The sequence below is a fragment of the Rhizobium sp. 05N49 genome (assembly GCF_056396805.1).
This window is the reverse complement of sequence record NZ_JBFTME010000008.1, coordinates 56424-171766: the sequence shown is the minus strand read 5'-3', so window position 1 is coordinate 171766 and position 115343 is coordinate 56424. Positions and strand designations below refer to the sequence as shown.

General features: G+C 60.3%; 107 protein-coding genes (2 of these 107 cut by a window edge). 53 read left to right on the top strand and 54 right to left on the bottom strand.

Translation table 11 applies throughout. From position 1 onward, the window contains the following. Positions 1–858 carry the 5' portion of a branched-chain amino acid ABC transporter permease gene (locus AC1DF8_RS17920; RefSeq protein WP_478154329.1) on the bottom strand. The gene continues 120 nt to the left of window position 1, outside the view, so the window shows 858 of its 978 coding nt (coding positions 1–858); it begins with the start codon at positions 856–858; its stop codon lies off the left edge, out of view. A 36-nt stretch (positions 859–894) separates the two neighbouring features. Beyond that, positions 895–2247, bottom strand: a complete 1353-nt coding sequence (locus AC1DF8_RS17915; RefSeq protein WP_183879257.1) for an ABC transporter substrate-binding protein — start codon at positions 2245–2247, stop codon at positions 895–897. Between the two features lie 401 nt (positions 2248–2648). Here AC1DF8_RS17915 and AC1DF8_RS17910 point away from each other — a divergent pair, with 401 nt between their 5' ends. The 11 genes from AC1DF8_RS17910 to AC1DF8_RS17860 all read left to right on the top strand — a co-directional run bounded on the left by AC1DF8_RS17910 (position 2649) and on the right by AC1DF8_RS17860 (position 14857). Beyond that, entirely contained in the window at positions 2649–5507 is a 2859-nt protein-coding gene (locus AC1DF8_RS17910) for an ATP-binding protein (RefSeq protein ID WP_478154328.1), read from the top strand. Positions 5508–5629: 122 nt separating this feature from the next. Then, entirely contained in the window at positions 5630–6466 is an 837-nt protein-coding gene (locus AC1DF8_RS17905; protein ID WP_312866510.1) for an acetoacetate decarboxylase family protein, read from the top strand. Between the two features lie 421 nt (positions 6467–6887). Then, positions 6888–7682, top strand: coding sequence for an alpha/beta hydrolase (locus AC1DF8_RS17900; protein ID WP_113013739.1), 795 nt, complete (start codon positions 6888–6890; stop codon positions 7680–7682). Between the two features lie 129 nt (positions 7683–7811). Beyond that, positions 7812–9455, top strand: coding sequence for a malonate decarboxylase subunit alpha (gene mdcA, locus AC1DF8_RS17895; protein ID WP_112542137.1), 1644 nt, complete (start codon positions 7812–7814; stop codon positions 9453–9455). Between the two features lie 12 nt (positions 9456–9467). Continuing rightward, positions 9468–9782 (top strand): malonate decarboxylase acyl carrier protein, encoded by a 315-nt coding sequence (gene mdcC / locus AC1DF8_RS17890; RefSeq protein WP_113148079.1) that lies wholly within the window; start codon positions 9468–9470, stop codon positions 9780–9782. Further along, positions 9779–10717, top strand: a complete 939-nt coding sequence (locus AC1DF8_RS17885) for a biotin-independent malonate decarboxylase subunit beta (RefSeq protein ID WP_478154327.1) — start codon at positions 9779–9781, stop codon at positions 10715–10717. The genes mdcC and AC1DF8_RS17885 overlap by 4 nt, the downstream gene beginning before the upstream one ends. Further along, entirely contained in the window at positions 10704–11423 is a 720-nt protein-coding gene (gene mdcE / locus AC1DF8_RS17880; RefSeq protein WP_478154326.1) for a biotin-independent malonate decarboxylase subunit gamma, read from the top strand. Before AC1DF8_RS17885 ends, mdcE begins: the two co-directional genes overlap by 14 nt. Further along, positions 11401–12081 carry a malonate decarboxylase holo-[acyl-carrier-protein] synthase gene (gene mdcG / locus AC1DF8_RS17875; protein WP_478154325.1) on the top strand — a complete coding sequence of 227 codons (681 nt, stop codon included), beginning with the start codon at positions 11401–11403 and terminating at the stop codon, positions 12079–12081. The genes mdcE and mdcG overlap by 23 nt, the downstream gene beginning before the upstream one ends. Before the next feature lie 11 nt (positions 12082–12092). Then, positions 12093–12965 carry a triphosphoribosyl-dephospho-CoA synthase MdcB gene (gene mdcB, locus AC1DF8_RS17870; protein ID WP_478154324.1) on the top strand — a complete coding sequence of 291 codons (873 nt, stop codon included), beginning with the start codon at positions 12093–12095 and terminating at the stop codon, positions 12963–12965. Continuing rightward, positions 12965–13912 (top strand): AEC family transporter, encoded by a 948-nt coding sequence (locus AC1DF8_RS17865; protein WP_478154323.1) that lies wholly within the window; start codon positions 12965–12967, stop codon positions 13910–13912. Before mdcB ends, AC1DF8_RS17865 begins: the two co-directional genes overlap by 1 nt. Before the next feature lie 9 nt (positions 13913–13921). After that, complete coding sequence (locus tag AC1DF8_RS17860) at positions 13922–14857, top strand: acyltransferase domain-containing protein (protein ID WP_478154322.1); 936 nt, start codon at positions 13922–13924, stop codon at positions 14855–14857. 163 nt (positions 14858–15020) lie between these two features. Here the strand turns inward: AC1DF8_RS17860 and AC1DF8_RS17855 are convergent, their stop codons facing one another. After that, positions 15021–15377, bottom strand: coding sequence for a hypothetical protein (locus AC1DF8_RS17855; protein WP_478154321.1), 357 nt, complete (start codon positions 15375–15377; stop codon positions 15021–15023). A 1158-nt stretch (positions 15378–16535) separates the two neighbouring features. Between AC1DF8_RS17855 and AC1DF8_RS17850 the strand changes: the two genes are divergently transcribed. Then, positions 16536–16796: a hypothetical protein gene (locus AC1DF8_RS17850; protein ID WP_478154320.1), complete on the top strand. Its 261-nt coding sequence runs from the start codon at positions 16536–16538 to the stop codon at positions 16794–16796. Positions 16797–16925: 129 nt separating this feature from the next. Here AC1DF8_RS17850 and AC1DF8_RS17845 read toward each other — a convergent pair whose 3' ends face one another. The 6 genes from AC1DF8_RS17845 to AC1DF8_RS17820 form a co-directional block, all read right to left on the bottom strand. Next, positions 16926–18686, bottom strand: coding sequence for an MOSC domain-containing protein (locus AC1DF8_RS17845; protein ID WP_478154319.1), 1761 nt, complete (start codon positions 18684–18686; stop codon positions 16926–16928). Between the two features lie 56 nt (positions 18687–18742). Beyond that, positions 18743–18946, bottom strand: a complete 204-nt coding sequence (locus AC1DF8_RS17840) for a hypothetical protein (RefSeq protein ID WP_478154318.1) — start codon at positions 18944–18946, stop codon at positions 18743–18745. A gap of 53 nt (positions 18947–18999) precedes the next feature. Continuing rightward, positions 19000–19812 carry a DUF1236 domain-containing protein gene (locus tag AC1DF8_RS17835; RefSeq protein ID WP_478154317.1) on the bottom strand — a complete coding sequence of 271 codons (813 nt, stop codon included), beginning with the start codon at positions 19810–19812 and terminating at the stop codon, positions 19000–19002. A 121-nt stretch (positions 19813–19933) separates the two neighbouring features. Next, positions 19934–20329: a DUF1236 domain-containing protein gene (locus AC1DF8_RS17830; protein ID WP_478154316.1), complete on the bottom strand. Its 396-nt coding sequence runs from the start codon at positions 20327–20329 to the stop codon at positions 19934–19936. A gap of 125 nt (positions 20330–20454) precedes the next feature. Further along, positions 20455–20727 (bottom strand): BON domain-containing protein, encoded by a 273-nt coding sequence (locus tag AC1DF8_RS17825; RefSeq protein ID WP_112542124.1) that lies wholly within the window; start codon positions 20725–20727, stop codon positions 20455–20457. A 271-nt stretch (positions 20728–20998) separates the two neighbouring features. After that, positions 20999–21448, bottom strand: a complete 450-nt coding sequence (locus tag AC1DF8_RS17820) for a hypothetical protein (protein ID WP_112542123.1) — start codon at positions 21446–21448, stop codon at positions 20999–21001. Positions 21449–21996: 548 nt separating this feature from the next. Here AC1DF8_RS17820 and AC1DF8_RS17815 point away from each other — a divergent pair. From AC1DF8_RS17815 to AC1DF8_RS17800, 4 genes are all read left to right on the top strand, one after another. Continuing rightward, positions 21997–23043: a catalase family peroxidase gene (locus AC1DF8_RS17815; RefSeq protein ID WP_113211087.1), complete on the top strand. Its 1047-nt coding sequence runs from the start codon at positions 21997–21999 to the stop codon at positions 23041–23043. Beyond that, on the top strand, positions 23040–23576 hold the full coding sequence (locus tag AC1DF8_RS17810) for a cytochrome b (protein ID WP_112542120.1): 537 nt from the start codon (positions 23040–23042) through the stop codon (positions 23574–23576). Before AC1DF8_RS17815 ends, AC1DF8_RS17810 begins: the two co-directional genes overlap by 4 nt. 91 nt (positions 23577–23667) lie before the next feature. Continuing rightward, positions 23668–24318 (top strand): esterase/lipase family protein, encoded by a 651-nt coding sequence (locus AC1DF8_RS17805; protein ID WP_478154315.1) that lies wholly within the window; start codon positions 23668–23670, stop codon positions 24316–24318. Positions 24319–24483: 165 nt separating this feature from the next. After that, the gene (locus AC1DF8_RS17800) at positions 24484–26526 is read left to right on the top strand and encodes an acyltransferase family protein (protein ID WP_478154314.1); all 2043 of its coding nucleotides are present in this window, start codon (positions 24484–24486) and stop codon (positions 26524–26526) included. A 236-nt stretch (positions 26527–26762) separates the two neighbouring features. On the opposite strand, the gene AC1DF8_RS17795 is transcribed toward AC1DF8_RS17800, so the two are convergent. Further along, positions 26763–27470 (bottom strand): hemerythrin domain-containing protein, encoded by a 708-nt coding sequence (locus AC1DF8_RS17795; protein ID WP_113115578.1) that lies wholly within the window; start codon positions 27468–27470, stop codon positions 26763–26765. 167 nt (positions 27471–27637) lie between these two features. Between AC1DF8_RS17795 and AC1DF8_RS17790 the strand changes: the two genes are divergently transcribed. The 3 genes from AC1DF8_RS17790 to AC1DF8_RS17780 all read left to right on the top strand — a co-directional run bounded on the left by AC1DF8_RS17790 (position 27638) and on the right by AC1DF8_RS17780 (position 30840). Beyond that, complete coding sequence (locus tag AC1DF8_RS17790; protein WP_478154313.1) at positions 27638–28114, top strand: hypothetical protein; 477 nt, start codon at positions 27638–27640, stop codon at positions 28112–28114. Further along, positions 28111–29448 carry a GAF domain-containing protein gene (locus AC1DF8_RS17785; RefSeq protein WP_478154312.1) on the top strand — a complete coding sequence of 446 codons (1338 nt, stop codon included), beginning with the start codon at positions 28111–28113 and terminating at the stop codon, positions 29446–29448. Before AC1DF8_RS17790 ends, AC1DF8_RS17785 begins: the two co-directional genes overlap by 4 nt. A gap of 348 nt (positions 29449–29796) precedes the next feature. Further along, positions 29797–30840 carry a porin gene (locus AC1DF8_RS17780; protein WP_478154311.1) on the top strand — a complete coding sequence of 348 codons (1044 nt, stop codon included), beginning with the start codon at positions 29797–29799 and terminating at the stop codon, positions 30838–30840. A 304-nt stretch (positions 30841–31144) separates the two neighbouring features. Here the strand turns inward: AC1DF8_RS17780 and AC1DF8_RS17775 are convergent, their stop codons facing one another. Continuing rightward, positions 31145–31648: a cupin gene (locus tag AC1DF8_RS17775; RefSeq protein WP_478154310.1), complete on the bottom strand. Its 504-nt coding sequence runs from the start codon at positions 31646–31648 to the stop codon at positions 31145–31147. Between the two features lie 78 nt (positions 31649–31726). Then, positions 31727–32014: a PRC-barrel domain-containing protein gene (locus tag AC1DF8_RS17770; RefSeq protein WP_478154309.1), complete on the bottom strand. Its 288-nt coding sequence runs from the start codon at positions 32012–32014 to the stop codon at positions 31727–31729. Positions 32015–32105: 91 nt separating this feature from the next. On the opposite strand from AC1DF8_RS17770, the gene AC1DF8_RS17765 reads away from it, so the two are divergent. Then, positions 32106–32369 (top strand): hypothetical protein, encoded by a 264-nt coding sequence (locus AC1DF8_RS17765; protein WP_478154308.1) that lies wholly within the window; start codon positions 32106–32108, stop codon positions 32367–32369. 44 nt (positions 32370–32413) lie between these two features. After that, complete coding sequence (locus tag AC1DF8_RS17760) at positions 32414–32599, top strand: GFA family protein (RefSeq protein WP_478154307.1); 186 nt, start codon at positions 32414–32416, stop codon at positions 32597–32599. A 24-nt stretch (positions 32600–32623) separates the two neighbouring features. Here AC1DF8_RS17760 and AC1DF8_RS17755 read toward each other — a convergent pair whose 3' ends face one another. The 6 genes from AC1DF8_RS17755 to AC1DF8_RS17730 all read right to left on the bottom strand — a co-directional run bounded on the left by AC1DF8_RS17755 (position 32624) and on the right by AC1DF8_RS17730 (position 47459). Continuing rightward, positions 32624–32788: a hypothetical protein gene (locus AC1DF8_RS17755; RefSeq protein WP_478154306.1), complete on the bottom strand. Its 165-nt coding sequence runs from the start codon at positions 32786–32788 to the stop codon at positions 32624–32626. Positions 32789–32792: 4 nt separating this feature from the next. Further along, positions 32793–33503, bottom strand: a complete 711-nt coding sequence (locus AC1DF8_RS17750) for a ChbG/HpnK family deacetylase (RefSeq protein ID WP_478154305.1) — start codon at positions 33501–33503, stop codon at positions 32793–32795. 240 nt (positions 33504–33743) lie between these two features. Continuing rightward, positions 33744–35066 (bottom strand): HlyD family type I secretion periplasmic adaptor subunit, encoded by a 1323-nt coding sequence (locus AC1DF8_RS17745; RefSeq protein WP_478154304.1) that lies wholly within the window; start codon positions 35064–35066, stop codon positions 33744–33746. Between the two features lie 13 nt (positions 35067–35079). Continuing rightward, entirely contained in the window at positions 35080–37539 is a 2460-nt protein-coding gene (locus AC1DF8_RS17740) for a calcium-binding protein (RefSeq protein ID WP_478154303.1), read from the bottom strand. Next, the gene (locus AC1DF8_RS17735) at positions 37536–39299 is read right to left on the bottom strand and encodes a type I secretion system permease/ATPase (protein ID WP_478154302.1); all 1764 of its coding nucleotides are present in this window, start codon (positions 39297–39299) and stop codon (positions 37536–37538) included. The genes AC1DF8_RS17740 and AC1DF8_RS17735 overlap by 4 nt, the downstream gene beginning before the upstream one ends. Before the next feature lie 72 nt (positions 39300–39371). Continuing rightward, positions 39372–47459: a peroxidase family protein gene (locus AC1DF8_RS17730; RefSeq protein ID WP_478154301.1), complete on the bottom strand. Its 8088-nt coding sequence runs from the start codon at positions 47457–47459 to the stop codon at positions 39372–39374. Here AC1DF8_RS17730 and AC1DF8_RS17725 point away from each other — a divergent pair. Beyond that, on the top strand, positions 47379–49181 hold the full coding sequence (locus tag AC1DF8_RS17725) for a sensor histidine kinase (protein WP_478154300.1): 1803 nt from the start codon (positions 47379–47381) through the stop codon (positions 49179–49181). The genes AC1DF8_RS17730 and AC1DF8_RS17725 overlap by 81 nt on opposite strands. Here the strand turns inward: AC1DF8_RS17725 and AC1DF8_RS17720 are convergent. Both AC1DF8_RS17720 and AC1DF8_RS17715 read right to left on the bottom strand, forming a co-directional pair. Continuing rightward, positions 49178–49837, bottom strand: a complete 660-nt coding sequence (locus AC1DF8_RS17720; RefSeq protein WP_112542104.1) for a response regulator — start codon at positions 49835–49837, stop codon at positions 49178–49180. The genes AC1DF8_RS17725 and AC1DF8_RS17720 overlap by 4 nt on opposite strands. Before the next feature lie 450 nt (positions 49838–50287). Further along, entirely contained in the window at positions 50288–50755 is a 468-nt protein-coding gene (locus tag AC1DF8_RS17715; RefSeq protein WP_112542103.1) for an Lrp/AsnC family transcriptional regulator, read from the bottom strand. Between the two features lie 120 nt (positions 50756–50875). On the opposite strand from AC1DF8_RS17715, the gene AC1DF8_RS17710 reads away from it, so the two are divergent. From AC1DF8_RS17710 to ehuA, 11 genes are all read left to right on the top strand, one after another. Further along, entirely contained in the window at positions 50876–52354 is a 1479-nt protein-coding gene (locus tag AC1DF8_RS17710; protein WP_478154299.1) for an NAD-dependent succinate-semialdehyde dehydrogenase, read from the top strand. 13 nt (positions 52355–52367) lie between these two features. Next, positions 52368–53771 carry an aspartate aminotransferase family protein gene (locus AC1DF8_RS17705; RefSeq protein ID WP_183879911.1) on the top strand — a complete coding sequence of 468 codons (1404 nt, stop codon included), beginning with the start codon at positions 52368–52370 and terminating at the stop codon, positions 53769–53771. Positions 53772–53947: 176 nt separating this feature from the next. After that, a complete protein-coding gene (gene ehuR / locus AC1DF8_RS17700; protein WP_478154298.1) occupies positions 53948–55396 on the top strand; it encodes a MocR-like ectoine utilization transcription factor EhuR in 1449 nt (482 codons plus the stop codon). A 68-nt stretch (positions 55397–55464) separates the two neighbouring features. Continuing rightward, on the top strand, positions 55465–56484 hold the full coding sequence (gene eutB, locus AC1DF8_RS17695; protein WP_478154297.1) for a hydroxyectoine utilization dehydratase EutB: 1020 nt from the start codon (positions 55465–55467) through the stop codon (positions 56482–56484). Further along, the gene (eutC, locus tag AC1DF8_RS17690) at positions 56481–57494 is read left to right on the top strand and encodes an ectoine utilization protein EutC (protein ID WP_478154296.1); all 1014 of its coding nucleotides are present in this window, start codon (positions 56481–56483) and stop codon (positions 57492–57494) included. The genes eutB and eutC overlap by 4 nt, the downstream gene beginning before the upstream one ends. After that, positions 57491–58669: an ectoine hydrolase DoeA gene (gene doeA / locus AC1DF8_RS17685; RefSeq protein ID WP_478154295.1), complete on the top strand. Its 1179-nt coding sequence runs from the start codon at positions 57491–57493 to the stop codon at positions 58667–58669. The genes eutC and doeA overlap by 4 nt, the downstream gene beginning before the upstream one ends. A 4-nt stretch (positions 58670–58673) precedes the next feature. Further along, entirely contained in the window at positions 58674–59687 is a 1014-nt protein-coding gene (gene doeB, locus AC1DF8_RS17680; protein ID WP_478154294.1) for a N(2)-acetyl-L-2,4-diaminobutanoate deacetylase DoeB, read from the top strand. A gap of 61 nt (positions 59688–59748) precedes the next feature. Beyond that, complete coding sequence (gene ehuB / locus AC1DF8_RS17675) at positions 59749–60600, top strand: ectoine/hydroxyectoine ABC transporter substrate-binding protein EhuB (RefSeq protein ID WP_113013770.1); 852 nt, start codon at positions 59749–59751, stop codon at positions 60598–60600. 60 nt (positions 60601–60660) lie between these two features. Next, positions 60661–61326, top strand: a complete 666-nt coding sequence (ehuC, locus tag AC1DF8_RS17670) for an ectoine/hydroxyectoine ABC transporter permease subunit EhuC (protein WP_478154293.1) — start codon at positions 60661–60663, stop codon at positions 61324–61326. Between the two features lie 8 nt (positions 61327–61334). Then, positions 61335–62027, top strand: a complete 693-nt coding sequence (gene ehuD / locus AC1DF8_RS17665) for an ectoine/hydroxyectoine ABC transporter permease subunit EhuD (RefSeq protein WP_112542095.1) — start codon at positions 61335–61337, stop codon at positions 62025–62027. Next, on the top strand, positions 62024–62803 hold the full coding sequence (gene ehuA / locus AC1DF8_RS17660; protein WP_112542094.1) for an ectoine/hydroxyectoine ABC transporter ATP-binding protein EhuA: 780 nt from the start codon (positions 62024–62026) through the stop codon (positions 62801–62803). The genes ehuD and ehuA overlap by 4 nt, the downstream gene beginning before the upstream one ends. 228 nt (positions 62804–63031) lie before the next feature. Here ehuA and AC1DF8_RS17655 read toward each other — a convergent pair whose 3' ends face one another. From AC1DF8_RS17655 to AC1DF8_RS17590, 14 genes are all read right to left on the bottom strand, one after another. Next, positions 63032–63502: a GNAT family N-acetyltransferase gene (locus AC1DF8_RS17655; RefSeq protein WP_478154292.1), complete on the bottom strand. Its 471-nt coding sequence runs from the start codon at positions 63500–63502 to the stop codon at positions 63032–63034. 245 nt (positions 63503–63747) lie between these two features. Beyond that, positions 63748–64047, bottom strand: coding sequence for a DUF982 domain-containing protein (locus AC1DF8_RS17650; RefSeq protein WP_112969655.1), 300 nt, complete (start codon positions 64045–64047; stop codon positions 63748–63750). A gap of 157 nt (positions 64048–64204) precedes the next feature. Continuing rightward, on the bottom strand, positions 64205–64870 hold the full coding sequence (locus tag AC1DF8_RS17645) for a nitroreductase (protein ID WP_112542092.1): 666 nt from the start codon (positions 64868–64870) through the stop codon (positions 64205–64207). A gap of 352 nt (positions 64871–65222) precedes the next feature. After that, positions 65223–66209: a phosphodiester glycosidase family protein gene (locus tag AC1DF8_RS17640; RefSeq protein WP_478154291.1), complete on the bottom strand. Its 987-nt coding sequence runs from the start codon at positions 66207–66209 to the stop codon at positions 65223–65225. Between the two features lie 204 nt (positions 66210–66413). Then, positions 66414–67775, bottom strand: coding sequence for a TadE/TadG family type IV pilus assembly protein (locus AC1DF8_RS17635; protein ID WP_478154290.1), 1362 nt, complete (start codon positions 67773–67775; stop codon positions 66414–66416). A gap of 35 nt (positions 67776–67810) precedes the next feature. After that, positions 67811–68404 carry a TadE/TadG family type IV pilus assembly protein gene (locus tag AC1DF8_RS17630; protein WP_183851176.1) on the bottom strand — a complete coding sequence of 198 codons (594 nt, stop codon included), beginning with the start codon at positions 68402–68404 and terminating at the stop codon, positions 67811–67813. Further along, entirely contained in the window at positions 68391–68957 is a 567-nt protein-coding gene (locus tag AC1DF8_RS17625) for a TadE/TadG family type IV pilus assembly protein (protein WP_246715536.1), read from the bottom strand. The genes AC1DF8_RS17630 and AC1DF8_RS17625 overlap by 14 nt, the downstream gene beginning before the upstream one ends. Positions 68958–69541: 584 nt before the next feature. Continuing rightward, the gene (locus AC1DF8_RS17620; protein WP_478154289.1) at positions 69542–70285 is read right to left on the bottom strand and encodes a glycerophosphodiester phosphodiesterase family protein; all 744 of its coding nucleotides are present in this window, start codon (positions 70283–70285) and stop codon (positions 69542–69544) included. A gap of 32 nt (positions 70286–70317) precedes the next feature. Then, positions 70318–71196, bottom strand: coding sequence for an ABC transporter permease (locus tag AC1DF8_RS17615; protein WP_112969649.1), 879 nt, complete (start codon positions 71194–71196; stop codon positions 70318–70320). Positions 71197–71206: 10 nt separating this feature from the next. Then, positions 71207–72136, bottom strand: a complete 930-nt coding sequence (locus AC1DF8_RS17610) for an ABC transporter permease (RefSeq protein ID WP_113115551.1) — start codon at positions 72134–72136, stop codon at positions 71207–71209. 11 nt (positions 72137–72147) lie between these two features. After that, positions 72148–73131 (bottom strand): ABC transporter ATP-binding protein, encoded by a 984-nt coding sequence (locus AC1DF8_RS17605; protein ID WP_478154288.1) that lies wholly within the window; start codon positions 73129–73131, stop codon positions 72148–72150. Then, on the bottom strand, positions 73128–74144 hold the full coding sequence (locus tag AC1DF8_RS17600; RefSeq protein ID WP_478154287.1) for an ABC transporter ATP-binding protein: 1017 nt from the start codon (positions 74142–74144) through the stop codon (positions 73128–73130). Before AC1DF8_RS17600 ends, AC1DF8_RS17605 begins: the two co-directional genes overlap by 4 nt. An 82-nt stretch (positions 74145–74226) precedes the next feature. Further along, positions 74227–75861, bottom strand: coding sequence for an ABC transporter substrate-binding protein (locus AC1DF8_RS17595; protein WP_478154286.1), 1635 nt, complete (start codon positions 75859–75861; stop codon positions 74227–74229). Positions 75862–76028: 167 nt separating this feature from the next. Further along, positions 76029–76763, bottom strand: coding sequence for an HAD family hydrolase (locus AC1DF8_RS17590; protein WP_478154285.1), 735 nt, complete (start codon positions 76761–76763; stop codon positions 76029–76031). Positions 76764–76847: 84 nt separating this feature from the next. Between AC1DF8_RS17590 and AC1DF8_RS17585 the strand changes: the two genes are divergently transcribed. After that, entirely contained in the window at positions 76848–77786 is a 939-nt protein-coding gene (locus AC1DF8_RS17585; RefSeq protein WP_183886869.1) for a sugar-binding transcriptional regulator, read from the top strand. Between the two features lie 106 nt (positions 77787–77892). Here the strand turns inward: AC1DF8_RS17585 and AC1DF8_RS17580 are convergent, their stop codons facing one another. Together AC1DF8_RS17580 and AC1DF8_RS17575 are read right to left on the bottom strand one after the other, a co-directional pair. Next, positions 77893–78360 (bottom strand): MEKHLA domain-containing protein, encoded by a 468-nt coding sequence (locus AC1DF8_RS17580; protein ID WP_112969642.1) that lies wholly within the window; start codon positions 78358–78360, stop codon positions 77893–77895. A gap of 97 nt (positions 78361–78457) precedes the next feature. Continuing rightward, positions 78458–79258 carry a GNAT family N-acetyltransferase gene (locus AC1DF8_RS17575; RefSeq protein ID WP_478154284.1) on the bottom strand — a complete coding sequence of 267 codons (801 nt, stop codon included), beginning with the start codon at positions 79256–79258 and terminating at the stop codon, positions 78458–78460. A 451-nt stretch (positions 79259–79709) separates the two neighbouring features. On the opposite strand from AC1DF8_RS17575, the gene AC1DF8_RS17570 reads away from it, so the two are divergent. Continuing rightward, positions 79710–79952, top strand: coding sequence for a DUF982 domain-containing protein (locus AC1DF8_RS17570; RefSeq protein WP_113211058.1), 243 nt, complete (start codon positions 79710–79712; stop codon positions 79950–79952). Between the two features lie 19 nt (positions 79953–79971). Further along, positions 79972–80247, top strand: coding sequence for a hypothetical protein (locus AC1DF8_RS17565; protein WP_478154283.1), 276 nt, complete (start codon positions 79972–79974; stop codon positions 80245–80247). Between the two features lie 27 nt (positions 80248–80274). Here the strand turns inward: AC1DF8_RS17565 and AC1DF8_RS17560 are convergent, their stop codons facing one another. Next, entirely contained in the window at positions 80275–81726 is a 1452-nt protein-coding gene (locus tag AC1DF8_RS17560; RefSeq protein WP_183886713.1) for an aldehyde dehydrogenase, read from the bottom strand. A gap of 292 nt (positions 81727–82018) precedes the next feature. Here AC1DF8_RS17560 and AC1DF8_RS17555 point away from each other — a divergent pair, with 292 nt between their 5' ends. Continuing rightward, a complete protein-coding gene (locus AC1DF8_RS17555; RefSeq protein WP_478154282.1) occupies positions 82019–82912 on the top strand; it encodes a helix-turn-helix domain-containing protein in 894 nt (297 codons plus the stop codon). A 27-nt stretch (positions 82913–82939) separates the two neighbouring features. Here the strand turns inward: AC1DF8_RS17555 and AC1DF8_RS17550 are convergent, their stop codons facing one another. The 5 genes from AC1DF8_RS17550 to AC1DF8_RS17530 all read right to left on the bottom strand — a co-directional run bounded on the left by AC1DF8_RS17550 (position 82940) and on the right by AC1DF8_RS17530 (position 88583). Next, a complete protein-coding gene (locus tag AC1DF8_RS17550; RefSeq protein ID WP_478154281.1) occupies positions 82940–84574 on the bottom strand; it encodes an FGGY-family carbohydrate kinase in 1635 nt (544 codons plus the stop codon). Between the two features lie 63 nt (positions 84575–84637). Beyond that, positions 84638–85366 carry an SDR family oxidoreductase gene (locus tag AC1DF8_RS17545; RefSeq protein WP_478154280.1) on the bottom strand — a complete coding sequence of 243 codons (729 nt, stop codon included), beginning with the start codon at positions 85364–85366 and terminating at the stop codon, positions 84638–84640. A 24-nt stretch (positions 85367–85390) separates the two neighbouring features. After that, positions 85391–86650: a sugar ABC transporter permease gene (locus AC1DF8_RS17540; RefSeq protein WP_018115385.1), complete on the bottom strand. Its 1260-nt coding sequence runs from the start codon at positions 86648–86650 to the stop codon at positions 85391–85393. Further along, on the bottom strand, positions 86647–87468 hold the full coding sequence (locus AC1DF8_RS17535; protein ID WP_018115386.1) for an ATP-binding cassette domain-containing protein: 822 nt from the start codon (positions 87466–87468) through the stop codon (positions 86647–86649). Before AC1DF8_RS17535 ends, AC1DF8_RS17540 begins: the two co-directional genes overlap by 4 nt. Before the next feature lie 68 nt (positions 87469–87536). Further along, positions 87537–88583, bottom strand: a complete 1047-nt coding sequence (locus tag AC1DF8_RS17530; RefSeq protein WP_029616506.1) for an ABC transporter substrate-binding protein — start codon at positions 88581–88583, stop codon at positions 87537–87539. A 268-nt stretch (positions 88584–88851) separates the two neighbouring features. Between AC1DF8_RS17530 and AC1DF8_RS17525 the strand changes: the two genes are divergently transcribed. Then, positions 88852–89877, top strand: a complete 1026-nt coding sequence (locus tag AC1DF8_RS17525) for a LacI family DNA-binding transcriptional regulator (protein ID WP_018115388.1) — start codon at positions 88852–88854, stop codon at positions 89875–89877. Positions 89878–90108: 231 nt separating this feature from the next. Here the strand turns inward: AC1DF8_RS17525 and hutC (AC1DF8_RS17520) are convergent, their stop codons facing one another. Beyond that, positions 90109–90834, bottom strand: coding sequence for a histidine utilization repressor (hutC, locus tag AC1DF8_RS17520; protein ID WP_029616507.1), 726 nt, complete (start codon positions 90832–90834; stop codon positions 90109–90111). A gap of 57 nt (positions 90835–90891) precedes the next feature. Beyond that, on the bottom strand, positions 90892–92238 hold the full coding sequence (locus AC1DF8_RS17515) for a formimidoylglutamate deiminase (protein ID WP_478154279.1): 1347 nt from the start codon (positions 92236–92238) through the stop codon (positions 90892–90894). A 124-nt stretch (positions 92239–92362) separates the two neighbouring features. Here AC1DF8_RS17515 and hutI point away from each other — a divergent pair, with 124 nt between their 5' ends. The 5 genes from hutI to AC1DF8_RS17490 are packed head-to-tail and all read left to right on the top strand — an operon-like array spanning position 92363 to position 98250. Then, a complete protein-coding gene (gene hutI / locus AC1DF8_RS17510; RefSeq protein WP_478154278.1) occupies positions 92363–93622 on the top strand; it encodes an imidazolonepropionase in 1260 nt (419 codons plus the stop codon). Continuing rightward, positions 93619–95154 (top strand): histidine ammonia-lyase, encoded by a 1536-nt coding sequence (gene hutH / locus AC1DF8_RS17505; protein WP_113211049.1) that lies wholly within the window; start codon positions 93619–93621, stop codon positions 95152–95154. The genes hutI and hutH overlap by 4 nt, the downstream gene beginning before the upstream one ends. Position 95155: 1 nt before the next feature. After that, entirely contained in the window at positions 95156–95956 is an 801-nt protein-coding gene (gene hutG / locus AC1DF8_RS17500) for an N-formylglutamate deformylase (RefSeq protein WP_478154277.1), read from the top strand. Positions 95957–95973: 17 nt separating this feature from the next. Then, on the top strand, positions 95974–97662 hold the full coding sequence (gene hutU / locus AC1DF8_RS17495) for a urocanate hydratase (protein ID WP_183879311.1): 1689 nt from the start codon (positions 95974–95976) through the stop codon (positions 97660–97662). Positions 97663–97665: 3 nt separating this feature from the next. Next, positions 97666–98250, top strand: a complete 585-nt coding sequence (locus tag AC1DF8_RS17490) for a HutD/Ves family protein (RefSeq protein ID WP_478154276.1) — start codon at positions 97666–97668, stop codon at positions 98248–98250. 50 nt (positions 98251–98300) lie between these two features. On the opposite strand, the gene hutC (AC1DF8_RS17485) is transcribed toward AC1DF8_RS17490, so the two are convergent. Next, positions 98301–99056, bottom strand: coding sequence for a histidine utilization repressor (gene hutC, locus AC1DF8_RS17485; RefSeq protein ID WP_112542070.1), 756 nt, complete (start codon positions 99054–99056; stop codon positions 98301–98303). Positions 99057–99232: 176 nt separating this feature from the next. On the opposite strand from hutC (AC1DF8_RS17485), the gene AC1DF8_RS17480 reads away from it, so the two are divergent. From AC1DF8_RS17480 to solA, 6 genes are all read left to right on the top strand, one after another. Further along, positions 99233–100075 carry a transporter substrate-binding domain-containing protein gene (locus tag AC1DF8_RS17480; RefSeq protein ID WP_113013788.1) on the top strand — a complete coding sequence of 281 codons (843 nt, stop codon included), beginning with the start codon at positions 99233–99235 and terminating at the stop codon, positions 100073–100075. A gap of 105 nt (positions 100076–100180) precedes the next feature. Beyond that, positions 100181–100906: an ABC transporter permease gene (locus AC1DF8_RS17475; RefSeq protein ID WP_018115398.1), complete on the top strand. Its 726-nt coding sequence runs from the start codon at positions 100181–100183 to the stop codon at positions 100904–100906. Positions 100907–100916: 10 nt separating this feature from the next. Further along, complete coding sequence (locus AC1DF8_RS17470; protein ID WP_018115399.1) at positions 100917–101621, top strand: ABC transporter permease; 705 nt, start codon at positions 100917–100919, stop codon at positions 101619–101621. 27 nt (positions 101622–101648) lie between these two features. Continuing rightward, positions 101649–102425, top strand: a complete 777-nt coding sequence (locus AC1DF8_RS17465) for an ABC transporter ATP-binding protein (protein ID WP_018115400.1) — start codon at positions 101649–101651, stop codon at positions 102423–102425. Continuing rightward, positions 102422–103915, top strand: coding sequence for an HAL/PAL/TAL family ammonia-lyase (locus AC1DF8_RS17460; protein WP_478154275.1), 1494 nt, complete (start codon positions 102422–102424; stop codon positions 103913–103915). The genes AC1DF8_RS17465 and AC1DF8_RS17460 overlap by 4 nt, the downstream gene beginning before the upstream one ends. 9 nt (positions 103916–103924) lie before the next feature. Then, positions 103925–105055 (top strand): N-methyl-L-tryptophan oxidase, encoded by a 1131-nt coding sequence (solA, locus tag AC1DF8_RS17455; protein WP_478154274.1) that lies wholly within the window; start codon positions 103925–103927, stop codon positions 105053–105055. Positions 105056–105096: 41 nt separating this feature from the next. Here the strand turns inward: solA and AC1DF8_RS17450 are convergent, their stop codons facing one another. Then, positions 105097–105342 (bottom strand): hypothetical protein, encoded by a 246-nt coding sequence (locus AC1DF8_RS17450; protein WP_018115403.1) that lies wholly within the window; start codon positions 105340–105342, stop codon positions 105097–105099. 377 nt (positions 105343–105719) lie between these two features. Here AC1DF8_RS17450 and AC1DF8_RS17445 point away from each other — a divergent pair, with 377 nt between their 5' ends. Then, on the top strand, positions 105720–106778 hold the full coding sequence (locus AC1DF8_RS17445; protein ID WP_478154273.1) for a LysR family transcriptional regulator: 1059 nt from the start codon (positions 105720–105722) through the stop codon (positions 106776–106778). On the opposite strand, the gene AC1DF8_RS17440 is transcribed toward AC1DF8_RS17445, so the two are convergent. Together AC1DF8_RS17440 and AC1DF8_RS17435 are read right to left on the bottom strand one after the other, a co-directional pair. Further along, entirely contained in the window at positions 106744–106971 is a 228-nt protein-coding gene (locus AC1DF8_RS17440; RefSeq protein ID WP_113202282.1) for a hypothetical protein, read from the bottom strand. The genes AC1DF8_RS17445 and AC1DF8_RS17440 overlap by 35 nt on opposite strands. Next, entirely contained in the window at positions 106968–107519 is a 552-nt protein-coding gene (locus AC1DF8_RS17435; RefSeq protein ID WP_049800922.1) for a GNAT family N-acetyltransferase, read from the bottom strand. Before AC1DF8_RS17435 ends, AC1DF8_RS17440 begins: the two co-directional genes overlap by 4 nt. Before the next feature lie 86 nt (positions 107520–107605). On the opposite strand from AC1DF8_RS17435, the gene AC1DF8_RS17430 reads away from it, so the two are divergent. Together AC1DF8_RS17430 and AC1DF8_RS17425 are read left to right on the top strand one after the other, a co-directional pair. Beyond that, positions 107606–107806: a hypothetical protein gene (locus tag AC1DF8_RS17430; RefSeq protein WP_018115407.1), complete on the top strand. Its 201-nt coding sequence runs from the start codon at positions 107606–107608 to the stop codon at positions 107804–107806. 49 nt (positions 107807–107855) lie between these two features. Continuing rightward, entirely contained in the window at positions 107856–108209 is a 354-nt protein-coding gene (locus AC1DF8_RS17425) for a helix-turn-helix domain-containing protein (protein WP_018115408.1), read from the top strand. 121 nt (positions 108210–108330) lie between these two features. Here the strand turns inward: AC1DF8_RS17425 and AC1DF8_RS17420 are convergent, their stop codons facing one another. The 6 genes from AC1DF8_RS17420 to AC1DF8_RS17395 all read right to left on the bottom strand — a co-directional run bounded on the left by AC1DF8_RS17420 (position 108331) and on the right by AC1DF8_RS17395 (position 114681). Continuing rightward, positions 108331–109272, bottom strand: a complete 942-nt coding sequence (locus AC1DF8_RS17420) for a dihydrodipicolinate synthase family protein (RefSeq protein WP_478154272.1) — start codon at positions 109270–109272, stop codon at positions 108331–108333. A gap of 157 nt (positions 109273–109429) precedes the next feature. Then, on the bottom strand, positions 109430–110134 hold the full coding sequence (locus AC1DF8_RS17415; RefSeq protein WP_113202280.1) for a GntR family transcriptional regulator: 705 nt from the start codon (positions 110132–110134) through the stop codon (positions 109430–109432). Between the two features lie 135 nt (positions 110135–110269). Beyond that, positions 110270–111043, bottom strand: a complete 774-nt coding sequence (locus AC1DF8_RS17410; RefSeq protein ID WP_029616509.1) for a FadR/GntR family transcriptional regulator — start codon at positions 111041–111043, stop codon at positions 110270–110272. A 105-nt stretch (positions 111044–111148) separates the two neighbouring features. After that, complete coding sequence (gene araH / locus AC1DF8_RS17405; protein WP_183742311.1) at positions 111149–112105, bottom strand: L-arabinose ABC transporter permease AraH; 957 nt, start codon at positions 112103–112105, stop codon at positions 111149–111151. A 17-nt stretch (positions 112106–112122) separates the two neighbouring features. Continuing rightward, positions 112123–113628 carry an L-arabinose ABC transporter ATP-binding protein AraG gene (araG, locus tag AC1DF8_RS17400; RefSeq protein ID WP_478154271.1) on the bottom strand — a complete coding sequence of 502 codons (1506 nt, stop codon included), beginning with the start codon at positions 113626–113628 and terminating at the stop codon, positions 112123–112125. Positions 113629–113697: 69 nt separating this feature from the next. Further along, positions 113698–114681 (bottom strand): arabinose ABC transporter substrate-binding protein, encoded by a 984-nt coding sequence (locus AC1DF8_RS17395; protein ID WP_018115414.1) that lies wholly within the window; start codon positions 114679–114681, stop codon positions 113698–113700. Positions 114682–114971: 290 nt separating this feature from the next. Here AC1DF8_RS17395 and AC1DF8_RS17390 point away from each other — a divergent pair, with 290 nt between their 5' ends. After that, on the top strand, positions 114972–115343 hold the 5' end (the start) of the coding sequence (locus tag AC1DF8_RS17390) for an aldose 1-epimerase (protein ID WP_478154270.1). The gene runs 519 nt beyond the window's last position; only the first 372 of its 891 coding nucleotides appear in the window; the start codon lies at positions 114972–114974; its stop codon lies beyond the right edge, outside the window.

The window sequence follows — 115343 nt, the reverse complement described above, 5'->3', positions numbered from 1 at the left end:
CTGCGAGAGGCCAATCACCAAGCCCCCGAGCATTGCGCCGTAGATATTGCCAATTCCGCCAAGCGTGGCCGCGGCAAACAAGCTGAGCAACAAGGTCAGACCGAAATTTGGATTGAAACTTCCGACAGCTGTCGCATAGACAATGCCGGCGGCGCCAGCCAGCAGGCCCGACAAGAGCGATGTGAGATCTATGGTGTGCCCGACACCGATACCGCAAACTTCGGCAAGCAGACGATTGTCAGAAACCGCCCGCATCGTCTTCATCGCACCACTGATCCACAGGCCTATTGCAAGCATCGACAAAGCTGCCAGGGCCATGACGAAACCGAGCGCCTGTTGGGTCCCCACGCGAAAAGGCCCTAAAACCATCGTCGACAGGACGTCAATATCGAACGATCGTGACTCGCTGCCGCCAAAAAACTGAATCGTGAAGCGAATGAGAAAGCTTAATCCTATTGCGGACAAGAAGCATTGAAGTGTGCTTGCGCCAGCATTCCGTAATGGGCGCCAAACGAGTTTTTCGGCCAGAATCGAGAGAAGCGCTGTCCCCAAGATGGCCAGCAGCACCGACAGCGGCAGTGGCATACCCAGCGCGGTGAACATCAACGTGAAGTATGCCCCAGCCACGAGAAAATCACCGTATGCGAGGTTCACGAGTTTCATGACGCCCATTATGAGCGTCAGCCCCATTGCACCGAGGCCGACGTAGCTACCAGTTACAAATCCGTTGATCGTCGCTTGCGAGACTTTCACGGTTCCAAAAAATGCAATCAAGCAGAGGAAGATAAAGAAGAGAGATACCAGCAGTTTCGCCGGTTTCGGCACTCCCGTGAAGTAGGCTTGCGCGGTAGCTGACACTCTCAAGCCTCGGCCACTCCTCCGGTTCGTCAAAGCTTACCTCACGTCGATTTGCCTGACCGTCACCTGCTCGCCGTTCCGATACTGGAATATATCATAAAGACCGCTCGTGGGATCTCCGTTCGGCGCAAAGCGAAATGCTCCCGACACCCCGATATAATCAATCGGTCTTCCCGCCGCGGCATCCTTCACGGCCTCCGCCAATGTCTCAAGGGTGAATTGCCTCGCCCCTTCCCTTGTCACCTCTCGGACCTTTTGGCGAATGAGCTCTGGATCGGTTGCACCAGCCTCAATGGCCGAAAGAACACAGAGAATGCCCGCATCGAACACGTTCGCCGCATAGGAACCGGCTTCCGCCCCTCCCGCCTGCCGCCAAAGTTCGTTGAATAATCGGTATGCCGGGGTTCCACGGGGGGATCCGCCGGCAACGCCGTAAGCCCCGTTGATGGCCCGCGCCGGAATGCTCTTGGGCACTCTGGCGAAAGACAACGCATCCGCAACAAACAGTTTGTTTGGGTCGAATTTACCGCTGCGGACGAGTGCTGCCCCGAGCCTCGCGTAAGTGTCGGGATAATCGATGACGACGTAGGCGTCGGGATTTTCGTCGAAAAGTTGAGCAGCCTCGGAATCGAAGGCTTGCTGCGTGGGATCGAATGCGATGCTCGAGACAATCGTTCCACCGCTTGCCTCCCAATCCGATCTGAACGTGCGAGACAGAGCGTCGCCGTATGGCTCGTTTCGAAAGAGGATCGCAACCCTCTTGCGGGCACCGACATAGGTCTCGATTGCCCGGACCAACGCCTTCGACTGGAGGTCATCCGGTGCGAGTGTGCGGAAAATCGTTCCGCCGTCTTCGACAGCGCGCAGCCGCGTGCTGGATGCCTGCGGCCACAACGTAATCCTTCGCTGTAATGTCACGCCGTTGAGGACGGCGATTGACTCGGGCGTGGTTGCCGGTCCGAGAATGCACGAGACGCCCTTGTCCACGAGCGTCCGCGCAGCAGAGACGGCCGCCTGAGGGTTTCCTTGAGAATCCGCGCTGACCAGATAGACCGAAAGATCAAGTCCGGCCTCCTTCGCAGCGATGTTACTCACCGACACCGCAAGTTTCGCTGCTTTTTCAACGGACGGCCCCATTTCCGACATCGGCCCCGATGCTTCAATCAACGCACCGATGAACATGTCTTTCGCATTGGCGATGCCCGCATCAACGGACACTAGGGCGACGCCCACCAGACAGCCTATGAAAATCGCGGCTTTGGGAAACAAACTCATCAGGAGAGCCCATTTTGTGTCCGAAACGCGATTAAAATCCAACGCTTTCAAAATATCAATGCAGGTCAAGTCCTGCGGAACTGCCTGGCATGTCCCATGGACAAACGGCAGCATTCGGTTTCTAATCGCTGCCAATCAAGCTCGTGACCCAACAGGCCCGATGAGACGAGCACCTGGGTTAAGCGATCGGCAAAAGCGATGTCTGCCGGCGTCTGACAGACGGGGCCGACGAATGCAGGCCTCTAAGTGGACTTTGAGCGGAGACGCTCCTCTCATTCATTTATTGTGACCACATCGCAGCATTGAGATGCGGGCCTCAAAGAAAGGCCGCGGCAAGCTTTCTTTTACAGCTGTATTGCCGACCTCACCCGGTCGGGATGATCGCCGGCAACAGGATGTAATGGGGCCAACGAAATTGAAGCAGCTACAAAACGGATTTTTTATTCTTGTGATCGGTTGCGCTATAGCGGACGGTGACTCAGACACGCTGGGTAGAGACTTCCAGGACGGTTGTCATGTGGAATGAGAGCGATCCGGACACCAGCAAGGGTCTCTATTTCGGTCCGTTTCAATTAATCGCCTCCGAACGTTTGCTGGCTAAGAACGGCAAACAGGTTGCAATTGGCGGCCGTGCGCTTGATATCCTCATCGCGCTGACCCAGCGACCCGGCGAGATCTTGACGGGTGACGAGCTGACAAAGCTCGTCTGGAGGGGCCTCACGGTCGAAGAGTCGAACCTCAGGGTTCACATCGCCTCCCTGAGAAAGGCCTTGGCAGACGGCGAGGACGACACACGCTATGTATTGAACGTAGCAGGGCGCGGATATACTTTCGCAGCACCAATCCGTCGAGGGCCGGTCACACCTGAGAGATCACCGACTGCTGAGACGAGCGAGCTGCGTTCTCAGAGCCTTCCCCATGCATTGCCATCTCTTTTTGGTCGAACAGAGACAGTGAATGTCCTGTCGCTGCTGGTTTTGTCACGCCGCTTTGTCACAGTCGTAGGTCCAGGAGGCATCGGAAAAACCACCGTCGCTGTGGCGGTCGCTCATTCGCTTCGCCAGGAATTCGAAGGGAGCGCGATTTATTTCGTTGATCTCACTCTGGTCCAAGATGCCCAGCAGGTTCCAAATGCAGTCGCCTCAGCTCTCGGCTGTTTTGTCCAAGGCCCTGAGGTAGAACCGTTCATCCTGGCGTTTGTATCCGGGAAGAAGATCCTCGTGGTGTTGGACAATTGTGAGCATGTCATTTCGGCCGCCGCAGCCCTTGCGGAACGCCTTTTCCATGCTGCGCCATCGCTCCATTTATTGGCCACCAGTCGTGAGGCGTTGCGCGTAGACGGTGAGAACGTGCACTTGCTTCTGCCTCTTGATACGCCGCGCGGCGAAGTGACAACGGCTTCCCAGGCCCTTGGCTCTCCTGCTGTCAAACTTTTCATGGAGAAAGCTGCATCTTCTGGGCATAGGTTGAGCCTTACTGACGCAGAGGCACCGACGGTCGCCAATATCTGCCGCCGCCTCGACGGCATCGCCCTGGCGATCGAGCTTGTCGCAAGCCGTGTCGGCACTTTCGGCATCCAGGGTACATTCGATCTCATGGGTAACGACGCCGAGCTCCAGTTGCAGGGGCGCCGCAATGCCGTGCCTCGTCACCAAACGCTTCAGGGTATGCTCGACTGGAGCTACAATCTCCTGTCCAACATTGAGCAGGAGGTGCTGAGCAGGCTTTCGATATTCGTCGGACAATTTACCTTTGAGGCTGCTATCGAAGTCGCCGGGTCCTCGGAAGACACAACCCGGACCACCAATGCCATTGCGAGCTTGGTGGACAAGTCTCTTATCTGGATATCGCCCGCCAACGGGATCGTCACGTATCGGCTTCTCGACACGACACGCGTTTATGCCGCCGCCAAACTTGCGGCCAGCGGCGAAACGGACGCGGTGGCGATGCGACACGCACAATATTTCGCCGACTTTTTGAAAATGCATGAAACCGATGATCTCGTTTCACATGGGCACAATGTCGAGGCATACGCGCCGCATATCGGCAATATCCGCCAGGCGTTGGGCTGGTGTTTTTCCAGTTCTGGAAGTGTCTGCATCGGCATTGAGCTCACGTCCCATGCCGCTCCCCTGTTCCTTGCATCTTTCCCGCTGCTCGCCGAATGCAGTAACTGGTGCAGCAAAGCGATGGCGGCACTTCTGCCGAGCGATCGGGGCCAACGAAGAGAACTCTACCTGCAGAAAGCACTCGCGCTTTCATCGATGTACCTGTGGGATGACAGCGAAAAAGTCAAAGCAGCTCTCGAACGTGGCCTGGAGCTTTCTGAAAAGCTTGGCGAGGATCGGCTTCAGCATTACCTGCTTCTCGGCTTGAATGTCTTCTTTACCCGTCGTGGCGAGTTTACGAAGGCCCTGGACGTCGCAAAGCGTGCTGCAGCCCTGTCGGAAAAATTTGGGGGGGTGGCGGAGAACGCAATGAGCGAATGGGCCCTGGCGGCGTCCCACCACGTTGCGGGAAATCAGTCCGCTGCTGTCATGCACGGTGAGCGCGGGTTTAGACTTGCTGTTAACACCGCCCCATCAGAATTTGTGTACTTTGGGTACGACTACCATGTCCGGGCGCTCGGCACATATGCTCGCTCGCTCTGGATCAGCGGCGCACAGACGAAGGGTATCGCAAAGGCACGCGAGGCGATCTCGCGCGTGATTAATTCATCGCACCCGGTGCTGTTTTGCGCGGTCCTCCTGGATTCCATTCCGGTTCTGCACTGGGGTGGCCAATCTGAAGAGGCGTTTTCGTTTTGCGAACAGGTTATTGCTCACGCCCTCAGATACTCGCTCCATGCGCAAAAAGCTGTCGGCCTTGCGCTACGTGGTGAGCTCATGATTGCGCGCGGTGAGGTCGAACCAGGCGTCAACATGCTACGCGATGCGCTGAAGACAATGGGCGATAATCAATATCACGTGCAGACACTGGCGACACGGCGTGCGCTCGCCGAAGGCCTGAGACGGCTAGGTGATTACGACGAGGCATTGTTCATGATCAACGACGCCCTAAACCAGGCCGATCAGGCAAGCGCCACACTTTGGCTGCCAGCCCTACTGCACGCAAAAGGCGAAGTGCTAATGGCAATTTCGACACCTTCCGCCGAAGCAGAAGCTTGCCTCACCCGTTCCATCGAGATTGCTCGCCGGCAGAATGCTTTGAGCTGGGAACTAGGAGCAGCGACCTCGCTCGCTCGCATCTGGGCCCAAAAAGGAAAATCCGTGGAGGCAAAGTCTCTTATTCTAGCTGTGCATTCCCGGTTCAACGGCGACGTTGAGGCTTGGGAAGTCAGCTCGGCACGCCAGCTGCTCGACGAACTCCGGTAACATCCGTGCGCCTCGATTTGGGATCGCTTCGCCGCAGCGCTTCGGACCTTCACAACGATTCACAAATCTAAACTCGTATTTCCCGGTATAGGTGTGTTCCATGCGAGAGAACGGGAGATCTCGTGCTTCCGACCGGCCATTTGATGGAGGCGCGACGAATGCTCTCGGGATATACAGTTCCGCTGACGCCGGACGGTAAGTCCTCACTGACCCCGCCGCCACCTTGGCACTATTCCGGCGATTGCATCGCCGTCGAATACTGGGCGGATCCCGCCGCTGTCGCGGCCCTACTTCCTATGGGTCTGACGCCGGACGACGAATCGGAGGGGCGCACGTTCTTCTGGTTTCTCGACTGGCAGTTCACAGGTTCGAACGACGAGCACACGGACCCAGCCCGCTATCAGTATCGCGAGGCGTTCATCCTCGTGGAAGCACGTCTCGAAGGCCGGCCAGTCAATTTTTGTCCTTTCATCTTTGTCGATAACGATGCGGCGATCGCACGCGGCTGGATTCAGGGTTATCCCAAGAAACTTGGCAGCATCTATCAAACAAGGAGCTTTTCTGCGCCGGGTGCCGCCGCCTGCCCGCTTGAACCGGGAAGCCGTTTCGGCGCGAGTGTTTCATCTCACGGAGAGCGAATGGCAACAGCTCGGATCGAACTCCGGGAAAAGGTGATGGACCCGGCAAAGGTGTTCAATCGGCCGACCACGATACGGAGATATTTCCCATCGCTGAGCGCCAGCCAGCAGGGCAGGCCCGCGGTCGATGAATTGACGCTGTCGCTGATGGACAATCTTACGTTTTCGGATTTCTGGACGGGGTCCGCAGAACTTTCGATACCCCATGTCGAGGGTGAGGATATGGATGCCCTGGCGCCGCGAGAGGTGGGGCGAGGATTTCGCTTCGGCATGTCGTACTCGGTCTCCGATCTTCCGATACTCAAGGACTATCTGGCTTAGGGGGCTCGCTGCACCTGCTGGTGGTGCGGTGCGACCATGTCGTCGCACGGCACCTGGCGAATTCGTGCACACAAGCGGACGCCCCCCATGGATGTCTGGTCCGGAACCGGTTCCCAGAGCGGCCGAAAGGCTATGTCGTCCTCCTTGTCCTTTGCATGCAATGGTCGTGCCCGTCCTACACCTAGGTGTGATTCTCGAACGGGACCATCGAAGCTAGTTTTTATGCGGAGAAAACAGCCTACCCAATCACATGCCCATTTCACGACCCACGTAGCGACGCTGTTTGATGCCGTTGTCGGTGACTGCAGCAAGGCGTGATCGGACTTCTGCAACGGAATTCCAGTTCAGTCGCATGACTTACTTTTTGTGCTCGCAAGATGCCGAGCCCTGTCTCAATGCAACCACACAGGAAGCCATAGCCATGAAACAGCTCAAGACCTATGTCACCCTTGCAGCCACCCTTCCATTCATCGCGCTGGCGGCGCCCGCGAGCGCTGAACCGCTCAAGAATATCGTTCTGGTGCACGGCGCCTGGGTGGATGGCTCTGGTTGGAAACCCGTCTACGAAATCCTGACCAAGGAGGGTTTCAACGTCACGATGGCTCAGGAGCCCGAGACGTCCTTCGCGGACGACGTGGCTGCAACCAAGCGCGTTCTCGACCTTCAGGACGGCCCGACACTTCTCGTCGGTCACAGCTACGGCGGCTCGATCATCACCGAGGCGGGCGTCCACCCGAACGTGACTGCGCTGGTTTACGTCGCCGCACACGCACCCGATGTCGGCGAAGACGAAGGCACCCTTGGAAAGAAAACTCCAAGCGTCCTGGCCAAGACCGAAGGCGCAATCAAGAAGACGCCTGACGGCTATACGTACCTGAACCCGGTCGACTTCCCGAAGCTCTTCGCTCCGGACATGCCAAGAGGGCAGGCAGAATTCGAGGCCCGGTCGCAGGTGCTTGCGGCAGCCGAAGTGTTCACCACACCGCTGACTGCAGCGGCATGGAAAACGAAGCCGAGTTGGGCAATCGTCGCGGGGAATGACCAGATCATCAACCCGGATCTGGAGCGCTGGTACTACGAAAGAGCGAAGAGCCGCACGATCGAGATCAAGGGAGCAAGCCACTCCGTATACGAATCCCATCCCCGGCAAGTGGCAGAGGTGATCATCCGAGCTGCCCGCGAGGCTGAGCAAGACGCCTCGACCGCCAAGAAGTAACGCGCCTTGCCATATAGCCGCAACCGCTCGCCCACAGATGCGGAGACATTCCTCCGCACGCAGATCCCAATCGGTCAAATCGAAACCGCGCGGTTGTCGACCAACTGACAAGCAGGAGCCCAGAAGACGATGAACTGGCAACGACACCGCGAAGAGCACCTTGCCCGCATCAAGGCGGGAAGTGCTCTGGCGAAGGGAAAAATCGTCGAGGCACGTGATGCGACCCGGCTGTTGGAGGCGGTGGTCCGTCCTGGCGATCGCGTGTGCCTTGAGGGTGACAATCAGAAGCAGGCTGATTTGCTCAGCAGCGCGTTGCTGGCCGTCGACCGAACAAAGGTCAACAACCTTCACATGGTACAGTCCGGCGTGGTTCTTCCCAGCCATCTCGATCTGTTCGACCACGGCATCGCCAAGCGGCTCGATTACGCCTACTCAGGTCCCCAATCCGCACGCATTGCGAAAATGTTGTTCGGCGGCAAGATCGAACTGGGCGCGGTTCACACCTATCTCGAACTTTTTGCCAGGTATTTTATCGATCTCACGCCCAATGTCGCGTTGATCGCCGCAGTCAGCGCTGATCGCGACGGCAACCTCTATACGGGACCGAACACGGAAGACACGCCCACCGTCGTCGAAGCGACCGCCTTCAAGGACGGGGTCGTAATCGCCCAGGTCAACGAGATTGTCGATAGGATCCCCCGTGTCGATATCCCCGGAGATCGCATTGATTTCGTCGTCGAAGCCGACAAGCCGTTTTTTGTGGAACCCCTGTTTACGCGCGATCCAGGCGCTATCACGGAAACGCAGATCCTCACGGCCATGATGGCCATTAAAGGGATCTATGCGCCATACGGCGTGAAACGTCTCAACCACGGGATCGGGTTCAGTACTGCCGCGATCGAACTCCTTCTTCCCACATTCGCAGACAAGCTCGGACTTAAGGGCAAGATCGCATCCCACTTTGCTTTGAACCCCCACCCCGCGTTGATTCCGGCGATTGAATCGGGCTGGGTCCAACAGATCCACTCGTTCGGTTCGGAAGTGGGGATGGACGACTACATCCGCGCCCGACCCGATGTCTACTTCACCGGAGCCGACGGTTCCCTGCGTTCTAACAGGGCTTTTAGCCAGGTAGCTGGTCTCTATGCCTGCGATATGTTCATCGGCTCGACACTTCAGATCGACCTCGACGGCAACTCATCCACGATTACGACCCAACGTATCGCAGGCTTCGGCGGTGCGCCGAACATGGGTTCCGACCCGCGGGGTCGGCGTCATCCGAGCGAGCCATGGCTCCAAGCTGGCAAGGAAGCTGATCCCGATATCCCTGCACCATTGCGCCGCGGTCGCAAGCTCGTCGTTCAGATCGGTGAAACGTTTGGAGAAAAAAACGTCCCCCTGTTCGTCGAGAAGCTGGACGCGTTGGCCCTCGCTGAAAAACTCAAGCTCGATCTGGCGCCAGTCATGATCTACGGCGATGACGTGACGCATATTGTTACGGAGGAAGGCATAGCAAACCTCCTCCTGTGCCGGGATAGCCGGGAGCGTGAACAGGCCATCCGCGGAGTGGCAGGCTATACCGACGTCGGCCGCGCGCGCGACAAGAAGATGGTCCAGCACCTGAGGGAACGAGGCGTGATCCGACGCCCGGAAGATCTCGGCATCGACCTTCTCGACGTGGATCGAAATCTGCTGGCAGCTCGCTCCATCAAGGATCTCGTCCGATGGTCGGGCGGTCTTTATTCCCCTCCCTCGAAGTTTCGCAACTGGTGAAAGGAACACGTGATGGAAGATCTTACCTTTCACCACACGACCAACAGGCGGGCTTCCGGCGACAGAAGACTCGCAATCGTTGGTGTAGTGGCCTCCGGCAATCTCGAAGTCCTCGCCGAGCGTGTCCTGCCCGACAACCACTGCCAGGTCGAAATCAGGACGGCAGCCGAAGGGTTCAGAGAAGTCTGGACCGCTGTCATCGATGACTTTGTCGAGCGATACGCGCCCGGTGGGCTCAAGTTGTCCATCAACGATGGGGGCGCACGGCCGGATACGGTGATGCTGCGATTGGCGCAAGCGGTCAGCGTGATGGAGGAACAACAATGAGCTCTGGAGAAAAAACGCGGCCTGCAAAGCCGCAGGATATGTCTTCAAGCTGGTATGAGGCTTCGGCGCGCCAGCGTGTCGACTTTGTGCTGGATGCAGGAAGCTTCCAGGAATTCCTCGGACCGGAAATGCGGGAGGTCAGCCCCCACCTTCGCTTCTTCGATCTCCCCGAGCAATTCGACGACGGCATAGTCATCGGACGTGGCCTGCTCGCTGGATCGCCTGTGTTCATCGCGGCCCAGGAAGGCCGTTTCATGGGCGGCGCGTTCGGCGAGGTCCATGGGGCCAAACTGACAGGCCTCCTGCGCGCTGCGCGGGATGCGAAGTCGATACCCTTGTTGATCCTCTTCGATACTGGCGGCGTGCGGCTTCAGGAGGCAAATGCCGGAGAGCTCGCGATTGCCGAAATCATGCGGGCCGTTGTCGAAGCAAGGACCGCCGGCGTGAAGATCATCGGACTTATCGGCGGCCGCGCGGGCTGCTACGGCGGAGGTGGTTTGACAGCCGGCTGCTGCTCCGCTCTCGTCGTCTCCGAACAGGGACGCATTGCCGTTTCCGGACCGGAAGTCATCGAGACGAACCGAGGGATCGAAGAATTCGATTCCCGCGATCGCGCTTTGGTGTGGCGAACGATGGGCGGAAAACACAGACATCTGATCGGCGCAGCCGATGTCTTTGTCGACGACACGGCAGAAGCGTTTCGAGAGGCGGCGTCGACACTCGTAGAAACCGTTGCGGGCCTCACCCTCGAGACCCTTTTGAACGAGCAGCTTCGCCTCGAGAAGCGCTTGCAAAGCTTTGGCGCGTCTGGCGATGCGCTCGATATCTGGAAGGCGATCGGTGTGTCCGAGGCCGCTTCGGTGCCCGGGATGCCAACTGACAAATTCATATCCCTCGCCGACAAACTGCGGAGCACCCACCATGACGCTCGATGAAATCTTGGCCTCGCTTTTTCCCGACGGCTGCAAGGTGGAGAACGACAACGGTATCCTTACCGGATACGGCTCCCTCCAAGCCGGCGGCCAGGGCCTGGTGATCGGCGTTTCGGACCGGACCGCATTGGGCGTAGACGAGGCGATCCGCCTTTCAAGCTTCGTCCTCGGCGCCCTGAAAACGGGGAGCGGCCCGATCCTTGTTATCGTCGACAGCGACAGTCAGCGGATGAGCAAGCGCGACGAGTTGCTGGGCTTGAATGAATTCCTGGCGCACCTCGCCAAATGCCTGATTTATGCCGACATGCACGGTCGGCCGACCATCGGCATCCTCTACGGCCATTCCGCGGCCGGGGCGTTTCTCGCGACGGCATTGGCAACACGGGTGTTGGTCGGACTACCGGGGGCGTCTCCTGCGGTCATGGACCTGCCTTCGATGTCGAAGGTGACAAAGCTATCTGTCGAGGTTCTCGAAGAAAAAGCGAGATCGACGCCGGTTTTCGCGCCCGGCCTCGAAAACCTGGCACAGACAGGGGCGGTTCACCGAATATGGAGTGAGACCGACTCTCTTGCGGCACAGCTCAATGCACTGTTGGCCGATCTGCCGGACATTCGTGATATTCGCGATTCATTGGGCAAGGAACGCAAGGGCCGTATAAAGGCTGCCGAAATTGCGGAGCGGGTCCATGCGCTCGCACTCGCACGGTAACATCGTGCCGCCGAGGCGGCACGATTTGGTTTCGTTGGATCCGCTGTCATGGACCTCGATAATCGAGGACAATCCTTGCCTTTCTTCCGAGCCTCTGATTGCTGAATGGTGCAGACGCGGTTGGCCCGTGGTCGCTCGCAGGCCGGAGGCGGGAGGGCCGGCAGGCATTTCCGTCGGCCTGCCCTTGCCTCCATCTGCCGGAAAGAAACGGCTCTCCCTGGTAGTTCAAGAACATCAGATCCTGTCAGTTGATCGCCCTCCTGTTCTGGAAGCGGTCCACCCCAAATCACCCAGTGAATGGATTCCGACGCTGCGGGAAATCGGCGAATTGGCGTCCCGGCACGCGATCGAAGTCAGGGTCTTTGGCAGTCTTGGATGGAGTGTCATTACGGGTCTGGATTATCTGACCTCCAGCTCCGATCTCGATTTTCTGTTTTATCTCCACCGAAATACGAACGCCGTCTCCTTGGCCAACGATCTGGCGGGCATCCAGTCGATGGCTCCGATGCGATTGGATGGAGAGTTCATCCGCGATGACGGCGCCGGAGTTCACTGGCGGGAGTTTCTTGGCTCAACTGGCGACATTCTCGTCAAATCCATCTCGGGAACGATGCTGTGTCACCCGACGGCATTTCTGAACGGGGGTACGCACCTATGAGAAATTTCCTGATGCCCCCTCCCGCCACGCACGAACGATCACATGCCAGAGATAGGCGGCCAGCAAACCTCAACTACATCGCGTCCACAGCGACGGCCTGCCTTTTGTTGGAGCTCGAAACCTGGCCGAAACCGGGGCTCGTCAGTCACATTGACTGCGGCAGCCACGACGACATGAATTGCGAGACGTTTCGTGAAAGCGCCGCAGCAATAAGCCCCTTCCTCGAAGCGCTGGCGGAAGCCGGGGCCCGGGACTGTGAAATGGGGCGCCTGCGGGTCATCGGCATCGAGGCGGAAGCCGCGATGCGTGCCGCCACCTCCGGCATCAATACCCATAGGGGTGCGATATTCGGGATGGGACTTTTGTGCGCGGCAGCGGGTGCGAGAGCAAGCGGCGTTGTCGCCGACGACCTTTCGCTTGGTGCAATCGTCTCAGAACGCTGGGGGCATGACATTCTCGACGGTCCTATCCTGTTGCACAGCCATGGCGACAGGGCGAGACGTCGCTTTGGCGCCGGCGGTGCGCGCCTCGAAGCGGCGGAGGGTTTTCCAACCGTCTATCGGGTTGGTTTGCCCGCCCTACGAGATGCCATCAAGGCGCGTCCGGATGATGCGGAGGCTGCTCGCGTCCAAACTTGTTTCGCGCTGATTGCGGCTCTCGACGACACCAACCTGCTTCATCGGGGCGGCCCGGATGGCCTTCTCTACGCGAAGCAACTCGCGCAGGAGTTTCTGGACGACGGCGGAATCCGTGCTCCGCAGTGGAAACGTCATGCCGCTTTGATCCATCGACAATTTCGCGATCGCTGGCTCAGCCCCGGCGGTTCGGCAGATCTCCTTGCGATGACGTTGTTTGTCGACGTGCATGAGAGACGGGAAATCTGATGGCACATACGATCTTACTCGCGCTGCTTCCTATTTTCTTTGTCATGGCGCTTGGCTACCTTGCTGGGCGCTTGGCTATCGTCGACAATCATCATGTTGAGGGACTGAACGTCCTCGTCATGACCTTTGCCTTGCCCGCGTCGCTGTTCGCAGCGACAGCGACCGCCCCGCGTAGCGAAATGCTCGCGCAAGCACCGCTTTTCCTCATCAGCAGCGGCGTCATGCTCGTCGTGTTTGCCGCCTGGTATCTACTTCAAGTACGCTACATGAAGGTCGGCAAGGCGGACGCCTCGCTGCAGGCACTCACGATCGCGTTTCCGAATCTGGCAGGTGTAGGTCTTCCTATTCTTAGTGACGTGCTGGGTCCCAGTGGGACTGTGCCGCTCGCGATCGTACTCGCAAGTGGCTCGATCATCATTAGCCCGCTGTCATTGCTTCTCGTCGAGATGCATGTCGACAAGCCCGGCGGGAATAACGGGCAGCGGCCCAAGATCTCGCACAGTCTGTGGCATGCCCTGACGAAGCCTGTCGTCGTCGCCCCCTTGCTTGGAATACTATTTTCACTCAGTGGGCTGAAAACGGGTGATGTCGTCGATGCCAGTCTGCTTCTAATTGGTCACGCAGCCCCCGGCGTAGCGCTGTTCCTGACAGGTGTGGTCCTTTCCGCGGAGGCTTTCAAACTCGACAGGAAGGTCATAAGCGCGACCATCATGTCGAACCTGGTGCGCCCCATCCTGACGACTGGCGTCGTACTGGTGTTGTCGATCCCGTGGGACGCAGCGAAAGTCGCCATCTTGCTGGCGGCTGTACCTTCCGGCTTTTTCGGGATCCTGTTTGCTGTCAACTATCGCCTTGACTCGCGTGCGACGGGATCGATGGTGATCGCAAGTACGGTCTCGAGCATCGTCACATTGGCCATCGCTGTGGCCATCCTCTTTCCGAGGTGAAAGCCCGCCATGCCAGTCGCCATCCTGTGTTCCGGACAAGGACACCAGAATTCTGCGATGTTTTCTCTCACGGAACGTGCACCGGAAGCCGATGAGCTTTTTGCGTATTGCGCGAACTTGCTTGGCGGCGTCGACCCTCGCGAACTCGTCAAACGAGAATCGATCGAGACGCTTCACGGCAATCGAACCGGCCAGATACTTTGCACGCTGCAGGCGCTGGCGACATTCGAGACCTTTAAGTCGTACCTGCCTTCGCAAATGATCGTTGCCGGATATAGCGTCGGAGAAGTTGCGGCTTGGGGCATAGCAGGGCTGTTCTCACCCAAGGAGACCCTAGACCTCGTTGCGCGTCGGGCAGAGATCATGGACGCCGAAAGTACTCCGGGTGACGGCCTTCTGTTCATACGTGGCCTTTCACGGAATGCGGTCGACATTCTCTGCGCTCGTTACGGAGCGGCAATCTCGATCATCAATCCCGGCGACGCCTTTATCATCGGAGGTGGCCGGCCTGCCCTGGACGCCATTGCCGAGGCAGCTCGTGCCGCAAATGCTCAAAGAGTCGCATTCATACAGGTCATGGTCGCGTCCCACACAAACTTGCTGAGCAAAGCTACGGATGATTTCCGCGATGTCCTGCTTGCGGCGGTCTGCTCTCCGCAATCTCCGGGAGTTCGCCTGTTAAGCGGGATCGATGGCACGACCGTCGTCGATGCCCGGACAGGTCTTGCCAAACTCGCGCGACAGGTGTCGCAGACTGTCCTGTGGTCAGAGTGTCTCAGCAGCTGTGTAGAAGCGGGGGCAACCTCGTTTCTCGAGTTCGGTCCCGGGAAAGCGCTAAGCGAAATGGTGGCTTCGGCTTACCCCGACTTCCCGAGCCGAAGTGTCAACGAATTCAGCTCCATTGCGGGCGTCGTAAATTGGATCGGTTCGCATGGGTCGCCTTAGCGCCATGCTCGCCACGACGGTTGCCGCGGCCCCATGCGTCTAGGGAACAGCGGCAACAACCACAACCGTGATCGGAGCATGCATGAATTCGTCCATTCGCTTGCTACTTTCTCCACAAGCGAATGAAGGAGGCCCGGAATTGCGATCTTCCAGGCCTCCAGGGTTAGCGAACCCAGAATGTCATGCTGCCGTCGGCTGCCTGCTCGGCATTGACGACGTCGTCGATCTTGACACCGCGCTCGCCGAGACGCCTGACCAGATCCTTGTTTCCCTTGATGGAAGCCTGGATGTGCTGAACCCCAGCATCGGTGCGCGGTTGAGCGGCGTCAGAACCTTCCGGCTGATCCTTGTAGTTCGCGTAATCATCGATATCCCGGACGTCAAAGTTGCTGCTGAACGTCTGCAGCGCTTTTTCGATTTTGGCGCCATCGTTCATATCCAGGCTGTCGGCTCGGCTCACGCCTGCGAAGGCGAGCGAGGAAACGACAGCAACCACTGCAAATTGCCCAATGCGGCTCATTGTATATCCTTCCGATGAGTGTCACGAGCCGCAACTTGGGACTGCGGCCGATCTTGTTTCTCGTTCATCGCCGGACTTCGGCGACCCGAGAAGCTTATTGGCGGGAAGGCTTGCGAGAAATCATACGCTGGTCCGCGAAGACTAGACTTAGGGTTTGACCGGAAGCTCCAGACGCGAAAGCAAGTTCAGTTGGCCCACACCTAAGTGTAGTTCCGACGTCCGTTACAAAGATCTAAATTAAACTGGTCTCTCGGGTCCTCCCACCGAGGGCACACTGGACCCGATCTCGCTCCGGCAACTTGGTTCTCCGCCCGCCGAGGCCGACGAAATCGGACCATCGGCAGGTCGCCTGCCCAGCCGGCGACCTGCCCGACGTGATGTCTATCCTAAGGAGGGCCACCCGACGGTCCTTGCGTCGCCAATTGGATTTGGCGCTGCGGCCAAAGAGCTCACGCTTACCCCGGAGCAAGCTACATTGAAGCTTCTCCAATAGGATTGATATTCGATGATCATCAGGCTCAACACTAACAAACGCTTGATCAAAACGAGACCCCGCTGGCTGGAAGCAGGCTTGGCTTGCTTTTTGGCAGTTGCATTTGGCGCATTGGTATGGGCTTCATTATGGCTCGACCAGAGGACCGATAATGCAGACGCTCAAACTGTCGGGACCTTTTCTCCTTCGGTACAGATCGCAAAGCCGTTCGCAAATGACTCGGCTGGTTCGAAAGCGGTCGCTCGTCGAACTCTGTGACCATTCGACCTGATCAAGCCAACGGGCTGCCCAAACGGTCTCCGCGCGCGGGCGCTTCGGTTCGGTGGCAACTGGCGCTTTCTCTGACCGGGTCTATCCGACACTAAAAAATCGGACTGCTGCATCATTCAGCCCCCCGCCGACGCGAGGCCTTTCCTCACCAGCCCGGTCGGCTACCGCGTGCAGATCACGCTCTGCACACGGCACCCCGAAATGGATGCACCCCGATTTCCACCGAACATCGTCGGATACGTGTCGAGGCGGCTTGCAGCCAATGTACGCTATCGCACCAACCGGCGATGGTCGTCGTGCATCGGACTTTAGTCCGGTTGATGAACGCACCTGTGCCCCTACCTCACCCCTCCCGACCGATATCAGGTTAGGGTGCAACCAGCTCGTGAAGCGTCATGCAAATCAGGGACTCAGACCGAATTCTGTTCAACCGCGTATGGGCTCTCGGCGCCAAGGCGGTAACGGACGATCGCGTCGCAGCGCTGACCTATGTCATACTGAGCACGCCCACCTTGGAAGAGTATCAGAATAGCCACGGCCAGCGGATGACCGATCTGATCAAAGTCGTCCAGCTTGGGATCTCGCAACTTCGCGAACGCGGTGAACTGGAAGCCGAACTCGCGCAGCTGCCCTCGGTCCCGCGCCGCGCGTCCTAACCTGGATTACCTTCGGAATATTCATTGTCGGCCTCACGTCTCGCCCAAGCACGACCCTGAAACGCGGCCGTTGAATCGGAAGGAGAGCTGCATGCCCATCCCGAATTGCCTTCGCGGGTCAATTCCCCGCTACAAATCGATAACGAGCTCGCCCTTCGGCTGCGAGCAGCATGGGAGAAAGTTGCCAGCAGCAGGAGCGTCGATCGGATCAGGACGATAGCGCACCGCCCCGGAAATCAACCCCGTTTCGCAAGTGTGGCAAACACCTGTCCTGCAAGACCAGCGCACAGGCACGTCGCATGCTTCAGCAAGCTCGAGCAGATTGTCGAACTTCGGGTTCCAAGCAACGCTCACACCACTGCGGGCGAACGAGATCACGGCACCTGCGCCTGGGGGTCCGGCCGGTTGATGCGGCTGCCGGCCCAACGAAGCCGCGATCCCCGGAGTGATGGACCGGCCCGATCCGAACGTTTCGGTGTGAATGCGGCTGCGCTCCACTCCAAGCTTCTCAATCCCCGCAGCAAGATCGTCCATGAAGCTTTGCGGCCCGCAGAGATAGAAGTCGCCGTCAAGCGGGAGCCGCAGCGACTGGACCGCTGCAAGGTCGAGGCGAGATCGCCTGTCGTAATCAATTCCTCTCTTATCGGCCGGATCGGGTGCGCTGTAGCAGACAAGACGTTGGGCATTTGGAAGGAGTTGCAAAAGCCCTGTCACTTCATCCGCAAACGGGTGTTCTCGTTTGTTGCGCGCACCATGGAGCCACCAGACTTCCCGACTCGAACGGTCGATTGCCAGGGCATGAAGCATGGCAAGAAGGGGCGTCGCGCCAATCCCCGCACTGAGCAAGACGAGCGGCGTCGCGCCCTCTGCCAGGGTAAAGCTGCCCCGCGGAGCGCTTGCCTGCACGGTCTCGCCGATGCCCAGCTCGTCCTTGACGTAGGCGCCGGCGACGCCGTGATCCTGCCGCTTGATACTTACTCTGTAAGACCTGTCATTTGACGAGCCTGACAGGGAATAGCTCCGCAGGAGGAGCGAAGCCTTTCTGGGTTGGAAGCCGAGCACAATGAATTGGCCTGGAAGAAAGGCCGGCAGCCGCTTTCCGTCGGCTGGCTCAAGCTCCAGAGACGTGACGCTTTCACTCTCTGATGTCATGCTCGACACTTTGAACGAACGAAGTCCGTCCCACGCAGGCGCGATGAATTCCGCTCCCGTAAGGCCGGCGTTTCCAGGCGAAGATCCGTTCTCCGGGGATTGCGCCAGCAAGCTCTGGAACGAGCGCCGCCAACCGGGGCTGAGCGCCGGTATCCGCAAGGCACGTTCCAATTGTTCGCGAGGGTGGCCAGGCTTGTAGAGAAGATCGTTGATATCGGCGACCGTCATGCGCTCCTCTGCCGATGACACCTGCTCGACCTCGTCGCCCGCCTGAACCTTCCCTTCCTTCAGGACACGGAGGTAGAATCCCGGCCTTCGGTGCGAGACGAGAAGAGCAGGCATTTCCGGCAATTCCATCCGGATACCGAGCCGATAGCAGGTGACGCGCGGCTGGCTCACCTCGAAGAGGGCTTCGCCGATACGGTATCGGTCGCCGATGCAGACTTCAGCGTCCGGAAGACCGTCGAGCGTGAAATTCTCGCCGAACTGGCCATGGACGAAGTCATTTCGGCCCAGTTGCTCCTGCCAATACCGATAGGAATCGGTCTGGTAGACATAAACCGCACGGTGCTCACCGCCATGGCCGGCGCGATCCGCCTGGCCGTCGCCGTCGATGTTCAGGCGGCGCACCATGCAAGGCTCCTTGACGGGCATCTTCCAGATCGCGGTATTCACGAGCCGCCCCTGCCACTCGACATCACGCGGCAGGCCAACGTTGACCGAAAGCAAATGTACCATGACGCTCTCTTTCGACGACTATGACGAAAGTATTGGGGGCCGCCGTCGGTCCGGTGTCAAGCCACGCGGCCTTCGCTTTGCCGGCGCGGGTCGGAGCACAATGCGACGGCCAAGCACAGCGATAGCGGGGGAACCCATACCCGGGTCGCCGGCGTGTGACCGGCCGTCATCGCCAAGCCGCCGATCATCGCCGCCATGGCGACCAGAACAAGGATAAGTGGAAACGCGAATCCGGAAGGCTTGGGTTCATTGTGGATCATGGAAATCCTCCTGCGGCCCCGGCGGTGTCGAGGACACCGCCGGGTGCTGCCTGCTAGGCCGAGACGATGTAGACGATCGTGAGTGCATCGGGATCGACGATAACGATCCGGCCGTCCGCAAGGAGAAAGAAGCGGTAGCCTTCGTATGCCGGCACGATCTTCACGATACGCGGCGGTAGCCGTTCGAGGCGGACCTTCTTCGGAATCCTGGTTCCGACGGACACCGTGAAGTCGGCTTCCTTCACAGGCTGGACATGAACTTCCTTCACGACCTGTCTGATTTCAGTCTGTTGCTCGACTGTAACGTTGACGTTGGTCTTGGTAGTATTGTTGACGTTCGTTTCGGTGGAGCTTTTGTTGGACGTCGACGTGTTCTGATCGGTTGACTGCTTCGACGTATCACCGCTCTTCGTCATAGTGCCGGACGAATTGGTCTCCTGCGTGCTGCTCTTCGAGCCTGTCGTGGCGGATCCGCCGCTCTCGTTCGTTCCCCCCTTGGACTTCTGCTCGGTCGTGGCGGCGCCAGAAGCGTCCTGCGAACCGGACTTGGATTTCGTTTCCGTGGAAGACTTCTGTGAATCGGAACCTCCACTCCCCTTCTGTTCCGACGACTGGCCCTTGCCCTTCGGGCACGCACCCGAAGCGTCCGGGGTACAGTCGCTACCCGTGGCTGCTGCCCCGGATTTCGACTGTTCCGTCTGCGAACCTGACATGGTGTCGGTCTTCGAACCGGAACCCGATTGCGTTTCGGCCTGCGAGCCGGACTGGGTCGTACCGCTGCCCTGTGCTGCAGCAGGCAGGGTGGCAAGTGGTGATACGCTGAGCGACAACGCCGCCGCGACCAAGGCGAGATGATTGATTCTCATGATTGATCTCCGGGTAATGGGCACGACATCTCGTCTCCGCGTCCTTGCGAAGTGCATGCGTGTCCTTGTTTTTATGAATGGACGGCAAGCGCCGCCTGGGGTCAGTTTGGTGACATGGAGGTCACTGGATGACCTGGATCACCTTCCGCGAAGAAGGCTCGACGATGACGCGCTCATCGTTGACGATCGCATAAGAGTATTTGGGTTCATCGGGGATCGGCGTTACGACGACAGTCTCCGGGAGCGGCTGCCCGACGACGACCTTTTCCTTCACGACGACGTGCGTCTCGGGCGCGGGCGCCTGCTGCACGTAGGTGACCACCGTCTGCGGGGGCGGATCGATGACGCTACCCGCTACACCGCCGACAATGCCCCCGACAGCGGCGCCGACCGGACCACCAACGATAGCGCCGGTGGCGGCACCGCCGGCTGCGCTCGTGACGGTCGATGATTGAGCAAACACCGAGCCGGACACCATCAGAAGGGCGGCCGCAATTCCTACTGCTTTGATATTCATTTGTTTCCTCCTTTAGAGCGGTCTTTTTCCGCTGTGGGATCAAACCGAAAGAGGAGGTGAGTGTTCCAGACCAGGGACTTCAGTCTGTGCGGATTAGGACCTTGGTCTGATCGTCCCGGACGCCCTTATTGGCTCGGGAAGCGGCTCAGCATCCGGTCCTGGACATTGTGAAAGCCAACGATGATGGCAGCGATCGAAATCGCTTTATCCCGGTCAGCCGCATTCGTGATATAGCCCTCGAGGAGGGCGACCGGTCCCAGCATTCGGATCGTGATGGCACTGCTGTCAATATCCGGCTCCGCTGATAGGGCGGCCTGGATCGCAGCGATGGTCGACGCAGAACTATGGCCTTGCGAGCAGCACTGTTCGTGGCCGAAAATGTCAGAACCAAATTTCATAGTACCTCCCGGTTCCTCCCCTCAAAGGAACATCGTATCTATCGTGATATTAATATGAGTGACCCCGCCAAATCGTGCCAGACGGACTTAGGTCCCATTGGACCATCGAACGCTTGGAAAGGCCCCTCAGCACAATTGGCTCGGGTCACTCCATGGTGGCTCGGCATGACGGCGCTTCGCTCCGACTGACGTGCCGATACTCTTCGGTTGCATCGCCATTGCCGTACATGGCGTGAAGTGGATTATCTCGACCTGGATCCGGGCTACAGCGTCAATCCCGGCTCGGAACCGGCTTTCCTTCATAGCGGACCCGAAAATTCCGCCTGTGAAAATCCTGCTCGAAGCAGACGAAGACGAGTTCAAGGTCATTGTCGCTGTCGCGCTTGCCGAGCAGGCTTAGCGTGACGACGATGACGCCGCTGTAGCCGCGCGTGAGATGGAAGGCGGCGTTTCGGATGTCGGTGGCTTTGGCATCCTTCCGCTCCTCGCGGCGCTCGTAGATAACCCAGAAGCGGGCTGCATCCCATGTCGCTCTCAAGATCTCGCTGACTTCGCTCTTGAACTCTTCGGCGTGCATTGCCGGCCCCCAGGACGTTGCGGTCTCCCCCGCATCGCTGGCGACATTGAGGTAGCCGTCATATTGACTGGCGCCGGAGAGCGCCTGTTCGATCATCTCGAAAGCCGAATTTTCAGTGATTACAGTCTTGAAGAGGATTGCCATCGAATCGCTGCCGTCGTCATGCCAGAATGGACATTACGAAGCTCGTCGAAAAACGCGAGCCCTTCGTAGCCGACCGCATTCTTCATATCGTTCATCCTGTAGAGTTTCAGTCCCCCCAATCCGAGGACAGACTGAGGATGGACGAGTCCAGTTTCGCCTTCGATCGTTCGGGAGATCTCGTCGTCCGCCCCACCTGTCGTCCGCATTCTGATCAACACCCCTGCCCGTTCTGCGATTCGATGATGGTCTATGTTTTGCATAAGGAATTACGGCGCCAAGCCATTCGTGGAAGGGGTTTTTTAAAGGTGATCGACAGGAAGCGCCGGCTTCCGTAACCACAAGCATGACATCGCTTGATTCCAGTGAAGTCAGGGGTAAATTCCAGCCTGAGAACGAATTGACCAAGTCGCTCGCGGGTGCCATCTTCCGCGATGGAAACAACGATACAAGCGGCGGATCTCGATTGCTTACACGCTGGATCAATGCCGCTCTTGCACTGAAATTTATTTCCTAGCATCGCAGATACTGACAAGAACGGAGAGTCTTGGATGCCAAGCCCGCAGCGTTCCGCTCTAGGATCGATTGTCTTGATCGCTGCCGTTGTCGCCTTCGGCGTCGGCGCGTTTGCTTATACTGCAGGGTGGCTTTCGCCCGGCCGCCTTACTTCCACAAAGCTCGTTGACGCCTTGGCGCCTCCAGACGGGGCCGCTCTGGGGCATCGGCGCAATCACGCGAAGGGCATCTGTTTCACGGGCGTATTCGAAGCGAACGGGAACGGCGTTGAACTCTCGCGGGCAATGGTGTTCGCCGCCGGACAATATCCGGTCCTCGGTCGTTTCAATCTGGCAACTCCCGACCCGGATGCGGCGGATCCGACAGTGCGGGTGCGCGGGCTCGGTGTGCAGATCTCGACACCGGACAGGGACGTCTGGCGCATGGCCCTGATCGATCCCCCCGTCTTCGCGGTCTCCACTCCTCAAGGTTTCTACGAACTGCTCGAAGCGTCAAAGAGCAAGGATCCCGAAGCGATGAAGGGCTTCGTGACGGCCCATCCGGAGTTCGCAGCGTTCGGCGCATGGGCGACGACGGCTCCCTGGACTGCGAGCTACGCCGAAGAGACGTTCAACAGCTTAAACGCCTTCATTTTCGCGAATCGTGACGGCGCCGAGCATGCGGTGCGCTGGTCGCTGCGTGCGCAAGCGCAGGCGATACCGATTACGAGCGAGGATTTTGCAAAGCTCGGCCCCAACCATCTCGAAGACGAAATTGCCGAACGCGTCGCGAAGTCGCCGCAGCGCTGGACGCTCGTTTTGACCGTGGCCGAGCCGTCCGATCCCACAGCGGATCCGACCAAAGCCTGGCCGCCTGAGCGGCGAACCGTGGATGCCGGTACACTGATTGTCCAGAAAATCGAGCCGGAGGCCGACGGCCCGTGCCGGGACATCAATTTCGATCCGACTATTCTGCCTGACGGCATAAAGGTTTCCGATGATCCGTTCCCGGCAGCCCGTTCGGCCGCCTATGCCAGATCCTACGATCTGCGTACCTCGGAAGCGAGCCATTATCCCCGAACGACAGCGAGCGCAAAGCCATGACAGGCACCAACACGCACTTCACCATCGTCCAGCGTCTGTTGCATTGGCTGATGGCGATCGCCATCCTAGCAATGCTGTTCATCGGCGTCGGAATGGTGTCCACTGTCGGACGCCAATATCTGCCGCTGTTGGTGACACACAAGACACTGGGCATTGCCATTCTCGTTCTTGCCTTGGTTCGTCTTGTGGTCCGCTTCATATCAGGCGCGCCTGCGTTGCCCGCCGATCTGCCCGAGCCGATGAAACTTGCCGCGTATCTCTCTCACCTCGCCTTGTACGCGCTGATGATCGGCATGCCTCTGATCGGGTGGGCCATGATGTCCGCAGCCGCTTATCCTATCGTGCTGTATGGCGGAATACGGCTTCCCGCCATCCTGCCGCAGAGCGACAGCCTGCACACACTCCTTTGGACCGCGCACCAGTATCTTGCCTTCGCCTTCTTCGCTCTCGTCTTGTTGCATCTCGCCGCAGCCCTTTTTCACGGACTCGTCCGCCGCGATGGAGTCCTTGGTACAATGTTGCTGGGCAAGTAGCGGCGTGTACCGGCTGAACTGTGGTCAAGGCTAAGAACGAAGTTGATGAGACGTCGAGATCCTGGCCATCGACAGAGCCACGGCATTTGACATGACCGACACCGTTGTTCTCCTTCACGGCATCAGGAGGACTAGCGCTTCCATGCGCAAGTTCGAAAATTACCTGCAGACCCAAGGCTACGTTACTCGAAACGTTGACTACCCTTCGTCCCGTTACCCCATTGAACGGCTGGCAGAGATCATTGCGGAGGAAGTCGAAGATGCGTCTGAGAGCAACGCAGAAGGCCGTCTTCATCTGGCGGGACATTCCATGGGCGGATTGGTCATCAGGGCCATGTTGAAGAACTATCGACCATCAAATCTCGGGCGGGTGGTGATGATCGGGACTCCAAATAATGGCAGTCAGGTCGCAGATTTCTTGAAAAAGGTGCCGCTGTATAAATCAGCTTACGGCCCTGCCGGCCAGCAGCTCGCTACCGATCAGAGTACATTCGCCCATATTTTCGGTCCGGTCGATTTCGAACTGGGTATCATCGCGGGAACCCGAACCATCGATCCCGTCTCATCCTTGATCATTGGCTATCGAAACACCAACGACGGTAAGGTGACTGTAGAAAGCACGCGACTTGTCGGAGCTGCCGACCATATCGCAATCGTCGCCAATCACACTTTCATTCCATCAAGTAAAATCATGTGGGCGCAAGCCCTTTCGTTTCTTCGAGATGGCAAGTTCCACCGATGAGCCCTTGACGGAACCTGCCTCCCATTTGGTTAGCGGGCGCCGGATTGATCGCGATCGCAATTTGGCTAGCCGGCGCGCTGCTTTTGGGATGGTTTGCCTCAAAATACCTTAATTGAGTCGGATAGGTCCGCCCTCGATCTCAGCCGACACCACCGAGGATGTATAATGTTCAGCAGGGGAGAAAATCCCATTCGATCTTCTCTTCGGAACGGTGAAAATCATCTACCCTATCGGGCCGATATCGACGGATTGCGCGCTATCGCCATCCTGCCGGTCGTCCTCTTTCACGCTGGCGTACCCGGTTTTGGTGGCGGTTTTGTCGGCGTCGATGTGTTTTTTGTCATCTCGGGATACCTGATGTGCAGCCTGATCACAGGCGAGATGGCACTCGGTAAGTTCAGTCTCGCGGGCTTCTATCAGCGGCGCATCCGTCGCATCTTTCCCGCCCTTTTTGCCATGATGCTGACGTGCGCCGTCGTGGCATGGTTCGCCTTCATGCCACAGGAGCTTCTGTATTTCGCCCGAAGCATGACCGCCGCCTCCCTCTTCGCGTCGAATATTCAGTTTGCCAAGGAGGCGGGATATTTCGACATCGGTGCCCAGATGAAGCCGTTGCTGCACACTTGGTCACTTGCGGTTGAAGAGCAGTTTTACATCGGCTTTCCTCTTCTCATGATCCTGTTGCAGAGGCTGGCGCCGCGGCAGATCATGCCGGCCATGCTCGTCGCGCTGGCAGCATCCTTCGCTGCCAGCATCGGGGTGTTGAACCAAAATCCGACGGCGGGCTTCTACCTTTCGCAATATCGCGTCTGGGAGCTTCTGATCGGCGTCATCCTGGGCCTGGGGGCCATTCCCGAGCTGCGCAGCGAAACAGGCCGACAAGTTCTGGCGGCGATCGGCCTCGTGCTGATCGGCGTTGCGGTCTTCGTCTTTACGGAGAAAACGGCCTTCCCGGGATTTGCCGCATTGCTGCCCTGTCTCGGCGCGGCCTGCATCATCCATGCGCGCGCCGGCAACGGTATCGTCGGCCGGCTTCTGGCGCTACGGCCGATGGTTTTCGTGGGGCTGATTTCCTATTCGCTCTATCTCTGGCACTGGCCCATCATCGTCTTCACGCGGTATTTCACGGATCATGAACTCACGCCCGCGCTGCGTCTCGTCGTTATATTGGCCTCGCTCGTTGTCGCCGTCGCTTCGTGGCACTTCGTCGAAAGGCCGTTCCGCAAGGGCCGTGTCCTGCTTACAGGCAGGCTTCTACCGGCAATGGCGGTTCTGCTCGTCGGGGTAACGGCGGGTGCCGGGGCGTTGGTGGTCACGAGCGGCGGAGCGCCCGGCAGATTGCCGGCCGATGTCCGCGCCATCTATGCGGCAACCTATGACCGCAGCCATTTCTATCAGGCGGGCTGTTTCAGCGAATCCGATCACAAGGGGCCATCCGATGCCGATGTCGAAAGCGGCAGGGTCTGCGCCCTCGGTGACCTCAGCGATCTCGGTCCTGACTTCCTCGTCTGGGGCGATTCACATGCCGCCGCGATGGCGCCGGCAATCGATGCCGCCGCGGCCGCCGGAGGCTTCGGCGGCATGTTTGCTGCCCACGCCTCCTGCCCGCCGCTTAACGACGTACCACTTGCGACCAAGGGCGACACGCGCCGTTGCGCCGCTTTTAATGACTCGGTGCGTGACCTGATCCGCGAGAAGCATATCCCGCTCGTGTTCATGCTGGCCTATTGGCCCAAATACGTTCACCAGTCCGAATTGCCGAACCAGGGCGATTATTTCGACGCTTCCATTCCCCCGAACCTCGCTGATTATTCAAAGCCCGTCGCAACGGCGCTTGACAACACCCTGGCGCAGTTGAAGCAGGAAGGCGTCAAGGTCGTCCTGGTCATGGACGTGCCGGAGATGGGGCATTTTGTGCCAGAAGCACTTGCCAAGGCCAAGCTTGAAGGCACCTCACCGGACATTGCCCCGCCTCTGTCTTACATCGCAGAACGGCAGGCGCTTGCTCGCTCCGTGCTGGAGAAATCTGCCGCCGAATACGACGCGATGATCGTCGATCCGCTGCCTTCCTTCTGCGATAACGCCCGCTGTCATGCGTCGCGCGCCGGCGTTCCGCTCTATATGGATGCCGATCACATCACCGCTTCTGCTGCCAAAAGCCTCGGCTACCTTTTCGCATCCGTGTTCAAGGTGGCGCAAAACATCTGAACGAGCGTCAGGCGAAGCTGGAAATCCGGATCATTTTGCTGGAGGATCCCACCAATGTGCTCAGCTGTCTCCCCTGCCGACGCCGGAACTACGGATAACGTCGGACAGAGACGACAATCGCCGCGATACGGACATTCCACTTGCATGGCAGCCTCGCCATTCGGTTTGCACATGGATTTTCTCCTAACGTTGCGGGCAAGCAGCGGGCGATCTGTCAACTGCCCGCCGCCCGCCTCTCAGGCTGCCAGCTTCAGTGCATCGGCAAGCTTGGCGAAATCGCCGGCCGAAAGCCCCGGACGGACGGCGAAGTCGATGACGGCCTGGAAGATTTCCGGCGGCGCATCCTTTTTCATGGCGCCCAAAAGTGCAGCGCGCTCGGCCGGATTGATCGCCGGGATCATGATGCGCATGAAGGCCATGCTCTTTTCCGGCGGCAGGGAGCCGATGATGCGCATCTCGATGCCGAATATTTCCTGGTCGTTGAAGTGACGCCACAGCAAGGGGCCGGTCACCGCCTCTTCCTCGTGCATATGCGCGAAATCGTCGGCGAGATAGGCGGCAAAGGCGAGATAGAGCTTGCGGCCGCAGGCTGACTTGTGCAGCGGCCAGGCCTTTTCCCAGGCGACAACGAGTTCTTCCAGCTCCCGGAAGGCGGTGCGGTGGTCGTCGTGCTGCTCATCCAGCGTGACGGTCGAGACACCCTTTTCGGCGAGTGCCACGTGGATGTTGTCGTCCTCGTGCATGACATGGGAAGCGGCAAGCATCAGGTAATGGCGCAGGTCGCCGATCAGGAAGACCGTCTCCTCGACGTTCTGGAAATCGGCCGTGCCGAGGCGGGCGAGCAGGTCGCAGCCGGCCTTGCGCAGGCCTTTGTGTATCGCGCCGTAAATATCGTAACGACCGTTGAGATCGGGGATGCTGGTAAGCGAGAATTCATGGCTCATGTTGGTCTTCCTCTCGTTGGCCGGCGCCTCTTTCTCTGCGCCGGGCTGATAAGCGGGAGATAGCCGAGGCCACTGCGAGGCGCTTCCTAAAACCATCCTAAGCAATTGGAACGATTGCTAAGAATATCCTAACTAACTATCATCGCCTGGTCTCAGGGAGGGAAGCATTGCTCGGGCCGGAACTGGTGGAATTCATAGAAAGTCCCGTCATGATACTGTTTGCGACGCGCGACGAGGCCGGCCGGCCGATGATCGGCCGCGGTTCTGGCGTGCATGTCGACCGGCAGAGCGGGAATCTGCATTTTCTCGCCTCCCGCAGCCAATGGCCAAGAGCCGTGGGCGAGGCGCTGGTGGGCCGGCCGATTGCCACGACCTATGTGCGGGCCACCGACTACAAGGCCTGCCAGATCAAGGGCCGGGTCGTGGAGGCGGGGCCGGCAGATGAGGCCCATCGGGCACGGGGCGTGGCCTATGTCGCAGAGCAGCTGGCGCGCATGATGGCGCTCGGTGTCACCCGGATGCAGCTCTCCAGCACGCTCTCGGATCAGGAACTCGTCTGCCTGACGATCGCACCGCAGGCGATCTTCGAGCAGACGCCGGGGCCGGGCGCCGGACGCAGGCTGACGCCGGAAGCTGCCGCATGATCCCGCTCGATAGGCTGCGGGACAGTTTTGAAGGCGTCATCCCCTCCGTCATCGCCACCACCGATGACGACGGAATGCCCAATATTTCCTACCTCTCGCACGTGCATTACGTCGACGAGACGCATGTCGCGCTCTCCAACCAGTTCTTCTCCAAGACCGCCATCAATGTGGCGCGCAACGGGCTTGCGACCGTGATGGTGGTCGATGGCTATAGCGGCCAGCAGCACGTGCTCGACCTGGTGTTCACGCGCTCCGAAACAGAGGGCGAGACATTCGAGCGGGTAGCGATCCATCTGGCGATCCTGGAAAGCCGGATGAGCGGGATCATGAAGCTGCGCGCCGTCGACATCTACCGGGTAGAGGACTGTCGGGCCGTGCCTGCGGCCCATCCGCTGGTCGAGCCGGAGCCGCTGTCTTTGCCCGACCTGATGGGCAAGGTGGCGCGGCTGACGGCGCGGATGTCGGATTGCAGTGATCCGGAAACCCTGCTCGACGCAACACTCGAGGGCCTGGGTGAGCTCTTCGGCTATCACCATTCCATGGTGCTGGTGCCGGACGGCGAACGCGGCGGCCTGACGACGATCGCCAGCCGCGGCTACGACCAATTCGGCTTCGGTGCCGAGGTGCCGCTCGGGCGCGGCATTATCGGGGCCGCAGCCGAACAGCAGCGCAACGTGCGGATCACCGACCTCAGCCGCGGCCTGCGCTATATCCAGGCGGTGCGGGCCATGGCGGGCGTCGACGATGCGACGCCGATCCCGCTTCCGGCTCTCGACAAGCCGCTCAGCCAGATCGCGCTGCCGCTCGCCGCACGGGGAACGCTCGTGGGCGTGCTCTTCCTGGAATCGACAGAACGCTTCACCTTTCGGCACCGAGACGAAGAAGCGCTGACGGTGGTGGCAGCACACCTCGCCACCGCCCTCTCCTTCCTGTCTGATGGACCAGAGCGGCCCGAGACGAGCCGGGGCGCCGAGGGCGGTTCGCCGGTGGAGCACGTGCCGGCCGGTCGGCGGATCGCAGTGCGCTTCTATCAGCGCGACGGCTCGTTATTCGTTGACGATGAATACCTGATCCGCGGCGTGCCGGGCCGGTTGCTACTGCACTTTCTTGAAGATTACAGGCGCAGCGGCAAGCAGGACTTCCTGAACCGCGAGCTCCGCCGCGACCGGCGCCTGCAGTTGCCGGATTTCAAGGACAACCTTGAGACCCGGCTCATCCTTCTTCGCCGGCGGCTGGAGGAGAAGGCTGGGCCTATCATGCTGGAACGTGCCGAGCGCGGCCGCCTGCGCCTGTCGCTCGCCGGCCTACCAGAGATCGAGGTCATCGAGGACTAAGCCATCCTGGCAGATCAGCCGCAGACAGCCTGCTCCTCACCCCGAGAAAGCCGATTTGACCGCCAGAGCACAAGGCGCCGTGGACGAGTTTCTCGATATGAAGAGGTTTTGGCGACAGGCATTTCCGGAGGCGCGCCCGGTTCAGACGCAGTTTTTGCAGGGCAACGCTCTCCCGATCAACGACGTTTCCGTCGGTGAGTGTGATGTGTGGTTTCGGATACACTACTTGCGCTCGACCTGTCATAAACTGTCACATTGTTGCGTGAGCTCATAGTCCATGCGATCCGATCTCGTTATCGTGACGCCTCGTTTTCCCAAGGATCGGCGCCTCAACGAAAAGGGATCATCATGAACATCAAGAGTATCCTCCTTGCCTCTGCAGCCGCTATGGCAGTGGTTTCCGGCGCTCAGGCTGCTGACGCGATCGTCGCTGCAGAACCGGAACCGGTTGAATACGTCCGCGTCTGCGACGCCTACGGCACCGGCTACTTCTACATCCCGGGTACGGAAACCTGCTTGAAGATCAACGGTTACATCCGTCTTCAGGTTGACGTTGCTCCGAACGCAAGCTCCATCAGCGCGAGCGGCGGCGGTTCTGTTCCGAATGATTCCGACTGGGACGCCCGCACGCGAGGCCAGGTTCAGTTCACGGCCAAGAGCGATACCGAATACGGCCCGCTCACCGGTCTCGTCGTCATCCAGACGAATGCCGACAATGCGACAGACCAGAAGGCCCAGCTCGACTCCGCCTATATTGATATAGCCGGCTTCCGCGCTGGTCTCTTCTACTCCTGGTGGGACGATGGTCTCACCGGCGAAACCGACGACATCGGCTCCCCGGTCACCCTGCATAACTCCATCCGTTACCAGTATGAGACGAGCGAATTCTACGCCGGCATCAGCGTCGACGAACTGGAAGATAGCCCGTTCTACCATGGTGAAGCCGCCAACAACTGGGGCGTAGGAGTCGCCGTCGCTGGCAGGGCAGGTGTGTTCACGTATCAGGTCACGGCTGGTTACGACACCGACAATGAAGAAGGCGCCGTTCGCGCCATGGGTACGGTTCCTATCGGTCCCGGCATTCTCAGCCTCGCCGGTATCTACTCCAGCAATCCGAATGCCTATTACAACAAGGCTGAGTGGGTTGTCGCTGGCGAGTATGCTGTCAAGGCGACCGACAAGCTGAAGTTCACTCCGGCGTTCCAGTATTATGGCCACTACGGCATCGTCGGTGACGAATTCAACGACGACAACGATGCCTGGAAGGTCGGGTTGACGGTCGACTACCAGTTCGTCGACAATTTTGCTGCGAAGATCTCCCTTCAGTATCTCGATCCGGATGGTGCCGAAGACGTCACGTCGGGCTTCCTGCGCCTGCAGCGCACGTTCTGATCCGAAATCCGGGCTCTCGGCTGTGACGAGGCGCGGATGATAAAGACGAAGGCCTCACCAGCAGCGGGGCCTTCTTCGTTTGCTCGCCGACTATTTTTGCCGGTGATAGACAACCGTCCATGCACGCGCCTCCCACATCACCTGCCAGACCGCGCGAGCGAGCGACATCGATAATGTCTTCGCGGCCAATGGTCGGATCTTCCCTGTTCCAGGTGGTACCGAGCCCAGATCAACACTCTTGGCTCCTCCAGGTCGAACCCGCACGAAGCCGATGCTAGTTGAATCAACGCCTGAATCGGCTGCCCTACCTGTCGCCGAGATGCCAGGCCTCGAACAACGGGCCAGAGACGCCTTGCACCGGATCGGTTTCGGGCAGCGCGACCTCGGCGATCGTTTTGAGGAATTCTGCGGTCGCAGCGCTTGTCTGAACGTCAGCGTGTTGGCCTGGCGGGTAGGCACCAACCACTCGAAAGTCGCTGCTTGCGCCCAGGTTTTGATGTCCCGTCCCCGCTGGAAGGACGAGACAATCTCCCGCGTGTACCTCGAACACTTTACCGGTAGGGCCGCCGATCAGAAGTTTCGCCGTTCCTTTTCCGATACCCAGCACTTCGTGCGCACCCGCGTGATAGTGTTGATAATCGAAAACACCATCGCGCCAGACACCTTCCCATCCGTGCGAGGTGAATAGACGCGCGAATTCCTCACAACCATCATCGCAGATGAAGATTTCACGATAGACGATAACCGGAAGCGTCTGGTTGTTGGGCACCCAGTCGCTTTTATCAAAAAAGATCGTTTGCGCTTCCATGTCTTCACCCATCACAAGAACAATGCGGAATAATACACCCGCGGAGCGGAAAGCCCGGCACTGGGGCCGGGCCTCGCTTCAATCCCGATGCTCGGGCATGTCTTTGAGCTGATCCTTGGTCCAGCCAGTCACGGCGTGAATGACGCCGTCCTCATCTCTCATCCAGTCGAAATCCTTGAATGGGACGGCAACTGGCTTGGCTCCAATACCGAGAAAGCCGCCCACGTCGATAACGGCGAGGCTGGTCCCGTGGATGTGATCTATCGTTCCAACCTTCTGGTCATTAGCTCCGTAGACGGTCGCGCCTTCGAGGTTTGTCGGGGTGAGTTGATCCGGTGTCAGCCGAACATGATTGCTATGGTCCATGAGATTCCTCCTTTGTTGTGTGAGGCATGAACCGCACAAGCTCTCATTTGTTCCTCTTTGCCTCGGCAGGCGGCGCTCTCTGTTCGCCGCAATGCTTGACGTCACCGCCGCGCCAAGTAGCTTTTATGCTAAATTAGCTTTGCACAAATCCACCACGTCGAGCGAAACAGCCATGGCAGCTGGAAACAAACCGTCCCAGGCGGCAGCACCACAGAAACGTCGCCACAAATTCAATCCCAAGCGAGACCCGAAGCCACAGGTACTCGCCCAAGCCAATCGCACCGTTTTACGGATGGCTTCTGTGGTCGTGGTTGCATTTATCGTCGTCGTCGTCGCCGTTCAGGCATTCTGGTAGCTGCCCACGCGGTTCCGAGGCCATGAGCTCGAATGTGATAGGCCATGCCGATTCCGGATCGTAGGACCGGCAGTCAATGGCAATGCGGAATTGGCCTTTTGCCACCTAGCATGCAGGAATGTCCCTGTGGCGCTCGTTCCCTCGAAGTCGGCGGCGATCCTCTGCATAATCACATCTGTAGCTGCACGCGGTGTCAGCGCGCATCCGGCAGCGCACTTCGCACGATCTAGAACGACCATGAAAATGTCCATGGATCATACCTCGTTGATTTGGCCATGGATTGTCTCCTTTCCGCGCATCCGGTCCCGCCAATTCCGCACACCCATCGGCACGATGCCGAATTCGGCCATCAGCTCTGCGGCCCGCCGGCTGCGGAAGAACTCATATTCTCCCGTCCGGAACGCCGCATCGCTCGCCATGTGCTCAATCTCGCCGGGTGCATTGAAATGCAGCGCAAGCCAGCTCACGCCTTCTGGCACACGAGCGATAGGCCGCCTCGATGCCCTGCGGCCATGCCCAGGGCGTTTCCAGTTGTAGGTCGACAATCGGATTCCCGCGCTGGCGCGCCCTTCCCGATGCTGCGTCGAATTCCGCAGTCGTCACCGGACCGACATAGTCCATTACGGAGAATGTCATGTAGTCCTTCATAAGCAGGATCGGCAGGCGGTAATCGGCACCCAGCCGCTCGTAGACGGTAACGAACTCGGGCATCATCGCGGTACCCATGTGGCAATCGAGGTGGGTCACGTCGATGCCTGCAGCAAGCGCCGCCTCGATCTGGGCGCGAAGCTCGCGCTCCACCGCCGCCGGATCGGCGTTGCGGCGCACGTCGGGCACCTCGGCCCAGAAATAACCCGCGGGATCGGTGAGGCCCTTATCCGAAACACCGGTCAGCGGACGCCAGCGATAGGGCTTCATGTCCGAGTTGAGGGTCAGGTGCACGCCGAGATCGAGTTCCGGATTGTCGCGGGCGATGGCAGCGATTTCGGCAAACCACGGGCACGGCACCATCACCGAGCCGGCGGTGCACAGCCCCAGGCGGGCGAGCTCGCGGAAAGCAGTATTGGCGCCGTGGCTGATGCCGACGTCGTCTTCGTGAACGACAACGAAACGGGAATTGGATTGCGAGGACATTCTGGTCACCCTTTCTCGCGGCCGCCGCGACATGCGCCGGCTTCATCGAGTTCGGGGGACCAGGCGCCGTAACGCCGGATTCCAGGACGCTTCTGCGACGTCCCTTTTTCGCTCCGGACCGAGTTTGCACCCTCAGGTCCGGGCTTGCAAGTCGAACGGGCTCCGCCCAGGTCTGCAGGGTCGGACACGAGGGGATATTTCGTCTTGTCACTCCCTGCGGCAGGGCGATCGAATAAGGAACTATTCCTCGCGAAATGCCCGGCTGAACTGATCAGTGAGCGGTTTGGCGAGAAACGACATCGCTGTCCGTTCTTTGGTCGAGACGAAGACTTCAACAGGCATGCCGGGAAGAAGCTTCTTGTTTCCAAGTCTTGCGAGCTCCGTTGCGGTCACGGCTACGTCGGCAAGGTAGAATATCTGGCCTGTCGCTGGATCTGTGCTGGTGGCTGCGGAGACGTAAGCGATGCTGCCGTCAAGTTCGGGCGTTGCACGCTGGTTGAAGGCGGAGAACCGCAGCCTGGCGTCCTGGCCGATGAAAACCTGGTCGATATCGGTGGGGGAGAGCCTCGCCTCTATCTTCAGCGAAGCGTCGGCCGGCACCAGTGTCACCAGCTTTTCAGCCGGTGTAATGACGCCGCCGATCGTATGCACGAAAAGCTCGTTCACTGTCCCGGTCAGTGGCGCCCGAATATCTGTCCGTGACAGCCGGTCTTCGACAGCGATCCGTCGTTCCCGCAATTCGGATAGCTTCGGTTCGACGACACTCAGCTCTCGTTGCGCCTCGGTGCGCGCAGCTTCATCGATGGCAATGATCTGGACCTGGATCTCACTCATCCGCGCTCGCGACCGTGCAATATTGGCCTGAATCTCTCCGCTCTCTCCCGTCAGCTTCGCGAGTTCGCGGTCGATCACGTATTTGCGGGACGTGTCGACGAGTTTCTTGTCCGCCAGGCCTTTGATCTTGCTATGTTCGACCCTCACGAGATCGAGTTCATCGGCCTTTGCCTGATGCTGCGCGACGAGGCCTTTCAGTTCCTCCTCAAGTTGGGATATTCCGTACTGGAGCTGCTGTTTCTGATTTTGCCTGTTGCGACGATTTCCATCGAACAATCGCAGCTCGCCGGATGAGATAAGGGGAAACTCAGCGCTGAACGCAGGCTCGAAAGCGAGTTTCTCCTGATTGTCCCGTTCGGCGATCAGACGCGCCTGGCGTGCCGCGAGTTCGACGAGTTGCGTCTTGACGATCGACAATTCGGCGCGCGTCTGGGCATCGTCGAGGCGCAGCATGACCTGCCCCTTGCTCACGACGTCCCCTTCCTTGACTGCGATCTCACTGACGATCCCGCCATCGCGATGCTGGATCGACTTCAGGTTTCGATCGACCTTGATGACGCCTGACGCGATGATCGCGCCTTGCAGCTGGGTCGTCGCTGCCCAGCCGCCTGCCCCTGCAAAGAGCAGGAGGCCGAGCGCTATACCGGCAAGAACTCGCGATGTGACAGGGAAAGTGTTGTTTACCTCGGGTGAGGGAGCAGATTGAGTTTTCGGTTGCTTTGCAGACACGTCTTGTCTCCCCTCAGGTATTCTCGACGATCACGAGGAGATGGTGCCCCGTCAGATTGATCGTCATTTCGTAATGCTGATCCTTGTCCATATCGACTTCGATGAAGGTGCGGCTCATGTCATCCGTTCCCTCATGACGTACACGTATCGGCAGGGGCTCGGAATCGGCCTTCTCGCCGTAAATATCCTCGAAGCGATCCTCCAGCCCGTCCATGACCTCCTCGAAGATCTTGTACTTGGACACGTCGATACGGTCCCCGACCATGAAGTCCAGAATCTGATGGACGACCTCGGCACTTTGGCTTGCAGGAACGCTGAACTCGAACGTGTCGCTGCCCGCCCCGCCCTCGACGACAATAGCCACCGGGCCGGCCCGGACGACGTCATCGCCCGAACCACCGATAATTTTTTCAAATCCGTCGATGCTGTCATGACCGACATCGAAACCGGTGGCCTTGCCTGTTGTCAGGTCGATAAGCACGCCGTGGGCGGCCTGGGAATAGTCGATCGTGTCGAAACCGTCCTCACCCCGGAAGTCGTCATCCGCCGCATCGGCAGCCGCGGCGACCGTGTCATCGCCCTTACCGGCGAGGATACAATCGGCATCGTCGCCGTCGCGCAGAAGGTCGTCACCTTCGCCGGTACTGATGATCTCGAAGTTGCTTATTCCATCGGTGCCGATCTCCTGGCCGGATGCGCTACCAGCAGCGAGATCAACGACGACGGACATGAGTGCGGCTGAATAATCGAGCGTGTCCATTCCGCTTCCGCCATCGTAGCTATCTGCCACGCAATCGAGGTCGCCTGTGACGACATCATTGCCATCGCCGCCGTTGACGACATCCGAAGCGCCTCCGCCGCTCAGATGGTCATCGCCGCCGTTGCCATGAATTTCTTCGGCCCCGGCACTGCCAGTAACGGTGTCATCGTTTGCGCCAGCGCGTATGATTTCGAAGTTCGAAATCGAGTCGGTGCCGATCTCGGCTCCGGAAGCGGTGCCATCTGCCAGATTGATCTCGGCTACCTCCACAAGCGCAGAATAATCGAGGCTGTCGATCCCGGCTCCGCCGTCGTAAGTATCGTTCACCCGGTCGGCATCACCGGCAACCGTGTCGTTGCCATCCTCGCCATTGACCGTGTCCTCGCCGCTGCCGCCGCGCAGCACATCGTTGCCGGTGCCGCCGGCGAGGCTGTCGTTTCCATCTCCCCCCTCGAGAACGTCGTTGCCGTCATCGCCTTTCAAAGCGTCATTGCCGGCGCCGCCGTGCAGGATGTCGCCATCGGCACCGCCGCTCAGCAGATCGTCGCCGGCGTCTCCGAAGATACTGTCGCGACCCTCCTCGCCATATAGGCGGTCATCGCCGGCGCCTCCGAAGATGTGGTCGTCGCCGAGACCGGCGAGAACGATGTCATTGCCTCTGCCCGCAAAGATCGTATCGTCTCCGCTGCCGCCAACGATATTGTCGTTTCCATCACCGGCATCCACGGTATCGCTTCCGTCTCTGGCGTCGATATTGTCATCGCCGGCCAGTCCGTCGATATCATCGACGCAACTGGTACCGACCAGCAGGTCGTCCCCGTCAGTACCGGTTATTGGTGCGGTCTCGACGACGGAGAAATGCGCGGTTTGCTGCACCGAGGCGGTGCCGTCGGTAATCTGGTAGTGGATGGTCACGGGACCAAGCCCTTCGGCCTGATAAGACCATCCACCGTCTGCCTGCACCAGCTTGCCGGATGAGACTTTGATGTCCTTGACCGACAGTGCGTCCCCATCGGGGTCCGATGTGCCGCGCAAAAAATCGGCCAAGCCGATCAAGGCAATCGTGCAGCCGGAAACATCGGCGAGTGTCACCGGGTTGCCGACCCGTGGCGCGCGGTTGTGTGCCTTCTCCTGTTGAACCGGCTTGTCCTCTTTCGCCTGCGGTGTCGCTGAAGCGGCTCCGTCGGCGCCTGTCCAGGCCTGATCCTTGGACATGCGCACCGGAACGGTTGATGCTGGCTTGGCGACGGTCCAGGCATTGTCGTTGGATGCGTGGAAGGAAACGGAGATCCCGCCTGACGTTTTCAGGAGAGCAAGGCTCGGCAGGTTCAGCCTGCCGAATTCGATCGGCGGCGAGTCCGATTGCAGGTAGCTCACGGCGTTCTTGTGGTTTGACAGATGCACTCCTCCCGCCTTTCTTGGAGGCGGTGCCGCTTCCTCCTCGATCGCTGTTCCTGCCAAGGAGCCAGTAGTGGCGGGATCGGTCGCAGGCAGGCCCTCGTCGGCATCCGTGGACGGGCGCTGAGCCGCCTCTCCTGCCGGCAGGCCTTCGTGCTGCCCTGACAGTGCGCTCTTCAGATAGAGCGCGAATCCTGTGAGAAAGAGCGTCAGGAACATCGGCACTTTACTGTTTTTGTCCTCATTCTTGAGAACATAGCGATCGTGCGCGTCGTGATCTTCCTTGACGGGTTTGGTTGCCTTGACCTCGATCATTCTGACATCCTCGCTGTCATACGCGAGCCGACCTGTGTTGCGGCCGCAGGTTTGCTGCCAGTGTCCGCAACCGATGGCTTGAGGATGTCGTCCTTGGGTCCGAACGCTATCATCTTTCCATTCTGGATGACGGCAACCATATCAACGGCGGCGAGTGCGCTCGGCCGGTGAGCGATGACGATTGCGATGCCACCGCGGGCGCGCACTGCCCTGATCGTCTGGGTGAGTGCTGTCTCGCCCTCGCCATCAAGGTTTGAATTGGGCTCATCCATGATGACGATGAAGGGATTGCGGTAGAGCGCCCTTGCAAGACCGATGCGCTGGCGCTGCCCGGCAGAAAGCGAGATACCCTGGGGCCCGAGGGCTGTGCGGTAGCCATCGGGCATGCGCACGACCATCTCATGAATACCCGTGGTTTGAGCGGCTTCGACGATCGCGCGCGGATCGACCTGAGGCTCCAGGCGCGAGATGTTTTCCTCGATCGTCGCGTCCAGGAGCGCCACATCCTGCGGCAGGTATCCGACGTGCTGGCCGAGATCCGCATCCGACCATTGCGTGAGTTCCGCATCGTCGAGCCTGACGCTGCCGCGAAGGGTCGGCCAGACACCGGTCAAGGCGCGTGCGAGCGTCGTCTTGCCGCCACCGCTTGGACCGATGATGCCGAGCGCCTGGCCTGCGGCGATCTCGAAGCTGACTTCGCTGAGAAGGACCCTTCCCGAGCCAGGCGCAGCGACTGTTATCTTCTCGACCTTCAGCGAGTGGGCAGGCGCTGGCAGCGCCATCGGCGCAACTGTGCCCGAAAGCGCGATGACCGTCTCCTTCAGCCTGTTGAAGGCCGTACGGGCGGCGACAAAACCCTTCCAGTTGCCAATTGCGAGATCCACGGGCGCAAGCGCGCGTGCGGAGGCAACCGAAGCGGCGATGATTGCACCCGCCGACAACTCTCCCTTGATCGTCAACCAGGCGCCGAGGCCAAGCACGGCAGACTGCAGGATCATGCGAAGCACACGCGAAATCGCTCCGAAGGTACCGCTGATATCGTTGGTGCGGGTCTGCAGCTCGAGATGGTCCTGATTGGCGCGGTTGAAGCGATCGACCGCGCGCCCTGCAAAGCCCATCGCCTTGAGGATATCGGCGTTGCGAGCATTGGAATCGGCAATGGCGTTGCGCTCTATCCCCGATTTATGCGTGGCGCTCGCCAAACGGCGCGTCATGAGTTCCGCCACGATCGTCAGTATCGAGAGGATGAACGCGCCGGCGAATGTGAGTGCTCCGAGATAGGGATGGAGCATGTAGACGAAGATCAGATAGAGCGGTACCCATGGCAGGTCGAATAGGGCAACCGGGCCTTGACTGCCGAGGAAGGCACGAACCGTATCGACATCACGTCCACGCTCCAGCGATTCAGCTGTCGAAAAGCCAAATCGCGGCATGTCGATCGCGACCTGATGCGCCATGGGAGCGATCCGACTGTCGAGCCGCGCACCCATGCGCACCAGAATTTGCGATCGGATGATGTCGAAGAATCCCTGGAACAGATAGAGGCCGATTGCCAGTGCCGAAAGTCCAAGGAGGGTCGGGACACTGCCGCTGGTCAGCGCACGGTCATAGATTTGCAGCATGTAGAAGGAACCGGTCAGCGCAAGAACGTTGATAACCCCTGACGTGATGACCAGGAACACCAATATGCCCCTTAATCCATGGGTCAGTTTCCCGATCTGTTTGCGCTTGCTGCCGGTGAGCGGAGTTTTGGGTCGCATATCGTTCACCACTTCCTGCTTATATTGAGCTAAGCGGCGCGCCGGTCTGACCGGCGCGCCGCGTTTGGCGCATTACAGATTGAAGTCCGAAGTGGTGAGGTTGTGGTTCCCCTTTACGCTGAGGCGAAGCTCGGCACTGCTGTCGCCGTCAACGCTTGCCTGGACGACGGTGTAATCGCCATCGTCACGGGTCTCGTGGGTGACGATGAGTTGCGCAGCGCCGCTGAGCGTGGATCCGGCGACCAGTGTGAACGTCTGATTTCCGGAGACACCGTTGTTGGCGTCCGTGGCGCTGAGGTCGATCTTGTCTCCAGGCTGGAAGCCGATGATTGTATCGCCATCCGCATCCTTTTCGGACTGGAACACGAACCTGTCGTTTCCGGCCCCGCCATCCATGATGTTGACGGAAGCATTGGCCGTGATCGTGTCGTTGCCTGAGCCCGTGACGACGTTCTCTACGCTCCAGAGCGTGTCGTTGCCGGATTGGCTGCTCGATGCACTTCCTCTGCCCTTGAAGCCGCTTCCGAGATCGACCGTCAGGTTGGCGGTTATCGCCGCCATGTCCAGTGTGTCGCTGCCGGCATCGCCATAATAAATGTCGTCGCCGTCGCTTGCCTCGGCGATGAACGTATCGTCGCCGTCGCCGCCATGGGCCGTGTCGTTGCCGGCGCCACCGGAGACCATGTCGGCGCCCTCGTCGCTGAAGATGCGGTCGGATCCCGCATCGCCATAGAGCATGTCGTTTCCACCGCCGCCCATAAGGTCGTCATTTCCGGCGCCGCCGAAGACCATGTCGTTGCCTGCCTCCCCACTGAGGAGGTCGTCACCGTCATCGCCCCGCATGATGTCACTGCCGGCGCCGCCGGTCGCCACATCATTGCCGGCGAATGCGACGATCATTTCCCCACTTGCCGTGCCGACAAGCACATCGGCGGCGACAGTGCCGACGATCGTGGTTCCCGTTGCTGCTTCGGGAACGGGTGGTGTCGGCGTTTCCGGCGTCGGCACCTCTTCTTCTGCATCGACCTCGCCGTTGAATTGCGGCAGGCCACCTTCGCTGGTGAAGCGAATGCTGTGCTGGCTGCTTGTCATTGTGGTCACGCCGTTTTCATCCGTCGTGATTTCGTAATCATTGGCACTCGTGCCCGCGGGCAGGTCGATGACGTCCTGCGGTCGCAAGGTGCCGACGATCGTGTCATTGCCACCGTTCGAGCGGAAAACGATGCGGTGCGCAGAGGTGAGTGCCGAGATGTCGATCGTGTCATCACCGGCGCCACCATCAATTGTGATCGTGTTCAGTCGCAGGCTTGTTGCCGAGAAGTCGCCGATCACCTGGAACGTATCGCCTCCGGCAGAGCCGGGTCCGGACGGATCGATACCGTTGATCCGGATCTCTTCGATCTCGCGCAACTCGGCGATGACAGAGGTGGCAAAATCGGTATTGGCGCCCCGCGTGATGACGATCTCTGTAGCGGCATTCAGGCTTGCGCCATTGTTGCCGGCCAGTGCGTCCCATGCAGCGCGGGTATAGATACGGTAGGTTTCTGCGACCGCGCTGTTGCCCGTGATCACGAAAGTGTCCCCGGCCTGCCCTTCCGTGCCGCCATTGACGATGTCGCGCCCGTCGGAATTGGCCAGCGACGTCGCTGTCGCGTTGTTGGCGTTCCAGTTGAACGTATCGTCACCGGCATCGCCGTTGAGGGTATCGTTGCCTGTGCCGCCGTTGACGATGTCGTTGCCGGCTCCGGCATTGACGGTGTCGTTGCCGCCAAGCGCATTGATCGTGTCCGCACCAGCGGTGCCATTATGCGTCTGGCCGGCTGCAGCGCCGTTGATCACGTTTCCGGCAGTTGCGAGCGTGAAGTCGGAGATGTCGATACCGGCATTGTTGACCCCGTTGATCTGGATCGTGCCCTGGATGGTCGAGGCCGGCCCGTTCTCCCGGATGGTAATGATCGTGTTGCCGCCGCTGGCGGATTCGAACACCCGATTGGCGAAGTTCGCCGCCGTTATCCCCAGCCCGCTGAGGTCGATGCGATCCTGGTTCGCCGGCGTGCCGCCGGTGGCATCGAAACTATTGATGATATCGGCTCCGAAGCCGGTCGAATTGTAGACGATGGTGTTGACGCCGCCGCCTACATCGATCGTGTCGTTGCCGGCACCGCCGATGATGGTGTCGTTGTCGTCACCGCCATTCAGCGTGTCGTTGCCGTCGCCGCCGTCGAGCAGGTCAGCTCCGGCGGCACCATTGAGCGTATCGTTGTTGCCGCCGCCGAAGAGCTGGTTGGCGGCGCCATTACCGTTGATCGTGTTGGCGAGCGTGTTGCCGCGTCCGGTGACCGCCGCGCCGATGAGATTGAGGTTCTCCACCTCGGCCCCGAGCGTGTAGTCGACGCTGGAGTCGACCCGGTCCGTGCCGCCTGCCGCCAGTTCCGTCACCACGTCGCCGGCATCGTCGACAGAATAGATGTCGTCCCCGACACCGCCCAGCATGGCGTCGGCACCAAGGCCGCCGTTCAGCGTGTCATTGCCGCCAAGCCCCGTCAGCGTGTCAGCGAGATCGCCACCGGTGATGACGTTATTGCCATCGTTGCCGGTGCCGACGAACTGGTCGGCGTCGACACCCGTATAGGTCAGGTTCTCGACATTGGCGAAAGTGGCCAGTGTGTAGAGTGCCGCTGTCGTCTCGACCGTGTCGGTACCGCCAGCCGCGGCCTCGACGATCAGATCCTCGCCGGTATCGTCGACATAGGTGTCGTTGCCTGCGCCACCGACCAGCGTGTCGATATCGTCGCCGCCGTCGAGCGTGTCGTTACCGGCGCCGCCGACGAGCAGATCCTCACCAAGTCCGCCATTGAGCGTATCGTTGCCCTCATGGCCGAACAGCAGGTCGAAGCCGGTATTGCCGGTCAGGGTATCGTTAGCCGTCGTGCCTGCGAGTGCCGTGTTGATGCCGACAGCCGCCGTCCGCTCGCCGTTGTCATCCGTGCTAAGCGCATAGTCGCCGGTCAGAACATAGCCTTCGAAGGTACTGCCGTTGAAGTTGATGAACTCCACCGCTTCGCCGGCGGTGTCGAAGTGATCGGTGACGGTTGCCTGCTGGCCGTTGAACTGGATGACCAGGTCGTCGTTGCCGCCGCCGGCGGTCACTTCGAACATGTTGAGCCCGGTAAGAGCGGCCGGTAGTGCCGGCGGCACGGTGCCTCCGACAGTGATGCGGTCGGTACCGGCTGTTTCGTTGATGACGTCGATGCCGTCGCCGAGATTGATGACATAGGTGTCGTTGCCAGCGCCGCCGTTCAGTGTCTCGGTGGCGCTGGAGAAGGCGATCGACAGGTTATTGATCCCGACAAAGTCGCCGCTGTTGTTCGTGCCGGCCACTACGAACCTGATTGCCGAATTGGCACCGAACGGTCCGTTCAATGGCAAGTTGATTATCGATCCTGTGTTGGATGCGCCGGTTATGGTCTGGATCGTCTGATTGAAGTTGACGCCATCGGCGGCAAACAGAACCGTGACCGTTTCTCCCGCGTCGAAGCCGCTCTCATTGTAGGTGTAGCTGATGGTGGCGCTCGATGCGCCCGACAGATTGACGGATCGGGTGATCGTCGCCGTGCCGTTGCCCGGATCGTTGTCATCATCGCGCAGGCGCAACTCGTTGGTACCGTCGTCAATGCGGATCTGGCCTGCGGCTGCGCTGTTCGTATTGCCGTTGTCTCCTGTTTCAACCCAAGACGTGGCCCATACTGCCGTCCCAGTCGATCCATTCAGCACGGTGTTGTCGAAATTATCGGCATAAGTGCCTGAGGTGCCCGCCGTGCTCGGCCCACCAACGAGGATGTCGTTGCCGTCGCCGCCGTTGAGGACGTCGTTGCCGCCGAGGCCTAGCATCAGGTCGTCGCCGGTTGTGCCATTGAGAACGTTGTTGCCTTCGGTACCGACGATTATGCCGACGGTGCCATCGGTAAATTGCAGGCGCTCCACATTTCGCAGCCGGTCGGAGCCATCGAGGTTGAGCTCGGTAACGTCTGTGACGGTGACCTGCCCATCGGCAGTCGCGCCGAACGTATAGTCGCCCCTCGCACCCTGGAACACTGCCGTATCGACATCACCAGCCGTCGTATCGGTCCGGATGGTCCGCACGATCGCCAGTTGGCCAGGGTTTATCGAACCGTTGAACATCGCGGCAGCCAGCGTCGTCATGCTGTTGTGCAGCGCGATCGGCTGACCGGTATGTTGCGTGTCGCCTGGTGCAAAGACACCGATCTGGACGTCGAGCCATTTGTCGCCGTCGATAATGTCGTCTCCGGCAAGGCCTTTCATGATGTCACTGCCGTCGCCACCAAGGATGATGTCACCGGCGCTGAATTCCGTCACTCCCGCGCCAAGGATTTCCTGGAGGCCCTGGATGAGAGCGATGCCCTCGGCCGTCAGCGCACTGCCCTGATAGCCCTCGGTGCCGCCCTGAGTAGCGGGGAGCCGCTCTGCCGCGAGCGTGTTCGTGCCAGTCAGGACATCGCCGAATTTCGTGCCCGACAGACCTTCGACCGACTCGTATTCGTCGAGCGCAGCATTCTGGGGAAGTGTTGGTGCCTCGTCAAAGACGATCGGGATCGACAGATCGGCGTTCACGAAGTTCGGGTTGTCCTTGTAGGTCGCCCAGTCAAAACCGGACATGCCCACCATCTTGCCGCGACCGGCGCTGCCGACGAAGATATCGTCGCCGCCCTCGCCGATGAACTCGTCAAAGCCGCCATCGCCCAGGAACACATCGTGGCCATCGATCTCGTCATGCGAGAAGATTTCGTCGAAGTTATCCCCGGGTGCACCGTCGAATGTGCCGGTTTCGATCCAGTCGTTGCCCTCATTGCCAAGGATGCGTTCGGCATTCTTGTTGCCATAGATGAAGTCATTGCCGGTGCCGGCAAAGACTTCCGAGCCCATGTCCGTGCCCAGGAAGATGAAGTCCTGGCCGTCATTGCCCATTACGAGGTCGAGACCAGGCCCGGCATGAACCACGTCATTGCCCTTGCCGGCCTTGATATTGTCGTCGCCGCCGCTGTCGACGATGATGTCGTCGCCGTCGCCGCCGTTGATGATGTCGTTGCCGAAGCCACCTTCAAGCCGGTCGTTGCCGCCATCGCCGAATAGCGTGTCGTCACCGATACCTGCGATTATGGTGTCATTGGCTTCAGTGCCACCCATGACCACATGGTCGCCGCCGGTGTAGCGCAGGTAGTTGGTGTCTGCGCCCGGTGTTGCCGGATTGTTGCGGATGACAAGCTGCGTCAGGATGCCGTCGCCGACCGGATCGGTGCTCTCCAGAGTTCCGTCGCCGTCGAGATCGTTGAACTGCCGGGTCTGGTTGACCTCGAGAATGAGACCGGGGGTCGAGAAGACATCGGATGGCAGGTGGGTCGCATCGGTATTGCGCATGATCATCGCGGCAAAGGAGTTGTTCTCCATCTCGCCGAAGAGATGCAAGCCATCGAGGCGCTGCAGATAGTAGAAACGGTCGCCGTTCTGCAGCTTTTCCATCTGCATTTCGAAAACGAAATTGAAGGTCGAGCCAAGCATGCCGCCGAAGGGCATGATCGCTTCGGCCAAGCCGCCGATCCAGAGATCGACATCGTTGAGGCCGCCAAGCGAACCGCCGGCATAGGCCCCGGTTGCGTTGAGGAAGTCGAGCCGATCGAGCGGAACCTCCATTCCACCGACCGACACGCCGGTGATTAGGGTAAGTGCGGCGTTACGTTTACCCTCAAGTGTCGTCTCGTCGGTGATCAGGGAATGCGTGCCGTAAGCCGCGACGAAGTTGATGATCGAGGCCTCGTGCTTCAGGTGGCCGGCGAAATCGACCCAGCTCTCATAGGGCTTGAGCAAGACATCCTGATTGGTGGCGTTGTAGAACTGCGTACGGGCCGCATTCAGCGACGGTACGCCGGTGTCACGCCCGCGGGCCAGGTTGATGGTGGCAAGATCGAGCGGTAGGCCGAGCAGGTTGTTGCGCAGGGCGCTGGTGACGAATTCGTCGATCTCATTGCCCGCCTGCCGCGTCATGCCGCGAACGATGGCGCCTGCGGAAATATCGGCATCGACAGTTTCCGTGCCGCCGTTGTTCTCGAACTGCAGGGGATTGAGGAAACCTTCGATCAGGCCGATATGGTCTGGGTTGAAGTTCGGATCGAAACGGTCGATCGATTCCGTCAGCATTGAGTGGCCGAAACGATAGACCACATGCGCGAATTCGGCGACGATCGACGGATCGATGGTGACGTCGTAGCCGTCGGGAACCAGGAAGACGTTGATGTTCGGCTGGATCTTGCGGGCGAATTCTTCGAATACGAGATGCTGATACTGCATCTCGGTGCCGAACTTGGCAGCCTGGAAGAGGCGCTCGCCGTCCCAGACGAGGCCAGCCGCCGAGGCTGGAACCTCGGCAACGTCGTCAATGAGCCATTCGTTCAAAAAGGCCACTGCCTCTGCCTGTGACGCGCCGCCACCCAGCATGGCAACGGCATCCGTGAACACAACATCCTTGGTGTGTTCCACCAGCCGGTTGTGCTCCGAGTGGAACACGTGGTGCACCGCAGTCAGGCCGATATTCTCGTTGGCTCGGCCATCGCCGGCGACATAGTGCGCATCGAGCAATTCGTTGTCGTAGACTCCAGGCTCGTTGCCCGGGTTATCAAGTCCGATCTCGATGTCGCCGTCGGCCAGTCCACCCGGCACCGCATTATGCGCGATATCGGCAAGGAAGGCGTGGCCGGTCAGGATCGCATTTGCCGGCACGGCAACGCCCAATCCTCCATTGGCCAGAGGATTTCCTTCGACAAGGCCTGTGGTGGTCACCATCTGCGGGAAACCATTCGGTCCGCGGATGAATTCGCCATAGGGGTCCGTGGCGAGCAACGGAACGTTGCCGACATTGGCGTCGGCAAGCTGGATGCCCAGCATGGAAGCGGCCTGCGCCTTCAGGTCCGCCCATGTCGCCATGCCGCCATTGCCGCCCTCGATGAGCTTGCCGGTCGAGACCGGGTCGCCGGCAGCGTTAAATACATAGGCCCTGAGGAAGACTTGATGAGACGGATGGGACGTATAGGTCTGATTCTGATCGACGAATGAGGTCGTCGTGTTTACCGGACGATCGGTATTGTCGGCAGCTTCGTTGACGGCCGTTGCCGGGTCGTCATTCATGATGCCGTCGGCGCCGGGGCCGGCAAGGGTGGCGCGTGTGAGCACCATAAAATTGGTGTCGCTTCCTTCGACATAGAGAGGATCGTCGGGCATCAACGGGATGAAGACCGTGCCATTGCCGCCCTTGGCGACGAGGTCGAGACCGTGATCGAAGAATTGGCCGAAGAGGGTGAACCAGGAATTGAACGGCGCCGACAGGCCCTCGTCAGGCGCGGCATTGGTGATGACAACATTGACGCCTTCGAGTTCGACGCCGTTTGCCTCGAGCAGAGCCATCAAAGCGTCATCTTGCGCATCAAGCGCCGCTTGCGCGGTCGCCAGATTGGCCGCGGTCGCGGTGGCGGCGTCCTGCAGGGCCTGATTACCGGGGCTTGCGGACGCGGCGGCCTGTGCCTCGGCGTTTAGCCGCTCGGCCGTGCCCACGTCGTTGAACAATGGACGCAGCGGCTCGTAGGCCGCCGTGATCTGGGCGGTCACAGTCATCTGCTGCGCTGCAGGGACAATACCGGCGCGCTGCAGGGCCGTCAGGATCGCCGAAGGATTGCCGAGCGTCTGATCGACGATCAGGTTGGAGATCGTGCGGACCGTGGGGTCGAAGACGTCGCTAGGGCCCGCCGTGCCGGGTCCGTCATTGTCGACACCTGGCTGGTAGGTCACGGGAACCAGGGCGCCTCCCGGTCCGCCAGGCACCATGACCGTCTTGAACTGCGTGCCGAGGTTTTCGGGAAACTCGTTGTCGGCCGCACCCCATTCCGGATGCAGCGGATTGTTGTATGTGCCGTCGACAGTGCGCAGGCCCCAGGCGAGATTATAGGTCGGGATCGAGCCGCCGACTCCGAAAAGCGGCTTTGCCACGTTGTTCGGATCGCCGGTCGATGTGCCTTGCCGGAAAGCGGCATCGGCTTCCGCAATTTTGATCTGCTTCAAGATGAAATCGAGATCCGATCGAATATAGGTGACCATTTTACTCCCCCCTTTGGATTGCTCAGGAAACGGTTCGTTCCGGCAATGCTTCTTTCCGGCCTGCGATGGCAGACAGAGGCAGCTCTGCTGCAGATCTTCTACCGGCGTTTCGGAGATGAATTTGCGAAAGCCGATAGAAAATCTTCAGGATTGTCTGCGACGATCAAATATTGTCTTTTGGCAAGGCGAAGAGATAGTTCCAAAGGTCCGCAGACATTTACGGACTTTGGTCTTCAGGAGGCCGGGACGTTAGGCCCGGAAGAAAAAGTGACTTTCGTCCCGTTTAAGAAGATCTGCGGCGGCTTGAGTTCCAAGATCCTGGCAACTTGGCACAGCCTTGATTTGACGAAGCAATTTTTGATTGTGGCGGGACTCGTCATCTGCAGTTCGATGGCAATCCTGGGAGAGTGGCTTAACGGCCAGATTGCGGCAAATCAGCTGAGAAGTCGGGCCGAATCCGGCGCCCTTTACATGGAGGGCTTTCTTGCTCGTCACATCGAGGGAACGTCGAGCGACCCCCAGGTGGCCGAAGCCCGCCGCAAGGAACTCGACGATCTGTTGATCGGCACCGATCTCGCGCGCCGTGTCGAAGGCTTCAGGATCTGGCGCAGTGATGGGGCAGTGATCTACAGCACCGACAAGTCTCTCATCGGGAAAACTTTCCCGTCGTCGGATATCGACCTGGCCTTTTCGGGCCAGGTCGTCGCCCAGCTTGAAGACGGCCATAACGACGGTGAGGAAGGAGAGGCGACCACCGGCCGACCGTTGATCGAAATCTACGCGCCGATCTATCGCTCCGGCACGCGCGACATCATTGCCGTAGGAGAGCTCTACGAGGATGCCGCCGAATTCGTGGTCCAGCGAGCCCGGGTCCAACGTCAGACCTGGGCAATCGTCGGCGCAACAACACTGGCCATCATGGCGTTGCTGTTCCTCATCGTTCGACGGGCGAGCAATATCATTGCCAATCAAAGGATGACGCTGAAATCACAACTGACCGAGGCTCAGACGCTGGCCAAGCAGAACACCGAGCTTCGCAAGGCCGCCGATCGGGCGCGCATGGATGCCTCTAAGTCCAACGAGCAGCTTCTCAACCGCATTGGTGCGGATCTTCACGATGGTCCTGTTCAGCTACTCAGCCTGCTGATCCTCAAGCTTGGAGAAAATACAGAGGCACCGGTTTCATCGACCCCCGCGACCGTCGAGAACGCATCCGGGGTGCAAGAGGCCGATCTTGCTCCCTCACGTATCGCAAGCCAGGTGCTTACAGAGTTGCGTGAACTGTCGACAGGGCTGGTCTTGCCGGAGATAGAACATTTGCCGCTGAAGGCGGCCCTGCGCATGGCGATCGACCGGCACGAATATGCAACCGGTTCGAAAGTTACATCGGAGTGCGACGAGTTGCCCGAGCGTGTCGCGCATCCTTTGAAGATCTGTCTTTATCGGGTGGTCCAAGAGGGGCTCAGCAACGCATTTCGGCATGGCGGCGGCCGTGACCAGCGGGTCTCTGCTTCGGCAGACCTGTCGGCCATCACTGTCGTCATTGCAGACGGCGGCCCGGGCTTTGGAAAGAGCACCCCGAGAGGGAACCACAGACCGCTCGGCCTGCAGGGCATCCGCAATCGCGTTGAGGCCTTCGGCGGTCGTGTTCAGATTCGCCACGGCCCGCGCTCGGGAACCGAGCTTGAGGTCGTCGTGCCGATGGAAGGCAACAGTATCTAGTGGCGCTGAATGGTGTCTGTTCCACTCTCAAGCTTTTGAGCGGCGAGTAGGACTTCCAGCCGATTTCGCGCGTTCAGCTTCTGCATGAGTATCGTCATGTAGTTCTTCACAGTCTTCTCGCCGATCTGCAGGTCGGCTGCGATCTGACGGTTCGTGAATCCCCGCAACAACATGCGGATGATCTGGCCCTCGCGGATGCTGAGCTTCACTTCCGTACCCGTCACTTTTCGCAGCGAGGCTATCTTGAGCTCTTCTATGACCTTGCAGGCAAAGGCGGGAGTGATGAACATATCGCCACGGTGGACGGTTGCGATGGCCTGGATGAGCTCCTTGGCGCTACTGCCTTTGAGCACATAGCCGCTAGCGCCGGCATTGAGTGCTCGCACAGCGTAATCGCTGCCCGTCATGGCTGTGAAGACCAGGATCTTTGTTCGTATTTTTTCGACAAGTTTCGAGATCGTGTCGAACATGTTTCCCGGCATTATCAGATCGACGATAAAAACGTCGGGCGCCAGGCGCAGGCCAATCTCCAATGCCTCCTCAGCGCTCGACCCGGTCGCTGCGACAGCAAATGCCGGCTGCTTCCTAAGGATCTCCGTCAATCCTGCCAGCATTAGCGGATGGTCGTCGACCAACGCTACTGAGATTGGACTCATATTATGCACCCTGTACCCAGCAATTGCTTAATTTGTATTCGCAATTTAATTTCCTGTCTATGTAGCCATTTATGGCTATTACTCTCATGGGTGGAGTATAATTCCAATCGCATACCACCCTTGCCGGAGCTGCGTTCAGTCGAGGCGCAATCCCAAGTGTGCCTCCGGTATGGCGGATCGTGTCGTCGCCGGTGCGCGTATTCCGCGAAGGCAACCCTGACAGCGCGAACTTTCCGCGCCGGTCAAAAACGCTTGCTTATTTCGGGCTCGACCGCGACGAACTGAGCAATGGAAATCTGGTGGAGACGATCAGGGCACGTCCTACAACGTCGAGAGCCGTCACCTTCGGGCGGACGGCACCCTCTCGGCACCGGTGGAGGATGCCGCAAAATCGGCAGACTTGGAACGATAAGGCTGCTCTAAAAACGTTTGAAGCAGGACACCCGACAGTCAATCTTCTATTGGAAATGAAAAGCCAGCTTTCACCCGATCCATCACCACCATTGTCTTGAAACCCTTGATATCGTGGTTCTCATAGAAGAACCGGCGTGTGAAGGCTTCGTAGTCTTCCATGTCCTTCGCCGTAATCACCAGGATGAAATCGGCATCACCCGTCACGTAGTAGCCGATCATCACTTCCTTGGTGGCGCGGATCGCCGCCTTGAAGCGATCGACGATGTCTGCCCGTTCGCGCTCCAGAGAGACAAGAACAATCATGGTGATACCGCGCCCGGCAGCCTTGGGCGAGACGATGGACACGTCTGCCTCGATCACTCCTTCCTCACGCAGCCGCTTCAGCCGTCGCTGACAGGCAGTTGGCGAGAGATTGACGATCTGTGCCAGTTCTTCCGAGGTTAGGCGGTTGTTCTTCTGGACGGCGTCAAGCAGTGCGCGATCGGCTCTATCGAGAGTGGTCATGCAGAAATCCTGCGTTAAGTGTGCAAATTAAGCCCAACTCCTGCAGAGAACCTCAATTCAATGCAGCCTATCGATTATGATGCACGGCTAGTCTCCTTGTAAACCCACCTGGAGCTCCGCATGAAGGGTATCGCCAGCACTGCGCTGAAAAACCTGCAACGACCCGATCTGATCGAGCGCCGCGCGTTTCTCGACGGCAACTGGGCACACCGGCGAGAGACGCTCAGCGTCATCGATCCGGCAACCGGTGAGCACCTCGCCGAGGTCGCGGCCTGCTCGCTCGAAGATGCCGATGCCGCCGTCGACGCCGCGAAACATGCCTTTCTCGATTGGCGTGACAGGCTCCCGGTCGAACGGGGCCAGATCCTGCGTTCCTGGAGCAAATTGATGCGCGACAACGCGCAGGACCTTGCTGTCATCATGACCGCTGAACAGGGAAAGCCGCTGGCAGAATCGTTTGGCGAGATTTCCTATGCCGCAAACTTTCTCGACTGGTTCGCAGCTGAAGGCGAGCGTGCCTATGGCGAAACGATGCCGAGCCACCTGCCGGGCAGCCGCCTTTCAGTGCAGATGCAGCCGCTTGGCGTGACGGTTGCGATCACGCCGTGGAATTTTCCCTCTGCGATGATTACCCGCAAGGCGGGTGCCGCGCTCGCGGCCGGCTGCACGATGATCGTCAAACCCGCCCCGGAAACACCTCTATCTGCGCTTGCTCTGGCAAAGCTTGCTGAGGAGGCCGGGATGCCCGCCGGCGTATTCCAGGTTCTCACCGGGGAAGCGGCCCCGCTTGCGCGCCGCCTGCTCGAACACACGGATGTGCGTGCCTTTTCCTTCACCGGCTCGACGGAAGTCGGGCGGATCCTGCTGACGCAATCGGCAGCGACTGTGAAGAAGGCCTCGCTGGAGCTTGGCGGCCACGCACCTTTCATCCTGTTCGACGATGCCGAGCTTTCCAAGGCTGTGAGAGGCTGTATGGGCGCAAAATTCGCGACGTCGGGACAGGATTGCCTCGCCGCCAACAGGATTTACGTCCAGCGTGGGCACTATGATCGTTTCGTCGAAGCCTTCGCCAGGGCGACCATGGAGCTCAACGTCGGTCATGGCCTTGCAGCCGGCACCGATATCGGGCCGATGACGCGCGCTTCGGTTGCCGAAAAATGCCGCCAGCAGATTGCGCAGGCGCTTTCAGCCGGTGCGCGTCTCGTCTGCGGCGGACAGGACAGCCCGCTTGGCGGCAATTTCGTGACACCGACCGTGCTCGCCGATGTCACTGACGAGATGCTGATTGCCCGCGATGAGACCTTCGGCCCGGTGGCAGCGATACTGCCCTTCGATGACGAGCAGGAAGTGCTCGCACGTGCCAATGCCACGGAAATGGGGCTGGCTGCCTACGTCTACACCAACGATCTCAGCCGCGCGATGCGTCTCACCGACCGGCTCGAATACGGCATGATCGCCGTCAACACACCGAAATTCACCGGCGCCCCGATACCATTCGGCGGCTGGAAACAATCGGGCCTTGGTCGCGAAGGTTCGCGCCACGGCCTCCTGGAATATCTCGAAGCAAAATATGTCTGCTTCGGCAACCTCGCTGCATGAAAGGATCCGCGCCATGACCGTCAATCCCAATCAGATCGCCGAGATGGACCGTAATTCGGTCCTGCACCCTTTCACGCAGCTCAAGGATTTCGCCAGCGGCAAGATGGGCGATCCGACGATCGTCGAAACCGGCAAGGGCATCCGTATTCAGGATGCGCACGGCAAGCAGCTGATCGACGGCTTCGCCGGTCTCTACTGCGTCAATATCGGCTATGGCCGTACCGAGGTCGCCGAGGCCATTTCGCGCCAAGCCTATCGCCTCGCCTACTACCACACCTATGCCGCCCACACGACGGATGAGCTCGCGATCCTTTCCGATCGGCTGGTGAAAATGGCGCCCGGCAAGATGAGCAAGATTTTCTACGGCATGTCAGGCTCCGACGCCAACGAAACGCAAGCCAAGCTCGTCTGGTATTACAGCAACCTGCGCGGCAAGCCGAACAAGAAGAAGATCATCTCCCGCGAACGGGGCTATCATGGTTGCAGCGTCGTCTCCGGCTCCATGACCGGCATGAGTTTCTACCATGACCATATGGACCTGCCGCGTGCGGGCATTATCCACACCGGTGCACCGCATTTCTATTGGGGCGCCGAAGCCGGCGAAACGGAACGCGAGTTTTCCAAACGCCGCGCTGACGAGCTCGAAGCCCTGATCCTGCGTGAAGACCCGGACACGATCGGTGCCTTCATCGCCGAACCCGTGCTCGGCACCGGCGGCATCACGCCGCCGCCACAGGGCTATTGGGAGGAGGTACAGAAGATCCTCAAGAAATACGACATCCTGCTCATCGCCGACGAAGTCATTACCGGTTTCGGACGCACCGGCTCGATGTTCGGATCGCAGCATTACGGCATCGAACCCGACCTGATCACCGTCGCCAAGGGTCTCACCTCCGCCTATTTTCCGCTGTCGGGCGCAATCGTCGGCGAAAAGGTCTACAAGGTGATGGAAGAAGGGGCTGATCGCGTCGGCTCTTTCTCGCATGGCTACACTTATTCAGGTCACCCGATCGGCGCCGCAGCGGCGAACGCCGTTCTCGACATCGTCGAGAAGGAGGATCTGCCGGGGAATGCCCGCACCGTCGGCAGCTATTTCCAGGAGCAGCTCAAGGCCAAGTTTGCTCAGCTCCCGATCGTTGGTGAAGTGCGAGGCGTCGGCCTGATGGGCGCCATCGAATTCGTGGCCGATCGGGAAAGGAAGACACGCTTTGCGCCCGGCATGACTGTCGGTGCACGGATCTCAAAGGCAGCGCGCAGTCGGGGGCTGATTGCCCGTGCCATGCCGCATGGCGATATCCTGGGTTTTGCCCCGCCGCTCGTCACGACGAAGGAAGAAGTCGACGAAATCGTCGCCATTGCTGAATCCGCAGTCCGTTCCGTGATGGACGAATTGATCAAGGCTGGCGAGAAGATCTGATGGAAGCATGGCCGGCGGGCGAGAAACTCTCGCCCGCAACTGCCGATTTGCGAGCAAAGTCGAGATGATCGTGATTATTCTGAAGCAATCACGGCTCGACATGCATAGCGCTTCATCTTTTCAGAAGAAGCGTGCATAATGTCATGAAATGATCGTCCTCAAAACGAGACAATTTCATGCGACGTCAAGCCAATCCGCTGAACACTTCTCCGACAACGGCGACGAAGCCGGTGGTCTGGCGACCAAGTCTCGCCAAGCAAAAAGGCGAGACGAAGCATGCAGTCCTCACCGAGCGCATCATCGCCGATATCGATGCCGGCGTGCTCAAGCCAATGGATCGCATGCCGACGCATCGCGATCTGGCGCGTGAACTTGGCCTTTCCGTCCAGACCGTCAGCCTGTCCTACAAGGAGGCTGAACGGCTCGGCTATCTGAGCGGTGAGATCGGTCGCGGCACTTTCGTGAAGACACGGGTTACGGACCGGGCCGGGCGCATGATGCTTGATCATAGCGCCAACGAGGTGCTCGATCTTTCCATTATCCGCGGCGTCTATCTCGATGCACATGAGACCGCATCGCGCGAGATTCTTCGTGAGCTCGCCGATGGCGACAATGCAAGCTTCATGCGCCCGTGCCGCCCCGTCGCAGGCCTTGATCGCCACCGAGAAACGGCGCGCGCCTGGTTGCGCATGCTCGGCGTCACTGCCGGGGTAGAGCGCATCCTCGTCACCAATGGTGCTGCCCATGCCATTTTTCTCGCCTTAAGCTGCATTGTCCGCTCCGGAGACGTCGTCTTGTGTGAGAATCTCACCGATCATGGCATCATCGGGCTTTCGAACGTCCTTGGCTTCAGCCTGAAGGGTTTGCCGACAGATAGTGAAGGCATTTTGCCCGATGCGTTGGAGGCCGTTTGTGCTGCAGGCGGTGTCCGAGCCCTGGTGCTGGTCCCGACTCTCAACAATCCGACAGGTCATGTCACGGGCGCGGCCCGCAGGAGCGAGATAGCCGCGATTGCGGCACGTTATAATATCTTCGTCATCGAAGATGAGGTCTATCGCCCGTTGATCGAGGAAGACCTGCCGTCGATCACTGAGATGCTGCCCGACCTCGGCTTCTTCGTCACGAGCTTCACCAAAGCGGTGCTGACTGGGTTGCGCGTTGGCTATCTCGTTGTTCCACCCGCCTATTCCATTCGCGCCGCCTCGATCCTGCGTGTGTCGAGCTGGAGCGGGACCTATCTGACCGGCGAAATCGCCACGCGTTGGGTCGAGAACGGCACGGCTCAGCGGTTGGTCGAAATCCAGCGTGACGAAGCGCGAGCGCGCCAAGCTATCGCCAGTGAAATCCTCGGAGACCATATCGCCTCCAGTCATCCGCTCTCGCTCTGCGCCTGGCTCAAGGTTCCGCCGTACTGGACCGAGGACGGGCTGGTCCGTTCACTGACCAACCAGAATGTCGCGGTCACGCCGTCCGAACCCTTCATTGCCGGCCCTGGCCATGGCGGCGGCATTCGCATCTGTCTGGGCGGACGCATGAACCATGCAAGCCTGGCCAGGGCACTGACGATCGTACGGCAGGCCTTCGAGCAATTGCCACCGGTCTATGACATCGGTGCCATCGGGTAGAGTCCGCCCAAGACAATCATTGAATCATTACAATAAAATAATTGACATGATTTTACTTCGCTCTCAACATGACAATCATGAAGAGCGAATTCCTGTCCAGATCGACCGAGGAAAAGGTGCTGCCAGTCACGCTGGCGGACATCAAGCGGGCTGCCGCCCGCATCTTCGGCCGGGTGACGCGCACACCGCTCATCTACTCCGGTTCTCTGTCTGAGCGCACCGGTCAGCCCGTCCATCTCAAGCTCGAGACGCGCCAGCCGATCGGCGCATTCAAGCTGCGCGGCGCGATGAACGCGATCCTCTCGCTGGATGACGCGGCACGCAAGCGTGGTCTCGTCACTGCCTCGACAGGAAATCACGGTCGCGCCGTCGCCTATGCCGCACGAGAACTCGGCGTTCCCGCCACCATCTGCATGTCATCGCTTGTTCCCGCCAACAAAGTCGAAGCGATCCGCGCGGTGGGCGCCGAGATCCGCATCATCGGCACATCTCAGGACGATGCTCAGGTGGAAGCCGAGCGCCTGACCGAGAGCCGTGGCCTCACGCCGATCCCGCCCTTCGACGATGCGGACGTCGTTGCCGGTCAAGGCACGATCGGCCTCGAAATTGTCGAGGATCTTCCCGATTTCGCGACCGTGCTCGTGCCTCTTTCCGGCGGTGGTCTGGCTGGCGGCATTGCTGTTGCCATCAAGACCTTGAAGCCCCAAGCCCGCGTCATCGGCATATCGATGGAGCGTGGGGCGGCTATGCATGCGGCGATCGCCGCCGGCAAGCCTGTCGCGGTCCGCGAGGAGGAAACGCTGGCGGATTCGCTGGGCGGCGGCATCGGTCTTTCAAACCATGTGACCTTCACACTTTGCCGCGATCTGCTCGATGACATCGTCCTTCTCACCGAAGACGAGATCGCCGAGGGCATCCGCCATGCGGCGCGACAGGAGGACATGACCGTTGAGGGTGCCGGCGCGGTCGGCATTGCCGCCATCCTCGCAAACAAGATCGCAGTTTTCGGCCCTGCCGCTCTCATCATCTCAGGCGGCAACATTGACCCGACCCTGCACCAGAGAATCGTCGCGGAGGCTGCCACATGAGCCGCATCAGCATTTTGATGGAAAAAGACCTTCGCGCTGTCGTCAAGCTCGATGTCTCCGCGGTCGATTGTGTCGAGCAGGCCTTCGCTGCGCTCGCGACGAAAGCCGTTGCCATGCCGCCGATCCTGCGCCTCGACATTCCGGAGTTTCGTGGCGAGGTGGACGTCAAGACGGCCTATGTGCCGGGTTTCGACGGTTTCGCCATCAAGGTCAGTCCCGGATTCTTCGATAATCCCAAGATCGGCCTGCCGAGCCTCAACGGACTGATGATCCTGTTGAGCGCGAAGACCGGGCTGGTCGAAGCCCTTCTCCTCGACAATGGCTATCTGACGGATGTGCGCACGGCAGCGGCCGGTGCGGTCGCCGCACGCCATCTGTCGCGTGAAGACGCCAACGTTGCCACGATTTTCGGTGCAGGCATGCAGGCGCGACTGCAGCTAGAGGCTCTCATGCTTGTACGGCCGATCAAATCGGCCCGGATCTGGGCACGCGATCACGCAAAGGCCAAGACGCTTGCTTCCAATTTGGCTCGCGACCACGCGATCGAAGTCACCGCCATTGCCGATCCGCGTGAAGCCATCCGAGGCGCGGATATCGTTGTAACGACGACACCGGCAGAAAAGCCGCTCCTGATGGCCGAATGGCTTGAACCCGGTCAGCATCTGACAGCAATGGGGTCGGACACAGAGCACAAGAACGAGATCGACCCCGCCGTCTTTGCTCGCGCGACTTACGTTGCAGATCGGCTCTCGCAGACCCGCATTCTCGGCGAACTGCACCATGCCATCAAGGCCGGCGCAGTGACGCTGGACCAGCAGTTTGCCGAACTCGGAACCGTGATCGCCGGCACGGCGGTCGGTCGGTCGAGCGCAGACGAAATCACCTTCGCAGACCTCACAGGCACAGGCGTGCAGGACACTGCCATCGCCAATCTGGCACTTGCCCGCGCAAGAGACGCAGGAAGCGGCCGGACGATCGAAAACGACATCAAAATGGGAGATGCAGCGTGAGCGTGACGCTGAATTTTACGCGCGGGGAATATGCCGCGCGCTTGTCGAAGACCCGTCAGGCGATGGAAAAGGCGGGGATCGATCTCCTGATCGTCACCGATCCGTCCAACATGCACTGGCTCACCGGCTATGACGGTTGGTCCTTCTATGTGCATCAATGCGTTCTGGTGCCGCCGAGCGGCGAGCCGATCTGGTACGGTCGCAAGCAGGATGCCAATGGCGCCAAACGCACCGCCTATCTGAACCATGACAATATCATCGGCTACCCGGATCACTACGTCCAGTCGAACGAGCGCCACCCGATGGATCTCCTGGCGCAGATCATCGATGAGCGGAAATGGTCGAGCCTGACTGTCGGCGTCGAGATGGACAACTACTACTTCTCGGCCGCCGCCTTCGCGTCTCTGCAAAAGTATCTGCCCAATGCCCGCTTCAAGGATGCGGCGGGTCTCGTCAACTGGCAGCGCGCGGTCAAGAGCTCGACCGAGCTCGACTACATGCGCAAGGCGGGCAAGATCGTCGAGCTGATGCACAAGCGCATTGTCGAGGTCGTGGAGCCCGGCATGCGCAAATGCGATCTCGTCGCCGAAATCTATGACGCAGGCATTCGCGGGACGCATGAATTCGGCGGTGACTATCCGGCGATCGTGCCGCTGCTGCCATCGGGTGCGGACGCTTCCGCGCCACACCTGACCTGGGATGACAAGCCGATGCGCTCGGGCGAAGGGACGTTCTTCGAGATCGCCGGCGCCTACAAACGCTACCACTGCCCGCTTTCGCGCACCGTGTTTCTCGGCAAGCCGACCCAAGCCTTTCTCGACGCGGAAAAGGCGACGCTCGAAGGCATGGAAGCGGGCCTGTCCGCAGCAAGGCCGGGCAATAGCTGCGAGGACATCGCCAACGCCTTCTTCGCGGTTCTGAAGAAATACGGGATCATCAAGGACAACCGCACCGGCTATCCGATCGGTCTGTCCTATCCGCCGGACTGGGGCGAACGCACCATGAGCCTTCGCCCGGGCGACCGCACGGAACTGAAGCCTGGCATGACCTTCCATTTCATGACCGGTCTCTGGCTCGAAGACATGGGGCTCGAAATCACCGAAAGCATTGCGATCACCGAAACAGGCATGGAATGCCTGTCAAACGTGCCGCGCCAATTGTTCGTGAAGGGCTGATGGGATGCTGACCGGCACGCCTCGTCCCTCGCCAATCGCCCCTTCCGTCGATTTCGACGCGAAGGGCGTGCAGCACGGGCATTTGCGCCTACCCTACAGCCGCGATGACAGCGCCTGGGGTTCGATCATGATCCCGGTCTGCGTCATCGCCAATGGCGAAGGCCCGACCGCACTTCTGACCGGCGCCAATCATGGCGACGAATACGAAGGTCCGGCCGCCCTCTTCGAGTTGGCGCGGTCGCTCGATCCTTCGGAGGTCAACGGACGCATCATCATAGTCCCGGCGCTCAATTACCCTGCGTTCCGGGCCGGTACACGCACATCGCCGATCGATCGCGGAAATCTGAACCGCAGCTTTCCAGGTCGCCCGGATGGCACGGTAACGGAGAAGATCGCCGATTACGTGACACGTCACCTGATCCCGCTCGCCGACATTGTGCTCGACTTCCATTCCGGCGGCAGGACGCTCGACTTCCTGCCCTATGCCGCAGCCCACGAACTGCCCGACAAGGCGCAGGAGGCGCGCTGTTTCGATGCCGTTGCGGCTTTCGCTGCCCCCTATTCAATGAGGATGCTGGAGATCGATGCTGTCGGCATGCTCGATACGACGGTCGAGGAAATGGGAAAGACCTTCGTGACCACCGAGCTCGGCGGGGCGGGCACGGCAAGCGCGCGTACGATCGAGATCGCGCGGAAGGGCAGCCTCAATCTCCTGCGCCATGCCGGAATACTGACGGGCGCGCCAGACGCTCGGCCGACCCGCTGGCTGGATATGCCATCGGACGACTGCTTCACCTTTGCCGAGGACGACGGACTTATCGCCTTTGCCCTTGATCTGGGCGAGCCGGTCAAAAGGAACGAAATCGTCGCCCGTGTGTATTCCGTCGGGAAGACAGGCGTTGCGCCAATCGAATACCGCGCCGCCATGGACGGCGTGCTCGCGGCCCGCCATGTGCCCGGCCTGATCAAGGCCGGCGACTGCCTTTCCGTCATCGCAACGATCACGGAGAAAACCTGACCAGACGAAAGACGTGAGATCCGAAAACGGACCACAAGACCTTAACCAGAGGAGAATTCGAATGCGCATCTCAAAAACCATTTGCCTTTCCGCGCTTGCGCTCGGCATCGGCGTCACATCGGCCAGCGCACTGACCGTCGAAGAGGCCAAGAAGCAGGGATTTATCCGGGCCGCCACAGCCAACGAGGTCCCCTATTCCTATATGCAGCCGGACGGCACCTCTGCCGGCATCGGCCCCGATGTTGCCAATGCCGTCCTGAAATCCATGGGCATCGAGGAAATCAACTGGACGGTGACGCCCTTCGGCACGCTCATCCCGGGCCTTAAGGCGCGTCGCTTCGACTTTGCTGCCGCAGAGCAGAACATTTCCCCCGAGCGTTGCAAGCAGGTCGCCTTTACGGAACCCAACTCGTCCTACGGCGAGGGACTGCTGGTCAAAAAGGGCAATCCGAAGGGTCTGACAACCTATGCCGACATCGCCAAAGACCCGTCCTTGAAAGTTGCGGTGGTTTCGGGCGCAAACAATGTCGACTTCCTGCGCGCCGTCGGCGTCAAGGACGACCAGATCGTCTTCATTCCGGCGAATGCCGATGCGATCCCAACTGTACAGAGCCGCGTCGATGCCTATGCGGCCACCGAGCTGACGGTCTCCGCGCTCGCCAAGGATCAAGCCAATGTCGAGCAGGTCGCGCCGTTCAAGGACCCGATCGTCAAGGAGGCACCGGTCCGCAACTACGGCGGCTTTGCCTTCCGTCCGGAAGACAAGGAATTGCGCGACGCGTTCAACACTGCGCTTGTCGCGTTCCGAAAGACGGACGACTACAAGAAGATCCTCATGAAGTACGGTCTGTCGGAACAGAGCATTGCGGCAGCAGCTGAGAAGAACGTCGCCGATCTCTGCGCCGGGAAGTAACGACAAAGGCGCCCGGTCCCGGACCGGGCGCCACCTGCTTTCATTCGGAGAGAATGCCAGATGAGCTGGACAGCCTATCTTTCCATGATTTGGCACGGCGCTATCGTGACGATGACGATCACCGTGGCAGCGATCGTCTGTGGCGCGCTGCTCGCCTTCGTCTTCGGCATCCTGCGTGTCGAGGGAGGACCGCTCCTGTCGGCCGTCGCGCTGTGTTACACGGAAGTATTTCGCGGGACGTCGCTGTTCGTTCAGCTGTTCTGGTTCTATTACGCGCTGCCATTGGTCGGCCTGAGTTTCGATCCGATCACCACCGGCATCCTGGTATTGGCCGCCCATGTCGGCGGCTATGGCGCCGAAATCGTCCGCGGGGCGCTCCTGTCGGTCTCCGTGCAGCAGCTGGAAGCCGCCCGGGCCTTGAATTTCAACCGCGTCCAGACGCTCTTTCGCATTTCGCTGCCGCAGGCCGTTGTCGAGATGATGCCGGCCTTCGGCAACCTCGCCATCGAAACGCTGAAGCTGTCCTCGTTGGTCTCGTTGATCTCGATTGCCGACCTTACCTTCGCAGCCCAATCCATCCGCAACATCACGCTGGATAGCGCCAGCGTCTATTCGGTCACGCTCGTGTGCTACTTCGCCATGTCGCTTGTCCTGATGGCAGCCGTTCGCGTGATCGAGCACTTTGTACGACGCGGCGATGTCTTTCCCCGCGGCGGCCATTCGTAAGGATAGCAATGATGTATGGTTACGAGTGGGACACAACGACCTGGGTCACTTACACGACCTCGATCCTCCCGATCATCCTGATCGGGTTGACGGTCACATTGAAGGCAGCCGCTGCCGGCTTCGGGATTGCGCTGGTGCTCGGCCTGGTGTTCGCTCTGCTGCGTCGCAGCCGCATCATAGCAATCTCCTGGACAACCGCGCTCATCGTCGAGTTCCTGCGCGACACGCCGCTTCTGGTGCAGCTGTTCTTTCTCTACTACGTGCTGCCCGATTTCGGTGTCGTGCTGCCCGCGTTCCTCACCGGCGCATTGGCGCTCGGTCTGCAATATGCGGCCTATACGTCGGAAGTCTATCGCGGCGGCATCGAAGCCATACCACGCGGGCAGTGGGAAGCAGCAACCGCGCTCAACCTGTCGCGCATGCAGACGTATCGCGATGTCGTCATTCCGCAGACTGTTCCGCGCATCGTGCCGGCCATGGGCAACTATCTCGTCGCCATGATCAAGGAAACGCCGGTTCTTTCCGTCGTGACCGTTCTCGAAATGATGGGGCTTGCCAACATGATCGGCGAGCGCACGTTCGAATACCTTGTGCCGCTGACCCTTGTCGGCGTGATCTTCCTTCTCCTGACGCTGATCTGCTCGGCCGGCCTCCACCGCTTGCAGAGAGCTCTTCCCAAAGCAGGAATACCCTTGCGATGACCAATACCTCCGAGCAACCCATTATCGAATTTCGCGACGTCACCAAGCGTTTTGGTATTCTGACCGTACTCGACAACTTCAATTTTAGTGTTGCGAAAGGCGAAAAGGTCACCCTGATCGGCCCATCCGGCTCCGGTAAATCCACGGTTTTGCGCATCCTGATGACGCTCGAGCCGTTCCAGGAGGGCACGCTGACCCTGGCCGGTACGTCCTACCACGAAGCGGGCGGCAAAGGTTCTTTCCAAGCTTCGGAAAAGCACCTGCGCCAGATCCGCAATCACGTCGGCATGGTCTTTCAGAGCTTCAATCTCTTTCCTCATATGACGGTCCTTCGTAACGTTGTCGAAGCGCCCGTACGGGTACTGGGAATGGCGCGAGCGGAAGCGGAAGCACGTGCGATTGAACTGCTGCAGATGGTGGGGCTGGCCGATAAGAAGGACCACTATCCGGTACAGCTTTCCGGCGGGCAACAGCAGCGCGTGGCGATTGCCCGTGCGCTTGCCATGCGTCCACGCGTTCTGCTTTTCGATGAGCCGACCTCGGCGCTCGATCCACAACTGGTCGGCGAAGTGCTGTCCGTCATCCGCGGACTGGCACATGAACATGATCTGACCATGCTGCTCGTCACCCATGAAATGCGCTTTGCCCGAGAAGTATCGGATCGCGTCTGTTTCTTCGATAAGGGTCGCATTTGCGAACAGGGCGCGCCGGACAAGATATTCGGTTCGCCGCAAGCGGAGAGGACACGCGAATTTCTGTCATCCGTCCTTGGATGATCAGAAAATCGAGCGGCCGGCTATGCAAGCGGAAGGCGACAACAAAGCGACGGAACGAGCGCCGCCCGCGTCACTCGTCAGCATTTGTTTTTGAGCGCTGGATCAGGCGGCCTGTCCCCTCCGCAAGCCGCCGACATCAGCTTGACGGTGTCGCACAGGGTTGGAGCGCCTGCCAATCCCGCCGACCGTCACGAGGGAGAGGACAATGCCACTCCCTCATCGACGTCGTCACAAAGTGGCAACCGCCCAGCAGATGAGCGGACCGTCTTCGGGGTCGCTCCTTCGCCCCGTCGGTGAAAAGCCGTTGCGCTCCAGCACGCGCTGGGAGGCAACGTTGGCGACGGCCGTTTCTGCAGACACGCTTTTGACTCGAGGGTCGCTGCGCGCCCAGTCCAGCAGTTCCGCGACGGCTGCGGTCGCCATCCCCCGGCCTTCACGCGAGGGCGCGACGCCGTAACCGATATGCAGTTCGCCGTTTTCAGGAGGTCTGATGATCGAGCAGAGGCCGACGACCTCGTCGCCATCCACGATCATCCAGGCAGACGGAGTGAAATCGGCCGCGATGGCGCGGTTCAGATCGGAGAGCATGCGCAGGACCTCCCGCGGTGCGATGGCGCTATCCTGCAGGAGACGGAGGCCCGACGGCACAACGCCATCGGCGAGCGCGTCGAAGGCGCTCGATGTAAGGGAAATGATCATGAGTTTCTCAGCTTGGAGATGACGCCTTTCGAAGGCGATCATTGGCCGAGACGCGCTTGAGCTTCAGCCTTGGGCTAGGCAGCGGGCTGAAATCTCCGGCGACACGGCCGGCGAATTGCAGGTGAGGCGGGCGGCAAGCATAGGCATCTCCAAGAGTTGATCATCGGTACCAGCGGCACACTGCGCATGCAAGCCTGCTGCAGCCTGGTTTATCGCGGATGCCGTCGCCCACCTGGGGGCTTATGTCATCGTTTGCCGGCCTTCTTCTCTTTCATGTCATCCGGAAGGACATGCATTCTCGATGCATGTGCCGCCGCCACGAAGGCTTGGCGTGCAATTTCCGGATCGAGATAGAGCTGCATGGCATCCATCGAGGTCGCGAGCGCATGGTGGAATGCGGCGGGATCGTTTTCGAGATGCGGCCACTTTTCGCTCAGCAGAAAAGCGGCGAGATCCTCGACGCTATGGGCCTGACGATATTTCGCCGCGCCGTCGATCTCGACGTGAAGCGGGCGGATCGGTGTCGAGCTGTGAAGATTGTCCATGACGCAGTACCTCTCGATGTCTCGACCGATTCACATGGGACGGGAATCAAATGAGTCGAGTCGCAGGTCGCAGAATCAGCGCCTTGGCGCCGCTGGCTCATTCCCAATTGAAGCTTGATCATTTTGCCCGTTTCCGGCTCGGCGCTGCACCTTTGGACTAATCCCCCACAAACGTGACCGTTTCGGCGAGCGGAACTCGACCCGTCCGGGGATAGCTGACGGTGGGGTCCTCGTATCCGATCGACATGCCGCAGTAGAGGATCAGCCCGTCCGGGGGCGATAGGATCTCCGCGACAGACTCGCGAACCTGCGACCACGCCATCTGCGGGCAACTGTGCAGGCCTTCGGCGCGGAGCAGCAGCATGACTGTCTGAAGATACATGCCGACGTCGGCCCATTGAGGTCGCCCTAGGTCGCGGTCGATGTAGCAGAATAGGGCGGCGGGTGCGCCGAAACAGTTCCAATTGGCAATGGCTGCGCGCTGGCGCGCCTCCCAGTCTTCACGTGCAATGCCGAGCGCGCTGTAGCGTTCTCGTCCGAAAGCTGACCGGCGATCCGCATACGGGGACTTCAGCGAGGACGGGTACATCTCGTACTGTCGCTCGTCCCACGGATCGCCATGGGCGACGCGCTCGACAGCGGATGTCTTGAGCTCGACCAGGGGCGCGCCGGTAATGACGTAAGTGTTCCACGGCTGGATGTTCGATCCGGATGGCGCCCAAGAAGCCGCGTCGAGCACGCGCTCCAGTATCTCCCTCGATACAGGCTCGTCTTTGAACCCTCGCACAGACCGGCGGCTAGTCACTGCCTCATACACATCCATGACGTTTTCCTCCGTGCTGCCGGCATTCGCGTCGCTCCAATGCCGCGGGGTCTAATTGCGCGCCTCCCAGACCCACAGACAACCCAAACTTAGTGTCTATATCCTTCGCACGCGCGGCTTTGCCGCTTTTGGAAAGTACCCGCAGGACGCAATAGGGTAGGTACGAAGAAGGCTGCGCGAAACCGGCCTTCCTCGACTTCGCTTACAGGCGGCTCACTTATCGGCCGCGCCGAATGCGACCTCGCCGCCTCATCGAAACATGACTTCGGCGTCCGTCACGGGGCATGCCGTTGCAATGAGCGGATACGAACGAGCAACCCCATGTGCGGAATCCAGGTTGCAGGTTACGGTCCTAACCGTCTGTCCGTCGTTCAACTGTCAGCGCCATAGGCATCGCCCAACTTGCACTGCCAAGAGGCCACCGCAGCAGCCGCACCTCGTCGCCTTCGACCTGCGCCTCCCATCGCGCATAGAACTTTCGCTGAAATCCCGTCAAACGCACGCTCTGGCAAGCGATCGGGCCACCGTCAAAATTCAGAGCAACCTTTAGGTTCAACGGCGAGTCTTTCAGGAAATCGGCAAGGCCGGTGAGCGAGAAGAAGGCCTCCTTTGTGGTGCCGATGATCACGCGCCCATCGTTGTCCTTGGCGACAAAAGTCCGATTGGCAAGCCACCGGCTTTTGACTGGCACATGCGTCTGACCGTCGGCGCCGAGCAACAGGGGATAGGACACCATTGCGTTGGTCGCCCCTTGAAAAGCCGTTTGCCATGATTGTGCAGACAGACCCTTGATATCCGCAAAGCCTTCGCCGGAGACGAAGGCTCCTGCCTTGGCGTCATAGTCCGCCGGTCCCATTGGCACGCCGTCGCTGAGGATCGGCGTGTCAGGCTCGCCCTTGTGATCGTAGTAGCTGCCGTTAACGATCAGCACCGCCTGTGGGACCGCCTTCTCCCATTCGTCGATCCCTCGGTCGCCGGCAGACGCATTCCTCGCCACGAACCGATACAGCATGGGATCGATCCGATTGAGCAGGATGGTATCGATTTCGTGGCCGCCGACCATGACGGGAAGTTCCGCCACCTCGAAGCCCTTCTCGGCTTCGCGCCAAATGACTTGACCGGCTGTTGCGACCGGCTCGGGATTGGTCAGAGACAGCTGCATGGCGGGAGACAAGCGCGGATCGTTGGCTTTAACGCTGATCCAGTAGGTCCCGCCCCTTCGCAAAATCACATTGAAGCCGTAAGCGCCGGACCGATCCCATAACCACGCGGAACCTCCCATCACGACGATCGAAGCAGCAGCGATGACCGCAATGAAGATCCTGGCTCTCAACGACATACGGGTCCCTTGGCCTCAAAAACCATTGTTAGCTGCTCGGCAAAGCTGCTTCAGCGATGGAACTGCTGTTTCAAGGAAAGCTTTTTGGTGGCAAATTCAACTAAAGCGCGGCCCGGCGTGCGATCTCGTTTTTGTCCTCAGCCGCCCGAGATACTCCCGATAGCCGAAGCGCCCCGCAGAAGGCACGAAAATCGAGCCAGCATCTCACCTGCTAACCCTGAGATTCGATAGTGAGTTGCCAATCTGCTTGAAGGCGGATTGCAACGCTGCGGTGCTAGGCGAGTTGAAGTAAAATGCGTTCTGGCTCGCGCAACCACGCAGGAGATTCTGCGTACTGGTGCCGGGATTGTTGAACGCGATCGTGTAGACGATAACGCCGGCATTCTTCATGGCCGTGCAAACCTTGCTCAGTCGATTGTTGAGTTCGGTCACTGCCGTGCTGGAATTGCTGGTTCCGAGATTTTTGTCGGCAAGCCAGCCATAGGCGCTGTAGACCTGCTCTGACATCGTGTTTGCACCGTCGGTCATGATTACCGCCGCCTTGCTCATATGCGGCGTGTAATAGTCCAGCGGAAGCTTGTATGTCGTCATGTCGCCACCCCAAAGACCGCGCCACTTGGGTGAGAGCATCCGCCATCCCCAGACGGCTCCGAAGTTGACGTGCGTATTGCCGACCGCCTTCATGGCGTTAATCGCGGAAACGACCTTCGCCTTTTCGGGTGTCAGCCGCGTGACTTCGGCCGGGCAGTTCTTGTTCGGACCGTTCGTTTCATCGAGCGTCGCGTCATAAGTCTTCTTGCCCTTGCTGTTGACGCTGATCCAGTCGTTGCCATCGCTGTCTTCCCAGTAGTAGGGCACAATTGGATTGGTGGACGGCACTGCGTCCGAGACATCGTCCACGGTTGCGCTCTGCGCCTCGACACATCCACCCCACGAGGTTGTTCCCCAGTCGAGCGCGGCGAGCGATCCCGCCTGCAGCCAATCCGTGTGCGCCTTTCCGACATTGACCGTCTGCGAGAAAGGAACGATTCCGACATAGAGGTTTTCGGCAATGGGCTTGTCGCCATAGAGAATGTCGACGAGCGTGTTGGCAGCACTCTTGAGGCTGGTAATACCTGAGCCGGCCATAGAGCCGGTGTTGTCCAGCACCAGCGCCAGTTCAAGGCCACTCGTCGAACGCTCGATCACGCTCTCTGCGCTGGTGCTGATCGTCTGGATACCGAGAATCTTCATGAGCGATGCCGGTGCGCTGGCGCTCGCCTTTACGGTCAGTGTCTTGTTGTCGCTCGAGATCGTCCAGGTGAGACCGTCGAGCGTCGCGCCGATCTGCCCGTCTCCGAAGTTAGCCACCGTGAACTTGCGCAGTTGGACATCGATCGTCGCGGTGTCGAGCTTGGCAACGGTAGACAGCGCTCCCGCGTCGATCGAACGCTGCAGCGTCGAATGCAAGAGCATCAGCCGGGCGGCATCGATGCCGAAGCCGGTAGCACCGATCAGTACGAGACTGACGATGCCAACGAATGGCAATACCGCGCCATCTCTGTCCCGGCAAAAACCCGTGATCATGGATCCCAATCCCATTGGATCAATCTTTCTTGCAGCTAGCATCCGGGCGCGCTTGTGAGGCTACCGAGACGGGGACGGAAAACCGCTGTCTCATAGAGTTGCGGTTCGATGGAGATGAAGTTCGAGAATATCGGCGTATGCCGGTAAAAAACCTCGGCGACGATAACGTTGTCGGTAGCGTCTAGCGTGAGGTTACCGGGCAGCGTCGCCGCCTTGTTCACGATGCCGATCTTGCTCGTGCTCGGAAGTGCGCCGCCCTTACATTGCCAGGCCACGATAGAAGTGGCTCCCCCCGTACGCGATACCGAGGACAGGATCACATAACCGTTCTTGCCGAAGTCGTCGGTTCCCATGATCTCGGACGTGACCGTGAATATCGATGCAACGTCGGAGGCGGTCAGAGTCTCGTAGCGGGAAACCGCGTCGGCGACCGTGGACGCCATCTGCGAGGCCTGGAAATGAGATCGCGCATAAAGGGCGATTTCGCCCCCGCCGCAAAAGAGCAGCAGCAACACAGGCATTATGATGGCCATCTCGATTCCGGCAACGCCGTTGTCATCGTGCACAAGGCGACGGATGAGGAGAACCCACTCTCTGGCCGCACGGCATACGATCTCAATAGGGCTCATTCTGGACCACCGCTGTTGCCGTCAGTTCAACGGTGCCGTTGTTGCCGATGAGCCGATTGAGAAAAGGTGTGTGGAACGACCAGGGATAGGTCACCGTGTAGATAACGACCTGTGCCGTGCCACCATAGCCGCTGGCGCCCTGGTCCTTGTCATAGACGCCGTTACCGTTGACGTCCGTAAAGTTCTCGCCGTTGTCTCTGACACCATTGCCATTCTTATCGATAAAAGGCTCCGGCTTTTTCAGAGCGTCAAAGCTCTTATAGGAGAGGCTCGTGATAACGAGCTTGTCGGCATCCATTATGACGCCAGCTTCAGATCTGATTTTCTGCTTCACGGTCGCGTCCTGAGTGGACTTTTCCGAGATGAAGCCCGTCCTGCCTGTTCTTGCAGCGTCATAAGTCGCGTTCTTCAAAAGGATGTCGGCGGCAAACGCGATTCCCGTCTCGATAATGGCGAACATGATGAAGATCAGGATGGGGGCAATGATCGCGAATTCAACGGCAGTGGCGCCCTCTTCAGACGCACGAAATCGTCCGATCGCGAGACCTCTCAAAACACACCTCATCCACCGAATTATTCAACCTGAGGAAGCAGTATCGCCGGAATGTTCACAACGTTCTAAAAGAAACGATCACATTTTATGCAACCAAGGCTTAGCACTATAAAACTGCGTTTCCCGGATAGGCTTTGCTGAACCGATAGGGGAAACTGACCGATGTTTGACGAGGGTGTCGCTGGGTGCCGGCCTCACCGCATACCCGAAAAACGTAGGCCGATGACGAAGTCGTTTTGCAAATGCCGCCAGCCATGAATGCTTCGCTGCGACTGATGCCACAAACAGGGGCTGGAGCAACAGGGAATCCTGCTCCTACCCTAGCTCCTTGACCTAAATCCGTTGGGTTCGCATTGATGATATCTTGGCCAGACTGCGAGCAGCCTGGCTTGATGATAGATCCTGGATGAATGATGTCATCGGTGGCACTGCTTTCGATATGAGGACGAAAGCTGGCCGTCGACCATTTCACATGATGTCCAAGCCGACCCGCAAAAAGCACAGCGCCATGACCGTGTCATTGATCCAGTGGCACAGGCTTAGTGGGCCGTTCCCCCGCTAGGGCGAAGAAGCAAAGCCATAGCTCACGGAGCGATGCCGRCACGCAGTTTCAGCGCCAGATCCGGGCTGTCCGAGGTCAAGCTGCCGATGCCGCGTTCCAGCCAGTGGTGGATGCCGGGCTCGTCGTTGAGGGTCCAGACGCAGAGCCGTTCCATCGGCAGCCGGCTGCGGATCAGGTCCCATTCCGCTTCCATCAGCCCGTGATGGATGGCGATGATCTCCACCAGTTCGTCCACGCGGTCGATGAAGGCGGCAAGCCCGCCCTGCTTTTCGGCCCAGACGGCATTGACGGAAACGAGGCGCGAAACATCAGCCGCATGCAGGCGGCAATCCTCCAGCACCGACGTATCGAAGGAGGTCAGGTAGGAACGTTCGCCGACGCCGAAGCGCGAAAGCTCGGCTGCGACGCGTGCGGCGATATCAGGATAGGGCGTGCCGGTCTCGTCGATCTTGATCTCGACATGCAGGTCAATGCCCTTGTTTGCGGCAAGCACGCCGAGCACGTCGGCGAGCGTCGGGATCGCCTCGTCCGTACCTTTCAGCAGGGTCGCCTTGCGGGCCTCCACCGACAGGTCCTGCACCGGGCCAGCGCCTTCGGCAGTGCGCTCCAGTGTGGCGTCGTGGATGACGACGAGCTCGCCCGATCGCGTCAGGTGCACGTCGAATTCGATGGCGTCGACGCCCAGCGTGATCGCGTTGCGGAAACCAGTGAGCGAGTTTTCGGGCCAGAGGTTGCGGGCGCCGCGATGGCCGGTGATGAGCGTCATGGAAATTCCTTCAGTATATTGATTTCACAGCACTAGCGGATCGTCGGGTCGAGCTTGTCGCGCAACCAGTCGCCGACGAGCGAGATCGAAAGCGTCGTCAGCATGATCACGGCGGCGGGCGCCAGCATGATCCAGGGCGCTCGCGTCAGATATTCGCGTCCGAAGCCCACCATGTTACCGAGGCTGGTTTCGGGCGGCTGCACGCCGAGGCCGAGGAAGGAGAGCCCGCTTTCCATCAGGATGATTTCCGGGAATGTGAGGGTCATGGAAACGATCAGCGTCGAGGCAACGTTCGGCAGGATATGATGCAGGTAGACGCGCGAAGGCGTGGCACCGAGCTGCACCACAGCCGCCGCATAGCCCTGGGCGCCGGCGGAGATCGCAAGGCCGCGGGCGATGCGCGCATAGCGCTCCCAGCCGTAGAAACCCATGAGGCACACGAGCAGCAGCATGGAGGAACCGAAAAAGGCCAGCACTGCCAGCGACATAATGAGGAAGGGAAGAGCGGCCTGGAAATCGGCGAGCATCAGGACCAGATGCTCCACGAACCCGCGGAACCGCGCCGCGAGGAACCCGAGCAGTGTGCCGAAGAGCGCCGAGAGGATCGTCGCGCCGAAGGCGATGACGAGCGACACCCGGATCGACTGGATGAGGCGCGAAAGTACGTCGCGGCCGAGTTCGTCGGTGCCGAGCAGATGCTTAAGCCCGCCCGGCGCCGAAAGCCGGCTGCCGAGATCCATGGCGGTGATGTTGAACGGGCGGATATAGTCGGCAAACACGGCGGTCAAGACCATTGCCGCAAGCCACAGCAGACCGAAGGCCACCGACAGCGGGACGTTGCGGCGCAGGAAGGAGATGAGCCGGTTGGGCTTTCCGGAAGCCGGCGTTGCGGCGAGATCGACAGTAGCCATCGGTTTTCTCCTAATGTCCGGCCGCATGCGAACGAAGGCGCGGATCGAGCCAGCCGTAGAGCAGGTCGACGACGAGGTTCGATACGACCATGGCGACGGCGATGATCAGCAGGATGCATTGCACGACCGCGAGATCGCGATTGGTGACCGAGACTACCAGCAGGCGGCCGATGCCGGGCCAGGAAAAGATCGATTCCACCACGACTGCACCTGCAATCAGCGAACCGACCATGAAGCCGACGATTGTGACGATCGGCACTGCCGCATTGGGCAATGCATGGTTCCAGACCACGTCGCGCCATGTCAGCCCCTTGGCCGAGGCGGTGCGGATATAGGGCTGGCCCATCACCTCGATCATGGCGCTGCGCGAAAAGCGGGCGAGGATGCCGATGCCGCCGATGCTCATCGTCAGCGTCGGCAATATGCCGTGCATCCAGGTATCCTGCCCGCCCGAGGGCAGCCAGCCAAGGATGACCGAGAAGATCAGCACGAGCAGCAGACCCATGACGAAGGAGGGAATGGTAAAGCCAAGGACGGCAAGCAGGATGACGCCACGGTCGGAAAAACTCTGCCGGTGCAGCGCAGCATAGACGCCGGAGGGAATGCCGAAGATGAGCTTGAGGATGAGCGCCGGGATGGTCAATTGCAGCGTCGCCGGCACGCGTTCCAGCACGAGGTTCAGTGCGGACGCCTTGTCGCGCATCGAGACGCCGAAATCGCCGGTAAAGATCGACTTGATATAGGCGAGATATTGAATCCACAGCGGCTGGTCGAGGCCCCATGCCTTGCGGAAGGCATCGACCGCCTCCTTCGGCACATCAGGCCCGAGCATGACAGTTGCGGGATCGCCCGACATGCGCAGCACGACGAAGGCGAAGGTGACGACCGCCATGATGGTCAGGAGAGCACGGAACAGGCGCACGAGAACGAAACGGATCATGGACCCCCCCCCTATGCCGCGACCGGCGTGGTTTCGCCCGCCACGACATGGCAGGCCGCGGTACGGCCCCCGCCGATATCTTTGAGTTCCGGCACGACGGAACGGCAGATCTCCCGCGCCAGCGGACAGCGTGGGTGGAAGGCGCAGCCGGAGGGGCGGCTCGCCGGGTTCGGCGGCTCGCCCTGCAGGACGACACGGCCTTCGAGCGGCTTGCCGGGAACGGGCACGCTGGATACCAGCGCCTTCGTATAGGGATGCTGCGGGACGCGGAAGATAACGTCGGAAGAAGCCTCCTCGACGATGCGGCCGAGATACATGACCGCGACACGGTCGGCGATGTTGCGCACCACCTTCAGGTCGTGGCTGATGAAGACCATGGCGATGCCGTTTTTCTCTTGCAGATCGCGCATCATGTTGACGACCTGCGCCTGGATGGAGACATCGAGCGCCGACACCGGCTCATCGCAGACGAGCAGCTTCGGCCGCGACGCGAGCGCCCGGGCGATCACGGCGCGCTGGCGCTGGCCGCCCGATAGCTCGTGAGGATAACGATCGGCCTGGTCCGGGCGCAGGCCGACGGCCCTCATCAGTTCCGTCACCCGGTCAGTCTGGTGCTCTTTGGGAATGAGCTTGTGGATATCGAGCGGCTCGGCGATCTGCCTGGCAATCGTCACGCGGCGGTCGAGTGCGGCGAGCGGGTCCTGGAACACAAGCTGCATCCTCGCGCGCAGTGCCCGCCATTCCGCGGAGTTTCGCACCGGCATCGGCTGCCCCTGAAAGCGCACACTTCCTTGCTGCGCATCATCGATGCCGAGCAGCATCCGCCCGAGCGTCGATTTGCCGGAGCCGGATTCACCGACGATGCCGAGCGTTTCTCTCGCCACGACCGAGAGCGAAACGCCGTCGACGGCGCGTACCAGCGCCGGGCGGCCGAACAGCCCGTGACGGATCTGATAGATGCGGACGAGATCATGGGCTTCGATGAGCGGCGTCATTGCAGCAGGCCCTCGGCGATACGGGACGACCGGGTCTCGACGGCAGCCGCGACAGGAACCGGCCGTACGCAGGCGAGCTTGCGGCCGCCATCGAGCGAAACGAGCGGCGGCTGCTCGCTGCGACAGGCCTCGACGGCGCGCGGACACCGCGGCGAGAAGGAACAGCCCTCCGGCAGATGTTTCGGATTGGGAACGGTTCCGGGAATGGGGATCAGCCGTTCGCGGCCGCCGTCGAGGCGCGGAATGGCATCGAACAGGCCGCGCGTATAGGGGTGGCGCGGCTCGGAGAAGAGCTGTTCGACACTGCCCTCCTCCACGATGCGTCCGGCGTACATGACGCAGACGCGCTCGCAGACCTGGCTGACGGCGCCGAGATCATGGCTGATGAAAACGGTCGCCATGCCTGTTTCGGCACGCAGACGGATCAAGAGATCGAGGATCTGCGCCTGGATCGTCGCATCGAGCGCGGTGGTCGGTTCATCGGCAATCAGAAGGTCGGGCTGGCCGGCCAGCGCCATCGCAATCATCAGGCGCTGGCACTGGCCGCCGGAAAATTCATGCGGATAGAGATCGAAGCGGCGGCGCGAATCGGGAATGCCGACCATATCGATCAGCCGCAGCGCCTCGGCCTTTGCCGCCTCGCCGCGCAGGCCGCGATGGACCGACAACGCCTCGGAAATCTGCCGCCCGATGCGCAGCACCGGATTGAGCGAGCTGGACGGGTCCTGAAAGATCATGGCGATGCGGCTGCCGCGCACGCTTTCGAGCACCTCGCGCGATCCGCCGATGAGTTCGCGACCTTCGATTTGCACTGAGCCGGAAACGCGGGCCTTGCCGGGCAGCAGGCCGAGGGCCGCGAGCCACGTGACCGACTTGCCGCAGCCGGATTCGCCGACGAGGCCGAGCGCTTCGCCTTTGCCGACATCGAGATCGATGCCGTGGAGAACCTGCACGCCGTCGAAGGCGACCGTCAGGTCACGCAGTTCCACGAGATTGGAGCCGGTCGCGCCCATCTTTCATCCCCGCTTTTCGCTTGCACCAAAAAGACGATCTCCGGCAGCGCGTCAGCCGCCGGAGACCGGAGTGACGAACCGATCAGATCGACCAGTTTGCGGCGCGGAAGTCCATGGCGAAGGCCGGAGCGGCCTTCCACTTCAGCGAGGACTTCATGCCGGTGAAGACGGCATTCTGGTGCAGGACCTGATAGACCGGGTCCTCGCGCTCGCAGATTTCCAGCATGCGGGCGATGGCCTTCTTGCGCTGTGCACGGTCGGTGGAGGTTTCCATGACGACGGCGAGCTTGTTCATCTCCTCGTTCGTCCAGTCCTTCTTCTGCTGCACTTCGCCGTTCGGGCCGAACTGCACGATCATCGGCGTGATCGGATCGTTGATCGTGTTGGAGGCCGACCAGTCGCGCACGCCCTTGACACCTGCCGGGTCGTGGATCTGTGCCCAGTTTTCCTTCATCTCGATCTCGACGTTGAGGCCGACCTGCTTCCACATCTCGACCATGATCTGGCCGTTGGCCGTCTGGTTCGTGTAGTAGTTGTTGAGCAGGCGGTAGGGGATCGCATCGCCCTTGTAGTTGGCCTGCTTGAGGAGGTCCTTGGCGAGATGGGGATCGTAAGCCGGGGGCGCCCAGCCTTCGATGAACATATCACCGGTACGGAAGGATTCGAACTGCAGGCCGGCCGGGATGACCGTCTTGCCGGCCCAGAGTGCATCGATGATCGCCTGGCGGTCGATGGCATGGGTCATGGCACGGCGAACCAGCGGGTTGGCGAGGATCTCATTCTGGGTGTTGAAGACCGAAATGCGGTGGTTCCAGATCGTCGAGTTCTGGATCTCGTAACCAGGAGCGGCCTGAACGGCGGCGATCTGATCCGGCGGCAGGTCGCAGGCGAAGTCGTATTCGCCGGACAGCAGGCCGTTGACGCGCGAGGCGACCTCAGGAACTTCCACGAAGCGGATCTGCTCGAGCGGCGGGCGGCCGCCCCAATATTCGTCGAAGGCGACGAGCGTCAGCGAAACGTCCGGCTTGTACTCGGCGACCATGTAGGGGCCGGTCGTGATCGGCTTGCGCGACCATTCCGTGAAGGTTGCTGCTTCATCCCAGGCGCGGCGGTTGGTGATCTGGCTACCGCCGGAATAGAGGCGGCCTTCCAGCGTCACGTCGGGCGTGGCGTTGTGCAGGCGCACGGTGTACTTGTCGACGATCTCGATACCGGCGAGCGCCGGCCACAGGCGACGTCCGACGCCGGGAACGGTTGCGGGCAGTTCCTTGGCGGTCGCAGGCTTGTGGTCGGCTTCGAAAATGGTCTTGCCGCCGGCCGGTTCCGTGTTGCCGAATACGCGCTCCTTGGAGAAGGAGAAGGCGACATCCTCGGCGGTCATTTCGTCGCCGTTGTGGAACTTGACGCCCTGGCGCAGCTTCAGTTCGAGCGTCTTGTCGTCGATACGCTTCCATTCGGTCGCAAGACCTGGAACCGGGCCCTGGTTGCCCATCCAATCGCGCAGGATCAGGCCTTCCCAGAGGTTCGGGAAGAAGATGCGCTCGCCGACGTTCGACTGCTCGTGATAGACGTCGAGCGAATTGTTGTTGGTGATCTTCTGCACCGCGATGGTGATGGAAGGACGCTTTGCCTGGCTGAAAGCCATGCGCGGCAGAATGAGCGTGCCGGCGGTGGCGCCGAGCAGACCGAGCGCGCTGCGTCGATTGATCGATATCATCGGAAACTCCTTGTGTCTTGACCGGCGGGCCCCCGGCTCGCGGTCTTGGTTCTTAGGATCAGCTCCATGTCGCCTGATTGACGGCTTCATGAAGTTTCGGTTACAGCCGCCCGTCGCGGACGCCGCGAAGAGCCATTCCAGCGCGCGAAGCATCGGCCTGCGCGAGATTAGCCGGCGGTCTCCACCGCCGGATTCCTTGCAGGCCCGGCGGCATGAGCCGCCTCTTCCTTTGCGGATGATGAAGAGAGCGCTTCGAGAGCAATCGCCAGTTCCCCCGCCCCCTCGACCGTTTGCAGAGCGCCTGCCGCGTTCAGCGCCTCGTGGCGTCCGCTGCGCGGATCGGCCGGATCGACGAAGCCGATCGCCGCCATGCCGGCCGCCACGGCACCCGCGATCCCGAGCGCGCTGTCGTCGATGACAAGGCAGCGATGCGGCGCCACGCCGAGATTTTCGGAGCAGAGAAGGAACAGGTCAGGCGCAGGCTTGGGCCTCGCCACCATCTCGGCGCTGTAGATATGCGGGTCAAATTCCGCCCAGAGATCCAGAAGGCCGAGGCTGCGACGCAGCCTCTCCATGTCGCTGTTGGACGCGACGCATTTGCGCTGCCTCACATTCCGCACCAGCTCTTCGATGCCGGCCATCGGCCGCAGCGAACGGGAAAATTCCGCGTAGAGCGCGCTTTTTGCATCGGCGAAGACATGAGCCGGATCGGCAAGGCCGAGTTCCTCGCGACAGAGGCGGCCGGCCGCCTCGCCCGAAAGACCGGTGAAGCGACGGTGGACTTCGGCGTGGCTCAAGGGAACGCCGGCCCGCTGCAGAGCCTGTGCCAGCGCGCCGCTCGCCAGCGGCTCGCTGTCGATCAGTACGCCGTCGCAATCGAAGATCAGAAGTTCTATCGTCATGCAGACGGCATTACGTTACATATGTTACACCAGTGTGAAATATGTAACGTCGGGGCATGTAGGGCACATTTGGGATGGGGATTGATGGAATCGCATGAACTGAAAATCCGGGCGGCCTGGCTCTATCACGTCGAGGGGCTGACGCAGGCGCAGATCGCCGAGCGTATGTACCTCACCCGTCGCCGGGTAAACGAGTTCCTGGCCGCAGCCCTTGAGGAAGGCATCGTCAGGGTAAGCTTCACCTCGCCGCTTGCCGCCGGCATGGAGCTGGAATCGCGTCTGCAGGAACGTTTTGGCCTGGAGGCGGCAGTCGTCGTGCCCACCCCTGCCGATCCGCAGCTTCTGCACCAGGCGCTCGGCCGCGGCGCGGCTGCCTATCTCGACCGGCTGATCCAGGCCCGCAAGCCCCGCTCCATCGGGGTCGGCTGGGGCGCGACGCTGCGCGAGACCATTACTCACATGACGCCGGCAAGCGAGCCCGGGATCGAACTGCGCTCGATGATGGGCGGGCTGACGCGCGGCTCGGAGATCAACACGTTCGAGGTCGTGCGCGCCTTCGCGCAGGTTCTGAAGGCCCAATGCCACTATTTCGCGGCACCGATCTATGCCGAGAGCCCGCAATCGCGCGAGGCGATCATCACGCAATCGGTCTTCGAGCGCATCTTCCGCCAGACCTGCGAAGTGGATATTTCCTACCTGAGCGTCGGCGACGTAACCAGGCAGTCCCTGCAGGTGCGCTACGGCCTGCCGGCCGGAACCGACGTCGGTGACCTCATCGCTGTCGGCGCCGTCGGCGACCTGCTCGGCCGCTATATCGATGCCGAGGGCCGCCCAGTCCCCCACCCGCTGAACGCGCAGGTGCTGGCCCCCGACCTCGCCGACTATCGCAAGATCCCCTGCCGCATCGTCGCCTCGGGCGGCCCCCACAAACACGCCATCCTTAGCGCCACCGTGCGCGCCGGACTCGCAACCGTGCTGATCACGGATGAGGAGAGCGCAAGGGCGTTGCTGGCGGGCGGATGAGGTGAGGTGCGGCCTGCGTCTACGAGAGGCGACCGGCGCGCGCAGCCCCGATGCCTGTTCATCGCGAGAAGTGCCTCCACGTACCAGGGCGAGACAAGACGACGGTTTAGGAGGGCGGCACCTCGGCCCACTGCGAGAAGGTCGCTGCCTGGCCGAAATCCTGTCCGTCTGCGGTGCGAAGCTGCCAGACTATTCCATCTTCCATCCAGAACCGGCTCCCCGACTTTGTGACCCGCAATCCCCGATAGCCCGTCATAAATCCGTTGCGTGCCACCGCGTCGAGCAACGCCTGGCGCTCTGACCGCTCGCTTGGGCCAGCGGATAAACGCGACTGCAGCTTCACGAACTCACTCCAGCAGTACCCGAACCGCCTCTGTGCTGCACCATTGGCATAGACGAAGACCGGATCGGGCGCAGTATTATGGGCAAGAACCACAAACGGGGCATCGCCGTAGAGCCATTCAGGCCCCCGATCCCTGGGGAGAAGGTCTCGTCCGAGAAGGCGCCTGAAGCTCCCAGTGAGAAGCTCAAAGAATTCGGGATCGTTCGGGTTCAGTTCGCCGTTCAACTGCATCTCGTTTCCTTCTCAAGTCCGGCCGCTTCACGGGGCTTGTTCCGATCTAGTCACGGGATATGGCACCGATGCGGCAATCAGCATCGGCGGGAAGGACTTAATTCGGCAGGAGATAATTCTTGCGAATATAGGATGGCTTGAAGCCTGACTTCGTGAGGTTTCCGAAGGATATGTTCGGTTGTCCTTCTTCCGGTTTGGCTGTTTCCACCGCAAACAGCGAAACACCCTGAGCAAGGCCCTCGTTCAATCGCGCATTGATCAGCGCCTTTTGCGCACCGAGATTCCGATATTCGGCAAGCGTCGTTCCGACTCCCAGCCAGGCACATCCGTCCTCAACGAACATCGCCCCGGTTCCAATCGGCGTGCCGTCCAGTTCCGCAATGAAGCAGGCCCAGCCTTTCTTGGCGACCAGGGATGACCACAGTGGTTCAAGCGCCGTCGGAAAAGCAAAGCCTGCGCACATCAGCCTGCCGACAATCGGCGCGTCCTCGATATCGGCGAGCCGCGCCAGCACAGGCCCTTCGACGGGAAGCGGGGCGGATGGTGCTGGCCGCGTGAGTTTTGCCCAGGCGCCATCTTCGACCAGTTTCTGCTCCAGGATCCAGTCACGCAATTCGTTGGAGGCGGAGGTTTCGCTGATCTGAACATGCCGCCTGCCCGTTCTGGTCTTCATCCATTCGAATGCGACATTGAGTTCGTCTCTGCTATTCAAAGCAAGAATGCGATTGAGCCCAACCGCAGGAGCTGTAGGCAGCGAAATGGCGCAGCCTTGGGCCACCGGCAGGCAGGTAAACTCGACGCTGTCTTTAAAAGGTTGGGGCGTGACCCTCGCAAGATCGATGAAAGCCCTGGCCTCGATGACCTCTTCCCAGGCAATTCTGCCGCTTGAAATACTCAATTTACTTCCTCTTTTTCATCGACCGGTCGCCGAGAACTGCTGCGTATTTGCCCTGGACCGATCCTCCCGGTCCTTTCGAGAGCAGTATCGCGGGTGTTCAAATAACCTGTATCGCATTCACTGATAAAGTATGCATCCGATCAAGAAAGATAAGGCTGGGATTTAGAAGTCCAGACGGGCTGTTCAATTGCGCCGCAAAACGTACGGTGCGCAGTCACAACGCACAACCGTCAGAAATGGATGGACATGAGAGGATCCCTTGGGAACTGCCATCCCCTGCGGGACAAGGTGGGCTAGTAGCAGCCGATGGCGGGCGTCCAGAAACTCGGCACGGCCGAGAGCTGCCGTTTGCACACCTGCGGTAAAGCCGCGATTAACCAACCGATCTTCAGCGCGGGAACAAATTCCCGTTCGCGACGTTGTGGGGCTCGCGACAGGAGGAGGAAAAACGATGCCAAACACCCAATGGAGTGAGCCGGTCGAGATCCAGTTTGACAACGCCGGATCCCGGACCGTCAGAGGCCCGTTCGATGCGCTCATCTATCTCCATGACATGTGGCCGCGACGCACGGGAGCGAAATTCGTGAAGGCAAGCAACACCTGCAAAGGTGCCGTCGAAGGGCGCATCAGTGTGGAAACCGCAAGGGACGATTTTCTCGCCGCCGCCACAGAAGCGAAGCTGAGCACACATTAGGCCCAGGAGGCGCGCACATATGCGCGCGCCCACCTTTATTTCCGAGGAGAAGAGCTGCATGCGCGCCTTGCTGGTATCGTTGTTTACGTTGGCCRTAGCCGCCATTTCGACAGGCCCGGTCAATTCTGCCGACATGATTCAAAGTTATGAACGACCCCATGTCGCCAAGCATCGACCGAAGCCGATGGTTCGTGCGCGGTATGTGCAGCGTCGATGTCTCGATTGCACGGACATGATCGTGGAATACCGCTATATTCCACGCACGAATTTCGTGACCGTCTGCCATCGCCTGTAAGGCGTGCCCGGCTACAAAGTCCTGGCATCAGATTGGATAATGCCCCGGCTGCGATGCCACGGTAAGCCACCGCAGGTCGGTGAATTCGTTGATGCCGGCCTTGCCGCCGAAGCGGCCATATCCGGAGGCCTTCACGCCGCCGAACGGCATCTGTGCCTCGTCATGAACGGTCGGACCGTTCACATGGCAGATGCCGCTTTCGATCCGTCTTGCGACCTGCATCGCGCGGGTGGCATCCCGGCCGAAGACTGCGGCAGACAGGCCATACTCTGTATCATTGGCAACACGGACCGCCTCATCGACACCACGCACGCGCACCATGCAGGCAACCGGTCCGAAGCTCTCCTCGCCATAGATCCGCATCGACGGCGTCACGTGGTCGAGCACCGTCGCATCCATCAGTGTTCCGACTGCACGGCCACCTGCCAGCAGGCGTGCTCCCTTGGAAACCGCGTCCTCGATCAGGCCGTTGACGCGTTCCACCGCATCAAGACCGATCATCGAGCCGAGGGGCGAATTGCTCTGGCGCGGATCGCCGGCGACGAGCGTCGAGGCCTTGCGGGCGAACATTTCGGCGAACTCGTCGGCGACCGTCTCGTCGACGACAATCCTCTCGGTCGACATGCAGATCTGACCCTGGTTCATGAATGCGCCGAAGGCCGCGGCCTTCACCGCTTCCCCGATATCGGCGTCATCAAGCACCAGGAAGGGGGCCTTGCCGCCGAGTTCCAACAGCACGGGTTTCAGATGGCGCGCGGAAACCTCTGCAATCACCCTTCCAACGCGGGTCGAACCGGTGAAATTGACGCGGCGTACCGCCGGATGGGCGATCATCTTTTCGACAACGGTCGCGGCATCGGCAGGAGCATTGGTCACGACATTGACGACACCGTCACCAAGACCTGCTTCCTGCAATGTCTCGCCGATCAGGTGATGTGTCCTGGGGCAAAGCTCGGACGCCTTGAGGATAACGGTATTGCCGCAGGCAAGCGGCAGGGCGACTGCACGCACGCCGAGGATGACAGGAGCATTCCAGGGAGCGATACCGAGGACGACGCCGGCCGGCTGCCGCACGGCCATTGCCATCAGGCCCGGCTTGTCCGACGGGATGACCTCGCCACTGATCTGGGTGCACATGGCCGCGGCTTCCCTCAGCATGTTGGCGGCGAGATAGACATTGAAGCCTGCCCAGGCGGCAGTCGAGCCGGTTTCCTCGGCCATCGCGGCGATGAATTCGCCCGTGCGGGAATCCAGGAGGTCGGCAGCCTTTGAAAGGCGCTTGCGCCGTTCAGTCGGAGCGAGCGCCGACCAGGCCGGAAAGGCTGCAGCTGCTGCAACGACGGCCGCATGCGCATCGTCCAGCGTTGCCGCAGCGGCCGTGGTTGCCACCTGACCGGTAATCGGGTTCAGCCGTTCGAAAGTCACGCCGTTCGAGGCCGGCATGGTGCGGCCCCCAATGAGAAGCATCAGGTCTACCATCTCGTTCCCTTTCCGATATGCGCCTGCTGTCCCTCCCAAGGGATGGCGCGATGATGTTTGCTGGTTTCCGGCATATGCCGGGCTCATGCGAATCCGGCGCTCACGCCCGGCAATCGAAGTCTTTCACGGGAAGTTCCTCACCCTGCCGCCTGAATATCAGGTTCTCCTCGCAATCCAGTAGGAACCAATCCGCCACGAAATAGAATGGATATTTCTGGCAGTCTATTGTACTTTTTCCGAGAATTTGCCGAGCAACAACGGCAGCACTATCGTTTTAAGTTTCGAGGCAGACATGGCCGAAAGATCGGTTGATACGCCAGCTCTGTCTGTCATCGCGGCGGCGATTGCCGCCGGTCTCGGTAGCCAGACCTGGAGCCTGGGCACCCGTGACAGCCGCCCCTCCTACAGGGCCTTCTTCGTCTCCCGCGGCAAGGCGACATTGTTCATCGACGGGCAGGAGGAACTCGGGCTTGCAGCACCGGCATTGCTCTGGCTGCCACGACGGGTTGCGGGCAGATTCGTCCTTGCCGCCGGCGGTGAAGGAGCGATGCTGCTGGCCGCCGAAAATGTCGTCCACAGGACGGTCGGCGACAGTCCGGCTGCCGTCCAGCTGCACGACATGATCGAGCGGATCGTCGTCGCTCAAGGCGAAAACCTTGCCGGGCCTGCAGCAGACATCGGTCGCGCCTTCGCGGTGATGACCGAGGAAGGACAGCATCTTCTACCGGGAGGAACTGCCATCGTAAGCGCCTATCTCTCCGTGCTGCTATTGCGGCTCTGGCGAGCCTCCGGAGCTTCCTTGCCGACGACGTCTGGCACCGGGGCAATGACGCTGCAGCGGTTCCGGCAGATCGTCGAACTGCGCTATCGCGAGCAGCCGGCGATTGCCGATATCGCTCGCACCATGGGCATCACCTATGACCATCTGCATCGGGTCTGTATCGCCGGCGTCGGGAAAAGCCCCTTGGAACTGATCCACGAAAGGTTGATCGCCGAGGCGAAACTGCGGCTTGGGCAATCGCAGCAGTCGGTCGAGCAGATCGGCTTCGGGCTCGGTTTTCGCGATCCCGGCTATTTCAGCCGCTTCTTCAAGAACCGTGTCGGCGAGCCGCCAGGCGCCTACCGGCGCAAGATCGCCGCGCAGTCGGAGAAAGACCTCGTCCCGTCCTTTGCCGCCTGGCCGTGAGACACTCGCGACTGGGACGACGGCCGTTCAGAATTTCCGCAACTCACGCGTCAGCGTCTGGAACTGCCTGAAACCCTCATAACGCTTTGCGTGACGATCAGCGATCGCACCTTGCGCCGGCTCATAGGTCTTCTCAACGGCCGAGAGTTTCGTCATCGCCGCGCGCATATCGGAAAACAGACCGCCCGCGACGGCGCCGAGGATCGCCGCGCCCAGAAGGACAGGTTCCTCGGCCTTCGTCGCGATCACCGGCTTGCCGCTCGCATCGGCAAGCATCTGACGGACGAAATCATGCTGGCCGGCGCCGCCGCTGATCACGACGTTCTCGATGGTAACGCCGGCATCGGCCTGGGTGTTGATGATCTGTCTCAGGCCATAACCTATGCCGCAAAGACCGGCGATGTAGAGCGCGACCAGACTGTCGATATCCCTCTCCATGTCGAGGCCGGCGATGACGGCGCGGGCATGCGGATCGGCAAAGGGTGCGCGATTGCCGAGGAATTCGGGAACGACATGCAGGCCTGCGACAAGCTCGACGGCATCGGAGGAGCGCCCTGCCTTCCGCACCGCCATGTCTGCCAACAGGGCCGGCAGCGGAACACCCGCACGTTTCGAAAGCTCTCGCGCCTCGCTGGCAGCCGGATGGAAAGAGAGCAACTGATCGATGGCCGCGCCTGCCGCACTCTGGCCGCCCTCGTTCAACCACATGCCCGGCACCATGGCCGAAAAATAGGGACCCCAGACGCCCGGAACGAAGGCCGGCTGCGATGTCGATGTCATGGTGCAGGACGAGGTGCCGAAGACGTAGCCGAGATTGGCCTGCGGGCCGGCGCCGATCCCGACCGTTCCAATACCGCCGGCATGTGCATCGATGAGACCGGCGGCAACCGCCGTTCCCGGCAGGAGACCAAGTTCACCGGCCGCAGCCGCGGTCAGTCCCTGGCCGAGTGCCGAACCCGGCTCGACGATCGATTGCCCGATACGGGTAAAACCTTCGTCGGCCAGTACGCCGAGGCCGATCTGGTGGAAATAGGAGGCATCCCAACGTTTCTCGTGGGCGAGATAGGTCCACTTGCACGTGACCGTGCAGGTCGAGCGCGACAGGTCGCCGGTTGCCCGCCAGGTCAGGAAATCAGCGAGATCGAAGAACTGCCAGGCGGCATCGAATACCTGCGGCCGGTTTTCCTTCAGCCAAAGCAGTTTCGGCGTTTCCATCTCGGGCGAGATACGTCCGCCGACATAACGCAGCACGTCATGACCGAGCGCGTTGATGCGCTCCGCCTGCGGAACGGCGCGATGATCCATCCAGACAATGATGTCCCGGTTCGGATCTTCCGAAGGACCGACGGGCAGTGGTCCGCCACCTTTGCCGAGCACGACCAGCGAGCAGGTCGCGTCGAAACCCAGGCCGGCAACCGAAGCCGGATCGACACCGCTTGTCGCCACGATTTCGCGAACGGCGGCACAGACCGCTGCCCAGATTTCGGTGCTCGATTGCTCGACGATCGAACCGGCCTCGTGGAAGAGCGTGATATCCCGCTTGGCGGATGCAAGCATCCGGCCATCAAGGTCGAACAGGCCCGCACGGGCGCTGCCGGTGCCGACATCGACGCCGATAACATGTTTGGCACCCGCTGGTGGCGTGCGTGAAGTGTCGCTCATGATCTCTCGTTTCAAATCGGCAGTTTCAGGTTCTAGAGCAATCCGGAACCGGACCTGTCAACCTCAGAGGTCGACGCTGTTCGGCAGGATCACCAGATCGCGGACGGTGACGTTGCGCGGCCGCGATAGCATGAAGAGCACGGCCTCGGCCACTTCCTTCGGCTGCATCAGGCTGCCGTTGGCGAGCGCCTCTTCCATCTTGGCTTTCGGCCAGTCATCCAACAGCGCGGTGACGACCGGTCCCGGCAATACGGCGCCGACGCGCACGCCATGCTGTGCGACCTGGCGGCGGGTCGAATGGACGAAGGCCTGAACGGCAAATTTCGAGGCGGTATAGATCGGCTCCCAGACCACCGGCACGACGCCGGCGATCGAGCTTGTAAACAGGATATCGCCGGACTTCTGCTCGATCATGTGCGGCAGCACGGCGTGGACCGAGCGGAAGGCAGCATTGATATTGAGGTTGAGCATCCGGTCCCAGGCATCCGGATCGCCTTCGGCGACCGGCCCGCCGATATAGGCGCCGGCATTGGCGTGGAAGACATCCAGCCGGCCAGCGGCTTCCAGGATGCGCGGCAACATGCCGGAGACCTGCGGGCCGTCGAGAAGATCGACGACGAGCGGCAGGGCGCCCTTACCGATCTCCTTGCAGAGCGACTCGAGCTTGTCCTTGGCACGGTCAATGAGCACGACGGTTGCGCCTTCGGCATGAAGCGTACGGGCGCATTCCAGCCCAATGCCAGATGCCGCACCGGTAATGGCGGCAACCTTGCCTTTCATGAGATCAGTCACGTGAATACTCCTTGAGAATGCGGGTCAGGCGCGGCCGTGGCTGACACGGGACCGGCGGGCAAGCGAATCGACGATGACGGCGATGGCAAGAACAGCACCTGTTATCATGTAGCGCAGCGACGAGCTGAGATTGAGCAGCGTCAGCCCGTTGGAAATCGCTTGGATGACAATAATGCCGAGCAGAGCCGAATAGGCGCTGCCGCGCCCGCCGAACAGGCTGGTACCGCCGATGACCGCCGCCGCAATGGCGTTCAGGTTCACATCGCCGGTGCCGGCCTGCTGGCTGGAGGAGGCAAGTCGCGAGGCCGACAGGATGCCGCCGATCGTGGCAAGCGTCGAGCAAAGCACGAAAGCGCTGAGATAGATGCGACGCACATTGATGCCGGCGCGGCGCGCCGCTTCGCGATTGCCGCCGACGGCAAACATCGAGCGTCCCCATTTTGTGCGCGTCAGCGCGTAGTTGAGGATGACGGCGATGGCGACGAAGAGACCGAACATCCACGGCACGCCACGGCCGAGATTGAGATAATAAACGGCAAATTCCAGCGCGGCAGTGAGCACGATCGCCTTGATCGCGAGAGCGCCAACCGGTGGCGAGGAGAGATTCGAGGCCTGGCGCTGGCGGCGCTTTCGCATTTCATTGACGACAAGGACCACGCCCGGCAGCAGGGCAAGCACGTAGGACAGCCAGTCCGGCATGACGAGGATCTGGCCGAAACGGACGAGCGGCGAGGCGTAAGGCAGATTGATGCTGCCGGTTGGTCCTAGGATATAAAGCTGCATGCCGAGCAGCGCGAGCAGGCCGGCCAGTGTGGCGACGAAGCTCGGCATGCCGAGCCTGTTATAGAGAACCGCGTAGAGCGCGCCGACGATAATGCCGGCAACGATCGCGACCAGGATCGCCAGAGGAATCGGCCAGCCCATGTTGACCCAAAGCACGCCGAGGATGGCAGAGGAAAGACCGCTCATCGAACCGACGGAGAGATCGATTTCTCCGAGCATCAGCACGCAGACGATGCCGAGCGAGATAACGCCGACGGTGGCGCAGTCGAACAGCAGATTGACGAGGTTGTTCGGCGCCAGAAACACCGGATTGAGCAGCGAGAAGACCGTCGAGATGACGATCAGGCCGACAAAAACCGGCAGCATGCCGAGATCGCCCGAGCGTACGCGGTCGAAGAAGGCCTTGACCATGCCCGTAATGTTGTCGTCGTGGCGGACGCGCTCGTCGCTGCGGTCAAGGGTAGCCGGCTGGCGGATAGTCTCTGACATCTTCTGGCTCATGCGGGCCTCCCGCTGGTTTCATGGGCAGCACCCGTCTTGCGCTCGATGCGCCGGGAGACGGCGTTTTCGGTGGCGCCGGTGATGGCGGCGACGAGTTCCTGATTGGACGAATCCGGCGTGAAGACGCCATTGTTGCGCCCAAGGCGCAGCACGACGATGCGGTCCGCCACGGCGCGCACGTCTTCCATATTGTGGCTGATGATGATGACACCGAGGCCGCGTTCGCGGACGCGCTCGATCAGGTTCAGCACCTCCGCAGTCTGGGCGACACCGAGCGCTGCGGTCGGTTCGTCCAGCATGATGATCTTCGGATCGAGCAACAGCGAACGCGCGATGGCAACCGTCTGGCGCTGACCGCCGGAAAGCGAGGCGATCGGCTCGCGCACCGAGGGGATGCGGGCGGCAAGTTCCCGGAGCAAAGTCCAGGCTCGCACTTCCATGGCCACTTCGTCGAGGCCCCACGGAGAGATTTCATGGCCGAGGAAAAGATTGGCGACGACGTCGAGGTTTTCGCAGAGCGCGAGATCCTGGAAGACAGTGGCAATGCCGAGTTCCAGCGCCTTGCCGGGACTGTCGAGCGTGACGTTCTGGCCGCAGAACTCGATCGTTCCGGACGAAGGCTGGTGCACGCCCGCCAGGACCTTGATCAGGGTCGACTTGCCGGCACCATTGTCACCGACCAGCGCCACGACCTCGCCGGCCTTCACGTCCAGTTCGATGTCGGTCAGCGCCGACACGGCGCCGAAATTTTTGGAAATATTGCTCAACCGGAGGATCGTCTGACCCTTCTCCGGCATATCCTTCAGATCCCTGCTCATGGGGCAGTCCTTCTTGCCATAGGGGCATCCGGCCGCGACGGGCGCGGCCGGAGTTCACTCAACCGCGTTTAGTTGGTAATGCCAAGCTTCTTGCAGCCTTCGGCATATTCACCGGTGCAGATCTGCTCGGGCGTCTGGATCTTCTTGTCGAAGATTTCTGCCTTGATGTTCTCTGCCGTCACGACGGCAGGGATGAACAGCTGAGACGGCGTATTGTAAAGCGTCGTCTTGGCTTCCGGCTTTTCTCCCTTGATCATCTGCACCGCAACATTGGCAGCGGCTGCCGCGACGATTTCCGATGGCTTGGAAATCGTGTTGTACTGATCTCCGGAAATAACCAGCTGAAGCGCTGCAATCGTCGCGTCATTGCCGGTGACCGGGGGAACCGGCTTGACACCGGCGGCCTTGAAGGCGGCAATCGCGCCACCGGCCGTGCCGTCATTGGCGGCGACCACGCCCTTGATGTCGGCGCCAAAGCGGGTGATCTGGCCGGCAGCCCATTCCTGTGCCTTCGGCGGCGCCCATTCCGGGGTGTCATACTCGGCAAGCGTCTTGTATGCCGATTCCTTCAGACCGCGATGGATACCATCCCGGATCAGGCCTGCGGCCGCATCGGTCGGCGAGCCGTTGATTTCGAGCACGCCCGCGCCATCGGCAACGCCGGCAGCCTTCAGGTGTTCGACAAGCGATTTGGCGATGGCATAGCCGATGCCTTCATTGTCGAAGGAGACGTAGTAGTCAGCAGGCTTGTCCGGAATCGGGCGGTCATAAGCGATGACCTTGACGTCCTGCGACTGGGCGATCTCGACGAGACCAGCGGCGGCGGCAGAATCGACGGGGTCGAGCACGACGACCTTGGCGCCCTGGGCTATCACCGAGTTGAACTGCTGCTGCTGCAGCGAGGCGTCGGCGTTGGCGTTCTGATAGATGACCGTGCACTTCGGGCACAGCTTTTCCATCTCGGCCTTGAAGCCGGGGAAATCGTGCTGCTCATAACGTGTGGATGCCTGGTCAGGCATCAGGAAAGCGACGGTCGCAGCTTCCTGAGCTGAAGCCGCACCGGCAAGCCCCATGAAAACTGTCACGGATGCCATGAGCAAATTGCGATAATTCATTTTCTCCTCCTTGGTGTGATCGAAAGACAGGACCAGGCATTGCTGGAAGTCACTGCGGTTTGCCCGCTCGCCGCTCTCGCCGCCATAAAACCGGCGAGCAAAGCGCCCCTGCAAAAGGACAGCCTCTCCGCAGCCCCTTAGAAATACCTCCCTGTACCGGCCGATTAACCGGTTGTATCATCGATTGCGCAAGCTTGCTCAATCGATGAAGCAAGAATTGCCACTTCCGCAGATTGATGTCAAGTTACCGTCAAACGGAGAAGGCATTTTGAATCAGGTGAAGCAGACGAAGAGGACGACGATCTATGATCTGGCGGAGCTTGCCGGCACATCGGCCAGCGCCGTCAGCGCCGTGCTCAATGGCAACTGGAAGAAGCGCAGGATCAGCAGCCAGCTTGCCGAAAAGATCATCCGGATCGCCGAGGAGCAGGGGTATGCGCTGAACATGCAGGCGAGCCTGCTGAGGCGCGAAAAATCCCATATTATCGGCATGATCGTGCCTAAATACGACAACCGCTATTTCGGATCGATCGTCGAACTCTTCGAAGACATGGCACGTGCGCGCGGCCTTTTTCCGATCATCACCTGTACACGCCGCGACCCGCAGCTGGAGGTCGAGGCGGCGCGCACCATGCTCTCCTACCAGGTCGAATGCCTGATCGCGACGGGTGCGACCGATCCCGACCGGATCACTGAAATGTGCGCGGCGGCCGGCGTGCGCAGCTTCAACCTCGACCTTCCAGGCGCGCTTGCCCCTTCGGTCATCTCGGACAATTTCGCCGGCGCGCGGGAACTGACACGCCGGATCCTGAAAAACAGCGAGCAAAGGCTCGGCAGGATGGAGCCGCTGCTCTTCATTGGCGGGCGCGGCAGCGACCACAACACGGCCGAGCGCATCCGCGGCTTTCGCGCTGCGCATGAGGATCTCGGTGTCGCCGTGCACGAGGAGAATATACTCGCCTGCGGTTATGCCCCTGAAAAGGCCGAAAAAGCGTTGGACGAGCGCGCGCTGCGCGGCAATGCCCTACCCAAAGGCATGTTCGTCAACTCGACGATCTCGCTCGAAGGTGTCATGCGTTGGATCCGCCGCTCAGGCCATCTCGACGACCGCAGCCTTGTGCTCGGCTGTTTCGACTGGGACCCTTTTGTGACCCTGCTCGGCAATGGCATCGAGATGGTGCGCCAGGACGTGCCGGGCATGTTGAACAAGGTTTTCGAGCTCATCGAATCCGGTGCCGACAAGCCTGTCGTCATCCAGGTGCCACCGCTCATTCCGGAAGCGCAGGAAGCCTAGGCAGCGCTGTCCGCTGCGGGCCAGGCGACGATCCTGTCGGCGAGGTGCTGACAGAAATCTCCAACAATCTGTTGCTTTAAGGTAAGCGTCGACTTTCGCAATACCCTTGTTTTAGGGATGTTGACGCCGGGAAAGTCGCTCTCTATGGGAAGCCGTCGACCCAGTGCGGCGGCAAAAACAGGCGTTCGGTCATACGAGGTGACCGGACGCCTTTTCTGCGGGGAAACAGGCCTACTTCACCGCTTCGGGAGTGAAGCGCGCGTAGAGCGCGTGGCGATTTCCGGGATAGACGAAGCGCACATGCGTTACCGGTCCGGACTTGTTCCAGGTACGTCGTTCGATGACGAGGCAAGCAGTTGCCTCGGGGATGGAAAGCATGGCGCCTTCCTCTTGATCGACACCAACTGCAAATATCTTATGCTCCGCCGCACTCCACGGAACCAGGCTCAGAAGCCACGGGCCTGGGGCCGTTTCCTCGAAATCCTCGTCCGCTGCTTCCGGCACGGTTTGAAGATTGATCAACCGCTTTTCCAGGCAGAAAGGCTTCGATCCGGCATAGTGCGTGCAGATGACTTCGATCAGGCTTGAATTTTGCTGGAGGTCCAGCATCTGGCGATCCTGCGATTGCGCCTTTCTGCGCACGCGTTTCGCGACCTTGTACGAATAGGCGAGATTGAGGGATTGAACCTCCGCCTTGATATCGTGGATCTCGAGCACCGCGGCCTGGGCTTGCGGCTGCATGACGAAGCTGCCGGATTTCTTGCGGCGCTCGATGAGCCCGGCCTTCACCAGCTGGGTCAGGGCCTTGTTTACCGTCATGCGGGAGCAATCGTATTGCTTGGTCAGCTCCACTTCGAAGGGAATGCGGTAGCCCGGCGGCCATTCGCCCGAAACGATACGGCCCTCGATATCACTGAGGATACGCTGATGTAAGGTCGTTTCCTTGGGTTCATTCATCATTACGCTCCGGCTTCCCTCCCGCTGTAGCGCCTGGGAAGCGCGGAGGAAAGATCGTCATGCTGCCAAGAGCTCCTTCATCGCCGCGATGAAGCGCCGGTCGATCAGCTCGCGGCGCAGATGCCGGCCGTATTCGACCTGCTTGCGGCCGAGCGCCCAGACGCTGTCGACTGCGACATCACCGGCAAAGATCCAATGATCGAGAACCTGGCCTTCGGAAAGATAGGGAACCGCTCTGGTATCAAGCGATACGATGTCGGCATAATTGCCTGCAGCAAGACCCGCCGGTGCCTTCAATGCTGCACCACCGCCGGCTAGCGCGTGTTCAAAGAGGGCCTGGCCGGTGGAGCCGCCAGTGCTGGCGATGACATTGCGGGCACGTAGCGCCAGACGCTCGGAATATTCGAGCTGGCGAAGTTCCCCGGCAATGGAAATGAGAATGTTGGAATCGGACCCGATGCCGAAGCGCCCGGCTTCGGACAAGAATAGCGGTGCCGAAAATGTCCCGTCGCCGAGATTGGCTTCGGTAATCGGGCAGAGGCCCGCAATGGCGCCGCTCCTTGCCGTCCGCCGTGTTTCGTCCGCCGTCATGTGAGTTGCGTGGATGAGGCACCAGCGCTGATCAACCGGCGCATTGTCGAGCAGCCATTGGACGGGTCTTGCACCGGACCAGGCGAGGCAATCCTCAACCTCCCTGACCTGCTCGGCGACATGAATGTGGATGGGGCCGTTATCGGCGAGCGCAATGGCGACAGATAGTTCCTCCGGCGTGACGGCGCGCAGGCTGTGCGGCGCGACACCGATCTCCGAACCAGGGAGCCCTCCTGTAACCTGTCGGCAACCTTCCATCAGCCGCGCAAAACTCTCGGCGGAATTGATGAAGCGGCGCTGCCCTTCGATGGGCGCCGCGCCGCCAAAGCCGGAATGAGCGTAGAGAACCGGCAGCAACGTCAATCCGATGCCGGTTTCGGCACTCGCAGCACCAATCCTTTCGGCCATTTCGGCGATATTCGTATAGGGGCTGCCATCCTTGTCGTGATGCAGATAGTGGAACTCGCCGACGCGGCAGAAGCCGGCTTCCAGCATTTCCATATAGAGTTTCGCCGCTACAGCTTCGACATGGTCTGGCGTCATCGAGAGCGCAAATTTGTACATGACGGTGCGCCAGCTCCAGAAACTGTCATTGGCCGGGCCGCGCACTTCCGCAAGCCCCGCCATCGCCCGCTGAAAGGCATGGCTGTGGAGGTTCGGCATTGCCGGCAGCAGGACAGCATGACGCTCGTCATCGGCGTCAGGCGCAACATCCATTTCGATTGCGGCAATGCGTCCGTCCGCAAGCGTCAGGCGCACATTCTTGCGCCAGCCTTCGGCTAACAAGGCAGCCGCTGCATGAAGTTTCGTCATGATCGCTCTCCCGTTTCGCAATTGACCGCTTCGCTTGCCTTTATGCGAAAGGCCATAAATTTCTACTTGTCACCCTTTTTATTATGTATATACATATTCAGCCATAAGGAAAGGCGTAAAGCTGATGAGTGGGAACAATTTTTCCGGATCGGGCCGCAATTCCAGCGCTCGCTCGCTATGGCGCAATGCGCGCCTTGCGACGTTGCGGGAGGATCTGCCGGGCCTTGGCATTATCGAAAAAGGCGCCGTCGTCTGTGAAGGCGGGCGCATCCTTTACGCAGGGCCGGAAGCCGAACTGCCGTCCTGGCTGATCGAGGCGGCCGACATTACCGATCTCGAAGGCCGCTGGGTCACGCCCGGCCTCGTCGACTGCCATACCCACATCGTCTATGGCGGCAACCGTGCGCGGGAATTCGAGATGCGGCTCGAAGGCGCAACCTATGAAGAAATCGCGCGCGCCGGCGGCGGCATCGTCTCCTCGGTGAAGGCAACCAATGCGCTGTCCGTCGAAGGCCTCGTCGAGGCCGCCCTGCCGCGGCTCGACACGCTGATCTCGGAAGGCGTGACCACCATCGAGGTCAAGTCCGGCTACGGGCTCAATATCGAGGCGGAACTGAAGATGCTGCGCGCCGCGCGCGCACTTGCAGACCACCGGCCGGTAAGGGTCATCACCTCCTATCTCGGCGCCCATGCAACACCCGTCGAATACAAGGGACGGAACCAGGATTACATATCCGATGTCGTCCTGCCGGGCCTGGAGCGGGCACGTGCCGAAGGCCTCGTCGACGCCGTTGACGGTTTTTGCGAAGGCATCGCCTTCTCAGTCGATGAGATCGCGCGGGTCTTCGACAAGGCCCGTTCGCTCGGTACTCACGTCAAGCTCCATGCCGAACAACTCTCCAATCTCGGCGGCGCGAAACTCGCAGCCTCCTATGGTGCGCTTTCGGCCGATCATCTGGAATATCTGGATGAAGATGGCGCGCAGGCAATGGCGGCGGCCGGGACGGTTGCGGTTCTGCTCCCGGGTGCCTTCTACGCCATCAACGAGAAGCAGAAGCCGCCGGTTCAGGCCTTGAGGCAGGCCGGCGTGCACATCGCCATCGCCACGGACAGCAATCCCGGCACCTCGCCTCTCACATCGCTGCTGCTGACCATGAACATGTCGGCGACGCTGTTCAGGCTGACGGTGGAGGAATGCATCGCCGGCGCAACCCGCGAGGGCGCCCGTGCACTCGGCCTGCTTAGCGAGACCGGCACGATCGAGGCCGGCAAGTCTGCTGATCTGGCGATCTGGGATATCGAAAGCCCCGCCGAGCTCGTCTACCGCATCGGCTTCAACCCACTTCACGCACATATTTTCAAGGGCCAGAGGATCGACCGATGACCATTACCCTCCATCCGGGCTCCGTCTCGCTGCAGGATCTCGCAACGATTTACTGGACCTGCGTCCCGGCAAAGCTCGACCCATCCTTCGACGCCGGCATCATCAGGGCGGCGAACCGCATCGCCGAGATCGCCGCCGGCAATGCGCCGGTCTACGGTATCAATACCGGCTTCGGCAAACTCGCCTCGATCAAGATCGACAGCGCCGATGTGGCAACGCTCCAGCGCAATCTGATCCTGTCGCATTGCTGCGGCGTCGGCGAACCGCTGCCGGAAAATGTCGTGCGCCTCATCATGGCGCTGAAGCTTGTTTCGCTCGGCCGCGGCGCCTCCGGCGTGCGTCTGGAGCTTGTGCGGCTGATCGAAGCGATGATGGCTCGCGGCGTCATCCCTGTCATTCCGGAAAAGGGCTCGGTTGGCGCTTCCGGCGACCTTGCGCCGCTTGCCCATATGACGGCCGTCATGATGGGCCATGGCGAGGCCTTCTTCGGGGGCGAGAGGCTGCATGGCGCAACTGCGCTGCTCAAGGCCGGGCTGCATCCCATCGTGCTCGCCGCCAAGGAAGGGCTTGCGCTCATCAATGGCACGCAGACCTCGACGGCGCTCGCGCTCGCCGGTCTCTTCCGCGCCCACCGGGCGGCGCAATCGGCGCTGATTACCGGCGCCATGTCGACGGATGCCGCCATGGGTTCGTCCGCACCGTTCCATCCTGACATTCATACGCTGCGCGGTCATCGGGGTCAGATCGATACGGCAGCAGCACTTCGCGCCCTGCTCGAAAACTCGCCGATCCGCCAGAGCCATATCGAAGGCGACGAGCGCGTGCAGGATCCCTACTGCATTCGCTGCCAGCCGCAGGTCGATGGCGCCTGCCTGGACCTCCTGCGCTCGGTTGCGCGCACACTGGAAATCGAGGCCAATGCCGTGACGGACAATCCGCTGGTGCTCTCGGATAATTCGGTCGTCTCCGGCGGCAATTTCCATGCAGAGCCTGTTGCCTTCGCCGCCGACCAGATCGCGCTCGCCGTCTGCGAGATCGGGGCGATCGCCCAGCGCCGCATCGCGCTGCTCGTCGATCCTGCGCTTTCGTATGGATTGCCGGCCTTCCTTGCAAAGAAGCCAGGGCTCAATTCCGGCCTGATGATTGCCGAAGTCACGTCCGCGGCGCTGATGAGCGAAAACAAGCAGATGTCGCACCCGGCTTCCGTCGATTCGACGCCGACATCGGCCAATCAGGAAGACCACGTCTCCATGGCCTGCCACGGCGCACGCCGGCTTCTGCCGATGACCGACAATCTCTTCGCCATCGTCGGCATCGAAGCGTTGACCGCAGCGCAAGGCGTCGAGCTTCGCGCGCCGCTTGCGACCAGCCCCGAACTGACGAAAGCAATCGCCGCGATCCGTAACGTCGTGCCCTCGCTCGAGGAGGATCGCTACATGGCAAATGACCTGAAGGCGGCCAGCATTCTCGTTGGCGGCGGTGCTCTCAACGCATCCGTTTCAAGCGGCATCCTGCCGGCTCTGGAGGTCTGACATGGCTGTTTTCGAGGTCAAGCAAGGCAAGTCCCCCGTCATCCTCGGCTTTCCGCACACGGGCACCGATGTTCCCGCCGACATCTGGGAGCGTCTGAATGAGACCGGCCGGCTACTTTCCGATACCGACTGGCATATCCACCATCTCTATGACGGCCTGCTCGACAACCCGACCGTCGTGCGCGCCACCTTCCACCGCTATGTGCTGGACGCCAATCGCGATCCCGCCGGTACGAGCCTCTATCCCGGCCAGAACACGACCGGGCTGATCCCGGAGACGGATTTCGACGGCAAGCCGATCTGGAAGACCGGGGCAGAACCAACCGAAGCCGATATCGCCGAACGACTGCGCACATACCATGCGCCCTACCATGCCGCCCTTGCGGCCGAGATCGAGCGGGTGAAAGCCATTCACGGTGTCGTCGTACTCTACGACTGCCATTCCATCCGCTCGCACATTTCCTTCCTCTTCGATGGGAAGCTGCCGGATTTCAATATCGGCACGGATATGGGCAAGACCTGCGATCCGGCAATCGAACAGGCGACCGTCGCCATTGCCGCGGCTGCGACGGGTTATGACAGCATTCTGAACGGCCGCTTCAAGGGCGGCTGGACGACCCGCCATTACGGCAGGCCAGAAACCGGCGTTCACGCCATCCAGATGGAGCTCGCCCAATCAACGCATCTGACAACCGAAGCATCGCCCTTCGCCTATGACGACGCCAAGGCTGACAAGCTGCGCATCCATCTCAAATCTATCCTGACGCGGATCGAAGAGATCGCGCTCGGTCTGAAACGCTAAAACAAGGGAACATCATCATGACCGTAAACCCGCGCCACAATATCCGCGACGTCCGCGCCCCACGCGGCGATCAGCTCAACGCCAAGAGCTGGATGACCGAAGCGCCGCTGCGCATGCTCATGAACAATCTCGACCCCGACGTCGCCGAAAACCCGCATGAGCTGGTCGTCTATGGCGGCATCGGCCGCGCCGCCCGCACCTGGGACGATTTCGACCGCATCACGGCAACGCTGAAGACCCTGAACGAGGACGAGACGCTGCTCGTTCAGTCCGGCAAGCCGGTCGGCGTGTTCCGCACGCACAAGGATGCGCCGCGCGTGCTGATCGCCAATTCCAACCTCGTGCCGCACTGGGCGACCTGGGATCATTTCAACGAGCTCGACAAGAAAGGCCTTGCCATGTACGGCCAGATGACGGCCGGCTCGTGGATCTATATCGGCACGCAGGGCATCGTGCAGGGCACGTACGAGACCTTCGTCGAGGCCGGGCGCCAGCACTATAATGGCAATCTCAGGGGCAAGTGGATCCTGACCGGCGGCCTTGGCGGCATGGGCGGCGCCCAGCCGCTCGCAGCCGTCATGGCCGGTGCCTGCTGCCTGGCCGTCGAATGCGACGAGACCCGCATCGATTTCCGCCTGCGCACCCGCTATGTCGACGAAAAGGCCCACACGCTGGACGAGGCGCTGGAAAAGATCGAGCGCTGGACCAAGGCCGGCGAAGCAAAATCGGTCGGCCTCGTCGGCAATGCCGCGGAAATCTTTCCGGAATTGGTGCGTCGCATGGAGGCCGGTGGCCCGCGCCCCGATATCGTTACCGACCAGACCTCCGCCCATGATCCACGCAACGGCTACCTGCCGGTTGGCTGGACCGTTGCCGAAGCCAAGGCCAAGCGCGAGAGCGATCCGAAGGCGGTCGAAGCTGCGGCCCGCGCCTCGATGAAGGCCCATGTCGAGGCCATGGTCGCCTTCTGGGATGCTGGCGTTCCCACGCTCGACTACGGCAACAACATTCGCCAGGTCGCCAAGGACGAGGGTCTCGAAAACGCCTTCGCCTTCCCGGGCTTCGTGCCGGCCTATATCCGCCCGCTCTTCTGCCGCGGCATCGGCCCGTTCCGCTGGGCGGCCCTCTCGGGTGATCCCGAAGATATCTACAAGACCGATGCCAAAGTGAAGGAACTGCTGCCCGACAACAAGCACCTGCACAACTGGCTCGACATGGCCAGAGAGCGCATCGCATTCCAGGGCTTGCCGGCCCGCATCTGCTGGGTCGGCCTCGGCGACCGCCATCGCCTCGGCCTCGCCTTCAACGAGATGGTCAGGAACGGCGAGCTGAAGGCCCCTGTCGTCATCGGCCGCGACCACCTCGATTCCGGTTCCGTCGCCTCGCCGAACCGCGAAACGGAAGCGATGAAGGATGGCTCGGATGCCGTCTCCGACTGGCCGCTCCTGAACGCGCTGCTCAACACTGCGTCGGGCGCCACCTGGGTATCGCTGCATCACGGCGGCGGCGTCGGCATGGGCTTCTCGCAGCATTCCGGCATGGTCATTTGCGCCGACGGTACTGACGATGCGGCGCGCCGTCTCGGAAATGTTCTCTGGAACGATCCGGCGACCGGTGTCATGCGCCATGCCGATGCCGGCTACGACATCGCAATCGACTGCGCCAAGGAAAAGGGCCTGCGCCTGCCCGGCATCCTCGGGAACTGAGCCATGAAGATCCTGCGCTCTGCCGATCACAAGCGCATGCCCTGGAAGAACGGCGGCGGCGAAACGGTGGAAATCGCCATTTCGCCCCAGGGCGCAGGACTTGCCGATTTCGATTGGCGGGTCAGCATGGCGACGGTCGCCTCCGACGGCCCTTTCTCAGTCTTTCCCGGGATCGACCGCACGCTGTCGATCCTGGAAGGCAATGGCATGCGGCTCCTGATCGAGGGGCGTGATCCGGTGGTCCTGACGCGGGCAAGCGATCCGCTTGCCTTTGCTGCAGATATTGCGGTCTCGGCAACGCTGCCTGATGGAGCGATCACCGACCTGAATGTCATGACCCGACGCAGCACGCTCCGGCACGCTGTTGCGCGGATCGAGATCGATGGTGAGAAACGAGAGGAGTTTACGCGAGGGAGCTTCATGCTCTTCTGCGCCAACGGAACCGTGACTGTTGACGCAGGTCCGGAGAGGATCGAGCTTGGCGCCGGTGATGCGTTGTTATTCGAGGAAGGCGGAAGCGATGGGCTCAACCTCGGCGGCCGTGCGCTTTGCTACGCCATTTCAATCGGCTGGGCGGAAAAGCAATGACACCTTCCGGCAATAGGGCCCATTCGCGACAGGTTCCATATACAACTGGATCATTCCTCGAACATTTTGCCGCTACGCGTTTCCAGCCTGTAGCGATGTCCGGGATAGACGAGACGCGCGGTCGAAACCACCTGACGAGCCGACCAGGTGCGACGGCGAATGGCGAGGCACGGCTCGCTCTGCAGGATTGTCAACAGCTTGCATTCCCAGGCGCGCGGTATCACAGCCTCGACGATATGCTCCGATGCACTGAGCGGCGCCGCCGCCGTCAGATAGGCATTTGGCGTCAGGGTCGAAAAGTCCTGCGCCAGATAATCTGGCGCCGCTCCAGGATTGACGAAGCGGTCCTCGATCTGCACGGGCACGCCGTTCTCGCTGTGGACGATCAGCGAGTGAAAAACCGGCGCGCCGATATCGAGTTCGAGCGCATCGGCAACCTCCGGAGAAGCCGTCTCTTCGGCCAAAACGATGACTGTCGCCTCATGTGTGTGGCCACGCTCGGCGATCTCGTCGGCGATATTGCGCACCTCGAAGAGCGCCGAATAGCCCTTGCGTTCCGCAACGAAGGAACCGACGCCCTGGATGCGGAGGAGTTCGCCTTCGTTCGCCAGTTCCCGGAGCGCCCGGTTGGCGGTCATCTTGCTGACGCCGAGCTCCACCACCAGCTCGTTTTCCGAGGGAACCCGGTGTCGCGGCGGCCATTCGCCGCTGCGGATCCGGTCGAGAATGACCTGCTTGACGCCAGCATAAAGCGGGCCACCGTCATTTTCCGCCAGTTCACGCTTCATCTCGCCGGAACGCTTCATTGCCTATTCCCTTTGCACCGGTGGAATCTGCCTTCTAAATCGACTTTCCACTTGCATAACACAAAATATCTCATATGGTACCCTATACAACCTGCCGATCAAAAAATAGCAGGCAAGCCGGCGAAGATCGGCATTCATACCGCAAGGTCTGTCCAATCTCAGAGGAGATCACATCAATGAAGTTCAGCACGATTCTTCTTTCCTGCGCGATGACGGCAGCGGCCTTAGCGGCGCCTGCCTCTGCCAAGGACTGGACGAAGGCGACCATCACGCTCGAAGGCGCCTACGCTCCCTGGAACCTCACCAATGCCGACGGCACGCTCGGCGGCTTCGAACCGGAACTCGCCAAGGTTCTGTGCGAACGCGCCAAGATCGAGTGCACACTGGTTGCCTCCGACTGGGATGGCATGATCCCTGCGCTGAATGCCGGCAAGTTCGATGTCATCATGGATGCACTGTCGATTACCGAAGAGCGCAAGCAGGTCATCGATTTCACCGTTCCCTATGCAGCAACGCCAGCAGCCTTTGCGACCGCCAAGGATAGCCCGCTTGCGAATGCTGCCGGCACCGGCGCAATTATCAAGATGACACCTGGCCAGACCGGCGTGAAGGAAATCGACGCGCTCAAGGAAGTCTTCAAGGGCAAGACGATCGGTATTCAGGCTGCGACCGTCTATGCCAAATTCGTCTATGACAATTTCGGCAGCATCGCCGAGATCCGCGAATACAAGACTGGCGCCGACCGCGACCTCGACCTGCAGAACGGCCGTATCGACCTTGGTTTCGACGACGCTGTCTATTTCGCTAATGCCTTTGCGTCCGCCAACGACACGCTCGCCTTCACCGGCCCTGAAATCGTAGGCTCGATCTGGGGCGAAGGCGAAGGCCTCGGCATCCGCAAGGCCGATACTGACCTGCGCGACAAGTTGAGCGAAGCGATCAAGTCCGCGCTCGCCGATGGCACGGTCAAGAACCTCTCGATGAAATGGTTCAAGGTCGACGTCAGCCCGCAGAACTAAGCTTTCGACTGAAAGCCGCGTTCCGTGGTCTCCGCTTTCTGATCGGGGACCACGTGCTATTCTGACCGCCCGTCATTTTGACGACGACAGCGCTGGGGAAGGCCCATGGCGACACTCGAACTCATCGGATTCGGTTCAACCGGGTGGGGAGCGTTTCTGCTTCTCGGCCTGTTGCTGACATTAAGTGTCACCGCCACGGCGCTGGCCATCGGCGCCGTGCTCGGCGCGATCATCGCCGGGGCGAAGCTCTCCGGAAATTTCATCCTCGTCGCGATCGGCCATATCTACACAACCGTCTTCCGCGGTGTGCCTGAATTGCTGATTATCTACCTGATCTATTTCGGCGGCTCTACGGCGATCACCGCCATCGGCCAGTCCATGGGCTATGAGGGCTTCCTCGGCCTGCCGTCCTTTGCTGCCGGTGCGCTTGCCGTCGGCATCATCTCCGGCGCCTACCAGGCGGAAGTCTATCGCGGCGCCTATCTTGCCATTTCCAAAGGCGAGCTCGAGGCCGCCTCGGCAATCGGCATGCATCGCGGGTTACGCTTCCGCCGCATCGTCATTCCACAGGTCCTACGCTTTGCCATTCCCGGCCTTGGCAATGTCTGGCAGCTCAGCCTGAAGGATTCCGCGCTGATTTCCGTCACCGGCCTCGCCGAGCTGATGCGTTCGAGCCAGGTCGCGGCCGGTTCGACCCGACAATATTTCCTGTTCTACATTGTCGGCGGCGCTCTCTACCTGATCCTCACCAGCCTGTCGGACCGCGTCTTCAACGGCGCCGAGCGCAAGGCCAATCGCAGCATGCCGGCTTCGGCCATGGGCCAGGCTTAGGGAGGACCAAATGGATATCGCCTTCCTTTCCAGCACTATGGTCACGCTGCTCAAGGCTGTGCCGACGACGCTGATCCTGTTCTTCCTGTCGATCTTCTTCGGCGGGCTGCTCGCGCTCGTCATCGTTTCCATGCGTGTCAGCGGCAATCCGATCCTGTCAGGCTTCGCCAAGGGCTATATTTTCGTCTTCCGCGGCTCGCCGCTGTTGATCCAGATGTTCCTGGTCTTTTACGGTCTCGGCCAGTTCGGCGTCATCCGCTACTCGTTTCTCTGGCCCTTTCTGCGTGAGCCAATGGTCTGCGCGGTGCTGTCGCTCGCACTCTGTACCGCCGGTTATTCGGCCGAAATCTTCCGTGGCGGCATCCGCGCCGTCTCGCCGAAGGAAATTGAGGCGGCCCGCGCCATCGGCATGTCCGGCTTCCTGATGGTGCGCCGCATCCTGGCGCCGATCGCTTTCCGACATGCGCTGCCGGCCTATTCGACCGAAATCGTCCTGATGATGAAATCGACTGCACTTGCGAGCCTGGTGACGGTCTGGGAAGTGACGGGCGTGGCGCAGCGGCTGATCTCGCAGACCTACCGGACGATGGAAGTGTTCCTCTGCGCGGCCATCATCTACCTTGTTTTGAATTTCATCATCCTGCAGGCCATGGCCCTGCTGGAATATTGGCTTTCCCGTCATCGCCGCGCCATTCCGCCGGCCTTGAAGGCCTGAACCCGACTGAACGTGATTGGAGCTTCCATGCCCGGCGTAACCCGACTTTCGGTCCGCAATATCAGAAAGAGCTTCGGCACCCATGAGGTGCTGCGCGGCATATCGCTCGACGCTCAGGACGGTGACGTGATTTCGTTGCTCGGCGCCTCCGGCTCCGGTAAATCCACCTTCCTGCGCTGCATCAACCTGCTGGAGATCGCATCCGATGGCGAGATCTGGGTCGACGGCGAACATATCGAGATGATCCACAAGAACGGTAAGACGAAGCCGGCGAGCCAGAAGCAGGTCGATCACATCCGCTCTGAACTCGGTATGGTCTTCCAGTCCTTCAATTTGTGGTCCCACATGACCATCCTGCAGAATGTCATCGAAGGGCCGGTCCATGTCTTGAAGCGGCCACGGGCCGAATGCATTGCCGAAGCCGAAGCGCTGCTCGAAAAGGTCGGAATTGCCGACAAGCGCCATGCCTACCCTGCACATCTTTCCGGCGGCCAGCAGCAGCGTGCAGCAATTGCCCGCTCGCTCGCCATGAAGCCGAAGGTGATGCTTTTCGACGAACCGACATCGGCGCTCGATCCGGAAYTGGTSGGYGAAGTCCTGCGCGTCATGCGCGCGCTKGCCGARGAGGGCATGACSATGCTCGTCGTCACCCACGARATGAGCTTTGCCCGCAATGTGTCGAACCGCGTGGTCTTCATGCGCGAAGGGCTGGTCGAAAGCAGCGGCACGCCGGACGAAATGTTCGGCGGCGGCGCATCACCGGCCTTCCGCCAGTTCATCGGCCATTTCGGAAACGGCCAATGATCATCACCATCGATAAAGCCGCCGGCTGGCGCGATATTGCACGCGTGGCCGAGGGGGAGACGCTTGCCCTATCGCAAGTGGCCTGGGATCGTGTCGCGCATGCGAGCCGCATCGTCGAGCGCATCGTCGAGAGCGGCGTCAGGGCCTATGGCATCAATACCGGTGTTGGCGCGCTTTCGGACACTGTGGTTGACCGGGCCTCACAGAGCCGGCTGTCACGCAATATCATTCTCAGCCATGCTGTTGGCGTCGGAGAATTGCTGGCGCCGCGCGAGGTGCGCGCCATCATCGCCGCACAGATTGCCAATTTTGCCCACGGGCATTCCGGCGTGCGCCCCGAAATCGTCCGCCATCTCGCCGCTTTTCTCGAAAAAGGTTGCATTCCCGACGTTCCCTCCAAGGGTTCGGCGGGCTACCTCACCCATAATGCCCACAACGCGCTGGTGCTGATCGGTGAAGGCAGCGCCCGCGTCAAGGGCAACTCTATGAACGGGCGCGATGCGCTTGCCGCCATCGGCCTCCAGCCGTTGGTGCTCGGTGCCAAGGAGGGCCTGAGCCTCGTCAACGGCACGGCCTGTGCGACCGGGCTCGCAAGCGTTGCGCTCGCACGTGCCGAGCGGCTGCTCGACTGGGCCGATGCGATCGCAGCACTGACGCTTGAAGCAGCCGGCTGCCAGATGGCGGCCTTCGATGCAACTGTTCTCGCCCTGCGCCCCTCCAGGGGCATCGCCAGCGTCGGCGCTTCGCTGCGCGCCCGACTTGCCGGCAGCGGGCTGATATCAGCTGCGACAGGCAAACGAACGCAGGACGCCCTCAGCCTGCGCTCGATCCCGCATGCTCATGGCGCTGCGCGCGATGTCTTCGATGCCTCGGCCCTCGTTGTCGATCAGGAACTTGCCTCCGTCACCGACAATCCCGCCATATCGGGCACGCCCGAAAAGCCGATCGTATCCTCCGAGGCACATGCCGTAGCCCCTGCCCTCGCACTGGCTGCCGATGGGCTTGCTACGGCATTCGCACAGATTTCCGTGATGAGCGAGCGGCGCATGGACCGCCTCGTCAATCCGTTGGTGAGCGGCCTGCCGCCCTTCCTCGCAAGCGATGCCGGCAGCAATTCCGGCTTCATGATCGCGCAATATACGGCAGCAGCCCTTGCCAATGAGAACCGGCGGCTCGCCGCACCGGCTTCCACTGATGGCGGCGTCACATCGGGCCTCCAGGAGGATTTCCTGGCGCATCCGACGGCCGCCGCCAATAAGCTTCTCGCGCTGATCGACAACGCCGAATACATTCTGGCGATCGAATTGATGGCGGCTGCACAGGCGCACGAATTCCTTGCCGGCACCGCATCGCGGGCAACGGGAACGGATGCAATCTATAAAGCGGTGCGCGCCATCGTCCCTGCCTATGCCGATGATCGGCCTCTTTCGCGTGACATCGAGGCCCTGCGCGGGTTTCTGCGCGAGGCCGCTGCACCGGCAATTCCCTGAGGAGACTTCATGAACGCCAGCTTCGACGTCGCCGTTATCGGCCTCGGCGCCATGGGGAGTGCTGCGCTCGCCTTTCTTGCGGATCGCGGTGTCAAGGCGATTGGTTTTGACGCGTATTTCCCCGCCCATGCGTTGAGTTCGTCGCATGGTGACAGCCGCCTTATCCGGCTCGGTTATTTCGAAGATCCTTCCTATGTGCCGCTGCTCAAACGCGCCTATCAGAACTGGCGATCGCTGGAAGCGCGGCTGCGCACCGATATCCTGACGATCACGGGCGTGCTGCAGATCGGCGCCCCCGACGGCAAGGTCGTCGGCGGTACGCGTGCCTCCTGCGAGCTGCACGGGCTTGCCCATGAGGCGCTGGACAAGGCGGAAATGGCGCGGCGCTTTCCAGCCTTCCAGCTCGATGACCACGAGATCGGCCTGCTTGATCCGCAGGGCGGCTATCTTCGCCCCGAAGCCGCAGTCATGGGCTATCTGAAGCTCGCCGCAGAGGGTGGCGCGGTTCTGCACTTCGGTGAGAAGATCACGGCAATCGAGCCCGATGACGGCGGCGTGACAATCATCTCCGAGACCGGACAGTATCGGGCAAGAAAGATCGTGGTGGCGACCGGCTCGTGGATTGCCGAACTCGTGCCGCAGCTCAGGCGCGCAGCCGTACCGATCCGTCAGGTGGTCGCCTGGTATCAGCCGCAGGATGGTTTTGCCACTCAGCCGCAGAGGATGCCCTGCTTCCTGCGGGATGAAGGTGCGGAGGGCTCCTATTTCGGTTTCCCGGCCATCGGGGTCGACGGTGTGAAGATCGGCAAACACGCACATTTCCGCGAACCGATCGATCCCGACCAGCCGAACCCGCCCGTCAATGACGCCGACAGGGCCCTGCTTGACGGATTTATCAGAAAGCGGATTCCGGGCGCGGCCGGCCTTCGCGTGAAGGCAACGACCTGCCGTTATACGATGCTGCCGAGCGAGGATTTTCTTCTCGACCACATGCCCGGCGAAAAGAACGTTGTCGTTGCCTCGCCCTGCTCCGGCCACGGCTTCAAGTTCACGAGCGTCATCGGCGAAATCCTCGCGGATCTTGCCATCGATGGGCGGACCGACCTCCCGATCAACGCCTTTTCCTTTGCAAAGATCTGAATACCAGCTCCTGCGACCCTCGGAAGCTGGTGATGATCACGTCAGTTCGGGACAGCGCGTAGGTGCGGCCTATCGGCAATTTCCCGCTTCTCGCGGATGAGGTTGAGGAAAGCCCGCTCATCCAGGTTCTCAGCATCAAGCCCTTCCCAGTCGAGCGCCGTCTGCATGAGCGCCATGTCCATCAGCCGCACGAGATCCATGAGCTCCAACGATGAGGCGCTCTTTCTCGCCGCAGAAATGAGGCGGAAAAGTCGCAGAAATCCCACCGGACCATTGCTGTCATTCATATCAGAAATTCCATCGGCCATCGCCTTGATTTGCCTCCGAGCCTGGCGAAAGTTTCGCGATCGAGCAGGTCCGCCTGCATCGATCTGGAAACGGAATGTTGAATCGGATCTTGCCCGTTAACGAAAACGCTAACACACCCCATGAGTTGCGTAAACGAAATGCTTTATGCCATTATTGATAGAGAAACGATAACATTTCCCGATTTCCGAGGTATATCTACACACCTTATAAGTAGCATATTGAAAGTTGCAACTAGAATTGGGGATCGCGACCACCAAACGGCGACCGGCGCACCGATAAGCTGCGATTCTTCAACAATTGCCCGTAATCCCAGATTAAGTATATTGTTGCGCCTCCACTAATACGCGAGCCGGTCGTGAACAAACCCTTCCCTCCTCTTCCATTCGGCAGCGAACGTGCCGACCTGGATAAATCGCCACTCGAAATCAGGGGTCTGCTTTCGCGGCCAATCTGGCGCGAGCTCAGAACCTTTCTGGCGGTCGCCAAAAGCCCTTCCTTTGCTCAAGCAGCTGAGCTGCTCGGCACGAGTGCGCCGACCGTCAGTCGCGACGTGAAGCGCCTCCAGGACCAGATCGGTTCGCAGCTCGTCATCTCGACCTTTTCCGGCGTCACGCTGACGGAAACCGGGCGCAAGCTCGCCATCCAGGTTGCAGAGCTTGATTTCCAGCTGTTTTCCCTTTCCAACGACCTGAAGGACGAGATGGACGCCGTTACCGGACGGGTTGCCGTCAGCGTAACATCCGGCCTTGCCGTCGCCATCGTCGGTCCCGCCGTGCCCCGTCTGAACGACAACTATCCCCGGCTCAACCTCGACATCCGGGAACAGGTGTCGCTCGTCAACTTCGAGAAGAACCAGGCCGATCTGATGATCTCGCTCTCGCCGATTTCGCGGGCGGATGTCGATTGCGTCGAGATTGGCACTCTTCATCTCGTTCCGATTGCCAGCCGTGATTATCTGAAGAAATCCGGGGTTCCGCAGCGCCAGTTCGTTTCCCAGCATGTCTACGTGCAGTGCAACTATTATGCTTCCGAACGGGAGATCTGGGATGGCTGGCGCCGCCTTGTCGAAGCCGGCCACCAGACGCACAATTGCGAAAATTCGCTCGCCTATTTTGCTCTCGTCCGTAACGGCGCCGGCGTGGGGTTGCTCGGCAATTACGTGCTTGCAGATCCTGAACTCGTGCCGCTTGACCTCGGCGTGCATGTCGCCCTGCCCATCTATCTGATCTCGGTTGCCAATCGACGGCAATCCAGGCCGGTGGCCGCCGTCTATGACTGGATTGTCGAGATCTTCAGGAGCAATCCGTCGTTCAGCACCGGCCTGACCTTCCCGTCCGGGCAGCATGAGCAGGAAGAGAGCCTGCGCAAGATGCTCGAAACTATCGCCCCTCCGCCGCCTTCACAATTTGGGTGAGCTCTTCCGAAATCGAAAGATAGGCATTCGCGACGTCCTCCAGGAAGCCGGCCAGCTCAATCGGCTGTACGGTCGGATCATTGATGAGACGACGCACCATTTCGGTGTGGAGTTTCGTGCGCGTCAGGATTTCTTCCTGTAGCGCAGCCGTTGCGGACCTGTCGCCCGCATTGCCAAAACCTGCCATTGTCATGCTGTCTCAAACGAACTTGGGGCGTCCCATTGACCTTCGACGCGCAACAGCAGGGCGCTGCTGCTTTCCATGGTAATCGGATCAGATGATGCGGGGATCGTGCCGACAACGGTCAGATAGGGCTCCGGATGGCCGGCGATTTCCACCGGCGGGCTGTCGACGATCTCCAGGTCGAAGAGGATGGTCCACAGCCGTGCAAGACGCTGCTCCGCTTGGGTCAGAACCTTCGTATAGCCCTTGCGCGCCACATGATCGAAGGTCATCTGAATGCAACGCTTAACCGTAAAAGGGTGTCGGTACTTTTCGCGGAAGCAGGTTCGTTCATACTTGGCAAAATCAGCGAACCAACGGATGCGAAGCGAACCAACCGGCTCTTCGCCATCATAAAAGACGAAATGCGTGGCCTGATGATCATTGCCATCGAAGATGAAGGAGGGCGAGATACCGTGCTCATGGACAAAGCATATGCTTCTCAAGATCATCGCATCCCGAACATGATCCGGGGTCGTTGCGACTTGGCATCGAAGATTAGGATACTTGTTCACCATCGGTCCGCCTCTTTGTCTGTACAACCCACTTCAACCGCAGAACGCGTGCTGCGCGAAGGACGAAGATTTCAGGGGGGATTTCAAATATGACGGACCCTGCCAGTCCTATGGCAACCATTATTGCGCTCTGTGCGGAAGGGGCACGCCGGTTTGGCGACGACCCGCGGGCCATTGCGAGCTTCGTCGAAAATGAGATTGCGCGGCTTTCCGAAACAGAACAACGGCAACTCAAAGAACAACTGACGCTTTTGACAGATGGAGGTGGACCTCAAAAGCCGATCATGTAAAGAGAGCCCGAAAGACCTGCAGTCGACGGAAGTATTCTCAAGGACAGGTATGAAAGATCAGGAACTGAATTTGGCGATCGGCCAAAGATTACGCTCGGTGCGCGCCGCTCGCGGCGTCACGCAGAGCGAACTCGCCGCGCATATCGGCGTCGCGTTTCAGCAGATCCAGAAATACGAGAATGGTACAAACCGACTGTCCGTCGCAGTCATGCTGCGGCTATGCGACTTCATGAAGGTGGATGCCGGCTGGTTCGTCAACGGCGTCGAAACGGAGGCGGGCGCTGGCGTCGAGGACGAGGCAGCCCATCTCGTGGAAGAAATCGGACGGATCTCCGATGTGAAGATCCGACGCAATCTGACGATGCTGGTCCACTCCCTGGCCGCCAGCGATGTGGCAAACTGACCGGCATTAAGCGGCCTGACCAAGGTCAGTTCATTTGCCGCCGGTGCGACGCCCACCTGACAGGGCGCCGCCCGTTTTGGCCTCGCCGGAAGCTGCGGGGCCTCCGGCACTCCCGGCAGGCTCAGGCGGCGTTCGGATGACGTGCTGCGTACCAGCTCTTGAACAGGCGATACTGGTTTTCGAGATGACGGCGCTGCGAGTTGCTCAGCTTGTCGGTCTCGTTGAAGTGCAGCGTGTATTCCTTCTCGCCATTCAGCACCATCAGATACTTGTAGTGCAGCACGAGATCCGGACCTTCGTCATAGGTCGACAGAACCGTCAGCGCCTCTTCGAGCTCGCGGGCGGCGCTGCGAGCCACTGCGTCACCCTTGGCGGCCTTCTCGCAAAGCGAAACGAGGTGCAGGACTTCCTTCGGCAGCGCGTTGCCGATGCCGGTGATGGCGCCGCCTGCGCCGCAATTGACGAAACCATGATAGACGCCGGTATCGACACCGACCATCAGCGTCAGCGCATCATCGCCCGACGTGATGTTTTCGGCCGCATATGTCATGTCGCTTTTGCCGCCGAACTCCTTGAAACCGACGAGGTTCGAGAAGCGCGAGCGCAGATCGAAAAACAGATCGGCGCGCGTTGCAAAGCCGTAATAAGGGCTATTGTAGATGACTGCCGGAAGGCCCTTCGCAGCCTCCAGGATCGCCGAAAAATGATCCCGCTGGGCCGAAACGGACGAGCCACGCGACAGGACGCGCGGAATGACCATCAGTCCCTTGGCACCGACCGCCGCGGCATGGGCGGCATGGGCTGCGGCAGACTTGGTATTGACGGCACCGGTGCCGACAATGACGGGAACGCCCGCCTCGACGAGGCGCTTAACGCCCTCCTGGCGTTGTTCGTCCGTCAGCAGCGGCCAGTCGCCCATCGAGCCGCAATAGACGACGGCGGACATGCCGAGGTCGATCAATTCCTTGCCCTTGCGGGCGAGCGCGTCGAAGTCAGGGGTACGGTCATCCTTGCAGGGCGTCATCAGCGCCGGGATGCAGCCTTGGAATACGGAACCAGTCATCGTCAATCTCTCGTTCTCTGGAAACTCCCCAATGGCGGGGTTCAGAAGGGATTTAACAGTTTGCCGACTTCTTGTCGACAAGAAAAATACAAACAAGAATTTTCATAACCGTGACCTGGGTCGGTTCCGGCGGCGGGGAATAACCGGAAGGGAGCGGCTAGAGCGCCAGGCCGGCATTGTGGCGGGAATCGGCGGTAATGTAGGAGCGAATCTGCCGGACGATCTGGTCGGCATGGGCAGATGCGAGACTATCGGCGAGCGCCAGGTCGCGCTTGATGATCGCCTGGATCATCTCCTCGTGCTCGCCGACATACTGGCGCGGCAGGACATCGTTGAAGGAAGAATAGTAGAGCCTGAGAATGCGACGTCCTTCGTCCAGCAGCCGGGTGAAGAGTTCGACGTAATAGCGGTTGCGGCCGGCCTGCGCGATCGCAATATGGAAGTCGCGATTGGTCGAAATCATGCCGAGGACATCGCGGTCGGTGACCGCAATCTCGAAGGCCTTCTGTTGAACGCGGATGACGGCGATATCACCTTCGGAGTGGTTGGCAGCTGCAAGCCGCGTCGTCACGCGATACATCAGCGTCAGCGCATCGAAAAATTCCGGCAGGCCGAGAAAATCGATGTTCGAGACGATCGTCGCGCGGTTGGTGAGCGTCGTGATCAGGCCCTCGGCGGCAAGCCGTACGAGTGCCTCGCGGATCGGTGTTCGCGATAGCGCAAACCGATCGGACAACTGCTGTTCGTCGATCGGGCTGCCCGGCGGCAGCTTTAACTCGATGATCTCGTTTCGAAGCGTCTCGTAAACCGTCGATACGCCGGAGCCGCGCCGGTGCGTTTGCAGTTTTTCGATCTCGTCCACGCTTCGGTTTTCCTTTCAAGCAGCCGAGTTTATACCCGTCTACTAGCGAATCCGTCGGGCGACTTCAAACACTATATACTTTCTGTCGGCAGACGGAATTTTGAATGTTCCTTTGCCGGGGTGATGCGTCAGCACCTACTCCTGTTTGCCCGGCTTGCTGACCCGAAGAGCGTCGCTCAATTCCATGCGGGCCGTGCCGATCAATTGCTCCATCGCAAAGCGCGCCGCATCTGGCCGGCGCATGCGGATCGCATCGAGCACGTCCTGGTGCCGGGCGATGGCGTAGTCGTGGCTCTGGCTTGCCCGGTTCGTCAGGCGGAAGCTTGCAAGCAGCGCGGCGCGGATGGCGGTGGCGAACTGGCGGAAGACCCAGTTGCCGCTCGCATTGATGATGGCGGTATGAAATTCGAGGTCGGCCTGGCTCCAGGCCTCATTATCGCGGGCGTTGGCCGCCACCATGTCCTCGAAGGCTGCGGCGATCTGGGCGAGTTGCTTGGCTGTGGCGTTCGCAGCCGCCTGTGCGGCAGCCGCGGGCTCCAGCAACTGGCGAGCGTCGAGCAGGGAATCGTAGAAACCGCGGTCATCGCTGAATTCGAGTGTCGCATCGAGGACCAACGGATCGAGATAGTTCCAGTTCTCGCGCGGCAGCACGCTGGTGCCGGCACGAGTGCGCGAGCGGACCATGCCGAGCGCCGAGAGATATTGCATGGCCTCGCGCAGGCTGGTGCGGCTGACACCATAGACCTCGGAGAGCTCGGCTTCATTCGGCAACAACGATCCTTCGGCAATATCGCCCGACACGATCTGGCCGATGAGCTTCTTCAAAAGCTCCTCGCGCACCGTGCGGCGTCCCTGTTCGGGTTTGGCCACCGCACTTCCCGTTCGCAGAAGTCCCGATCGCGTGCTCATAACGTCCCCCATACCGCTGGTCTTGTTGTCACCATGAGCAGCGTCATGCTTTCTCATCAATGGACAACCTCAGGCTCAGCAGGCTTCTCCCAAGAAATCCGATCATCACGCACGGCTGCCGCGCCCGGCAGCCGACGAGCGCATATTGTCGAGCAGGACGGCGATCAGCAGAATAAGGCCACGTACCACATATTGATAGAAGGCCTGAATGTTGAGCAGGTTCATGACGTTTTCGGCAATGCCCATGATCAGCACGCCGACGATCACGCCAGTCATCGCCGCCCGTCCACCGGCAAGCGACACGCCGCCGAGCACGCAGGCCGAGATGACGGAAAGCTCAAGCCCGGTGGCCGCATTCGGCTGGCCGGAGGTGATACGCGATGCGAGAAGGATGCCGGCGATGGCGCAGACGAGACCCTGCAGCGCGAAGATCCAGATACGCATGTTGACGACATTGACGCCGGCAAGGCGCGAAGCTTCCGGATTGCCGCCGATCGCCAGCGTGTTCTTGCCGAAGACGGTGCGGTTCAGCACGAAGCCGAAGACGATGAAGAGCAGGATCATGATCCAGATCGGCGTCGGCACCGTCAGGAAACGCGACAACGCCAGCTGGTAGAAGGCCGGATCATTGATGCCGACGGCGCGCCCATCGGACGCGATCAGCGCGAGCCCGCGGACGATCTGCATGGTGGCGAGCGTCGTGATCAGCGCGTTGATGCGGAAGCGGGCAATGACCACGCCATTGACGACGCCGACGATGCTGCCGCAGACCAGGGCTGCCAGCAGGCCGAGCGGAATGGAGCCGGTCGAGTTTGACACCATCACGGCGATCATGCCGGAAAAGGCGACAGTGGAGCCGACCGAGAGGTCGAAGTCGCGCGAGGCAAGGCAGAACATCATGGTGCAGGCAACGATCCCGATCGTCACCACAGACTGCAGGAGGCCCAGCATATTGCGTTCGGTCAGGAAGCTCGGCACGGTCAGCGAGACGATCACGAAGGCGATCGCGAAGATCACCACCAGACCCTGTTCGCCGAGAAGGATTTTTTTCAACGCGTTCATGACTGCTCTTCCTGAAACTAGATTGTGCCGGCGGCATTCTTGTCGGGCAGCGCCGCGGTCAGAATGCTGCGTTCGTCGAAATCGGCGCGCGCCACACTGGCGGCGACGCGGCCCTGGCACATGACCATGATGCGATCGGAAATGCCCATGACCTCGGGCAACTCGCTGGAGATGACGACGATCGCCATGCCGCCGGCGGCGAGTTCGTAGAGGATTTCATAGATTTCCGACTTGGCGCCGACATCGATGCCGCGTGTCGGCTCGTCGATAACAAGCACCTTGACGCCCTGTTCGGAGAGCCAGCGGCCGAGGATGACCTTCTGCTGGTTGCCGCCAGAGAGATTGATGATGTCCTGCTTGCGCGAGGGTGTGCGCACCCGAAGCTTGGCAATGAACTGCTCGGCGACCGAGGCTTCCTTCTTCGGGTTCAAGACGCCGAAGGGCGAGAAATGGCGACGCGAGGAGATGGCGATATTCTCCTCGATCGACCGGCCCTGAATGATGCCGTCGAATTTGCGATCCTCCGGGCAGAGCACCATGCCAGCGCTGATCGCCGCCTTCGGGTTGTTGGGGGAAACGGCCACGCCGTCGATTGTGACGCTGCCTTGATGGCGATGGTCGGCACCATAGAGCAGCCGCGCCATCTCGCTTCGACCCGCACCGATCAGGCCGAAGAAACCAAGAATTTCGCCCTTGCGGGCGGAGAAGCTGATGGGTGTGCGAAGCTTGGAGCCCGAGAGAGCCTTGACCTCGAGGCGCACCTCGCCAAGCGGCCGCTCGCGCCAGCCCCAGATGTTGCTGATCTCGCGCCCGACCATTTCGGCAATGATCTGCTCGCGCGTCGTCTCGGCGACTTTGGGATGATGGGCGGCGAGCTTGCCGTCGCGCAGTACCGTCAGGCTGTCGCAGAGACGGAAGATCTCGTCGAGGCGGTGGGAGACGTAAAGGATGACCGTGCCCTTGGCCTTGAGCTTGCCGATCAACGTGAAGAGAATTTCGCTTTCGCGCGAGGAGAGCGACGAGGTCGGCTCGTCGAGCGCGATCACCCGCGCATCGAGCATCACGGCCTTGGCAATCTCGACCATCTGGCGGGCGCCGATAGAAAGAGAAGAGACTTTTGCGGAAGGGTCGACATCGATGCCGATCTCATCCAGCCTGGCGCGCACCGTCTCGATCAGGGTCCTGCCGTTAATCACACCGGCCTTGGCGGGAAAACGGCCGAGCCAGAGGTTTTCGGCAACCGTCAGCTCTGGAACGAGCTGCAGCTCCTGATGGATGACGATGACGCCGGCATGGAAGGCATCGCGGACGGAGTTGTATTTCTGCTCGACGCCATCGATGAGAATGCTACCTTCATCAGCCGACTGGTCGCCGGAGAGCACGCGGATCAGAGTGGATTTTCCGGCACCGTTTTCGCCCATCAGCCCGTGCACGGCGCCCTTTTCGACACCGAAGGAGACGTTGGACAGAGCCTGGACGCCCGGATAGCCCTTGGAAATGGAATTGAATTCGAGGAAGGCCATCATCGCTCCGTCGAGAATAGGCCCGGCGGCGGATAGCGCCGCCGGGATGAAATCATCATCGGAGGATGATTATTCGATGCCGAGGTCCTTGCGAACCTTTTCGTAGTCGCCACGCAGAGCGAGGGAACCCGAGGTCAGCGTGACCTTTTCCGGCTCCTTGCCGTTGGCGATCCAGTCATACATGTTGAGTGCGGTTTCATAGCCGTGACGCTTCGGCGAGATGATGACCGTGCCGAAGAAGCCGGTTGCGGACGGCTTCTTGAACTCGTTGATTGCCGATTCCGCACCGCCGATGCCGACGCCGATCATGTTGTCGGCGGGAATGCCGACCGATTCCGATGCGCGCACGGCGCCGAGAACCGCTTCGTCATTGAGGCCGAAGGCGATCCAGTACTTCACGTCGGCATGCTTGTTGAGAACGGTGGTCGCAGCGTTGAGCGCTGCTTCCGTATCCGTCTTTGCCTGCGGCGCGTCGTAGATGTTTTCGGCCGGGAAGCCAGCAGCCTTCAGAACCGAGATCGCGCCTTCGACGCGGTCGACGGCGGTCGGCAGCTGATCGTAGGAAACGCGGATCGCGCCGACATTCTTCATGTCCCAGCCGCGCTTCTTCATTTCATCGACGATCGCCTGGCCCACGCCTTCGCCGATCTTGGTAGCGGAAATGCCCATGTGCGGCACGTCTTCCAGCGGCTTGCCATCGGCGCCGACCAGGCGGTCGTCGACCGTCATCAGCTTGAGCTGGTTGGCGGCAGCCTTGGCGACGATGCCGGGGCCGAGCTTGACGTCAGGCGTGCAGATGATGAAGCCCTGGGCGCCCTGCGCACCGAGGTTGTCGATCGCCGACTGGACCTTCTCGCCATCTTCGGCGCCGATCTTGACGACGGTGAAACCCTTTTCCTTGGCGGCCTGGTCGGCGAACTTCCATTCGTCCTGGAACCACGGCTCTTCCGGCTGCTTCACGATGAAACCGATCTTGACATCCTCCGCCAATACGGAGCCGGCGGCCAGAACGGCAAAGGCGCCAGCGAGGACGGCTGCTTTGAAGAAGCGCATAATCTCTCTCCCTAAATCTTGATCTGCCGCTCACTCGGCAGCGACTACTGAATATGAACAAACATCATACCAGTCAATATTTGTGTATGATTATTTCTGCGATTTCGCGGGTGAAAAGGCAGTTGAAGTCTCCGACGCGGCGCCGTTGATCGATAAATTGGCGGGAAACAGGCTCTTGACCATCTCTGAGCCCGAAAATAAATCCTATATATATTGACATTCGAGTGACCGATAATAGGGTGCCGCCACAGTCCGGATCAGCCTCGATCTCGCGGAGAAGACGTCGCTTCATGGCCATCATCGATTTGCAGGGCGGCGCGCTTTCGGCCCGCATTTCTACGACAGGCGGCCTGCTCCTTCATTATTCCTGGCTGCGGGACGGCCTGACAATCCCGCTTCTGCGGCCGGCGGCCGATAATGCCGATGCACTTTCCTCTGCCTGCTATCCGCTCGTGCCCTTTGGCAATCGCGTGAGAGGCAACCGCTTCACATTCAAGGGGCACGACTACAGCCTGCGGCCGAACAGGGACTGGGATCCGCATTACTTGCATGGCGATGGCTGGCTGGCGGAATGGGACCTTCTTTCCAGGGATAGCAGCAACGCGCGGATTGCTTTTCGTCATCGAGCCGACGGCACGCCCTATAGCTACCAGGCAGAGCAG

What these genes read in the sequence shown, in the direction of transcription:
- AC1DF8_RS17915 (WP_183879257.1), bottom strand. Translation starts at nt 2,247, where the DNA reads ATGCTGCCGTTTGTCCATGGGACATGCCAGGCAGTTCCGCAGGACTTG.
- AC1DF8_RS17910 (WP_478154328.1), top strand. Translation starts at nt 2,649, where the DNA reads ATGTGGAATGAGAGCGATCCGGACACCAGCAAGGGTCTCTATTTCGGT.
- AC1DF8_RS17900 (WP_113013739.1), top strand. Translation starts at nt 6,888, where the DNA reads ATGAAACAGCTCAAGACCTATGTCACCCTTGCAGCCACCCTTCCATTC.
- mdcA (WP_112542137.1), top strand. Translation starts at nt 7,812, where the DNA reads ATGAACTGGCAACGACACCGCGAAGAGCACCTTGCCCGCATCAAGGCG.
- mdcC (WP_113148079.1), top strand. Translation starts at nt 9,468, where the DNA reads ATGGAAGATCTTACCTTTCACCACACGACCAACAGGCGGGCTTCCGGC.
- AC1DF8_RS17885 (WP_478154327.1), top strand. Translation starts at nt 9,779, where the DNA reads ATGAGCTCTGGAGAAAAAACGCGGCCTGCAAAGCCGCAGGATATGTCT.
- mdcE (WP_478154326.1), top strand. Translation starts at nt 10,704, where the DNA reads ATGACGCTCGATGAAATCTTGGCCTCGCTTTTTCCCGACGGCTGCAAG.
- mdcG (WP_478154325.1), top strand. Translation starts at nt 11,401, where the DNA reads ATGCGCTCGCACTCGCACGGTAACATCGTGCCGCCGAGGCGGCACGAT.
- mdcB (WP_478154324.1), top strand. Translation starts at nt 12,093, where the DNA reads ATGCCCCCTCCCGCCACGCACGAACGATCACATGCCAGAGATAGGCGG.
- AC1DF8_RS17865 (WP_478154323.1), top strand. Translation starts at nt 12,965, where the DNA reads ATGGCACATACGATCTTACTCGCGCTGCTTCCTATTTTCTTTGTCATG.
- AC1DF8_RS17860 (WP_478154322.1), top strand. Translation starts at nt 13,922, where the DNA reads ATGCCAGTCGCCATCCTGTGTTCCGGACAAGGACACCAGAATTCTGCG.
- AC1DF8_RS17855 (WP_478154321.1), bottom strand. Translation starts at nt 15,377, where the DNA reads ATGAGCCGCATTGGGCAATTTGCAGTGGTTGCTGTCGTTTCCTCGCTC.
- AC1DF8_RS17850 (WP_478154320.1), top strand. Translation starts at nt 16,536, where the DNA reads ATGCAAATCAGGGACTCAGACCGAATTCTGTTCAACCGCGTATGGGCT.
- AC1DF8_RS17845 (WP_478154319.1), bottom strand. Translation starts at nt 18,686, where the DNA reads ATGGTACATTTGCTTTCGGTCAACGTTGGCCTGCCGCGTGATGTCGAG.
- AC1DF8_RS17840 (WP_478154318.1), bottom strand. Translation starts at nt 18,946, where the DNA reads ATGATCCACAATGAACCCAAGCCTTCCGGATTCGCGTTTCCACTTATC.
- AC1DF8_RS17835 (WP_478154317.1), bottom strand. Translation starts at nt 19,812, where the DNA reads ATGAGAATCAATCATCTCGCCTTGGTCGCGGCGGCGTTGTCGCTCAGC.
- AC1DF8_RS17830 (WP_478154316.1), bottom strand. Translation starts at nt 20,329, where the DNA reads ATGAATATCAAAGCAGTAGGAATTGCGGCCGCCCTTCTGATGGTGTCC.
- AC1DF8_RS17825 (WP_112542124.1), bottom strand. Translation starts at nt 20,727, where the DNA reads ATGAAATTTGGTTCTGACATTTTCGGCCACGAACAGTGCTGCTCGCAA.
- AC1DF8_RS17820 (WP_112542123.1), bottom strand. Translation starts at nt 21,448, where the DNA reads ATGGCAATCCTCTTCAAGACTGTAATCACTGAAAATTCGGCTTTCGAG.
- AC1DF8_RS17815 (WP_113211087.1), top strand. Translation starts at nt 21,997, where the DNA reads ATGCCAAGCCCGCAGCGTTCCGCTCTAGGATCGATTGTCTTGATCGCT.
- AC1DF8_RS17810 (WP_112542120.1), top strand. Translation starts at nt 23,040, where the DNA reads ATGACAGGCACCAACACGCACTTCACCATCGTCCAGCGTCTGTTGCAT.
- AC1DF8_RS17805 (WP_478154315.1), top strand. Translation starts at nt 23,668, where the DNA reads ATGACCGACACCGTTGTTCTCCTTCACGGCATCAGGAGGACTAGCGCT.
- AC1DF8_RS17800 (WP_478154314.1), top strand. Translation starts at nt 24,484, where the DNA reads ATGTTCAGCAGGGGAGAAAATCCCATTCGATCTTCTCTTCGGAACGGT.
- AC1DF8_RS17795 (WP_113115578.1), bottom strand. Translation starts at nt 27,470, where the DNA reads ATGAGCCATGAATTCTCGCTTACCAGCATCCCCGATCTCAACGGTCGT.
- AC1DF8_RS17785 (WP_478154312.1), top strand. Translation starts at nt 28,111, where the DNA reads ATGATCCCGCTCGATAGGCTGCGGGACAGTTTTGAAGGCGTCATCCCC.
- AC1DF8_RS17780 (WP_478154311.1), top strand. Translation starts at nt 29,797, where the DNA reads ATGAACATCAAGAGTATCCTCCTTGCCTCTGCAGCCGCTATGGCAGTG.
- AC1DF8_RS17775 (WP_478154310.1), bottom strand. Translation starts at nt 31,648, where the DNA reads ATGGAAGCGCAAACGATCTTTTTTGATAAAAGCGACTGGGTGCCCAAC.
- AC1DF8_RS17770 (WP_478154309.1), bottom strand. Translation starts at nt 32,014, where the DNA reads ATGGACCATAGCAATCATGTTCGGCTGACACCGGATCAACTCACCCCG.
- AC1DF8_RS17765 (WP_478154308.1), top strand. Translation starts at nt 32,106, where the DNA reads ATGCTTGACGTCACCGCCGCGCCAAGTAGCTTTTATGCTAAATTAGCT.
- AC1DF8_RS17760 (WP_478154307.1), top strand. Translation starts at nt 32,414, where the DNA reads ATGCCGATTCCGGATCGTAGGACCGGCAGTCAATGGCAATGCGGAATT.
- AC1DF8_RS17755 (WP_478154306.1), bottom strand. Translation starts at nt 32,788, where the DNA reads ATGGCGAGCGATGCGGCGTTCCGGACGGGAGAATATGAGTTCTTCCGC.
- AC1DF8_RS17750 (WP_478154305.1), bottom strand. Translation starts at nt 33,503, where the DNA reads ATGTCCTCGCAATCCAATTCCCGTTTCGTTGTCGTTCACGAAGACGAC.
- AC1DF8_RS17740 (WP_478154303.1), bottom strand. Translation starts at nt 37,539, where the DNA reads ATGATCGAGGTCAAGGCAACCAAACCCGTCAAGGAAGATCACGACGCG.
- AC1DF8_RS17735 (WP_478154302.1), bottom strand. Translation starts at nt 39,299, where the DNA reads ATGCGACCCAAAACTCCGCTCACCGGCAGCAAGCGCAAACAGATCGGG.
- AC1DF8_RS17730 (WP_478154301.1), bottom strand. Translation starts at nt 47,459, where the DNA reads ATGGTCACCTATATTCGATCGGATCTCGATTTCATCTTGAAGCAGATC.
- AC1DF8_RS17720 (WP_112542104.1), bottom strand. Translation starts at nt 49,837, where the DNA reads ATGAGTCCAATCTCAGTAGCGTTGGTCGACGACCATCCGCTAATGCTG.
- AC1DF8_RS17715 (WP_112542103.1), bottom strand. Translation starts at nt 50,755, where the DNA reads ATGACCACTCTCGATAGAGCCGATCGCGCACTGCTTGACGCCGTCCAG.
- AC1DF8_RS17710 (WP_478154299.1), top strand. Translation starts at nt 50,876, where the DNA reads ATGAAGGGTATCGCCAGCACTGCGCTGAAAAACCTGCAACGACCCGAT.
- AC1DF8_RS17705 (WP_183879911.1), top strand. Translation starts at nt 52,368, where the DNA reads ATGACCGTCAATCCCAATCAGATCGCCGAGATGGACCGTAATTCGGTC.
- ehuR (WP_478154298.1), top strand. Translation starts at nt 53,948, where the DNA reads ATGCGACGTCAAGCCAATCCGCTGAACACTTCTCCGACAACGGCGACG.
- eutB (WP_478154297.1), top strand. Translation starts at nt 55,465, where the DNA reads ATGACAATCATGAAGAGCGAATTCCTGTCCAGATCGACCGAGGAAAAG.
- eutC (WP_478154296.1), top strand. Translation starts at nt 56,481, where the DNA reads ATGAGCCGCATCAGCATTTTGATGGAAAAAGACCTTCGCGCTGTCGTC.
- doeB (WP_478154294.1), top strand. Translation starts at nt 58,674, where the DNA reads ATGCTGACCGGCACGCCTCGTCCCTCGCCAATCGCCCCTTCCGTCGAT.
- ehuB (WP_113013770.1), top strand. Translation starts at nt 59,749, where the DNA reads ATGCGCATCTCAAAAACCATTTGCCTTTCCGCGCTTGCGCTCGGCATC.
- ehuC (WP_478154293.1), top strand. Translation starts at nt 60,661, where the DNA reads ATGAGCTGGACAGCCTATCTTTCCATGATTTGGCACGGCGCTATCGTG.
- ehuD (WP_112542095.1), top strand. Translation starts at nt 61,335, where the DNA reads ATGATGTATGGTTACGAGTGGGACACAACGACCTGGGTCACTTACACG.
- ehuA (WP_112542094.1), top strand. Translation starts at nt 62,024, where the DNA reads ATGACCAATACCTCCGAGCAACCCATTATCGAATTTCGCGACGTCACC.
- AC1DF8_RS17655 (WP_478154292.1), bottom strand. Translation starts at nt 63,502, where the DNA reads ATGATCATTTCCCTTACATCGAGCGCCTTCGACGCGCTCGCCGATGGC.
- AC1DF8_RS17650 (WP_112969655.1), bottom strand. Translation starts at nt 64,047, where the DNA reads ATGGACAATCTTCACAGCTCGACACCGATCCGCCCGCTTCACGTCGAG.
- AC1DF8_RS17645 (WP_112542092.1), bottom strand. Translation starts at nt 64,870, where the DNA reads ATGGATGTGTATGAGGCAGTGACTAGCCGCCGGTCTGTGCGAGGGTTC.
- AC1DF8_RS17640 (WP_478154291.1), bottom strand. Translation starts at nt 66,209, where the DNA reads ATGTCGTTGAGAGCCAGGATCTTCATTGCGGTCATCGCTGCTGCTTCG.
- AC1DF8_RS17635 (WP_478154290.1), bottom strand. Translation starts at nt 67,775, where the DNA reads ATGATCACGGGTTTTTGCCGGGACAGAGATGGCGCGGTATTGCCATTC.
- AC1DF8_RS17630 (WP_183851176.1), bottom strand. Translation starts at nt 68,404, where the DNA reads ATGAGCCCTATTGAGATCGTATGCCGTGCGGCCAGAGAGTGGGTTCTC.
- AC1DF8_RS17615 (WP_112969649.1), bottom strand. Translation starts at nt 71,196, where the DNA reads ATGGCTACTGTCGATCTCGCCGCAACGCCGGCTTCCGGAAAGCCCAAC.
- AC1DF8_RS17610 (WP_113115551.1), bottom strand. Translation starts at nt 72,136, where the DNA reads ATGATCCGTTTCGTTCTCGTGCGCCTGTTCCGTGCTCTCCTGACCATC.
- AC1DF8_RS17605 (WP_478154288.1), bottom strand. Translation starts at nt 73,131, where the DNA reads ATGACGCCGCTCATCGAAGCCCATGATCTCGTCCGCATCTATCAGATC.
- AC1DF8_RS17600 (WP_478154287.1), bottom strand. Translation starts at nt 74,144, where the DNA reads ATGGGCGCGACCGGCTCCAATCTCGTGGAACTGCGTGACCTGACGGTC.
- AC1DF8_RS17595 (WP_478154286.1), bottom strand. Translation starts at nt 75,861, where the DNA reads ATGATATCGATCAATCGACGCAGCGCGCTCGGTCTGCTCGGCGCCACC.
- AC1DF8_RS17590 (WP_478154285.1), bottom strand. Translation starts at nt 76,763, where the DNA reads ATGACGATAGAACTTCTGATCTTCGATTGCGACGGCGTACTGATCGAC.
- AC1DF8_RS17585 (WP_183886869.1), top strand. Translation starts at nt 76,848, where the DNA reads ATGGAATCGCATGAACTGAAAATCCGGGCGGCCTGGCTCTATCACGTC.
- AC1DF8_RS17580 (WP_112969642.1), bottom strand. Translation starts at nt 78,360, where the DNA reads ATGCAGTTGAACGGCGAACTGAACCCGAACGATCCCGAATTCTTTGAG.
- AC1DF8_RS17570 (WP_113211058.1), top strand. Translation starts at nt 79,710, where the DNA reads ATGCCAAACACCCAATGGAGTGAGCCGGTCGAGATCCAGTTTGACAAC.
- AC1DF8_RS17560 (WP_183886713.1), bottom strand. Translation starts at nt 81,726, where the DNA reads ATGGTAGACCTGATGCTTCTCATTGGGGGCCGCACCATGCCGGCCTCG.
- AC1DF8_RS17555 (WP_478154282.1), top strand. Translation starts at nt 82,019, where the DNA reads ATGGCCGAAAGATCGGTTGATACGCCAGCTCTGTCTGTCATCGCGGCG.
- AC1DF8_RS17550 (WP_478154281.1), bottom strand. Translation starts at nt 84,574, where the DNA reads ATGAGCGACACTTCACGCACGCCACCAGCGGGTGCCAAACATGTTATC.
- AC1DF8_RS17540 (WP_018115385.1), bottom strand. Translation starts at nt 86,650, where the DNA reads ATGAGCCAGAAGATGTCAGAGACTATCCGCCAGCCGGCTACCCTTGAC.
- AC1DF8_RS17535 (WP_018115386.1), bottom strand. Translation starts at nt 87,468, where the DNA reads ATGAGCAGGGATCTGAAGGATATGCCGGAGAAGGGTCAGACGATCCTC.
- AC1DF8_RS17530 (WP_029616506.1), bottom strand. Translation starts at nt 88,583, where the DNA reads ATGAATTATCGCAATTTGCTCATGGCATCCGTGACAGTTTTCATGGGG.
- hutC (WP_029616507.1), bottom strand. Translation starts at nt 90,834, where the DNA reads ATGAATGAACCCAAGGAAACGACCTTACATCAGCGTATCCTCAGTGAT.
- AC1DF8_RS17515 (WP_478154279.1), bottom strand. Translation starts at nt 92,238, where the DNA reads ATGACGAAACTTCATGCAGCGGCTGCCTTGTTAGCCGAAGGCTGGCGC.
- hutI (WP_478154278.1), top strand. Translation starts at nt 92,363, where the DNA reads ATGAGTGGGAACAATTTTTCCGGATCGGGCCGCAATTCCAGCGCTCGC.
- hutH (WP_113211049.1), top strand. Translation starts at nt 93,619, where the DNA reads ATGACCATTACCCTCCATCCGGGCTCCGTCTCGCTGCAGGATCTCGCA.
- hutG (WP_478154277.1), top strand. Translation starts at nt 95,156, where the DNA reads ATGGCTGTTTTCGAGGTCAAGCAAGGCAAGTCCCCCGTCATCCTCGGC.
- hutU (WP_183879311.1), top strand. Translation starts at nt 95,974, where the DNA reads ATGACCGTAAACCCGCGCCACAATATCCGCGACGTCCGCGCCCCACGC.
- AC1DF8_RS17490 (WP_478154276.1), top strand. Translation starts at nt 97,666, where the DNA reads ATGAAGATCCTGCGCTCTGCCGATCACAAGCGCATGCCCTGGAAGAAC.
- hutC (WP_112542070.1), bottom strand. Translation starts at nt 99,056, where the DNA reads ATGAAGCGTTCCGGCGAGATGAAGCGTGAACTGGCGGAAAATGACGGT.
- AC1DF8_RS17480 (WP_113013788.1), top strand. Translation starts at nt 99,233, where the DNA reads ATGAAGTTCAGCACGATTCTTCTTTCCTGCGCGATGACGGCAGCGGCC.
- AC1DF8_RS17475 (WP_018115398.1), top strand. Translation starts at nt 100,181, where the DNA reads ATGGCGACACTCGAACTCATCGGATTCGGTTCAACCGGGTGGGGAGCG.
- AC1DF8_RS17470 (WP_018115399.1), top strand. Translation starts at nt 100,917, where the DNA reads ATGGATATCGCCTTCCTTTCCAGCACTATGGTCACGCTGCTCAAGGCT.
- AC1DF8_RS17460 (WP_478154275.1), top strand. Translation starts at nt 102,422, where the DNA reads ATGATCATCACCATCGATAAAGCCGCCGGCTGGCGCGATATTGCACGC.
- solA (WP_478154274.1), top strand. Translation starts at nt 103,925, where the DNA reads ATGAACGCCAGCTTCGACGTCGCCGTTATCGGCCTCGGCGCCATGGGG.
- AC1DF8_RS17450 (WP_018115403.1), bottom strand. Translation starts at nt 105,342, where the DNA reads ATGAATGACAGCAATGGTCCGGTGGGATTTCTGCGACTTTTCCGCCTC.
- AC1DF8_RS17440 (WP_113202282.1), bottom strand. Translation starts at nt 106,971, where the DNA reads ATGACAATGGCAGGTTTTGGCAATGCGGGCGACAGGTCCGCAACGGCT.
- AC1DF8_RS17435 (WP_049800922.1), bottom strand. Translation starts at nt 107,519, where the DNA reads ATGGTGAACAAGTATCCTAATCTTCGATGCCAAGTCGCAACGACCCCG.
- AC1DF8_RS17430 (WP_018115407.1), top strand. Translation starts at nt 107,606, where the DNA reads ATGACGGACCCTGCCAGTCCTATGGCAACCATTATTGCGCTCTGTGCG.
- AC1DF8_RS17425 (WP_018115408.1), top strand. Translation starts at nt 107,856, where the DNA reads ATGAAAGATCAGGAACTGAATTTGGCGATCGGCCAAAGATTACGCTCG.
- AC1DF8_RS17420 (WP_478154272.1), bottom strand. Translation starts at nt 109,272, where the DNA reads ATGACTGGTTCCGTATTCCAAGGCTGCATCCCGGCGCTGATGACGCCC.
- AC1DF8_RS17410 (WP_029616509.1), bottom strand. Translation starts at nt 111,043, where the DNA reads ATGAGCACGCGATCGGGACTTCTGCGAACGGGAAGTGCGGTGGCCAAA.
- araH (WP_183742311.1), bottom strand. Translation starts at nt 112,105, where the DNA reads ATGAACGCGTTGAAAAAAATCCTTCTCGGCGAACAGGGTCTGGTGGTG.
- araG (WP_478154271.1), bottom strand. Translation starts at nt 113,628, where the DNA reads ATGGCCTTCCTCGAATTCAATTCCATTTCCAAGGGCTATCCGGGCGTC.
- AC1DF8_RS17395 (WP_018115414.1), bottom strand. Translation starts at nt 114,681, where the DNA reads ATGCGCTTCTTCAAAGCAGCCGTCCTCGCTGGCGCCTTTGCCGTTCTG.